This is a genomic window from Ruegeria sp. YKSD163 (genome assembly GCF_059612905.1).
The window spans coordinates 1-109173 of record NZ_JBXWRM010000004.1; the positions used below are offsets into that span (position 1 = coordinate 1).

Annotated in this window: 116 protein-coding genes and 1 tRNA gene (1 of these 117 only partly in view); 52 read left to right on the forward strand and 65 right to left on the reverse strand. The window is 63.8% G+C overall.

Annotated elements, in window-relative coordinates; genetic code table 11:
• Window positions 1-592: OmpA family protein (locus AC2FNA_RS06785; RefSeq protein WP_496825276.1), on the forward strand; the 592-nt coding region annotated here is incomplete at its 5' end.
• On the forward strand, window positions 593-904 hold the full coding sequence (locus AC2FNA_RS06790; protein ID WP_234142427.1) for a hypothetical protein: 312 nt from the start codon (window positions 593-595) through the stop codon (window positions 902-904).
• 18 nt (window positions 905-922) lie between these two features.
• Here AC2FNA_RS06790 and AC2FNA_RS06795 read toward each other — a convergent pair whose 3' ends face one another.
• From AC2FNA_RS06795 to AC2FNA_RS06845, 11 genes are all read right to left on the reverse strand, one after another.
• Window positions 923-1366 (reverse strand): molybdenum cofactor biosynthesis protein MoaE, encoded by a 444-nt coding sequence (locus AC2FNA_RS06795; RefSeq protein WP_496825277.1) that lies wholly within the window; start codon window positions 1364-1366, stop codon window positions 923-925.
• A gap of 5 nt (window positions 1367-1371) precedes the next feature.
• Complete coding sequence (gene moaD / locus AC2FNA_RS06800; protein WP_496825278.1) at window positions 1372-1617, reverse strand: molybdopterin converting factor subunit 1; 246 nt, start codon at window positions 1615-1617, stop codon at window positions 1372-1374.
• Window positions 1617-2288, reverse strand: a complete 672-nt coding sequence (gene pgsA, locus AC2FNA_RS06805; RefSeq protein ID WP_496825279.1) for a CDP-diacylglycerol--glycerol-3-phosphate 3-phosphatidyltransferase — start codon at window positions 2286-2288, stop codon at window positions 1617-1619. The genes moaD and pgsA overlap by 1 nt, the downstream gene beginning before the upstream one ends.
• Window positions 2289-2345: 57 nt before the next feature.
• Window positions 2346-3506, reverse strand: a complete 1161-nt coding sequence (locus AC2FNA_RS06810) for a serine hydrolase domain-containing protein (protein WP_496825280.1) — start codon at window positions 3504-3506, stop codon at window positions 2346-2348.
• Between the two features lie 50 nt (window positions 3507-3556).
• On the reverse strand, window positions 3557-5428 hold the full coding sequence (gene uvrC, locus AC2FNA_RS06815; RefSeq protein ID WP_496825281.1) for an excinuclease ABC subunit UvrC: 1872 nt from the start codon (window positions 5426-5428) through the stop codon (window positions 3557-3559).
• Window positions 5429-5718: 290 nt separating this feature from the next.
• Window positions 5719-6498 carry an SDR family oxidoreductase gene (locus tag AC2FNA_RS06820; RefSeq protein WP_496825282.1) on the reverse strand — a complete coding sequence of 260 codons (780 nt, stop codon included), beginning with the start codon at window positions 6496-6498 and terminating at the stop codon, window positions 5719-5721.
• Between the two features lie 26 nt (window positions 6499-6524).
• Window positions 6525-7484: a calcium/sodium antiporter gene (locus AC2FNA_RS06825; RefSeq protein WP_496825283.1), complete on the reverse strand. Its 960-nt coding sequence runs from the start codon at window positions 7482-7484 to the stop codon at window positions 6525-6527.
• A gap of 168 nt (window positions 7485-7652) precedes the next feature.
• Window positions 7653-8450 carry a S49 family peptidase gene (locus AC2FNA_RS06830; protein ID WP_496825284.1) on the reverse strand — a complete coding sequence of 266 codons (798 nt, stop codon included), beginning with the start codon at window positions 8448-8450 and terminating at the stop codon, window positions 7653-7655.
• Between the two features lie 113 nt (window positions 8451-8563).
• On the reverse strand, window positions 8564-9325 hold the full coding sequence (locus tag AC2FNA_RS06835) for an ABC transporter permease (protein WP_496825285.1): 762 nt from the start codon (window positions 9323-9325) through the stop codon (window positions 8564-8566).
• Window positions 9322-10251 carry an ABC transporter ATP-binding protein gene (locus tag AC2FNA_RS06840; protein WP_496825286.1) on the reverse strand — a complete coding sequence of 310 codons (930 nt, stop codon included), beginning with the start codon at window positions 10249-10251 and terminating at the stop codon, window positions 9322-9324. Before AC2FNA_RS06840 ends, AC2FNA_RS06835 begins: the two co-directional genes overlap by 4 nt.
• Before the next feature lie 72 nt (window positions 10252-10323).
• Complete coding sequence (locus tag AC2FNA_RS06845; protein WP_496825287.1) at window positions 10324-10836, reverse strand: SRPBCC family protein; 513 nt, start codon at window positions 10834-10836, stop codon at window positions 10324-10326.
• Window positions 10837-10980: 144 nt separating this feature from the next.
• Between AC2FNA_RS06845 and AC2FNA_RS06850 the strand changes: the two genes are divergently transcribed.
• Window positions 10981-11964, forward strand: coding sequence for a DMT family transporter (locus AC2FNA_RS06850; protein ID WP_496825288.1), 984 nt, complete (start codon window positions 10981-10983; stop codon window positions 11962-11964).
• 2 nt (window positions 11965-11966) lie between these two features.
• On the opposite strand, the gene AC2FNA_RS06855 is transcribed toward AC2FNA_RS06850, so the two are convergent.
• The gene (locus AC2FNA_RS06855) at window positions 11967-12827 is read right to left on the reverse strand and encodes a crotonase/enoyl-CoA hydratase family protein (protein WP_496825289.1); all 861 of its coding nucleotides are present in this window, start codon (window positions 12825-12827) and stop codon (window positions 11967-11969) included.
• Between the two features lie 136 nt (window positions 12828-12963).
• On the opposite strand from AC2FNA_RS06855, the gene AC2FNA_RS06860 reads away from it, so the two are divergent.
• On the forward strand, window positions 12964-14058 hold the full coding sequence (locus AC2FNA_RS06860; RefSeq protein WP_496825290.1) for a CaiB/BaiF CoA transferase family protein: 1095 nt from the start codon (window positions 12964-12966) through the stop codon (window positions 14056-14058).
• Window positions 14059-14122: 64 nt separating this feature from the next.
• Here AC2FNA_RS06860 and hemE read toward each other — a convergent pair whose 3' ends face one another.
• The gene (gene hemE, locus AC2FNA_RS06865) at window positions 14123-15157 is read right to left on the reverse strand and encodes a uroporphyrinogen decarboxylase (protein WP_496825291.1); all 1035 of its coding nucleotides are present in this window, start codon (window positions 15155-15157) and stop codon (window positions 14123-14125) included.
• Between the two features lie 106 nt (window positions 15158-15263).
• On the opposite strand from hemE, the gene hemC reads away from it, so the two are divergent.
• The 4 genes from hemC to AC2FNA_RS06885 all read left to right on the forward strand — a co-directional run bounded on the left by hemC (window position 15264) and on the right by AC2FNA_RS06885 (window position 19600).
• Window positions 15264-16223: a hydroxymethylbilane synthase gene (gene hemC, locus AC2FNA_RS06870; RefSeq protein ID WP_496825292.1), complete on the forward strand. Its 960-nt coding sequence runs from the start codon at window positions 15264-15266 to the stop codon at window positions 16221-16223.
• A gap of 89 nt (window positions 16224-16312) precedes the next feature.
• Entirely contained in the window at window positions 16313-18085 is a 1773-nt protein-coding gene (locus AC2FNA_RS06875) for an adenylate/guanylate cyclase domain-containing protein (RefSeq protein ID WP_496825293.1), read from the forward strand.
• Window positions 18086-18149: 64 nt separating this feature from the next.
• Window positions 18150-19094: a fatty acid desaturase family protein gene (locus AC2FNA_RS06880; protein WP_496825294.1), complete on the forward strand. Its 945-nt coding sequence runs from the start codon at window positions 18150-18152 to the stop codon at window positions 19092-19094.
• An 86-nt stretch (window positions 19095-19180) separates the two neighbouring features.
• Entirely contained in the window at window positions 19181-19600 is a 420-nt protein-coding gene (locus tag AC2FNA_RS06885; RefSeq protein WP_496825295.1) for a hypothetical protein, read from the forward strand.
• A gap of 90 nt (window positions 19601-19690) precedes the next feature.
• Here AC2FNA_RS06885 and hemF read toward each other — a convergent pair whose 3' ends face one another.
• Genes hemF through clpS form a run of 4 tightly spaced genes read right to left on the reverse strand, consistent with a single transcriptional unit; the run spans window position 19691 to window position 22777 of the window.
• Window positions 19691-20575 carry an oxygen-dependent coproporphyrinogen oxidase gene (gene hemF, locus AC2FNA_RS06890; RefSeq protein WP_496825296.1) on the reverse strand — a complete coding sequence of 295 codons (885 nt, stop codon included), beginning with the start codon at window positions 20573-20575 and terminating at the stop codon, window positions 19691-19693.
• A gap of 11 nt (window positions 20576-20586) precedes the next feature.
• A complete protein-coding gene (locus AC2FNA_RS06895) occupies window positions 20587-21387 on the reverse strand; it encodes an SDR family NAD(P)-dependent oxidoreductase (RefSeq protein ID WP_496825297.1) in 801 nt (266 codons plus the stop codon).
• 37 nt (window positions 21388-21424) lie between these two features.
• The gene (locus AC2FNA_RS06900; RefSeq protein WP_496825298.1) at window positions 21425-22390 is read right to left on the reverse strand and encodes a class I SAM-dependent methyltransferase; all 966 of its coding nucleotides are present in this window, start codon (window positions 22388-22390) and stop codon (window positions 21425-21427) included.
• A gap of 45 nt (window positions 22391-22435) precedes the next feature.
• Window positions 22436-22777, reverse strand: coding sequence for an ATP-dependent Clp protease adapter ClpS (gene clpS / locus AC2FNA_RS06905; protein ID WP_496825299.1), 342 nt, complete (start codon window positions 22775-22777; stop codon window positions 22436-22438).
• A 90-nt stretch (window positions 22778-22867) separates the two neighbouring features.
• Here clpS and AC2FNA_RS06910 point away from each other — a divergent pair, with 90 nt between their 5' ends.
• Together AC2FNA_RS06910 and AC2FNA_RS06915 are read left to right on the forward strand one after the other, a co-directional pair.
• Window positions 22868-23569: an HAD family hydrolase gene (locus AC2FNA_RS06910; RefSeq protein WP_496825300.1), complete on the forward strand. Its 702-nt coding sequence runs from the start codon at window positions 22868-22870 to the stop codon at window positions 23567-23569.
• Between the two features lie 282 nt (window positions 23570-23851).
• Window positions 23852-25261, forward strand: coding sequence for a D-alanyl-D-alanine carboxypeptidase family protein (locus AC2FNA_RS06915; protein WP_496825301.1), 1410 nt, complete (start codon window positions 23852-23854; stop codon window positions 25259-25261).
• 71 nt (window positions 25262-25332) lie between these two features.
• Here AC2FNA_RS06915 and AC2FNA_RS06920 read toward each other — a convergent pair whose 3' ends face one another.
• From AC2FNA_RS06920 to AC2FNA_RS06960, 9 genes are all read right to left on the reverse strand, one after another.
• The gene (locus AC2FNA_RS06920; RefSeq protein WP_496825302.1) at window positions 25333-26094 is read right to left on the reverse strand and encodes a LamB/YcsF family protein; all 762 of its coding nucleotides are present in this window, start codon (window positions 26092-26094) and stop codon (window positions 25333-25335) included.
• 10 nt (window positions 26095-26104) lie between these two features.
• Complete coding sequence (locus AC2FNA_RS06925) at window positions 26105-27103, reverse strand: 5-oxoprolinase subunit C family protein (RefSeq protein ID WP_496825303.1); 999 nt, start codon at window positions 27101-27103, stop codon at window positions 26105-26107.
• Entirely contained in the window at window positions 27100-27849 is a 750-nt protein-coding gene (locus tag AC2FNA_RS06930; protein WP_496825304.1) for a 5-oxoprolinase subunit B family protein, read from the reverse strand. Before AC2FNA_RS06930 ends, AC2FNA_RS06925 begins: the two co-directional genes overlap by 4 nt.
• Window positions 27836-28756: a hypothetical protein gene (locus tag AC2FNA_RS06935; RefSeq protein ID WP_496825305.1), complete on the reverse strand. Its 921-nt coding sequence runs from the start codon at window positions 28754-28756 to the stop codon at window positions 27836-27838. The genes AC2FNA_RS06930 and AC2FNA_RS06935 overlap by 14 nt, the downstream gene beginning before the upstream one ends.
• 27 nt (window positions 28757-28783) lie before the next feature.
• A complete protein-coding gene (locus AC2FNA_RS06940; RefSeq protein ID WP_234216134.1) occupies window positions 28784-30097 on the reverse strand; it encodes a TRAP transporter large permease subunit in 1314 nt (437 codons plus the stop codon).
• Between the two features lie 6 nt (window positions 30098-30103).
• Window positions 30104-30637 (reverse strand): TRAP transporter small permease, encoded by a 534-nt coding sequence (locus tag AC2FNA_RS06945; protein WP_234137140.1) that lies wholly within the window; start codon window positions 30635-30637, stop codon window positions 30104-30106.
• A gap of 80 nt (window positions 30638-30717) precedes the next feature.
• Window positions 30718-31692 carry a TRAP transporter substrate-binding protein gene (locus tag AC2FNA_RS06950; RefSeq protein ID WP_496825306.1) on the reverse strand — a complete coding sequence of 325 codons (975 nt, stop codon included), beginning with the start codon at window positions 31690-31692 and terminating at the stop codon, window positions 30718-30720.
• A gap of 37 nt (window positions 31693-31729) precedes the next feature.
• Window positions 31730-32995, reverse strand: coding sequence for an NAD(P)/FAD-dependent oxidoreductase (locus tag AC2FNA_RS06955; RefSeq protein ID WP_496825307.1), 1266 nt, complete (start codon window positions 32993-32995; stop codon window positions 31730-31732).
• A 109-nt stretch (window positions 32996-33104) separates the two neighbouring features.
• On the reverse strand, window positions 33105-34232 hold the full coding sequence (locus tag AC2FNA_RS06960) for a muconate cycloisomerase family protein (protein ID WP_496825308.1): 1128 nt from the start codon (window positions 34230-34232) through the stop codon (window positions 33105-33107).
• Between the two features lie 102 nt (window positions 34233-34334).
• Between AC2FNA_RS06960 and AC2FNA_RS06965 the strand changes: the two genes are divergently transcribed.
• Window positions 34335-35252 (forward strand): LysR family transcriptional regulator, encoded by a 918-nt coding sequence (locus AC2FNA_RS06965; protein WP_496825309.1) that lies wholly within the window; start codon window positions 34335-34337, stop codon window positions 35250-35252.
• Window positions 35253-35328: 76 nt separating this feature from the next.
• Window positions 35329-35418: transfer RNA gene (locus AC2FNA_RS06970), tRNA-Ser, on the forward strand.
• A 73-nt stretch (window positions 35419-35491) separates the two neighbouring features.
• Here AC2FNA_RS06970 and AC2FNA_RS06975 read toward each other — a convergent pair.
• Entirely contained in the window at window positions 35492-36526 is a 1035-nt protein-coding gene (locus tag AC2FNA_RS06975; RefSeq protein WP_496825310.1) for an AraC family transcriptional regulator, read from the reverse strand.
• A 75-nt stretch (window positions 36527-36601) separates the two neighbouring features.
• Between AC2FNA_RS06975 and AC2FNA_RS06980 the strand changes: the two genes are divergently transcribed.
• A complete protein-coding gene (locus AC2FNA_RS06980) occupies window positions 36602-37669 on the forward strand; it encodes a DUF1214 domain-containing protein (RefSeq protein WP_496825311.1) in 1068 nt (355 codons plus the stop codon).
• Between the two features lie 19 nt (window positions 37670-37688).
• Entirely contained in the window at window positions 37689-38690 is a 1002-nt protein-coding gene (locus AC2FNA_RS06985) for a DUF1214 domain-containing protein (RefSeq protein ID WP_496825312.1), read from the forward strand.
• A gap of 360 nt (window positions 38691-39050) precedes the next feature.
• Here the strand turns inward: AC2FNA_RS06985 and AC2FNA_RS06990 are convergent, their stop codons facing one another.
• From AC2FNA_RS06990 to AC2FNA_RS07020, 7 genes are all read right to left on the reverse strand, one after another.
• Window positions 39051-39524: a YHS domain-containing (seleno)protein gene (locus AC2FNA_RS06990; RefSeq protein ID WP_234142485.1), complete on the reverse strand. Its 474-nt coding sequence runs from the start codon at window positions 39522-39524 to the stop codon at window positions 39051-39053.
• A gap of 179 nt (window positions 39525-39703) precedes the next feature.
• Window positions 39704-39979 carry a hypothetical protein gene (locus AC2FNA_RS06995; protein WP_496825313.1) on the reverse strand — a complete coding sequence of 92 codons (276 nt, stop codon included), beginning with the start codon at window positions 39977-39979 and terminating at the stop codon, window positions 39704-39706.
• Window positions 39976-40587, reverse strand: coding sequence for a glycerol-3-phosphate 1-O-acyltransferase PlsY (plsY, locus tag AC2FNA_RS07000; protein ID WP_496825314.1), 612 nt, complete (start codon window positions 40585-40587; stop codon window positions 39976-39978). The genes AC2FNA_RS06995 and plsY overlap by 4 nt, the downstream gene beginning before the upstream one ends.
• Entirely contained in the window at window positions 40587-41867 is a 1281-nt protein-coding gene (gene pyrC / locus AC2FNA_RS07005) for a dihydroorotase (RefSeq protein WP_496825315.1), read from the reverse strand. The genes plsY and pyrC overlap by 1 nt, the downstream gene beginning before the upstream one ends.
• Window positions 41864-42250 carry a hypothetical protein gene (locus AC2FNA_RS07010; protein WP_496825316.1) on the reverse strand — a complete coding sequence of 129 codons (387 nt, stop codon included), beginning with the start codon at window positions 42248-42250 and terminating at the stop codon, window positions 41864-41866. The genes pyrC and AC2FNA_RS07010 overlap by 4 nt, the downstream gene beginning before the upstream one ends.
• Window positions 42235-42759, reverse strand: a complete 525-nt coding sequence (locus AC2FNA_RS07015) for a hypothetical protein (RefSeq protein ID WP_496825317.1) — start codon at window positions 42757-42759, stop codon at window positions 42235-42237. The genes AC2FNA_RS07010 and AC2FNA_RS07015 overlap by 16 nt, the downstream gene beginning before the upstream one ends.
• Window positions 42756-43691 (reverse strand): aspartate carbamoyltransferase catalytic subunit, encoded by a 936-nt coding sequence (locus AC2FNA_RS07020; protein ID WP_496825318.1) that lies wholly within the window; start codon window positions 43689-43691, stop codon window positions 42756-42758. Before AC2FNA_RS07020 ends, AC2FNA_RS07015 begins: the two co-directional genes overlap by 4 nt.
• Before the next feature lie 745 nt (window positions 43692-44436).
• Between AC2FNA_RS07020 and AC2FNA_RS07025 the strand changes: the two genes are divergently transcribed.
• From AC2FNA_RS07025 to AC2FNA_RS07050, 6 genes are all read left to right on the forward strand, one after another.
• Window positions 44437-45222 (forward strand): uracil-DNA glycosylase, encoded by a 786-nt coding sequence (locus AC2FNA_RS07025; protein WP_496825319.1) that lies wholly within the window; start codon window positions 44437-44439, stop codon window positions 45220-45222.
• Entirely contained in the window at window positions 45222-45821 is a 600-nt protein-coding gene (locus AC2FNA_RS07030; protein ID WP_496825320.1) for a metallophosphoesterase family protein, read from the forward strand. Before AC2FNA_RS07025 ends, AC2FNA_RS07030 begins: the two co-directional genes overlap by 1 nt.
• Entirely contained in the window at window positions 45818-46438 is a 621-nt protein-coding gene (locus tag AC2FNA_RS07035) for a LysE family translocator (RefSeq protein ID WP_496825321.1), read from the forward strand. Before AC2FNA_RS07030 ends, AC2FNA_RS07035 begins: the two co-directional genes overlap by 4 nt.
• A gap of 4 nt (window positions 46439-46442) precedes the next feature.
• On the forward strand, window positions 46443-46985 hold the full coding sequence (moaB, locus tag AC2FNA_RS07040; RefSeq protein WP_496825322.1) for a molybdenum cofactor biosynthesis protein B: 543 nt from the start codon (window positions 46443-46445) through the stop codon (window positions 46983-46985).
• A 96-nt stretch (window positions 46986-47081) separates the two neighbouring features.
• A complete protein-coding gene (locus AC2FNA_RS07045) occupies window positions 47082-48539 on the forward strand; it encodes an efflux RND transporter periplasmic adaptor subunit (protein WP_496825323.1) in 1458 nt (485 codons plus the stop codon).
• 6 nt (window positions 48540-48545) lie between these two features.
• Window positions 48546-51947 carry an efflux RND transporter permease subunit gene (locus AC2FNA_RS07050; protein ID WP_496825324.1) on the forward strand — a complete coding sequence of 1134 codons (3402 nt, stop codon included), beginning with the start codon at window positions 48546-48548 and terminating at the stop codon, window positions 51945-51947.
• 7 nt (window positions 51948-51954) lie between these two features.
• Here AC2FNA_RS07050 and AC2FNA_RS07055 read toward each other — a convergent pair whose 3' ends face one another.
• Together AC2FNA_RS07055 and AC2FNA_RS07060 are read right to left on the reverse strand one after the other, a co-directional pair.
• Window positions 51955-52374 (reverse strand): NUDIX hydrolase, encoded by a 420-nt coding sequence (locus AC2FNA_RS07055; protein ID WP_496825325.1) that lies wholly within the window; start codon window positions 52372-52374, stop codon window positions 51955-51957.
• Window positions 52375-52377: 3 nt separating this feature from the next.
• The gene (locus AC2FNA_RS07060; RefSeq protein ID WP_496825326.1) at window positions 52378-53190 is read right to left on the reverse strand and encodes a protein-disulfide reductase DsbD domain-containing protein; all 813 of its coding nucleotides are present in this window, start codon (window positions 53188-53190) and stop codon (window positions 52378-52380) included.
• A 140-nt stretch (window positions 53191-53330) separates the two neighbouring features.
• Between AC2FNA_RS07060 and AC2FNA_RS07065 the strand changes: the two genes are divergently transcribed.
• Entirely contained in the window at window positions 53331-53885 is a 555-nt protein-coding gene (locus tag AC2FNA_RS07065) for a YqgE/AlgH family protein (protein ID WP_496825552.1), read from the forward strand.
• A gap of 146 nt (window positions 53886-54031) precedes the next feature.
• Here AC2FNA_RS07065 and AC2FNA_RS07070 read toward each other — a convergent pair whose 3' ends face one another.
• The gene (locus AC2FNA_RS07070) at window positions 54032-54982 is read right to left on the reverse strand and encodes an L-threonylcarbamoyladenylate synthase (protein ID WP_496825327.1); all 951 of its coding nucleotides are present in this window, start codon (window positions 54980-54982) and stop codon (window positions 54032-54034) included.
• Between the two features lie 128 nt (window positions 54983-55110).
• On the opposite strand from AC2FNA_RS07070, the gene AC2FNA_RS07075 reads away from it, so the two are divergent.
• From AC2FNA_RS07075 to AC2FNA_RS07105, 7 genes are all read left to right on the forward strand, one after another.
• Complete coding sequence (locus AC2FNA_RS07075) at window positions 55111-56814, forward strand: acyl-CoA dehydrogenase (protein ID WP_496825328.1); 1704 nt, start codon at window positions 55111-55113, stop codon at window positions 56812-56814.
• Window positions 56814-57860 carry an MBL fold metallo-hydrolase gene (locus tag AC2FNA_RS07080; protein WP_496825329.1) on the forward strand — a complete coding sequence of 349 codons (1047 nt, stop codon included), beginning with the start codon at window positions 56814-56816 and terminating at the stop codon, window positions 57858-57860. The genes AC2FNA_RS07075 and AC2FNA_RS07080 overlap by 1 nt, the downstream gene beginning before the upstream one ends.
• Before the next feature lie 3 nt (window positions 57861-57863).
• Window positions 57864-58319, forward strand: coding sequence for a DUF6173 family protein (locus AC2FNA_RS07085; protein WP_496825330.1), 456 nt, complete (start codon window positions 57864-57866; stop codon window positions 58317-58319).
• Between the two features lie 70 nt (window positions 58320-58389).
• The gene (locus tag AC2FNA_RS07090) at window positions 58390-60237 is read left to right on the forward strand and encodes a glycerophosphodiester phosphodiesterase family protein (RefSeq protein WP_496825331.1); all 1848 of its coding nucleotides are present in this window, start codon (window positions 58390-58392) and stop codon (window positions 60235-60237) included.
• A complete protein-coding gene (locus AC2FNA_RS07095) occupies window positions 60224-60784 on the forward strand; it encodes a hypothetical protein (protein ID WP_496825332.1) in 561 nt (186 codons plus the stop codon). The genes AC2FNA_RS07090 and AC2FNA_RS07095 overlap by 14 nt, the downstream gene beginning before the upstream one ends.
• A 62-nt stretch (window positions 60785-60846) precedes the next feature.
• Entirely contained in the window at window positions 60847-60981 is a 135-nt protein-coding gene (locus AC2FNA_RS07100; RefSeq protein WP_234137199.1) for an aa3-type cytochrome c oxidase subunit IV, read from the forward strand.
• A gap of 19 nt (window positions 60982-61000) precedes the next feature.
• Window positions 61001-61618 (forward strand): hypothetical protein, encoded by a 618-nt coding sequence (locus tag AC2FNA_RS07105; protein ID WP_496825333.1) that lies wholly within the window; start codon window positions 61001-61003, stop codon window positions 61616-61618.
• Between the two features lie 8 nt (window positions 61619-61626).
• Here AC2FNA_RS07105 and AC2FNA_RS07110 read toward each other — a convergent pair whose 3' ends face one another.
• Both AC2FNA_RS07110 and AC2FNA_RS07115 read right to left on the reverse strand, forming a co-directional pair.
• Window positions 61627-61959, reverse strand: a complete 333-nt coding sequence (locus AC2FNA_RS07110) for an AzlD domain-containing protein (protein WP_496825334.1) — start codon at window positions 61957-61959, stop codon at window positions 61627-61629.
• The gene (locus tag AC2FNA_RS07115) at window positions 61956-62672 is read right to left on the reverse strand and encodes an AzlC family ABC transporter permease (protein WP_496825335.1); all 717 of its coding nucleotides are present in this window, start codon (window positions 62670-62672) and stop codon (window positions 61956-61958) included. The genes AC2FNA_RS07110 and AC2FNA_RS07115 overlap by 4 nt, the downstream gene beginning before the upstream one ends.
• Before the next feature lie 73 nt (window positions 62673-62745).
• Here AC2FNA_RS07115 and fdhD point away from each other — a divergent pair, with 73 nt between their 5' ends.
• From fdhD to AC2FNA_RS07140, 5 genes are all read left to right on the forward strand, one after another.
• Window positions 62746-63612, forward strand: coding sequence for a formate dehydrogenase accessory sulfurtransferase FdhD (fdhD, locus tag AC2FNA_RS07120; protein ID WP_496825554.1), 867 nt, complete (start codon window positions 62746-62748; stop codon window positions 63610-63612).
• A 61-nt stretch (window positions 63613-63673) separates the two neighbouring features.
• Window positions 63674-64315, forward strand: coding sequence for a molybdenum cofactor guanylyltransferase MobA (gene mobA, locus AC2FNA_RS07125; RefSeq protein WP_496825336.1), 642 nt, complete (start codon window positions 63674-63676; stop codon window positions 64313-64315).
• Window positions 64312-64803, forward strand: coding sequence for a molybdopterin-guanine dinucleotide biosynthesis protein B (gene mobB / locus AC2FNA_RS07130; RefSeq protein ID WP_496825337.1), 492 nt, complete (start codon window positions 64312-64314; stop codon window positions 64801-64803). Before mobA ends, mobB begins: the two co-directional genes overlap by 4 nt.
• The gene (locus AC2FNA_RS07135; protein WP_496825338.1) at window positions 64800-65600 is read left to right on the forward strand and encodes a molybdopterin guanine dinucleotide synthesis; all 801 of its coding nucleotides are present in this window, start codon (window positions 64800-64802) and stop codon (window positions 65598-65600) included. The genes mobB and AC2FNA_RS07135 overlap by 4 nt, the downstream gene beginning before the upstream one ends.
• A complete protein-coding gene (locus tag AC2FNA_RS07140) occupies window positions 65597-66856 on the forward strand; it encodes a molybdopterin-binding protein (RefSeq protein ID WP_496825339.1) in 1260 nt (419 codons plus the stop codon). The genes AC2FNA_RS07135 and AC2FNA_RS07140 overlap by 4 nt, the downstream gene beginning before the upstream one ends.
• Before the next feature lie 24 nt (window positions 66857-66880).
• Here AC2FNA_RS07140 and AC2FNA_RS07145 read toward each other — a convergent pair whose 3' ends face one another.
• The 3 genes from AC2FNA_RS07145 to AC2FNA_RS07155 form a co-directional block, all read right to left on the reverse strand.
• Window positions 66881-67888 (reverse strand): hypothetical protein, encoded by a 1008-nt coding sequence (locus AC2FNA_RS07145; RefSeq protein WP_496825340.1) that lies wholly within the window; start codon window positions 67886-67888, stop codon window positions 66881-66883.
• 13 nt (window positions 67889-67901) lie between these two features.
• Window positions 67902-68372, reverse strand: a complete 471-nt coding sequence (greA, locus tag AC2FNA_RS07150) for a transcription elongation factor GreA (protein ID WP_234137209.1) — start codon at window positions 68370-68372, stop codon at window positions 67902-67904.
• Window positions 68373-68507: 135 nt separating this feature from the next.
• Window positions 68508-68888, reverse strand: coding sequence for a VOC family protein (locus AC2FNA_RS07155; RefSeq protein ID WP_496825341.1), 381 nt, complete (start codon window positions 68886-68888; stop codon window positions 68508-68510).
• 84 nt (window positions 68889-68972) lie between these two features.
• On the opposite strand from AC2FNA_RS07155, the gene soxR reads away from it, so the two are divergent.
• The gene (gene soxR / locus AC2FNA_RS07160; protein WP_496825342.1) at window positions 68973-69428 is read left to right on the forward strand and encodes a redox-sensitive transcriptional activator SoxR; all 456 of its coding nucleotides are present in this window, start codon (window positions 68973-68975) and stop codon (window positions 69426-69428) included.
• Between the two features lie 7 nt (window positions 69429-69435).
• Here the strand turns inward: soxR and AC2FNA_RS07165 are convergent, their stop codons facing one another.
• On the reverse strand, window positions 69436-69744 hold the full coding sequence (locus AC2FNA_RS07165; RefSeq protein ID WP_496825343.1) for an EthD family reductase: 309 nt from the start codon (window positions 69742-69744) through the stop codon (window positions 69436-69438).
• 231 nt (window positions 69745-69975) lie between these two features.
• Here AC2FNA_RS07165 and AC2FNA_RS07170 point away from each other — a divergent pair, with 231 nt between their 5' ends.
• The 3 genes from AC2FNA_RS07170 (at window position 69976) to AC2FNA_RS07180 (ending at window position 74321) form a co-directional block, all read left to right on the forward strand.
• Complete coding sequence (locus AC2FNA_RS07170; protein WP_496825344.1) at window positions 69976-71622, forward strand: electron transfer flavoprotein-ubiquinone oxidoreductase; 1647 nt, start codon at window positions 69976-69978, stop codon at window positions 71620-71622.
• A gap of 175 nt (window positions 71623-71797) precedes the next feature.
• Window positions 71798-73504 (forward strand): tetratricopeptide repeat protein, encoded by a 1707-nt coding sequence (locus AC2FNA_RS07175; protein ID WP_496825345.1) that lies wholly within the window; start codon window positions 71798-71800, stop codon window positions 73502-73504.
• Window positions 73494-74321, forward strand: coding sequence for a 4-(cytidine 5'-diphospho)-2-C-methyl-D-erythritol kinase (locus AC2FNA_RS07180; RefSeq protein ID WP_496825346.1), 828 nt, complete (start codon window positions 73494-73496; stop codon window positions 74319-74321). Before AC2FNA_RS07175 ends, AC2FNA_RS07180 begins: the two co-directional genes overlap by 11 nt.
• 79 nt (window positions 74322-74400) lie before the next feature.
• Here AC2FNA_RS07180 and AC2FNA_RS07185 read toward each other — a convergent pair whose 3' ends face one another.
• Window positions 74401-75399, reverse strand: a complete 999-nt coding sequence (locus AC2FNA_RS07185; RefSeq protein WP_496825347.1) for a polyprenyl synthetase family protein — start codon at window positions 75397-75399, stop codon at window positions 74401-74403.
• Window positions 75400-75455: 56 nt separating this feature from the next.
• On the opposite strand from AC2FNA_RS07185, the gene AC2FNA_RS07190 reads away from it, so the two are divergent.
• The 3 genes from AC2FNA_RS07190 (at window position 75456) to AC2FNA_RS07200 (ending at window position 76719) form a co-directional block, all read left to right on the forward strand.
• Window positions 75456-75671 (forward strand): putative signal transducing protein, encoded by a 216-nt coding sequence (locus AC2FNA_RS07190; RefSeq protein WP_496825348.1) that lies wholly within the window; start codon window positions 75456-75458, stop codon window positions 75669-75671.
• Window positions 75668-76441, forward strand: a complete 774-nt coding sequence (locus tag AC2FNA_RS07195) for a tRNA1(Val) (adenine(37)-N6)-methyltransferase (protein ID WP_496825349.1) — start codon at window positions 75668-75670, stop codon at window positions 76439-76441. The genes AC2FNA_RS07190 and AC2FNA_RS07195 overlap by 4 nt, the downstream gene beginning before the upstream one ends.
• 113 nt (window positions 76442-76554) lie before the next feature.
• The gene (locus AC2FNA_RS07200; protein ID WP_011046083.1) at window positions 76555-76719 is read left to right on the forward strand and encodes a YdcH family protein; all 165 of its coding nucleotides are present in this window, start codon (window positions 76555-76557) and stop codon (window positions 76717-76719) included.
• Here the strand turns inward: AC2FNA_RS07200 and yddG are convergent.
• The 9 genes from yddG to AC2FNA_RS07245 all read right to left on the reverse strand — a co-directional run bounded on the left by yddG (window position 76716) and on the right by AC2FNA_RS07245 (window position 84690).
• A complete protein-coding gene (gene yddG / locus AC2FNA_RS07205; RefSeq protein ID WP_496825350.1) occupies window positions 76716-77582 on the reverse strand; it encodes an aromatic amino acid exporter YddG in 867 nt (288 codons plus the stop codon). The genes AC2FNA_RS07200 and yddG overlap by 4 nt on opposite strands.
• Complete coding sequence (locus AC2FNA_RS07210) at window positions 77579-78526, reverse strand: transcriptional regulator GcvA (RefSeq protein ID WP_496825351.1); 948 nt, start codon at window positions 78524-78526, stop codon at window positions 77579-77581. Before AC2FNA_RS07210 ends, yddG begins: the two co-directional genes overlap by 4 nt.
• A 350-nt stretch (window positions 78527-78876) precedes the next feature.
• Window positions 78877-79599, reverse strand: a complete 723-nt coding sequence (gene phbB / locus AC2FNA_RS07215; protein ID WP_234165607.1) for an acetoacetyl-CoA reductase — start codon at window positions 79597-79599, stop codon at window positions 78877-78879.
• A gap of 188 nt (window positions 79600-79787) precedes the next feature.
• Window positions 79788-80963, reverse strand: coding sequence for an acetyl-CoA C-acetyltransferase (locus tag AC2FNA_RS07220; RefSeq protein WP_011046087.1), 1176 nt, complete (start codon window positions 80961-80963; stop codon window positions 79788-79790).
• A 167-nt stretch (window positions 80964-81130) separates the two neighbouring features.
• Window positions 81131-81970 (reverse strand): EAL domain-containing protein, encoded by an 840-nt coding sequence (locus tag AC2FNA_RS07225; RefSeq protein ID WP_496825352.1) that lies wholly within the window; start codon window positions 81968-81970, stop codon window positions 81131-81133.
• A 218-nt stretch (window positions 81971-82188) separates the two neighbouring features.
• Window positions 82189-83121 (reverse strand): sterol desaturase family protein, encoded by a 933-nt coding sequence (locus AC2FNA_RS07230; protein ID WP_496825353.1) that lies wholly within the window; start codon window positions 83119-83121, stop codon window positions 82189-82191.
• Window positions 83118-83504 carry a hypothetical protein gene (locus tag AC2FNA_RS07235; protein WP_496825354.1) on the reverse strand — a complete coding sequence of 129 codons (387 nt, stop codon included), beginning with the start codon at window positions 83502-83504 and terminating at the stop codon, window positions 83118-83120. The genes AC2FNA_RS07230 and AC2FNA_RS07235 overlap by 4 nt, the downstream gene beginning before the upstream one ends.
• Window positions 83505-83577: 73 nt before the next feature.
• Window positions 83578-83943: a hypothetical protein gene (locus tag AC2FNA_RS07240; protein ID WP_496825355.1), complete on the reverse strand. Its 366-nt coding sequence runs from the start codon at window positions 83941-83943 to the stop codon at window positions 83578-83580.
• Window positions 83944-84126: 183 nt separating this feature from the next.
• Window positions 84127-84690 carry a TlpA disulfide reductase family protein gene (locus tag AC2FNA_RS07245; protein ID WP_234142543.1) on the reverse strand — a complete coding sequence of 188 codons (564 nt, stop codon included), beginning with the start codon at window positions 84688-84690 and terminating at the stop codon, window positions 84127-84129.
• Window positions 84691-84714: 24 nt separating this feature from the next.
• On the opposite strand from AC2FNA_RS07245, the gene argH reads away from it, so the two are divergent.
• From argH to AC2FNA_RS07265, 4 genes are all read left to right on the forward strand, one after another.
• Window positions 84715-86106 (forward strand): argininosuccinate lyase, encoded by a 1392-nt coding sequence (gene argH, locus AC2FNA_RS07250; RefSeq protein ID WP_496825356.1) that lies wholly within the window; start codon window positions 84715-84717, stop codon window positions 86104-86106.
• Window positions 86103-86285: a hypothetical protein gene (locus AC2FNA_RS07255; RefSeq protein WP_496825357.1), complete on the forward strand. Its 183-nt coding sequence runs from the start codon at window positions 86103-86105 to the stop codon at window positions 86283-86285. The genes argH and AC2FNA_RS07255 overlap by 4 nt, the downstream gene beginning before the upstream one ends.
• A 206-nt stretch (window positions 86286-86491) precedes the next feature.
• Window positions 86492-87757 (forward strand): diaminopimelate decarboxylase, encoded by a 1266-nt coding sequence (gene lysA, locus AC2FNA_RS07260; RefSeq protein WP_496825358.1) that lies wholly within the window; start codon window positions 86492-86494, stop codon window positions 87755-87757.
• A 39-nt stretch (window positions 87758-87796) separates the two neighbouring features.
• The gene (locus tag AC2FNA_RS07265; protein WP_496825359.1) at window positions 87797-90355 is read left to right on the forward strand and encodes a TIGR02302 family protein; all 2559 of its coding nucleotides are present in this window, start codon (window positions 87797-87799) and stop codon (window positions 90353-90355) included.
• Between the two features lie 21 nt (window positions 90356-90376).
• Here AC2FNA_RS07265 and AC2FNA_RS07270 read toward each other — a convergent pair whose 3' ends face one another.
• Window positions 90377-91189: a zinc-ribbon domain-containing protein gene (locus tag AC2FNA_RS07270; RefSeq protein ID WP_496825360.1), complete on the reverse strand. Its 813-nt coding sequence runs from the start codon at window positions 91187-91189 to the stop codon at window positions 90377-90379.
• A gap of 194 nt (window positions 91190-91383) precedes the next feature.
• Between AC2FNA_RS07270 and AC2FNA_RS07275 the strand changes: the two genes are divergently transcribed.
• The 3 genes from AC2FNA_RS07275 to AC2FNA_RS07285 are packed head-to-tail and all read left to right on the forward strand — an operon-like array spanning window position 91384 to window position 93685.
• Entirely contained in the window at window positions 91384-92061 is a 678-nt protein-coding gene (locus AC2FNA_RS07275; RefSeq protein ID WP_496825361.1) for a cell division ATP-binding protein FtsE, read from the forward strand.
• Window positions 92058-92957 carry a cell division protein FtsX gene (locus AC2FNA_RS07280; RefSeq protein WP_496825362.1) on the forward strand — a complete coding sequence of 300 codons (900 nt, stop codon included), beginning with the start codon at window positions 92058-92060 and terminating at the stop codon, window positions 92955-92957. Before AC2FNA_RS07275 ends, AC2FNA_RS07280 begins: the two co-directional genes overlap by 4 nt.
• Window positions 92954-93685, forward strand: a complete 732-nt coding sequence (locus tag AC2FNA_RS07285) for a lysophospholipid acyltransferase family protein (protein ID WP_496825363.1) — start codon at window positions 92954-92956, stop codon at window positions 93683-93685. The genes AC2FNA_RS07280 and AC2FNA_RS07285 overlap by 4 nt, the downstream gene beginning before the upstream one ends.
• 125 nt (window positions 93686-93810) lie before the next feature.
• Here the strand turns inward: AC2FNA_RS07285 and lpdA are convergent, their stop codons facing one another.
• The 10 genes from lpdA to mdh all read right to left on the reverse strand — a co-directional run bounded on the left by lpdA (window position 93811) and on the right by mdh (window position 105548).
• Window positions 93811-95199 carry a dihydrolipoyl dehydrogenase gene (gene lpdA / locus AC2FNA_RS07290; RefSeq protein ID WP_496825364.1) on the reverse strand — a complete coding sequence of 463 codons (1389 nt, stop codon included), beginning with the start codon at window positions 95197-95199 and terminating at the stop codon, window positions 93811-93813.
• Between the two features lie 71 nt (window positions 95200-95270).
• Complete coding sequence (locus tag AC2FNA_RS07295; protein ID WP_234137236.1) at window positions 95271-95540, reverse strand: hypothetical protein; 270 nt, start codon at window positions 95538-95540, stop codon at window positions 95271-95273.
• Between the two features lie 182 nt (window positions 95541-95722).
• The gene (gene odhB, locus AC2FNA_RS07300) at window positions 95723-97237 is read right to left on the reverse strand and encodes a 2-oxoglutarate dehydrogenase complex dihydrolipoyllysine-residue succinyltransferase (RefSeq protein WP_496825365.1); all 1515 of its coding nucleotides are present in this window, start codon (window positions 97235-97237) and stop codon (window positions 95723-95725) included.
• Between the two features lie 3 nt (window positions 97238-97240).
• Window positions 97241-100198 carry a 2-oxoglutarate dehydrogenase E1 component gene (locus AC2FNA_RS07305; protein WP_496825366.1) on the reverse strand — a complete coding sequence of 986 codons (2958 nt, stop codon included), beginning with the start codon at window positions 100196-100198 and terminating at the stop codon, window positions 97241-97243.
• A gap of 17 nt (window positions 100199-100215) precedes the next feature.
• The gene (locus AC2FNA_RS07310) at window positions 100216-100977 is read right to left on the reverse strand and encodes an alpha/beta hydrolase family protein (RefSeq protein WP_496825367.1); all 762 of its coding nucleotides are present in this window, start codon (window positions 100975-100977) and stop codon (window positions 100216-100218) included.
• The gene (locus tag AC2FNA_RS07315; RefSeq protein WP_496825368.1) at window positions 100974-101525 is read right to left on the reverse strand and encodes a DUF805 domain-containing protein; all 552 of its coding nucleotides are present in this window, start codon (window positions 101523-101525) and stop codon (window positions 100974-100976) included. The genes AC2FNA_RS07310 and AC2FNA_RS07315 overlap by 4 nt, the downstream gene beginning before the upstream one ends.
• A 49-nt stretch (window positions 101526-101574) precedes the next feature.
• Complete coding sequence (gene sucD / locus AC2FNA_RS07320) at window positions 101575-102459, reverse strand: succinate--CoA ligase subunit alpha (protein ID WP_496825369.1); 885 nt, start codon at window positions 102457-102459, stop codon at window positions 101575-101577.
• Between the two features lies 1 nt (window position 102460).
• Entirely contained in the window at window positions 102461-102868 is a 408-nt protein-coding gene (locus tag AC2FNA_RS07325; RefSeq protein ID WP_496825370.1) for a hypothetical protein, read from the reverse strand.
• Window positions 102869-102872: 4 nt separating this feature from the next.
• Entirely contained in the window at window positions 102873-104066 is a 1194-nt protein-coding gene (gene sucC / locus AC2FNA_RS07330) for an ADP-forming succinate--CoA ligase subunit beta (protein ID WP_234137243.1), read from the reverse strand.
• A 519-nt stretch (window positions 104067-104585) separates the two neighbouring features.
• Complete coding sequence (gene mdh, locus AC2FNA_RS07335) at window positions 104586-105548, reverse strand: malate dehydrogenase (protein WP_496825371.1); 963 nt, start codon at window positions 105546-105548, stop codon at window positions 104586-104588.
• Window positions 105549-105710: 162 nt separating this feature from the next.
• On the opposite strand from mdh, the gene AC2FNA_RS07340 reads away from it, so the two are divergent.
• Window positions 105711-106466, forward strand: coding sequence for a sulfite exporter TauE/SafE family protein (locus AC2FNA_RS07340; protein ID WP_496825372.1), 756 nt, complete (start codon window positions 105711-105713; stop codon window positions 106464-106466).
• Window positions 106467-106547: 81 nt separating this feature from the next.
• Here the strand turns inward: AC2FNA_RS07340 and AC2FNA_RS07345 are convergent, their stop codons facing one another.
• Window positions 106548-106862: a hypothetical protein gene (locus tag AC2FNA_RS07345; protein WP_496825373.1), complete on the reverse strand. Its 315-nt coding sequence runs from the start codon at window positions 106860-106862 to the stop codon at window positions 106548-106550.
• A 311-nt stretch (window positions 106863-107173) separates the two neighbouring features.
• Between AC2FNA_RS07345 and AC2FNA_RS07350 the strand changes: the two genes are divergently transcribed.
• The 4 genes in view from AC2FNA_RS07350 to AC2FNA_RS07365 are tightly spaced (at most 12 nt apart) and all read left to right on the forward strand, a layout consistent with a single transcriptional unit that may run on beyond the window.
• Window positions 107174-108031, forward strand: a complete 858-nt coding sequence (locus AC2FNA_RS07350; RefSeq protein ID WP_496825374.1) for an HpcH/HpaI aldolase/citrate lyase family protein — start codon at window positions 107174-107176, stop codon at window positions 108029-108031.
• Window positions 108032-108037: 6 nt separating this feature from the next.
• The gene (locus AC2FNA_RS07355) at window positions 108038-108592 is read left to right on the forward strand and encodes an NnrU family protein (protein ID WP_234171139.1); all 555 of its coding nucleotides are present in this window, start codon (window positions 108038-108040) and stop codon (window positions 108590-108592) included.
• A 12-nt stretch (window positions 108593-108604) separates the two neighbouring features.
• Window positions 108605-108811 carry a DUF1737 domain-containing protein gene (locus tag AC2FNA_RS07360; protein WP_234216094.1) on the forward strand — a complete coding sequence of 69 codons (207 nt, stop codon included), beginning with the start codon at window positions 108605-108607 and terminating at the stop codon, window positions 108809-108811.
• Window positions 108811-109173, forward strand: the 5' end (the start) of a protein-coding gene (locus AC2FNA_RS07365; protein ID WP_496825556.1) for a MaoC family dehydratase. The gene runs 666 nt beyond the window's last position; the window shows 363 of its 1029 coding nt (coding positions 1-363); its start codon is at window positions 108811-108813; its stop codon lies off the right edge, out of view. Before AC2FNA_RS07360 ends, AC2FNA_RS07365 begins: the two co-directional genes overlap by 1 nt.

Sequence of the window (109173 nt, forward strand, 5' to 3'; positions counted from 1 at the left end):
GGAGGAGGCCAGTGCCGAGATTGCCCGGCTGTTGGCCGACAAGCTGGGTGAGAACCAGAATTTCGATCTGGAGATTACCTACGAAGAGCCGCCAGAGCCTGAGGAAACCAGCCTTGACCCGGACCGGTGCGAGGCGTTGCTGGCCGAGGTGCAAGCAAACGACAAGATCGCCTTCGAGCCGGGTTCCGCGACAATTGCGGCCAGTGCATCAGGTACCATGGACAGGATCGCGGACCTGCTGCAAAGCTGCGGCCCGATCCGTCTGGAAATCCAGGGTCACACCGACAGCCAGGGCCGCGAAGAAATGAACCAGCAGCTCAGCCAGGCCCGCGCCCAATCGGTTCTGAACGAGTTGCGGGCCCGCCGGGTGCTGACCGCAAGCTACGCCGCCGTCGGCTATGGCGAAAGCCAGCCGATCGCCGACAATGGCACCGAAGCGGGGCGCGAAGCCAACCGCCGCATCGAATTCCACCTGATCCGACCGGAAACGGTGGACGATCACACGACCGCGCTGGAGCAGGTCGAGGCAGAACAATCCGCTGATGCGGAGGCTGAACAGAGCACCACCGGGGCCGCCGGGGAGGATCAGTAAGTGGATAGAACCAACTTCATCATCGCAACCGCCATCATCCTGTTTGTGGCCTTTTCCATGGGATGGTTCGCGAACTGGTTGGTGCACCGGTTCACCCGCGTCCGGCAAAGCGATGTGGCCGATCTGGACCGAATGAGCCAGGAGTTGCACGAGGCCGAGGAGGCCCGCGATCAGGCGATCACCTATCTGCAGCAGCGCGAGGCGGAACTGACCAACCAGCTGACCCAGACCGAGGCGGAACTGGCCGCAGCGATGGACGGGTTGCGCGCGGCCCGGCAAGAGGCCGAAGAGCTGCGCCATCATCGCGGCTGAGCGATCGGCGCGAGGTGCCTACCAGCGGGTCAGGGCGTCTTCATCCTCGTCCTTGGCGGCGACCCAGCCTGCGCCAGCCCCGGTGATTTCCTTTTTCCAGAACGGCGCGCGGGACTTCAGATAGTCCATCAGGAATTCGGCAGCCTCGAACGCATCCTTGCGATGGGGTGCGGCGGTGGCGACCATCATGATCCGATCACCCGGCGACAATCGGCCAAAGCGATGGATCACCAGCACGTCGCCCAATGACCAGCGCTCTTGCGCCTCTGATGCGATCCTGGTCAGTGCCTTTTCGGTCATGCCCGGATAATGCTCGATCTCCATCACATCCAGATCGCCCTGCGCCAGATCGCGCACCACGCCGGTAAAGGTCACGATGGCGCCCATGCCGGTATCGGCGGCGGCAAAGGCGTTGGCCTCGGCGCCAAGGTCAAAGGGTTCCTTCTGGACCAGCACCCGCATCGGACTCAGCCTCCGGTCATCGGCGGAAAAAAGGCCACTTCGCGCACGCCGCTGAGCGATGCGTCGAAATCGGCCAAATCCTGATCCAGCGCCACCCGCAGGGCGCTCAGATCGGCGAATGCCGCCTCGTAACGCGGCTCGCGGGCGCACAACTCCTCGACCAGTTGCGCCACGGTCTGCGCCCCGGTTTCGACCCGCTCGCGCGGCACACCGATCCGCTCGCGGACCCAGGCGAAATAGAGAACATCCATCAGCGCGTCTCCCTCAGGTGCGGCATGGCTTTACGTAGGTAGTCAAAGCCTGTGATCAATGTCAGCGCCGCCGCGACCCACAACAGCCACAGGCCCACGCGTCCGGACCAGATCATGCCATCCAGCTTCCAACGCAGGCCGTGCAGGTCCGCGACCTCGCCCGCCATGATCTGATCGACGATCCCCTGATCCATGCCGAATGAGGACATCACCAGGTAGTGTTCGAAAATGCCCTGGCTGAACAGCACCGCGATGGCGATCATCTGGGTCGTGGTCTTCCACTTGGCCAGCTTGGTTACCTTGAGCGTACCGGCCACATCACCGAGATATTCGCGCAGACCCGAGACAAAGACCTCGCGGAACAGGATCACCGTGGCGGGCAATACCAGCCAAGGTGTCCAATGTTCTGTTGAATAACCCACAAGGATCATCAGCGCGATCACCACCATCGCCTTGTCGGCGATCGGATCCATCATCGCGCCCATCTTGGTTTCCTGTTTCCAGGCCCTTGCCAGATAGCCGTCGAACCAGTCGGTGACGGCCGCCGAAACGAACAGGATCAGCGCGAACCAGTCGGCATAGGGCCGCGTGAAATAGAGAAACATGACTGCCAGGCCGGGCGCGGCAAGCAGGCGCAGCAGGGTCAGGATATTGGGCAGGTTCCACTTCATGCGCTGGGTTTATCCTGCCCCGAGCGAATGGGAAAGAGGACAGAAGTACCGCATATCTCAGACAACCGCGCGCAACTGTTCGATCAGGCGATAGCGCAGGCCAAAGGCGCGGTCGCTGGTGGGGTCCGCCTCGGATGCCATCCAGGCCACGACCAGGTCGCGGGCTGGATCGGCAAAGAGGTATTGACCGTGGATGCCCATGCCATGGATCAGCGGTTTGGCTCCGGGGTGGATATACCACTTGCTGCGATAGACCATGTCATATTCCGCGAAACGGTCGGCGAAATCACCGGTCGCCCAGGCCTCCGGATCACCCTGCGTGGCGATATCGTCCAGCCAGTCGGCGGGGATCACCTGACGCCCGTCCGCGCGTGCGCCGCCCCGGCAGATCAACTGCCCCACCCGCGCCAGATCGCGGGCGGTGACGCACATACCACCCGCCGCCCGTGGCCCGCCGATACGGTCGACAGTGATATAGGCCGCCTGCTCTGCGCCCATCGGCCGCCACAGATGTTCGGACATCAGGTCGGCATAGCGCAGCCCCGCCGCCCGTTCGAACACCCAGGCCAAAAGGTCGGTTACCGGCGAGACATAGTGAAACCGCCCGCCATGCGGACCGTCACGCTCGGTCAGCATCTGCTGGAACCCGCGCAGATCGGGTACCGTGTCACCCGGCTCGACCACGTTCCAGTTAGCCGCCTTGCGATAGGCGATGATCGGGCCGGTGGTGGCGGTGTAGTCTTCGGAGAACGCGACCCCCACCCGCATATCCAGCGCCTGTCGCACCGTCGCACCGGCATAGGCGGTTTCTCCCTGCTCGGGAACATAGTCGGTGATTGCCGCATTCAGGTCCAACAGCCCCTTGTCCGCCAGAATCCCGGCCAGGAGGCCCAGCACGGATTTCGAGACCGACATCAGGATATGCGGATCATCGGCCCCCATACCGTTGCGATAGACCTCGTGCACGACACGGCCCTGATGCAGCACGACCAGCGCATCGGTGCAGGTGGGTGCAAGGATATCGCTCAGCGTATCCTCGGAAAGCAGCGGCGCACCCTGCTCCAGCGCCCACACATCGCCCGGCGCATTGGCGATCCGGGCCGAAGGCACGATCTCGCGCACATGATGAAAGGCCCAGGCCGAATAGGGTCGGGTGCGCCAGTTCGCCAATGTGGCGCGGTCGGCCTCGGCTGGCGGAAACCCCTGCATCAATGTCATCGAAACGTCCTCCCCGCGTCAGCCAAGCGCAGGGCAAAGCAAATGGCAAGTCAGCTTTCGTGGAAGAAGTCGTAGATTTTCTGCGCCAGCCCCTCGGAGACACCTTCGACCGCGGTCAGGTCGGCCAGATCGGCGCGGCTCACCGCCTTGGCGCTGCCGAAATGCGCAAGCAGCGCGCGTTTGCGGGCGGCACCGACGCCGGGGATATCGTCGAGCGGGGTTGCGCTGACCGCTTTTGCCCGCTTGGCCCGGTGGGTGCCGATGGCAAAGCGGTGCGCCTCGTCCCGCAGCCGCTGGATGAAATACAGCACCGGGTCGTTGCGTTTCAGGGCAAAGGGGCGCTGCCCGATGCGGTGGAACTCTTCCTTGCCGTGGTCGCGGTCGATGCCCTTGGCGACGCCCACCATCGGAATATCCTCGACCCCGTGCGCCACCATGATCTCCTGCACCGCGCTGACCTGCCCGGCGCCGCCGTCGATCAGCAACAGATCGGGCCACAGCCCCTTGTCACGGTCGGGATCCTCTTTCAGCAGGCGGGTAAACCGGCGGGTCAGAACTTCTTTCATCATGCCGAAATCGTCACCGGGGGTCAGGTCATCGCCCCGGATGTTGAACTTGCGGTACTGGTTCTTCATCAGCCCCTCAGGTCCCGCCACGATCATGCCGCCCACTGCATTGGTGCCCTGGATATGGCTGTTGTCATAAACCTCGATCCGCTGGGGCGGGCCATCCAGGTCGAACGCCTCGGCCAGCCCGCGCAACAGCTTGGCCTGTGTGGCGCTTTCGGACATCCGCCGGGCCAGCGACTCCCGCGCGTTGCGCAGCGCGCCCGAAACCAGTTCGGCCTTTTCGCCGCGCTGGGGTACCAGCAGTTCCACTTTGCGCCCGGCCTTCTCGCTCAGCGCCTCGGTCATCAGGTCTGCATTCTCGATCGCGTCCGACAGGATCAGCTGCCGGGGCGGTTCCTTGTTGTCATAGAACTGGCCCAGAAAGGCCTCCATCGCCTCGGCCGCCGAGACGCCCTCGCCCACGCGGGGATAGAAATCGCGGTTGCCCCAGTTCTGGTTGGCCCGGATGAAAAAGACCTGCACGCAGGCCTGGCCGTTCTCCAGATGCAGGGCCACCACATCCGCTTCGGCCACGCCGCGCGGGTTGATGCCCTGTGCGCCCTGCACCGTGGTCAAGGCCCGGATCCGGTCGCGCAACGCCGCTGCACGTTCGAACTCCATCGCCTCGGACGCTTCCATCATCTGGTCCGCCAGTTCCTCTTGCACTCGGGTCGAGCGGCCCGAAAGGAAGCGTTCAGCATCCTTGACGGCGGCGGCATAATCGGTCTCGGATATCAGCCCCACGCAGGGCCCCGAACACCGCTTGATCTGGTAGAGCAGGCAGGGCCGGGTGCGGCTGTCGAACACCGCATCGGTGCAGTTGCGCAGCAGGAACGCCTTTTGCAACTGGTTCAGGGTGCGATTGACCGCACCGGCACTGGCGAAGGGGCCGAAATAGGTGCCCTTTTCCTTTTTCGCGCCCCGATGTTTCTTGATCTGCGCAAAGGGATGGTCCTTGGCCACCAGGATATTGGGAAAGCTTTTGTCATCCCTGAGCAGCACGTTGTATTTTGGCTTGAGCTGTTTGATCAGGTTCTGTTCCAGCAGCAGCGCTTCGGTCTCGGTGCGCGTGGTCAGGAACATCATCGAGGCGGTCTCGCGGATCATCCGCTCGATTCTTGGACTATGGCCGGGGCGGGCATAGTTCGACACTCGGGCGCGCAGGTTGCGCGCCTTGCCGACATAGAGCACCCGCGCCTGCGCATCGAGCATCCGGTAGACACCGGGCGCGCCGGTCAGACTGCGCAAATAGTCCTGGATACAAGCATATCCGGTGGCCGGGGAATCAGGTTGGGACGGGTTCGTGTCTTGCATGGGACCGAGATATGATTCTCTGGACCCGGCTGCAATCTTGTGGCGTCCGTTTCAAGAGGAAACAAATCCACGGATTATGTGGATAAGTCTGAAGACAAGTTTACGACACGTGGAAATTTCCCTTGTTTCGCGGGCAGTTTTCCGAGTTGCCTAAAAAATAGGCAGCACTGCAATCCTCTGATTTCAAAGAAAACTTTTCCAGATGCGCTGCAAGTAAATGAAAACAAAGGTCTTTTTGTAACGCTTTCGTTACGTCAACCAAGCCGGTGCAAAACTTGCAGCCTGAACCTCTATTCAACCCCCAGAACATCAGGGGTGCGCCAACCCAGATGCTGACCGCCATCGACGCAAAGCAACTGCCCGGTGACCGCAGGGGCATCGAGGAAATATCCCAAGGCGGCGGTGATATCTTCGGCGTTGGCACCCCGGCCCGAGATGGTGCGGGCGCGCTGGCTTGCGAAATGTTCGGGCGACTGGCGGTGTCCCTTCAACGTCGGTCCGGGGCCGATCGCATTGACGCGGATCGCCGGTGTCAACGCTTGGGCGCTGGTTTGGGTCAGGGTCCACAGCGCGGCCTTGGCCAGCGTATAGGTCATGAATTCTGGCGTCAGCTTTCGCACGCGCATGTCGATCATGTTGATGATCAAACCGGTCGCCATGGGTTCGCCATTGTCGTCCGAGATCGCTTCCAGTCCCTGCGCTGCCATCGCTTGGGTCAGCACGAAAGGGGCGCGCAGATTGCTCTCCATATGCCGGTCCCAGCTTTGCCGGCTGGCGCTGGTCAGGCTATCATATTCAAAGATCGAGGCATTGTTGACCAGACAGGTGACCGGGGCGCCCAGTGCCTCTGCTGCGCGGGGCAGCAGGGTCTGCATCTGGTCCTCATCCAGCAGATCGGCCTGAAGCGCTGTTGCGCGCTGGCCCAAACGCCGGATCCGCTCCGCTACTTCGGTCGCCTCGCTTTCGGAACTGGCAAAGTGCACCGCCACGTCATGGCCGCGCCCGGCAAGATAAAGCGCCATGGCCCGGCCCAGACGATGGCCAGCCCCGGTGACAAGCGCCAATGCCATGTCAGCACCTCCTTGTTGTGTGTCGTCTAGAGCAGGACGACAACGATATAGACGACATAGATGCCCGTCAGGAACACACCCCAGGTGCGGGTGATGTCCAACTTGAAGAACACGAACGGGATCAGCATCAGCGAAGACGCGAGCATCACCCAAAGATCGAACCGCAGGAACTCGGGATCAACCGGGATAGGGCCAAACAGCGTGGCCACACCGATGATGGCCAGCAGGTTGAACATGTTCGATCCGATCACGTTGCCCAGTGCCACGTCCGCCTGACGCCTGAGCGCGGCCATTACGGTGGTGGCCAGTTCGGGCAGCGAGGTGCCGACCGCCACCAGGGTCAGGCCGATCACGGTCTCGCTAACCCCGTAGGTGCGCGCGATAATCGAGGCATTGTCGACCAGCAGATGCGCCCCCATCGGCAGGCCGATCAGGCCCAGCAGCAGATAGATCCCGATTCGCCACCACGGCATGTCGGGATCGGCCTCCTCCAACGCTTCCAGATCGTCATCGGCGCAGGGATCCCCGCAGGCTTTGCGATGGGCATGCGCCTCGCGAAAGGCATTGGCCAGCATCAACCCCAGACCGGTCAGCAGGATCAGGCCGCTGGTGGCGGTGAATGTGCCATAAAAGGCCAGCCCGATGAACAGGACCGAGGCCAGGATCATCAGCACATAGTTGCGCCTCGTATTGCACTCGCTGGTGTGCAGCGTCGCCAACAGGGCCGGCAGCCCCAGCACTAGCAGGATATTCGCGGTGTTCGACCCCACGACATTTCCCAGCGCGATGCCCGGCGCGTTTTCCTGCACGGCCTTGATCGAAATCAGCAGCTCCGGCGCCGAGGTACCGAAGGCGACGATGGTCAGACTGACGATCAGCGCCGGCACGCCCAGCCGCAGGCTGAGATTGACCGCGCCCCGTACCAGCGCGTCCCCGGCCAGAAGCAGGATGACCAGCCCCAGCGCCGATAGGATCCATGGCATCATGTGCGGCCTCCATGTCCACAGGCGCAGGGGCCCTTGCCGATCCTGTAGCGCCCGCAACGCGGACATTTTGCCGATTTCAGCCGGGACGCGCCCGGAAACCGCAAACGTCCGAACATGGCGAGAACCATCATGCCAACCAGGAAAAGGGCGACGATCTTTGTCAGCATGTCAGAGACCGAAACGCGCAAAGGCCGCGCGCTCCTCGATGCCGGCAAGCGCATCCTCAGCCAGATGCACGCCGAACCGTGACCAGAACGGGCGTCGGATGCCGTAGCGGCGGAACCGCACCTTGTCGCCGAACCGTTCCTGCATCTTGGGTTTCATATGGGCGATCCCTTCGATCAGCCCCAGATCGCGGGCCCGCGCGCCCAGCCAGACCTCGCCGGTGAACAGGTCTTCGGTGGCATCCAGCCGGTCGCCGCGACGTTCTTTGACATGGGTGATGAAGTTCTGGTGGATGTCGCCCAGCAATCCCTTGAGCCGGGTCACGTCCTCTTTCTTTTCCGGGCTGAACGGGTCGAGCATGGATTTCGACTTGCCCGCCGTGTGCACTCTCCGCTCGAACCCCTGGCGCGCCAGAAACACATGCGCGCCGAAGCTGGCCGAGATCACCCCGATCGAACCGAGAACCGAGCTGTCATCGGCCCAGATCTCGTCAGCGGCGCAGGCCAGCCAATACCCGCCCGAGGCTGCCACATCTTCGACAAAGGCATAGACGGGGACCTCATGCTCGGTCGCTAGACGCCGGATACGCGCCCCGATCAGCGAGCTTTGCACCGGCGATCCGCCTGGCGAATTGATTTCCAGCGCAACGGCCGCAGGCTTGCCCTTGCGAAAGGCGCGCTCGAGCATGGGGGCAAGCGTGGTGTCGTTCAGCGCCCCGCGCCCGGCGAGACCAATCGCACCGGACAGGCGAACCACGGCCACCAGAGGCGGCTTTTTCTTAAACGGAAGGGCGAGTGTCATGGCAGCCGATGTAGAGCGCGCCCTGCCGACAAACAAGACGCGCGGCATGACAGATACGCGACGGCAACATATTTCCCACAGCGAACGGGCAAATTTGCAACGTGCTCCTCCTCTTAACTGCGAATGCGCCAGCCGGTCCGGAAGATCCACCAGATCACCGCCAGGCAAAGCCCCGTGAACCCGGCAATCGCCAACAGGCTCAACCCAACGGGCACATCGGCCAGCCCGTAGAACGACCAGCGAAACCCCGAGATCAGATAGACCACCGGGTTGAACAAGGTCACCGTTTGCCAGGCCGGCGGTAGCATCGAGATGCTGTAAAACGTACCGCCCAGAAAGATTAGCGGCGTCACCACCAGTTGCGGCACCAGCGACATCTGTTCGAAATTGCTGGCCCAGATGCCGACAATGAAGCCAAGCAGCGAGAAGCTGAGACAGGTCAGCACCAGAAAGGCCGCCATGGCAAAGGGATGCTCGATCCTGAGATCGACAAAGAAGCTGGCGGTCACCAGGATCACCAGTCCCACAAACAGCGCCTTGGTCGCCGCCGCGCCGACATAGCCGATGACAATTTCGATGAAATTGACCGGCGCCGAGAGCAGTTCATAGACGGTGCCCAGAAATTTCGGGAAATAGATGCCGAAAGAGGCGTTCGAGATCGACAGCATCACCACCGACAGCATGATCAGCCCGGGCACGATGAAGGCGCCATAAGAGACACCTTCGATCTCTTGGATGCGGCTGCCGATGGCGGTGCCGAACACCACGAAATAAAGCGAGGTGCTGAGCACCGGCGAAATGAAGCTCTGCGCCAGGGTGCGAAAGAACCGGGCCATTTCGAACCGGTAGATGGCGGCAATGGCGGCCCAGTTCATTGTGTCTCTCCCTTGACGAGGGTGACGAAGATCTCCTCGAGGCTCGATTGGCGGGTCACCACGTCGCGCAATACCAGACCGGCCTCGGCCACGTCGTTCAAGAGCGTGGTGATCCCGGTCCGGTCGGCATGGGTGTCATAGCTATAGATCAGCACATCCCCCGCCGCGCCCAGCGACAGGTTGTGACGGGCGAGGCTGGCCGGGATCGTGGAAATCGGTCGGGTCAGCAGCACGTCCAGCTGTTTGCGGCCCATCCGTGCCATCAACTTGGCCTTGTCCTCGACCAGCAGCAGCTCGCCCTTGTTGATGACGCCGATGCGGTCGGCGATGGCCTCGGCCTCTTCGATGTAATGGGTGGTCAGGATGATGGTGACACCGGCGGCCTTCAACTCGGCCACGATCTCCCACATATCCTTGCGCAGTTCCACATCGACCCCGGCGGTGGGCTCGTCCAGGAACAGCACGCGTGGGTCATGCGCCAGCGCCTTGGCGATCAGCACCCGGCGCTTCATGCCGCCCGACAGTTCCTTGATCGCGTTGCGACGCTTGTCCCAGAGCGACAGCTTGCGCAGCACCTCCTCGATGCGGCCATCATTGGCACGCTTTCCGAACAGCCCGCGCGAGAACCGCACCGTGTTCATCACCTTTTCAAAGGGTTCCAGCGCGATTTCCTGCGGAACCAGGCCGATCATCCGGCGGGCAGCGCGGTAGTCGGACTGAATATCGTGCCCACCCACGGTGACGCTGCCAGAAGTGGGCGTGGTGATGCCGCAGACGGTCGAGATCAGCGTGGTCTTGCCGGCGCCATTGGGGCCGAGCAGCGCCAGAATCTCACCCTCGCGAATGTCGAGCGAAACGCCCTTGAGCGCCTCGAACCCGTCAGCATAGGATTTTCGCAAGTCCCGGATCGAAAGAATGGTCGTCATGTATTGGTCCCGTTCTGGCCGGAACCCTACAATCTGCCGCCGCAGGGGAACAGAGCGAATATGCAGCCCCGTTCAGCCGCGCCTGAACCAAGTCTTGCGAGGCGCGGCGGCCTCTTCGGCCCCTTGAGGGTCCTCGTTGTCATCGGCCGTGAACTGCGCTTGCAGGTTGTCAAAGAACTGGTCCGCCATCTTGCGGGCAAACCCGTCGATGATGCGGCTGCCAAGCTGGGCCAGCTTGCCGCCCACCCGCGCCTCGGCCCGGTAGGACAGCAGAGTTCCTCCCGTATCATCGGGGGCAAGCCGCACCTCGGCGCCGCCCTTGGCAAAACCCGCCGCGCCACCCTTGCCTTCGCCCGTCAGGGTCAGGCCAGCGCCCGGCACCAGTTCGGACAGGGTAACGGTACCGCGAAAGGTCGCCTTTACCGGGCCGACCTTTTGCACCACCACCGCCTCGAAGCCTTCATCGGCGGTGCCGGTCACCTCTTGCGCGCCGGGCACGCAGGTGCACAGCACTGCCGGATCGAGAAGCGCGGCAAAAACCTTCGCGGGGTCGGCCGCGATGGTACGTGTGTCGTGCAGCTGCATGGGCTCGCTCCCTTTGTGACGGGACCGTGCTAACGCCGCCCTCCGATGGGGGCAACCGTCGGGGGTATCGAAAATAGGCATGGCGCAAGGGCCAAACCGTGATAGCCAGAGGCAGGGCGCGGGCGCCCGGACAGGATCCACGAAATGACCGAGACCGCACAACACCGGCCAGGTGCCGGAATTGCCTTTATCATGGCCGGAATGCTTGCCATTTCGCTCAACGACATGCTGGTCAAGCAATTGTCGGGCGCCTATCCGTTGCACCAGATCGTCTTTACGCGTTCGGCTGTGGGGATCGTGCTGTCGTTTGGGTTGGTCTGGGCCGAGGGCGGGTGGCGCATCCTGAAAACCAGGCATCCCTTCCTGCACGCCCTGCGCGGCCTGCTGGTGGTGATCTCGAACATGAGCTTTTTCGCCGCGCTGGCGGTGGCGCCTCTGGCGGATGTGACAGCACTGTTCTTTGCCGCGCCGCTGTTCATCACGCTGCTGTCGGTGCCAATCCTGAAGGAACGTGTCGGGCCGATGCGCCTGGGCGCGGTGCTGGTCGGCTTTTCCGGCGTGATCCTGATGCAGCGCCCATGGCAGGGGGCAGAAAGCCTCGAGGCAAGCCGGTTGGTCCTGCTGCTGCCAGTGTTGTCTGCACTGACTTATGCGCTGTTGCAACTGATGACCCGCAAGCTGGGGGTCAGCAGCAAGGCTTCGGCCCTGTCGGTCTATATCCAGATGATGTTCATCCTGGTGGGGGCATTGTTCTATCTGGTCGCGGGCGATGGCCGGTTCGTTGACGAAAGCTCGGACCCCAGCATGGTCTTTCTGCTGCGCGCCTGGACATGGCCCAGCGGACAGGACTGGCTGCTTCTGACCGGTCTGGGCCTCAACTCGGCCATCATCGGCTATTGCCTGGCGCAAGCCTATCGCCAGGCTGACGCGGCAACGGTGGCGCCCTTCGAATATGTCGGATTGCCGCTGGCGGTATTCTGGGGCTGGATGATCTGGGGCGATCTGCCGGATTGGGAGGTCTGGGCCGGAATGGCGCTGATCGCAGGTTCAGGCCTGTTCGTGTTCCTGCGCGAACAACGCCAGCGCAGAACTGGCGTAAGGTCGGGCAGCCGCGCGGGCCGGGTCTGAGCCTAGCGGTTCCGCTTGGGGATCGCCTCGTTCGCGGTCCAGTCCCAGGTGCCCTGGTCGCGCTCGTCCACCGCCTGTTTCCAGCCCACCGCCTCGGCCCGTTCCTTGAAATGGATGCCTTCGGGGCTGTGCCGGGTGATCCCGTCGAAAACCGTCGCCAGCCGCTGGGTCTGCATCAGCCCGGTCTGCTCGATCGCCTGGTTGATCACCAGTTTCTGCATCGCCAGCTGGTTGATCGGCACCGTCGCCATACGCGCGGCCAGTTCCTCGACCCGGTCGTCCAGACGCTCCGCCGGCACCGCCTCCAGCACCAGCCCCATATCCGCCGCCTGACGCCCGGTGATCTTGTCGCCGGTGAACAGCATCCGCTTGGCCCGTTCGGCCCCCAGCCGATAGACCCACATCGCCGTGGTGGGACAGCCCCAGACCCGCGAGGGCATGTACCCGATCTGCGCATCCTCGGCCATGATCGTCATATCCGCACACAGCGCGATATCCGATCCGCCCGCCACTGCGAAGCCGTGCACCTTGCACAGCACCGGCTTTACTGCCCGCCAAAGCGACATGAAATGCTGGGTATTGGCCCACATGAACCGGTAATCCTTGATCGGGTCCCAGGGCATCGGCTGGGTCACGTCGCCCGCCCCGTTGCCCTCTGCGTAATAGGTCAGGTCATAACCGGCGCAAAAGGCGCGCCCCGCCCCCGACAGCACCATCACATGCACACCCGGATCGGCATCCGCCCGTGCCACTGCAGCGGCCAGCGCGCCGGGCAGCTCATCATTGATGGCGTTCATCACCTCGGGCCGGTTCAGCGTGATCCGGGCGATACGCCCGTCCTTTTCATAGGCAACAACGGACATGTCTTCCTCCCTGACTGCGCCCTAGCAGAGCATGCGGCGCGGCGCGCACAAAACGCAACGCCACGTCATGCGTCACCGCCGCGCTTGATTTCGGCGCCAAGGGCCGGAAACCTGCCGCAAAGAGAAGGAGAGCATCATGCTGAACGGCATCCGCATCGTCGAGATCGAGGGGCTGGGCCCCGGACCCTTTGCCGCCATGCTGCTGGCGGATCTGGGCGCCGATGTGATCACCGTGCACCGCAAGGGCGGGGCGGTGACACCCGGCATGCCGGAGCGTTCGCTTCTGGATCGCGGCAAACGCTCCATCGCGCTCGACCTCAAGGATGCCGCCGACATCGCCACCGCCCGCGCCCTGATCGCGAGTGCCGATGCCCTGATCGAGGGCTTCCGCCCCGGCGTGATGGAGAAGCTTGGCCTCGGCCCCGAAGATTGCCACGCCCTGAACCCGGCGCTTGTCTATGGCCGGATGACCGGCTGGGGCCAGGACGGGCCGCTGTCCCATGCCGCCGGGCATGACCTCAACTATATCTCCCTCTCGGGCGCGCTTTGGTACGGCTCGGCCCCCGGCGACGCGCCGCAGACACCCGCTACGCTGGTGGGCGATATCGGCGGAGGCGCCATGTATCTGGTGACAGGGATTTTGGCCGGCCTGCTGAACGCCCGCGCCACCGGGCAGGGCACCGTGGTCGATGCCGCGATCTATGACGGCTCGGCCCATATGATGAACCTGCTGATGAGCCTCGGGCAGACCGGCAGTCTGTCAGAGACGCGCGGCCGCAGCCTGCTTGACGGCCCGCATTGGAGCCGCACCTATACCTGCGCTGATGGTGGCCATGTCACCGTGCAATGCCTCGAGCCCAAGTTCTACGCCCTCTTCCTCGACCGGCTCGGACTGTCGGACGACCCCGAGTTCTCGCAGCAGTTCAACCCGAAGCTCTGGCCCGCGCTCACCACCCGCCTCGCGGCGCTCTTCGCGACACAGCCGCGCGACCACTGGGCCGTTCTCTTCCTCGGCACCGACGCCTGTGTCGCGCCCGTCCTCAGCCCGCAAGAGGCGCAGCACCACCCGATGAACGCCTCCCGCCGCACCTGGGCCGAGGTCGACGGCACGCTTCAGGCCGCTCCCGCACCTCGTTTCGCTGGCCGCGACTGGCAGCCGAAACCCAGTCCCGCGCGCGGGGAACACACGGCGGAGATCCTTGCAGAACTGGCCAAGCCCGGGACTCCCTGACCCCCCTTCATTTCGCTGAAAATACTCCGGGGAGCGCGAGGGGCAGCGCCCCTCGCTCCTGCACTCACCGCCCGCGCACCGTGTCGATCATCAGCTGCACGTTTGCAGGATCGGCATCCGGCGTGATGCCATGACCCAGGTTGAAGATATGCGGCCCCTTGGAAAACGCCTCGACAATGCGCCGCGTCTCGTCCACCAGCGCCTGACCGCCGGTCACCATGTGGGACGAGGCCAGGTTGCCCTGCACGCAGCCATCCACCTGTACATGCGCCGCCGCCCAATCGGGCGTCACCGAATTGTCGAGCGCCACGCAATCGACGCCGGTGGCCTTGGCAAACCCGACATAGCCCTCACCCGCCTCGCGCGGGAAACCGATCACCGGGATGCCGGGATGGCGCGCCTTCAGCGCCTTTGTGATCTCGCGGCAGGGCTCCAGCGCATACTTGGTGAACGCCTCACCCTTCAGCGACCCGGCCCAGCTGTCGAATATCTTGACCACCTCGGCGCCTGCCTCGATCTGGGCGCTCAGATATTCGATTGTAGCCGCCGTCAGCCGTTCGATCAGTGCGTCAAACAGCGCCGGATTGCCCTCGCGCAGCGCATGCGCCGGGCCCTGGTCGGGCGTTCCACGCCCGGCGATCATATAGGTGGCCACCGTCCAGGGCGCTCCGGCAAAGCCGATCAGCGCCGTCTCCGATGGCAATTCTCGGGTCAGGATGCGCACCGTCTCATAGATCGGCGACAGCGTCTCGTGGATCGCTTCCACCGGCTTCAGCCGGTCGAAATCCGCCTGCGACCCGATGGTCGACAGGCGCGGCCCCTCGCCAGTCTCGAACCACAGGTCGGCGCCCAGCGCCTGCGGCACCAACAGGATGTCGGCAAACAGGATCGCGGCGTCGAACCCATAGCGGCGGATCGGTTGCAACGTCACCTCGGCGGCCAGCTCGGGGTTATAGCACAGCGACAGGAAATCGCCTGCCTGCGCGCGGGTGGCGCGGTATTCCGGCAGATACCGCCCGGCCTGCCGCATCATCCAGATCGGCGGGGTGTCCAGCACCTCGCCCGCCAGCACCCGCAGCAGTTTCTTTGTCTCGGCCATATCCGCCCCCATCCTTCACTTTGCGCCACGGGTCTGCGTTCGGCGGCAATTTGTCAAGCGCAGCCCCCATTGTCAGGGCAATGTGACGCGACTAAAGCTGACGTCCATGAAAATCGCACTTCCCTCTCCCGCATCGCCGCTGAAGATCGGCACCCGTGGCTCGCCTTTGGCGCTGGCGCAGGCGTTCGAGACCCGCCGCCGCCTTGGCGTCGCCTTCGACCTGCCCGAGGACGCATTCGAGATCGTGGTGATCACCACCACCGGCGACAACCGCGCGATGATCGAGGCGGACCGCCCGCTGAAAGAGATCGGCAACAAGGGTCTCTTCACCAAGGAGATCGAAGAGGCGATGCTGCGCGGCGATATCGACATCGCGGTGCATTCGACGAAGGACATGCCGGTGGAACAGCCTGCGGGCCTGGTGCTCGACACCTTCCTGCCGCGCGAGGATGTGCGCGACGCCTTCATTTCGCCCAGCCATTCGGCGATCCGCGACCTGCCGCAGGGCGCCGTGGTCGGCACCTCGTCACTGCGCCGCAAGGCGCAGCTGCTCAATCGTCGGCCCGACCTCAAGGTGGTCGAATTCCGGGGCAACGTGCAGACCCGCCTGCGCAAGCTCTCCGAGGGCGTGGCCGAATGCACCTTCCTGGCCATGGCCGGTATCCGGCGGCTGAACATGGCCGAGGTGCCCGCCACCGCGATTTCACCTGACGACATGCTGCCTGCTATCGCGCAGGGCGCCATCGGGATCGAACGGCGCCTGGACGATACCCGCGCCGCCGAGATGCTCGCCGCAATCCACCATGACGAGACCGATCAGCGGCTGGCCGCCGAACGGGCGCTGCTCGCCGCGCTCGACGGCTCTTGCGAAACCCCCATCGCCGGGCTGGCCGAGCTGGACGGCACCACCCTGCGCCTGCGCGGCGAGGTGCTGCGCCCTGATGGGTCCGAGGCGATCGCGCTCGACCGCAGCGGCGACGTGACCGACGGCCCGGCGCTGGGCACCGAGATGGCGCGTGATCTGCTGACCGAGGCGGGGCCGGGCTTCTTCGACTGGCGCGGCTGACCGCCCGCGCGGCCTTTGCCGCTTTGTCATCGCCGGTTCCCGGGGCATAGTAGGCGGGGCGCATTGCTGCGCCCGCCCGGAGACCCCGCATGGACCGCCGCCTGACCACCATCCTCGCCGCCGACCTGTCGGGCTACTCGCGCCTAATGGCTGCGGACGAGGAAGGCACGATCACCCGCCTGCGCCACCTCTTTGCCGACATCGTCCGGCCCGGCCTGTCCCGCGAGGGCGGGCGGCTGATCAAGACCATGGGCGACGGCATGCTGGTCGAGTTCGCCTCGCCCGTCGCCGCCCTGCGGTCGGCCGTCGCCATCCTGCAACGGGTGGCGCGCGACCAGGCCGAAACCGCCCCCGACACCCGGATGTTGTTCCGGGTCGGTATCCACCTGGGCGACGTGATCAGCGATGGCGACGATATCCTTGGCGACGCGGTCAACATCGCCGCCCGGCTGGAAAGCCTGGCCACCCCCGGCGGCATCTGCATTTCCCGCAGCGTCCACGACCAGGTGCGCGGCAAGGTCACCGCCGAACTGATCGAACTGGGCCCGCAGCCGGTTAAAAACATTCCCGACCCGGTCGAGGTCTGGCGGGTGGGCGCAGAGGGCGTCGCCTGCGCCGCGGAGAAACCCGCGGTGCGCGCCGAACTGCCCGCCGTGGTCATCCTGCCCTTTGACAACATGTCAGCCGACCCGGAACAGGATTTCCTGGCCGACGGCATTGTCGAGGACGTGACCACCGAACTCAGCCGCTTCCGCACCCTGACCGTGATCGCCCGCAACTCTGCCTTTGCCTACAAGGGCAGCCACAAGGACGTGCGGCAGATCGCGGAAGAATTGGGCGTGCGCTATGTGGTCGAAGGCTCGGTCCGCCGCGCGGGCGACCGGCTGCGCGCCACCGCGCAGCTGATCGATGCCCGGACCGGCGCCCATGTCTGGGCTGAACGCTGGGACCGGACCATGGCCGATCTGTTCGACCTGCAAGACGAGTTGACCGCCGCCATCGTGTCCGGGGTGGAGCCGGAATTGGGCGCGCACGAACGTAATCTGGCGCGCCGCAAACCCACCGACAGCCTGACCGCCTGGGAGATGTGCCAAAAGGGTTATTCCGAATTCACCCGCTACACCGACGAGGGTTATTCGCAGGCACATGCCTACTACACCCGCGCCATTGCCGCCGATCCGGATTTCGCCTTGCCGCACGCGCTGCTAGCGCGCCTCGCCTGGGTGAAGGTCATTACAGGGCGGACGCGCGACCCGGCCGCCGAAATCTCGACTGGGCTAGACCATGCTGCGCAAGCCATCGAGCGCGACGATCGCCTTGAAATCGGTTATGTCGCGCTGGGCGTCCTGCTGGCCATAACCGGGCGGGAACAGGATGCCGCCGACGCGCTGGACAAGGCCGAGTCGCTCAATCCCAACAACGCGGTGCTGCATTTCGGTCGCTGCCACGCCTGCCTGTTCATGCAAAGGCTCGATTGCGACCGGCTGGAACGGGCCGCCCGCACCGCGCTGCGTCTGAACCCCAAGGACCCGATGGCCTGGGGCTTCTGGTTCCAGCTTGGCAATGCCTTCACCTTTCGCGACATCGACGCCGCCGATCCCGAGGCGCTGGCCGCCTATGAAACCGCCTGCCGGTTCGCAAACGCGGATTACTTCGTCTTCATGGCCACCGCGCTGAAACACGCCAAGCTTGGCAACCGGGACAAGGCCGCCCACTATCTTGCCCAAGCGCGCGAAAGATACCCGGCCCTGACAGCTGAATTCTGGCGCCGCGCCTTCCGCTTTCCGATCTGGGCGCGCTGGGTCGCGGCCGACGAACCAAATCTGCAAATCCTGATCGGTCTGGGCCTGCCGGAGGAATGACGTGGCGCTCTGTTTGACAGGCCCGCCCCTGACCTGAGACCCTGTCTTTCAGGGAGGACACAACATGACACCGGGCAAGGCCTATCTCAGCACCGAGGAAATCCGCCCGCTGGCGGAACGCTCAGACGCCATGGGTCTCTGGTTGGTGGTGCATTGCTGGGGCACCATCGCGCTGGCGGTGTCGCTCTTCGGTCTCTGGCCCAATCCGCTGACCTTTGTGCTGGCGGTGATCGTGGTCGGCTCGCGCCAGCTGGGCCTTGCCATCCTGATGCACGAGGCGGCGCATAACGCGCTGTTCCGCAACCGGCGGCTCAACGATCTGGTGGGCGAATGGCTCTGCGGTCGCCCGATCCTGGCGGAACTGGCGGCCTATCGCCATTACCACCTGACCCACCACCGCTTTACCCAGACCGACAAGGACCCCGACCTTGTCCTGTCGTCGAAATTCCCCACCTCGCATGCCTCGATGCAACGCAAGTTCGCCCGCGACCTGACCGGGCGTACCGGAATAAAGCAACTGACCGGCCAGATCCTGATGTCCTTCCGCCTCGCTGGCGATGACGAGGCGATCAAGGCCGCGGCTTCGGATTTCGCGCAAAGCTTCAAGGCGCCGCAATTGTGGAAATCGCTGCCGGTTTTCCTTGGCGTGGCACTCTTGATCAGCCTTGTCGGCGACTGGTGGTGGGGGCTGGCCTTCTGGGTGCTGCCCTATCTCACCTGGTTCCAGTTCGTCCTGCGCATCCGCAATATCGCCGAGCACGGCGCCACCGAACAATCCGAGGATCCGTTCCGGAACGTCCGCACCACCCTTGCCGGGCCCATCGCCCGCCTTCTGGTGGCGCCCTATTGGGTGAACTACCACCTCGAACACCACATGATCATGCATGTGCCCTGCTACAACCTGCCCCGGATGCACGCGCTCTTGCTGGAAAAGGGGCTCGGCGCCCGGATGAAAACCGCCCCCAGCTATGGCGCCGCCCTGCGCGAGGCCGGCTGGCGCAGCGCCTGAGGGCACACCACAGGGCACGCATTGGCGTACGCCGCGAATCCCTCTATCCTGCAAGAGCCAACCCATTGTCGCGCAGGAGTAATATCATGACACGGCGCAGGACAGGCTGGACCCTCTTGACCGCGGCGCTGTTGCTGCCCGGCATGGCGATGGGGTTTCAGGCCTTCAACCGGTTCGAGGTCTATCCCGTCAGCAAGGGCGTGTTCGAAGTGGTCAACCGGCATGGTTCCGCGCCCAAGGATTTCTGGTGCGGCGCTGGTGATTATGCCATCCGCGTGCTGCGAACCAGCGCGACCCAGCGCATCTATCTGTGGCAGGCGGTGGGACCGGCGGTTACGGTCAAGGGCCGCAAGGGCGTGCAGTTCTCACTGCAACCACCCCAAGGCGCCGATACCAACCCGGGCTATTCGATCAGCGTCAAAAAGGTCGGCGACAACATGACGGCGTCGATGGCACAAAACTATTGCTACGACCGGCTGACCGACGATTTCTGGCTCCGTCCCTGACAAAGGGGAAACCGGCCCGCCCCTTCACTTTGCCGAAAATACTCAGGGGGAGTCACCGCAGGTGACGGGGGCAGAGCCCCCTGAACCCGGTCAGATCCATTTCGCCATCGGCGGCAGGCTCATCAGCACTGCGTTGGCGTCATGCCCGGTCTCCAGCCCGAACTTGGTGCCCCGGTCATAGACCAGGTTGTATTCGGCATAGAGCCCACGATGCACCAGCTGAGCCTCCTTCTCGGCCTCATCGAACGGCTGCACCCGGCGGCGTTCCACCAGCGGCAGATAGGCGGGCAGGAAGGCGCGACCGATATCCTGCGTCAGCGCGAAATCCGCCTGCCAGTCATGTGTGCAGAGATCATCCATGAAGATACCGCCGACACCTCGCGCCCGCTTGCGGTGCGGGATATAGAAATACTCGTCCGCCCAGGCCTTGAGACGCGGGTAATGCTCGCTCCCGTGCGGATCCAGATGCGCCTTTTGCGTAGCGTGGAAATGCGCCGTGTCCTCGGCGTATTCGATACAGGGGTTCAGGTCCGATCCGCCGCCGAACCACCAGGCATGCGGGGTCCAGAACATCCGCGTGTTCATATGCACCGCCGGTACATTCGGGTTCTGCATATGCGCCACCAAGCTGATGCCCGAGGCCCAGAAACGCGGATCGTCCGCCATGCCGGGAATGCCCTTGCGCGCGGCCATCGCCGCCTGCGCCCGCTCGCCCAGCGTACCGTAGACGGTCGAGATATTGACGCCGACCTTTTCAAACACCCGGCCGCCGCGCATCACGCTCATCAGCCCGCCGCCCGCGTCCGAGCCGTCGTCGGATTGCCGCGTGGTCTCGGTCACCTCGAACCGGCCCGGCGCCATGTCACTGAACGGCCCTTCGGCATGGCTGTCCTCCAGCCCCTCAAAGGCGGCAACGATCTGGTCGCGCAGATCGCGGAACCATGCCGAAGCGGTGGATTTCTCGGTCTCGAACATATGGTCTTCCTTCAATGCGCGGGTGCTGCCACCGGGTCCAGCAGGGTTCGACCGCCATCGACCGTCAGGATCTGTCCGGTCATGAAGCTGGAGGCATCCGAGGCCAGATATTGCGCGGTCAGCACCAATTCGTTCGCGGCGGCGACCCGGCCCAGGGGGGTGTGCCGCTCGATATCCTTGCGAAAGTCACGGTTGTCCTTCAGCGCCACTTGTAGCGAGGCGCTCATCACCGAGCCGATGGCAATGGCATTGACCCGGATCCGCTGCGGCGCCAGCGCCACCGCCATGGCGCGGGTCATCTGGTCCAGCGCGGCGGTCGAGACCGAATAAGCCAACAGGTCGGGGTGAGTCCGCCGGGCGGCGACCGAACTCAGGTTGATGATCGCACCGGCCTGCCCTTCGCCATTCTCGCCAGCCTGCTTGATCATCCGTTTTGCCACCGCCTGGCTAAGGCGATAGGCCGGGAACAGGTTCTGGTTCAGGGCGACGCGCACCGAATCGTCCTCCGTGTCCAGCGGATCGGTCGGGATCACCTGCCGCGCACCGTTCACCAGAATGTCGATCTGGTCGAACGCATCGATCGTGGCGGACAGCAGGTTGGCGACTGTCAGCCGCTCGCGCAGGTCACCGGCGAAATAGCGGATGTTGCCATCCTCGGCGAAATCGCCCAGCTGCTCCTCCAGCCCTTTGTCGTCCATGTCAGCGAACATGACATTGGCCCCGGCCGAGGCGAACTGGCGCGCGATGGCAAGGCCGATACCGTTGGCCGCGCCGGTGACGATGGCGGTCTTGCCTGCGATGGAAAAGGACATGGGCTGTCTCCTGACTTTGGGCGCAACTTAGCCGGGTTCAACGCCGGGGGCGAGAGGCGTGGAAAACCTTGAACCGGTTGTCGCCGGCGACCTCGGCCACCTGCTGGAACCGTTCGTTCAATGCTGCCTCGTAGGGCAGGTGCCGGTTGGCCACCATCCACAGCTGCCCCGACCCGGTCAGATTGCGCGCGGCCGCAGCGATGAAGCCCTGGCCAAGCGATGGTTCGGCGGCGCGCCCGGTGTGAAACGGTGGGTTCATCACAACGCAATCCAGCCGCTCGGGTGCTTGCCAGTTCAGCACGTCGGTCCAATGAAAGCTGGCGCGCGGATCGTCGATGTTTTCGCGTGCACAGGCCAGCGCGACATGGTCGGCCTCGACCAGATACAGCGCGCGCACGCCCTCGCGCGAGAGGATCCCCGCCGACAGATATCCCCAGCCCGCGCCCAGATCGGCGATCACCTTACCCGGCTTGGCCGGCAGCGCGGCCAAAAGCATGGCCGAGGCGGGATCGACCCCATCGGCGGAAAACACGCCGGGCGCGGTGCGGAACCCCGCGACCCGCTGATCGCCGGGCGGGGTCCAGTCTGAAAAATCCGCCGCATCGGCGCGGAACCAGAAGATCTTGCCATGCGCCTTGGACAGCGGCCCTTCGACCACGACCCGCTTGCGGATGTCTTTCAGCAGGCTGTCGACCCCGTCGGTCTTGGCCCCGTCCACCACCACCCGCCCGGAGGCGCGGCGGCAGGCCTCGGCCACCATCGCGCGCGCCAGCGCCTTGGCGCGCGGCAGGAATACCACCGCATCAGCACAGGGCGCATCCGACTGCGCTACGGTGCGAAACCCGCGCGCGGCGAAATGGTCGTGCCATGGGCGATAGGGTTGCACCACCTCGGTATCGGGTGGCAACGCCGACAGGTCATGCTCGGGCGTCGGACCCAGCACCGAAACAGGCGCGGTCAGGTCCAGCCCCGAGGCCAGCGCAAGATCAAGTCGCGAAGACATGTTCGGATATCCGTTCCGGGACGCAGCGGCGCAAATGGCGCGGCATCAGTCCTCTTTTTCCATGGTGCATTGCAGCGGGTGCTGATGACGGCGGGCGAAATCCATCACCAGGCTAACCTTGGTCTCGGCGATCTCGTGACTGAACACACCGACAACCGCGACCCCCTTCTTGTGCACGGTGAGCATTATTTCGAACGCTTGGGCGTGATTCATGCCAAAGAACCGTTCCAGCACATGCACGACGAATTCCATCGGCGTGTAGTCGTCGTTCAACAGCAGCACCTTGTACAGCGGCGGGCGCTTGGTCCTGGGGCGCGTCTGCAACAGGACCGAGGCATCGTTGTCCTGGTCATGCTTGTCCGACATCATGTGCAGTTGTGCGTTCATGGGGTGCGCGTATCCGATTCCGGGTTCGGTTTGGTCGCAAGCTTATATAACCTTAGCGTGGAAATGGAAAAGAGAAAGCAAACGCGACAGATGGCGCAGAATCTGACAACGGTGGGGTTCGACGCGGACGATACGCTCTGGCATAACGAGCGCTTCTTTCAGATGACACAGGCGCATTTCGCCGGTTTGCTGGCCGATTTCGCTGAGGCCGACCACTTGATGGAGCGGCTGTTGGCCGCTGAGAAGCGCAACATCCGTCACTACGGCTACGGGGTAAAAGGGTTCACCCTGTCGATGATCGAAACGGCAATTGAGGTGACCGACGACCGGGTGCCCGCAGCCGTGATCCGGCAGTTGATCGAGGCCGGGCAAGAGATGCTGGCGCACCCGATCGAGCTGTTGCCGCATGCCCGCGCCGCAGTCGAGGCAGTGGCCGAAACCCATCGCGTTCTATTGATTACCAAGGGTGATCTGATCGATCAGGAACGCAAGCTGGCGCAGTCAGGGCTGGGTGAGCTGTTCCACGGGGTCGAGATCGTCTCGGAAAAGACGGCCCGCACCTATCAGACCGTCTTTGCTCGCCATGGTGATGGGGCCGGGCGGGCGATGATGGTGGGCAACTCCATGCGGTCGGACGTTATCGCGCCAATACAGGCCGGGGCCTGGGGTGTTTTTGTGCCGCATGGGCTGGAATGGGAGATCGAGAAAGCCGATCCGCCGTCGGATCGGTCCCGGTTTCACAGCCTTCCCGACCTGGGCGCTCTGGCAGAGTTTGTGGCGCAGCTGGGCTGAGCCGAAACCGGGGCCAGCGTGATCTGAGTCACGAAACCGTCGGGTTCGAATCGCGGCTTCAGGCGCCATAAAAATGCCATGATCGCCGGTGTTGGGGCAGGCAGGACATCCTACCCTAAATGTAGTTAATCAGAGAGGAGGAATTTCCGCCCAAGCGTGCAGCCAGCGGGTTTATTTCGGGAATCCACTGTGTTAGCCTTGCTCCAAGAAGAATAACCGAGCCAGCCGGAAACCGGCGGCCTGAGGCAGACAGAGGCAATGATCGTGCAGGTTCGGCAAACAATGCCGGCCCGTTTGGGCCTGATTTTTTTCTTCGCGGTCTGGATGATCGCGGCTCTAGCCGGCGTGGTCAGGGCAGCCCCCTATGCCGCGATGGTGATAGACGCCCGCACCGGAGAGGTGCTGCATGCCACCAATGCCGACACCCGCCTGCACCCGGCCTCTCTCACCAAGATGATGACGCTCTACATCGCCTTCGAAGCGGTCCGGAATGGCGAGCTGACCATGGATACCCAGGTGCGGATCGACCCTTTCGCCGCCAAGGAGCCGCCCTCGAAACTGGGCCTGCGTGCGGGTCAGAAAATCGCCTTTCGCTATCTGGTGCGGGCCGCGGCGGTGAAATCGGCAAATGATGCCGCCACCTCTATCGGGATTGCGATCTCCGGGTCCGAGGCGGCCTTTGCCCGGCGCATGAATCGCACCGCCAAGGCGCTGGGGATGACGCGCACCACGTTCAAGAACGCCCATGGGTTGACCGAATCCGGCCATCTCAGCACCGCGCGTGACATGACCACGCTGGGGCGGCATCTGCTGTATGATTACCCGCAATATTACAACCTGTTCTCGCGGCGGCAGACCAGCGCCGGGATCAAGACCGTTGCCAATACCAACCGCCGCTTGCTGGACGCCTATCAGGGTGCCGACGGGATCAAGACGGGCTATACTCAGGCGGCCGGCTTCAACCTTGTCGCCTCGGCCAAGCGCGGCGACGAACGGGTGATCGCCACCGTTTTTGGTGGCAAATCGAGCACCGCGCGTAACGCCAAGGTCGCCGAGTTGCTTGATCTCGGTTTCCGCAAGGCGCCGTCGCGTGCGCCAATCCGCCGCCCCGACATGCCGCTATATGCAGGCGAAGTCGGGGAAACGTCGAAAACCGTTCGCGTGGCCGGTGCCCCCACCAGCAGCCTGCGCCCCAATCAGCGGCCGGGCGGCGCGATCGCCACCGTGGTGGCACAGGCGGTTGCCGAAACCGCACGCCAGGACGAAGACCGCATTCAGGCTGGCATCAACGCCGCCATGGCCGAGGCCGATGTCGTGACACGACAGGCGCCGGACACACCGGATCCTGGCGTTCGGCCCAGCATGCGGCCCGAGAACCTGATCCTGGCCGTGTCGGAACCCGATGTCGAACCAGAACCCGAGCGCGAGGTGGTTACCCGCCTGTCGACCTCGGGCGGGCATCTTTGGGGCATCAATATCGGGCGCTATCCCAACCGATATGACGCGGAAAAGGTATTGCTGCGCACCGCGCTGGCCGAAGTGTCGACACTGGACGGTTCGCTGCGCAAGGTGCACCAGTCCTCGAAAGGGTTCGAAGCGACGTTCCAGGGCATGACCCGCGATCAGGCCGACCGCGCCTGCCGTCGGCTTCAGGCCCGCAACGTCACCTGTTTCATGATCGGGCCGTCATAAGGCCCGGCACACGACGACCTCGTGAATATTGGCCGCAGTCCCAAGCTGCGGCCTTTTCTTTTCCCGCTCGCTCAGCGTTCGAATACCGCGACTCTGACGCCGCCCTCTTCAAGACACCGGCGCACCGAGCGGGCGATCTGGACGGCGGTCGGCCCATCGCCATGCAGGCAGATCGTGTCTACCGAGGTCTCCAGATGTTTGCCGCTTTCGGTGATGATGGCACCCGCGCGCACCATTTCGAGCATGCGCGGCCCGGCCACGCCCGGGTCATGGATCACCGCGCCGGGCAGCGACCGGTCGACCAGCGTGCCGTCATCGTTATAGGCGCGGTCGGCAAAGATCTCGCCCACCCATTTGCAGCCCAGTTCGCGCACCGCCTGTTCCTGTTTGGTGACCGCCAGCACCATGATGATGATATCGGGGTCCACATCCAGCGCGCCCTGATAACAGGCACGCGCCATGTCCTGATCGACCGAGCACATGTTGGCCAGCGCCCCGTGCAGTTTCAGATGCCGGACCTGCGTGCCCACCGCCCGCGCCATGCCCAGCGCCGCGCCCAGCTGGTAGCGCACCATGTTGCGCAGGCTGTCATGCGGCACCTTCATGTTGCGGCGACCGAACCCTTGCAGGTCGGGAAAACCCGGATGCGCACCGATACCCACGCCGTTTTCCGCCGCGAGCGCCATGGTTTTCGCCATCACGTCCGGGTCACCGGCATGAAAGCCACAGGCGATATTGGCCGAGGTGATGATTTTCAACAGGCTGTCATCGTCGCCCATTTTCCAGGGGCCAAAGCTTTCGCCCATGTCGGCGTTCAGGTCCACTTGGGTCATGGTATGCTCCTCAGTCGGTGGCGGACACGACGCCGCTGATCAGTTGGTAGGACAGAAGGTCGGGAATGTCATGCGGGTCGCGCACCAGCGGTTCGACCCGCGAGGAAAGACGCGCAAGATCCTTGAGCCAGGCCGCATGCAAGCTTACGGCCTCGTCCAGCGACACGAACTGAAAGCGGACCGCGCCCCCCGGCGGCGTCTGTGCCGCACGCGGCAGGTCGCAGGGCAGCACGGTCGCGATCCGGGGATAGCCACCCGTGGTCTGGCATTCGGGCAACAGGATGAACGGGTTGCCGGTGCCGGTCATCTGGATGTCACCGGGCGAGATCACCTCGGACAGGATGTTGAGCTGCCCCTTGGCGGCAAAACCCGGACCGTCGCTGTCCAGCTGCATCCCCATCCGGTTGGCGCGCGGGCCACGGCGGAACTCGGTCGCCTCGAACCGGGCCAGCGTCTCTGCATCGAACAGCGCGGTCTGGAAACTGGCCACCACCCGCAGGGTGCCGCCACCGAACCGGTCTTCGGCGGCGATCTTCATGCCCGCCTCGCCCTTGTCCGGCCCGTTTTCCAGCGTATCGCCCACCGCCACCGCGCGGCCGACCCGCGCCGCCAGATGCGCCGAGCGCGAGCCGAGAAAAGGCTCGCTCGCAATGCCGCCGCCCAGGTGCAGATATCCATAGCCGCCCCTCAGCACCGCGCCGATGCTCAGCCGCTGCCCCTTGGCCAGCGCGTGCGAGGCGTTCCAGGCGACCGGGCTGCCGTCGATGCTGGCCTGCATGGGCGCGCCGGTGAGCGCGATGCGCACAGGTGCGGTGGCTTCAAACTCGCCGCCCATGCCAGCCATCTCCAGCGCCGCCAGGTCGGGTTTCTGACGCAAGAGCGCGGCCCCTTCATGCAGTGCGCGCAGATCGGCCGCGCCCGAGCGCGACAGGCCCTGATCCAGGTAGCCTTCGCGCCCCTGGTCCTGGATGGTGCAGGCGGGGCCGATGCGGCGGACGATCAGGCTCATGCCGCGATCTCCTCGACCGTGGCACCGCCTGTGTCGTCCTCGTTATGGGCGCGGATATGGTCCAGTTCCGCCCGCTCGATGGGCTCGAACACCATCTCGTCGCCGGGGTTGAGGGCAAATGTCGGCTCCATCCCCGGTCGGAAACAGCGGAACGCGGTCTGTCCGATATGACGCCAGCCGGTGGGTGTGGGCCCGGCAAAGACGATGAGCTGGCGGATGGCGCAGACCAGCGCGCCCTCGGGCACCATCGGGGTCAGCTGTTGCAGGCGGGGAATGTCGAACTCGGGCGCCAGCGGACCCAGATAGGGCTGGCCGGGGGCAAAGCCGATGGTCAGCACCCGCACGCGCGACTGCGCCAGACGGCGCACCGCCTCATCGACGTCCAGACCGGCGGCGGCGGCGGCATCCTCCAACTGCGGCGCCAGATCGGTGCCATAGACCGTGGGCACCCGCCACAGTTTGCGGCCCGAGGGCAGCGGCGCGGCATACCAGTCGCGTTCGGCCAGCAGGGCAGCCAGCCGGGCCTGCACCTCGGCATGGCTCAGCCGCAGCGGGTCAAAGCGCAGATAGGCCGAGGCGAGCGAGGTCGAACTTTCCACTACGCCCTCCCACCCAGCCTCGTGTAGCGCGCCGCGAAAGGCCAGCGCGGCCCGGTTCGACGGTTCGGTCATGGTGTCGGCAAAGGTGACGAGCACACCATCCAGACCAACAGTCCGTATCAGGGGAAAGGGATCAGCGCGGGTCATATAGCCTCCGCATCAGGGTCGGGGTCAGGTACATGGGAAACTGGTAGCATCCCAGAAAGATCAAGAGCGGCTCGGTCACTTCGCTGGGCAGCGCAACAAAGAACAGAGCGAAGTTGCGGTTGCCCGCAACGATCGAGGTGGGCACCGGATCGGCCCCGCCTCTGGCGCGCAGGGTCAGATAACACAGGGTCTGCCCGCCCAGATTGATGGCAAAGGCTGCCAGCAGCCAAAAGGCCAGTTCGGCCGGGCGCTCGGTCATGGCCGGGCGGACCGCAGACATCAGCGCAATCACGATCACCGCCAGCGCGATCACTGTCAGCCCATCCATCGCGCGGCGGTTGAGGTCACTCAGATGCCGCGCACCCCAATGGCGCAGGGCAAAACCGCAGCCCGCCGCCGCAAGGATGACCGCCAGCAGGCGCAGGGCGGCGCCAAACACCTCGGCCGGGTCGCCAAAGGCGGGCAACAGCCAGAACACCGGGATCGCGGTCAGCGGCAACAGCGCCGTGCCCAGAATCAAGAGCCGCAGCGCCGGCGCCGGGTCATGCCCCAGCAGGATGGTGAAATTGGCCGAGCCAGTGACCGAGGGCGCAGCCAGCACCAGCGCCGCTACCAGCGCAAGCGGCGTAACCGGCAGGCCAAGCAGGCGCAGACCCAACAGGAACAGGATTGGCAGTGCCAGTTGGAGCACCAGAACCCGGCGGGCGGTGCGGGTCAGGTCCGCCAGCGAGCCCGCCGCATCGACCGGGCCGATGCGAAAGGCAGTCAGGAACAGCAACAGCGCCACCAGTTGCGGGATCCAGGGCCGCATCAGCGCCGCCAGCCCGGGCAGCGCCAGGCCAGCGGCCAGCCCCACCATCAAGCCCAGCCTGCCATGCCGGGCAACAAAGGCCAGCGCCTGTTGCATCGTCCCTGCTCCCTCGCCGTCCGGGCGCTATTGCCCCGGACCCGCCCTGAGATTATCTGGCAGCCAGGTGGCCAGGTCCGGGAACAGGATCAGCACGAACACCATCAGCACCATGATCAGGAACATCGGGATGGCGGCGCGGGCGATATAGCTCATCTCGTGATTGGTCATCCCCTGCAACACGAACAGGTTGAAACCGATGGGCGGTGTGATCTGCGCCATTTCGACCACGACGACGATGAAGATGCCGAACCAGATCAGGTCGATGCCCGCATCGCGGATCATCGGCTCGACAACCGCCATGGTCAGCACCACGGACGAGATACCGTCGAGGAAACAGCCCAGGATGACGTAAAAGACCAGAAGCACCATCAGCAGCTCGAACCGTGACAGATCCCAGGCGGCGATCAGGTTGGCCAGCCCGCGCGGCAGGCCGGTAAAGCCCATCGACAGCGACAGAAAGGCAGCGCCTGCAAGGATCAGCGCAATCATCGCGCTGGTGCGGGTGGCGCCCATCAGGCTTTCGGCAAAGGTCTTCCAGCTCAGCGATCCCTGTCCCAGCGCCAAGAGCAGCGAACCGATGACACCGAATGCAGCAGCCTCGGTCGCGGTGGCATAGCCCAGATACATTGACCCGATCACCACCACGATCAGCGTGATCACCGGCGCCAGAAACCGCGAGTTGCGGATCTTGTCGGCAAAGCTCAGCTTGGGTTCGGGATTGGGGCTCCAGTCCTTGCCGATCCGGGAATAGATCGCGACATAGCCCATGAACATCGCCGCCAGCACCAGCCCCGGCAGGATACCGGCAAAGAACAGCTTGGTAATCGACTCGTTGATGGTGACGCCGTAGACGATCAGCGTCAGCGAGGGCGGGATCATCAGGCCCAGCGTTGCCGCCCCGGCCAGCGTGCCGATGATCATTCGCTCGGGGTATTTGCGCTTGCGCAATTCAGGGATCGACATCTTGCCCACGGTGGTCAGCGTGGCCGCGGACGAACCCGACACGGCGGCAAAGACGGTACAGCCGACGATATTGGTGTGCACCAGCCCACCGGGCAGCGGTGCCATCCATGGGGAAAGACCCTTGAACATGTCCTCGGACAAGCGCGTTCGATACAGGATCTCTCCCATCCAGATGAACATCGGTAGCGCTGTCAGAGTCCAGCTGGAGGAGGCCGACCAGATCGTGGTCAGCATGACATCGCCCACGGGGCGGGTGGTGAACAGCTCCATCCCGACCCAGGCCACACCCATCAGCGCAAGCCCGACCCAGACGCCAGTGCCCAGAAGGGTGAAGAGGACGAAGAGAAACAGAATGATGACCGAAAGGTTTTCCATCGCCGCCTACTCCCCGTGGCTCTGGTCGGCGAGGTCACGCGTGATGCGGTGATCGCCCTTGAAGATGACGTGGATCAGGTGGTCGGTCAGCGCGATGGCCAGGATCACGGCGCCCAAGAGCATCGCCGACTGCGGGATCCACAGCGGAGTGCGGTCCTGTCCCTGGCTGATGTCGTTGAACTTCCAGCTCCAATAGACAAAGCGATAGGCGTACCAGACGAAGTACCACATCACCGCCGTGCCGATGCCGAAACACCAGACCTCGATCCAGCGGCGCAGCCCGTCGGGCACCGCGTTGAGCAGGATCGAAACGCGGATATGACTGCCCCGGTTCAGCGCGTTGGCAAAGGCCAGGAACGAGGCCGCTGCCATGGCGTAACCTGCATAGTCCGGTGCACCCGGAAACACTTCACCGGTCCAGCGGGCCAGCATCTGCACCACGATCAGACCCAATATGCCGACCAGGCACATCGCGGCCAGAACGCCAGCGATGAGATAAAGCAAATCCAATCCGCTGCGCAAACCTCTCAGAAGCGCCATGACACATCCTCCGTTTCGGAAAAATCAGCCGGATCGAGGCGGGCGGCGGACAACCCGCCGCCCGCGCCGCATCCCATCGCTTAGTCGGCCTTGAAGGCGTCGACGATGGCCTTGCCCTGATCACCGGCGGCTTCGAGCCACTCGCTGGTCATGGTCACGCCGATCTCTTTCAGCTCACCCACCAGCTGATCCGAAGCCGGGCCGACGGTCATGCCGCCGTCACGCAGGCCCTGAAGGGTAAAGCCTGTGTATTCCTTGGACCGCCAGTTGCCGGCGTATTCGGCCAGCCCGGCACAGGCCTGAATCACGTTCTTGTTCTGATCGCTTACGCCCGACCACACATCCGAGTTCACGAACACGTAGTTGCGCGGCAGCCAGGCATCGACCTCGTAGAAATAGTTCAGCGACTCCCAGACCTTGCGGTCATATCCGGTGGAGCCCGACGAGATCATCGAATCCGCCACACCGGTGGCAAAGGCCTGGCTGATCTCGGCCGCCTCGATGGTGACCGGCAACATGCCGGTCAGTTCCGCCAGCCGCGAGGTGGCGTTGTTGTACGAACGGAACTTGATGCCCTTCATGTCGGCGACCGAGTTCACCTCGTTCTTGAAATACAGGCCCTGCGGCGGCCACGGCACCGAGTAGAGCAGGGTCAGGTTCTGCTCGGCCAGCAGCGCGGACAGCGGCTCTTTGGCGGCTTTCCACAGCTTGTCGGCATCGTCAAACGAGGTGGCGAGGAAGGGCACCGAGTCAAAGCCGAACAGCGCGTTCTCATTCTGGTGGCCCGACAACAGGCGCTCTCCGATCGGCGCTTGCCCGGTCTGCACGGCGCGCTTGATATCGGCGCCCTTGAACAGCGAGCCCGAGGGATGGGTGACGATCTCGATCTCGCCACCGGTGCCGGTGGTGACGCAATTGCCGAATTCGGCCGCGGTCACCGAATGGAAGTTCGAGCCGGAATAGGCCAGCGGCATGTCCCACGTTTCAGCAGTGGCGGACAGGGCCGCAACCGAGGTCAGCGCCGTCGCCGCAAGAAGAGTTGTCAGTTTTTTCATCGTAGTCTCCCTAGTTGGTTGGTTCGTTTTATGGTTCTCAGTTTTGCCCGGCCTTCGTGTAGCGTGCCGGTGAATAGACGCTCAGGTCAATGTTGGGCTGCCGCCCCGAGATGAGCTGTGCCAGGATGCGGCCGGTTTTCGGGCCGCCGGTCAGGCCGACATGGTGATGACCAAAGCCGGTATAGGCGCCCTTGAGATGCGGCAGTTCGCCGATCACCGGGATCGAATCCGCGGGCGCCGGACGGTGGCCCAGCCATTCGGTCACCTCGTCGGCCTTGAGGCCGGGAAACACCGCCGCCGCGCTGCGCTTGAGCAACTCGATCGGGGCACGGGACGGCCCCGCCTCGAGCCCGCCGAACTCGACCACCCCGGCCAGTCGCAAACGACCTTCCATCGGAGTGGCGACAAATTTGCGCGCGGCCACCATAACCGGCGATTTCGGCATGAAATTCGGGTTCCAGAACTCGATATGATAGCCGCGCTCGGCCTCGAGCGGCACGTCGAGCCCCAGTTTCCTGGCCAGCGGCCCGGACCAGACCCCGGTGGCGACAACGGCAGCATCGCAGGGGATGGTCTGGCCACCGGCGCGCACCCCGGTGACACGGCCGTTTTCTCGCGCGATATCCTCGACATCGGCCTGGATCAGCTGCCCGCCCGAGGCCACCACATGCGCGGCCAGATCCTTGACGTATTGGCCCGGATCGGTGATGCGCCCGTGATCCTTGAGACGGATGGCAAAGCGCAGATCGGAGGAGAAGACCGGATCATATCCACGGAACTCCTCGGCCTCCATCTCATCCCAGGCAAAGCCGTTCTGCCGCCGCAGGTCCCAGGTGAACGCATCCCCCAGATAGTGGGCGCGGTCGTTGTAGAGGAACAGATAGTCAGACGGCACCACCCATTTCTCGGCGCCGGTTCCTTGTGCCAGCGCCAGATGGTCGGCCTGACTGTCGCCGATGATGGGCGCCATCGCCGCTGCTGTATGCGCCGCGTCGCTTGCATTGGCCCGGCGAAGGAACCGCAATAACCAAGGTGTCAGCTTGGGCAGATATCCCCACCGCAGAAACAAGGGTTCGTTCGGGTTGAACAGCATCTTGGGCGCCTTGCCGATCAGGCCCGGCGTGCTCACCGGTACGATCGCACAAGAGGCCAGCACGCCACCATTTCCGTATGACGTGCCTTCGGCCGGTCCGGCGCGGTCGATCAGCACCACCTTGTGCCCGTCGCGCTGCAACCAGATCGCGGTGGACACCCCGACGATACCAGCGCCGATGATCGCAATGGTCTTTGCGGTATCCGTCATGTTTCTCCCCAACCGGCAAAAGCACGGGCCATATCCGATTCCCTAAGTGTCAGCATGCCACACATTTCCAAAACGTCAACAAAATGTCGATAAGTTGCCATCGAATGAGTCATTCCGATTTCCTGACGGCATGGTAATCAAGCTTGTCGGGATCAGCCCGGGCGCCCAGACCCGGCCCGTCAGGCACGATGACCTGTCCCGCATCAACCCGGAACGGGGTTTCAAGGATGTCCTCCTTTAGGAAATAGCTGGCCTGATAGAACTCGCATCCCAAGGTGATTTCCGGAGTGGCGGCGATCATATGGGTGCCGGCCAGATGCGCCAGCCCGGCCTCGAACATGTCGCCGCCATAGGCCATAAGCCCATTGGCTGCGGCGATCCGGGCCACTGTCTGGGCCCGCGTCAGCCCACCGGATTTCATGATCTTGATCGAGACGCCGTCGCAGATCCCTTCGCGTGCGGCCCGCACCATGTCCTCGGGGCCATAGACGCTCTCATCCGCCAACAGGGGCACATCGCTCATCCCACGCAGCCGGGCCATCAGCTCGAACTGATGCGCGCGCACCGGCTGTTCGATGAAATCGGGCCGGAACCGCGCCACATCCAGCACACGCGGCACCGCCTCTTCGATCTCCAGCCCCTGATTGTAGTCGACACGCACCCGGAACTCGGGGAAGTCGCGCGCGATCCGTTCCAGCCGCATGATATCGAATGCATGGTCGCGAAAGCCGGTCTTGAGCTTGATCAGTCCGACGCCGTCCGCGCGCAACCGCTCCATCAGCGCGATATCGGCGTCGAAATCCGGGTTGGCGATGGAACAGCTGAGCGGGATCGTGTCGCGGCATTTTCCGCCAAGCAGCGCCCAAACCGGCAGGTTCGCAATGCGGCCCGCCAAGTCCAGCAAGGCGGTGTCCAGCGCCGCCTTGGCCTCGGTGCAATGGGCGACAGCGCGGGCAGCCTCTTCCATGATCGCAATCCTGTCGCTGACCCGCCGCCCGATGACGAGCGGACGCAGGTATCGATCAAGCGCCGCATAGCTGGCCTCGGGCGTGCCGGTAAAGACCGACCAAGGCGAGGCCTCGCCAAATCCCTCGACGCCACCTTCGGCCACAAGGCGCAGCACGACGATTTCGCAACTTCCCTCGACCCGGCCGATCCCGTGATCGCGCGCGGACACGACAGGCAAGGCCAGATGCCAAAGATCCAATCCTATGATCTTTTGCTCAAGATCGCCCATCTTTATTCCCCGTTGACCCAAGGAGAGTGTGCGGAAGCTTTTGCATCATTTCCAATACTAATATTTGCACAAGGCATCACTTCTGATGATAACCTAAGTTATATGAGCCGCTTCTTTCGCCACTATCAGGCGTTTCACGCCATCATCGAGATCGGCACGGTGACAGGTGCCGCCGAACGGTTGGGTGTTTCGCAGCCCGCCATTTCCAATCTGCTGGCGCAGTTGGAGCGGCAAACCCGTCTCAAACTCTTTGAACGCAATCGCGGTCGCCTGTTGCCGACGCCCGAGGCAATGGTTCTGTTCGACGAGATCGACACGGTGATGCGCGGGTTGGGCCAGGTCAATCAGGCGGTGGTCGATCTGCAGAACCAGAAGGCCGGGCAGTTGCAGGTGGCCACCAACCACGCCATGGCCTTTGGCTTTCTGCCTGAGCAGATCGCGAGGTTTGCTGCCGACAAACCTAACCTGACCGTCGCCTTTCAGTCGCAATACTCGGCCAAGATTCAGGACTGGGTCATGGCCGGCCTGTTCGAGATCGGTATCTGCGAACAGCCTGTCCGAACCGATGGCCTGGACTGGATCCCGTTCTTCTTCGAAATCCAATGCGCGGTGCCCGCCGACAGTCCTCTGGCCCGGCACGATGAACTGACGCCCACGCTGCTGGACGATGTACCCTTCATCGTCATGGGCGCAGACCATATGGTGACCCGCCGCGCCCGTGAGGCGTTTCATCGCGAAGGCGCCAACCTGAGAATTCGCTGCCAGACAGACCTGTTCCGCAACGCGCTCAACCTGGTGAAGCAGGGGCTTGGGGTTACGCTGGTCGACCCGTTCACCTTGTCCAGCGACGATCACAACGGCTATGTCCTGCGTCGGTTTTTACCTCGCATCCTATTGGATGTCATCGTCGTCACGGCACGGGGCCGTCCGATCTCAGCGATGGGCGCTCAGTTTCTGGAGCAGGTTTCGGCCAGCATGACTGCCCTGGCGGTGGCGGCGCCTGACTCCGCCGAGACATGAACAAATCGCCAGAGCGTACAAAAAAACCCGCAATTTCGCCTTGTCCTCGGGTGATGAAATCCATAAACGGGTCAGCGGAGCTGTGGCCGAGTGGTCGAAGGCGCTCCCCTGCTAAGGGAGTAGGCCCGGAAGGGTCTCGTGGGTTCGAATCCCATCGGCTCCGCCACCGACACCTAGGCTCTGTCAGAACAACTTGGCTTGAGGGTTGGCTTGGGTTCGAGGACCGACAAGAACCGCGCTCAGACCCCGATTTGTGCAACAGCGCCGTTCCGACTTCCCCGGAAGCTCTTTGGTGACGAACCGGTCCACTCCCTGAACGCACGGCGAAAGCTCTTCGGCTCTTTGTACCCCAGCATTGCGGCGATCTGTTCGATCGGAATGTCAGAGTTCCGAAGCATTTCGCGTGCCTGCTCCTCGATGAACATAGAGCGGATCTTTCTGAATAACGTCCCTTCTGCGCCAAGTGCCCTTTGAAGAGACCTTGGGCCGATCGCAAGATGGGCCGCAACTTTGCTTTCGGAAGGCACATTTGTCGGAAAATGAGCGCGCATGATCTGTAGGACCGCGCTCTCCATGGATTGAACCGGCTCAACACCCATGAGAGCTCCAAGCTCCTCCAGTGTAATAGTTTTCTGAGCTAGCATCGGTTGAGGGTTTCGCGTGGCTAGGTCGCTTAGCCGGATTGCGACGGACGGAGACCGGGCGCCGGTCCTCACAGGTGCGCCGAGCAGATCTGCTAGCTTTGATTTGTCATCGCTATGCCCATCGGGAAGTTCGAGCCAATCGGGCCGCCAGTCCGCCCCGAGGAAATACCTGACCACCTTTGAGATAACGAATAGCGCCCCTTCATCAAGGTGCCGGTGGCCGACGACCGACAAGCCCTTCGAGTCTCGTCCGACAACCAGGTGCGTGTCAGTCTGTCGGATGACGATTTCAGAGCCAGGATGCGTCAGCGACAACGCGCGTCGCCCGCGTTCAAGCGCAGATCGCAGATCGGGTGCGCCCAGCACGTAGTTCGCATAGGCTCCGTAGGCCAAGTAGTCGAAGGCTTGGCCAACCCTGGCGCCCAGATGGCGATCGCCTATCGTGCGGGCGATGGACTCCAGTATGACGGCCTCCGCCGCGTAGGAGACAAACCCGGTTCCTTCTGAGAGCATTTTTCGGTCGAGGCCAGCCGATCGGAGCGCACTCTCGACGACGTGTTTCGGGGCGAAGCCGTCGAGAATGTCCACGACGTGCGCCAGTTCGATGATGTTGACCAACTTCTGTCTCACGGCGTCTCTTTGTCACAAAATGACCGGTGGCACTATGATAAAACGCGAGGCAAACGAAGATCTGGGAGGCGACTCATGAAAGGTAAACAATTGGTGATCCGCAGATTTGCGTTTCTGGCATTTCTGGCCGCGATCGTCTCTGGTCCCGCTCAAGCCCAGAACTTCGACGCCTCAATGGACCAGCTTGCCGACAGCAGGGAAATCCCGGTCACGGTGGACAATTTTATCCGTGCCGCGACAGACATCGAGTTCGGCAAATATGTTGCTCTCGCCGGAGGGGTGAACAAGTTCTACCACTTCCGCGATTTGATGCCCGTTGACAACCAGACGACCATCAGCGCGAACCGGGATACGCTCTATAGCACCGCGATCATCGATATCAGCGAGGGCGCCAACTTCACCCTTCCCGATGTCGGCGACCGCTATATGTCGGCGATGGTCATCAACCAGGATCACTACCTCAACAAGGTCTTCCACGGCGGCGGCACCTATGCGCTCGACATGGATACGTTCGACACGCCCTATGTCGCCGTCTACCTGCGGGTACTGCTGGATGCGACCGACCCGGCGGACCTGGCCACCGTGCATGCGATCCAGGACCAGATGTCGATTGAGGCCGCATCGTCAGAGCCTTTCATTGTACCGCCCTATGACGAAGAGAGCTACTCGGGGCTTGTGAAGGCCGCCGTCGGTATCGGCGCCTACCTGCCGGACAGTTTCCGCATGTTCGGCAAGAAAGAGGATGTCGATCCGGTGCGGCATTTCATCGGGACGGCCGGGGGCTGGGGCGGGTTGCCCGAGGATGAGGCACTCTATCTCGGGGTCGTGCCGGGACTTCCCGTGGGCGAATACAAGATCGAGGTGCCCGCCGATGTTCCGGTCAAAGACTTCTGGTCGGTCAGTGTCTACGATGCGAACCGCTATTTCGCGCCGAATGCGCTCGGCGCCTATGTCGTAAATTCTGTCAGCGGGACGCGCAACGCGGACGGCAGCATGACCGTGCATCTGGGCGGCTGCGACGAAGGGCGTGTGAATTGCCTGCCGCTCGTCGACGGGTGGCAATACACCGTGCGGCTCTACCGGGCGGCTCCGGAGGTCCTCGACGGATCGTGGACCTTCCCCAAAGTTCAGCCGGTGAACTGACTCAAATAGGACAACGAACATGCGATATCTTCTTGTTGCCATTGCGCTCTGCGCACCCGAGCCAGTCCTCGCCGAGGACATCACGATCCAGAATGTCATGCGCGCCGAGAGCGATACGATGTTCCGGCTCACCATGCAGACCAACGGGACCAGCGTCGGCGAGATCGCCCATGAGCGCGAAGTAACCTCCGCCGACAAACCGCAGCCGATCATCCGGCCCAACCAGGACACCTTGTATTCGGCCGCCATCATCGACCTGTCCGAGCCAGTGACGGTGACGCTGCCCGAGGGCGACGGGCGGTTCCAGTCGGTGCTGGTGATCAGCCAGGACCACTACAACTTCGCCTATGCTGAACCAGGTGCCTATGAACTGACCGAGGACGAGGTCGGGACCCGTTTCGCGATGCTCCTGTTCCGCACCTTTGTCGACGCGGGCGACCCCAGCGATGCCGCGCGCGCCCATGCCGTGCAGGATGGAATACGCCTCGATGGTGGAGGAAGCGGCCCCTTCGAGGCGCCGGATTGGGACCTTGAAAACCTTGCAGCAGCGAGGAAGGCGGTCAGTGACCTTGCCGCCGCCGTCGGCCTCGATGCCAGCATCGCCTTTGGCCGTCGCGACGAGGTGGACCCGCTTGGCCATCTGATCGGGATGGCGGGCTGGGCGGGGCAACCGGCCACGACGGCCAGTGCTTTTGTCGACGCCGTCGACAAGAATGACGGTGAGACTCCCCATGCAGTGACGCTGCGCGACGTGCCGGTGGATGCCTTCTGGTCGATCACCGTCTACGACGCCGACGGCTTCCTCGCGCCCAACGAACTGGGGCGGAACAGCTACAACAACACTTCGGCCACCCCGAATGAGGACGGCTCCTACACCATCCACTTCGGCGGCTGCGAGGACGCGCGGATCAATTGCATCCCCATCACGCCAGGCTGGAACTATACGGTCCGGCTCTACGAGCCGCGCGCCGAGATCCTCGATGGCAGCTGGGTCTTTCCCGCTATGGAGCCCGTAGACTGAACCGAAAGGGGACACCATGAAACCCATTCTTCTGTCTGTCCCTCTGCTGGCACCTACCTTGTGTTTCGCCGAAAAGGTGGATGCCACCGTCGCCAACCTTGGTCGTACGTCCCTCCATGACAATCGACCCGCTGCTCTTTGAGAAGCCCCCTATTTCACATCGCACTTCACTGTCAGTCCGGCGGGAGACGAGATCAGAGCGGGTTTTGCCGACCCATGGCCGGAGCGGAAGCTTGGCGTTTTAGAAGTCTTCGCTCTGCCGAGCTTTGTGAGAACCACCCGCAGGCGATTTCCTTTCCTCCCTCAAACAGAGAACGGCGGCAGATCGCTCTGCCGCCGTTCTTGATGTCGCAACCGAACTCAGTTCTGCAGCTCGGCTGGGCTCTTGTCGGCGATATCGGTCCAGTTGGCGTTGGCCTTCACGATGAAACCGGGGACGTCCTCTTCCCACTTGGCCTGGATCTCGTCGGACAGGTTCAGGTACAGCTTGTCGTCGACGATCTTCCAGTTGTCCGGGTCGCCATCGAACTTGAAGCCCATCGCTGCACCAAAGGCGCAGTAACCACCATAAGCGGGCAGATAGGCTTCCGGGTTCGCCTCGAACGTCGCCTTGTTCTCGGCGCTGGCAAAGCGATAGGTGGCATCATGATAGACCGAAGTGATCTTCCAGTCGCCTTCAGTGGCTTCGCCCACGGTGAAATAGGCCACCGGGTCATAGCCTTGCAGTGCCAGACCGGTCGAGCTGGCGTTCAGGTCGACACCGGCTGCCATGGCCGAACCGGCCAGCGTCAGCGACAGGGCGACGCCGCCGATGAAGGATTTGAGAGTGTTCATTCTAAGTGCCTTTCGCGTTGTTGGGCCCATGGCGATCGATGTGCGATAGGGTCCCTTTGATCCCGCACGGCGTAATTGCGCCGCGGTGACCCTGATCTGGGAGATCCCCCGATCACGTTCAAAGCAACTCTTTTTGAGTGGGCGTGTTGTGTGGGTGAGCACGTCGGGAGCAGCAGGACCTAGCCCCGGTTTCCCTCGCGGCGCAGCTGGCTTAGAAAGTTCAGGACCTTGTCCAGCGGCATCTCGCAGGGCGCCAGCCGCGGTCCTGCGGTCAGGTCGTAGAAACAAAGGCTGATGTAATCGTTGCTGCCGCGCTCGTGCGCGACCAGCTTGATCGAGCGTCCCCCCGCAAAGACGGTCTTGCAAACCAGATAGCGCTTGCCTCCGGACCGACCGTGATGCGTGCCGAGCGGCCAGTTCCGCAGACAGGTCAGCGCCGCCGGGATGGGGGTCAACTGGATTTCTGTCCGATGCGCGGCTCGGTGCCGGCCTTGAGGCGGGCGATATTGGCGCTGTGACGCCAATAGACGAGCAGGGTCAACGCGATGCCTAGGAACAGCGTCGTGCCATGGCCAAGAAAGACCAGCCACAGCGTCGAGCTGGCCGCCGCTGCCAGCGCGCTGAGCGAAGAGATGCGGGTGGCTAGGGCAACGACCAGCCAGGTCAGACAGCAGGCGATGCCGACAGGCCAGGCCAATGCCAGCCACAGACCCAGAAAGGTGGCGACTCCCTTGCCCCCCTTGAAGCCCAGCCAGACCGGATAGCAATGGCCCAGGAACGCTGCCAGCGCCGCCAGTTGTGCGGCATCCTCGCCAGCGAACACCCGCGCCAGCAACACCGCCAGCGCCCCTTTACCGCCGTCCAATAGCAGGGTCAGTGCCGCCGCCTTCTTGCTGCCGGTGCGCAGCACGTTGGTGGCACCGATATTGCCCGAACCGATCTGGCGAAGGTTGCCCAGACCCATGATGCGTGACAGCAGAAGTCCAAAGGGGATCGAACCCAGACCGTAGCCGATCAAGGCCCAGAGGATCAGCGCATTGGAGGCGGTATCGATTGGGGGCATCAGTCTCTCCGATAGACGGGCAGGCCCGCGACATAGGTTGCCAGCACCCTACCTTGCATCCGCTGGCCGTCAAACGGAGTGTTCTGCGATTTCGATTTCAGCGTGAACCGGTCCAGTACAAAGGGTACATCCGGGTCGAACAGCACCAGATCGGCGGGTGCCCCCGCGCTCATCCGTCCCGACGCCAGCCCCAGCCGCCGCGCCGGGTTCAGCGCCATGGCCCGGAACAGGGTCGGCAGGTCCAGTTGGCCCGCGTGGTAAAGCCTGAGTGCCGCTGGAAGCAGGGTTTCCAGCGCCACCGCACCACTGGCGGCCTCCTCAAAGGGCAGCCGCTTGCTTTCCTCGTCCTGCGGCGTGTGCATGGAACTGATCGTGTCGATCAGGCCCGTACGCACCGCCTCGATCACCGCCTGCCGGTCGTCTTCGCTGCGCAGGGGCGGCTTGACCTTGAAGAAGGTGCGATAGCCCGACACATCCAGTTCGTTCAGCGTCAGGTGGTGGATCGAAGTGCCAGCCGAGATATCAAGTCCGTTCTTCTTGGCCCGTTCCAGCGCGGGCAGGGCGCGCGCCGTGGTGATCTGGTCGGCGTGGTATTTCGCTCCCGTCATTTCCAACAGCGCGATATCGCGATCCAGCCCCATCCGCTCGGCCATGGGCGACACGGAGGGCAGGCCATAGAGCGCCGCGAACTTGCCGCTGGTGGCCGCCGCCCCCTCGCTCAGCCCCGGCTCCTGAGGATGCGCGATGACCAGCGCGCCGCAGGACTTGGCATAGGTCAGCGCGCGGGAAAACACCTTGGTATTGGCGACCACATGGTCGCAATCGGTGAACGCCACCGCGCCCGCATCCAGCAGGAACCCGATCTCGGTCATCTCGCGGCCCTGCCGCCCCTTGGTCAGTGCCGCCATCGGCAGCACATTGACCGGCGTGTCCGCCTGCGCCCGGCGGGTGACAAATTCCAGCGCTTCGGGCGTGTCGATGGCCGGGTTGGTGTCGGGGCGGGTGATGATGGTGGTGACACCGCCCGCCGCCGCAGCCTGTCCTGCCGACTTGTAGCTTTCCTTGTGGCGCTCGCCCGGTTCACCCACCTTGACGCCGATATCGACGATACCGGGGGCCAGGCACTTGCCGCCGCAATCGACCACCTCGACATGTTTGGGCACTCCGATCTCGTGGCCTTGCGCCACGATCCGCCCGCCCTCGACCAGCAGCGCGCCGCGCTCGTCGGTGCCCGCCTCGGGGTCGATCAGCCGGGCATTGGTGAAGAGGATATCGCTCATATCATCGCCCTTTCGATGGCGGTCTTGGTGGCGGCCGGGTTCGCCTGGTATTTGATCAGGTGCTTGTCACCGCCCTTGGTGACCACCTGAACATAGCTGCCCATGGTGCGCACGGTTTCGATCTGAGAGAGCGGAACACGAGGGCCAGGCCCGCTAAGTGTGCCCTCAGAGATCTCCCACACCACCGCCAGTTCTTCGGATGCAAGGTACCAGCCGCGCAGGGCAATCGCCGCCAGCCCCGCCGGCGCACCGGTCCAGATATATGGGTTGCCTAACGCCCAAAGCACTGCCATTGCACCACCCATCGCAATCGCTGCCATCCAGGTGTGATTGCGCAGATAGGCTTGCCTGTCCGCGACAAATCGGATCACAGGATCAGCCATGCCAGCCCCGCGATGATCAGAGTCATGATGATGACAAACAGGGTGAGACCGATCTTACTGGCCTTGCGCCGTGCTGCGCGCGGTGACAGGCGGGGCGCGGAATGCGGCAGGGCGCTGGCGGTCTCTATCGAGGTGCCGGACCAATCAGTCCCGGCCTCGCGATACGTCCCGATGGGCTTGAGCATCGCAGGCAGCGGCAGGTCCAGCGCCCGCCCTTCAAAGGCCCGGCTGCGCAGCATCAGCACCCAACCGGTACGCGCCCGCAACTCTGCCCGGTCGAACTGATCCTCGGGCACGCCAAGCCCCTCGGCCAGATATCCATCAAGGCCCAGTTCCTCTAGATCCGAAATAGGGAAAACCTCGACCTGATCCATGTCGAGCGTCTCGGCCCCCAATAGCTGCGCCACCGCACCCGGCTCTTGCAGGAACCGCGCCTCCTCGGGCCGCATGTCGAGGGAATAGAGGCGGATCATGCCATGCTCGTTTGCGGATACATTCAGCCGGGTCATGCGGCCTCTCGCAGGTTGCGGGCCAGCAGTTCCATCGCCGCCATACGCACGGCGACGCCCATTTCCACCTGTTCCTGGATCACCGAGCGGTTGATGTCGTCGGCCAGCGTTCCGTCGATCTCGACCCCCCGGTTCATCGGGCCGGGATGCATCACGATGGCGTCCGCCTTGGCCAATCCGAGTTTGTCGCGATCCAGCCCGTAGCGGTGGTAATACTCGCGCTCAGACGGGATGAAACCGCCATCCATCCGCTCGCGCTGAAGGCGCAGCATCATCACCACGTCGACGTCTTTCAGCCCCTCGCGCATGTCGTCATAAACCTCGGCGCCGAACTCGGCGAAGTGGGCGGGAACCAGCGTCGGCGGGCCGATCAGGCGGATCCGGTTTTCCATCTTGCCCAGCAGGATCAGGTTCGAGCGGGCCACGCGGCTGTGGGCGATGTCACCACAGATGGCGATGTTCAACCGGTGCAGCCGCCCCTTGGCCCGGCGGATCGTCAGCGCGTCCAAGAGCGCCTGTGTCGGATGCTCGTGCCGCCCGTCGCCCGCGTTCAGCACCGCGCAATTGACCTTCTGCGCCAGCAGGTCCACGGCGCCCGAATGCGGATGCCGCACGACAAGCAAGTCGGGATGCATCGCGTTCAATGTCATCGCGGTGTCGATCAGGGTTTCGCCCTTCTTGATCGAGCTTGCCTGCATCGACATGTTCATCACATCCGCGCCCAGCCGCTTGCCCGCCAGTTCGAAACTGGCCTGTGTGCGGGTGGAGTTTTCAAAGAACATGTTGATCTGGGTCAGCCCCGACAGCACGTCGGAATGCTTGGCCGATTGCCGGTTCAGGTCCACATAGGTCTCGGCCAGGTCCAGAATGGCGGTGATATCGGCGGGAGACAGCTGTTCGATGCCAAGCAGGTGTCGGTGGGCAAATGACATGGGCGGCTCCGGTCAGGCGATTGCGCCGCTTATAGAAAGCGCGCGGGCCGGGGGCAATACGGCCTGTCGCCTCAGTCGGAAGGCGCACAGCCCCCTTCGGGCAGGCAGAACTCGCCGGGTTTGCACCATTTGCCTTGCCCGCAATCAATGGCCTTGAGCGGGACACAGCCCCGTTCGGCCGAGCATTTGAAGCCGGGGCGGCATTGCGAACCGGTCTCTTCGCAAAGGAACCAGCCGACGCGACTGCATCCACCTTCGGGGAGGCATTGAGTGCCTGCCGGGCAGACCCGCCCGTCCTTGCAGGGCGTGTTTGTCGGGAGGTCCAAGTCGCGTGAAGTGATAGGAACACATCTGCCACTGGCGGTGCAGGTCATGCCGGGGCCGCAGGTCAGGCCCGATTGGCAGCTGCCGTCTCCCTTGGGGGCACAGCCTGTACCGCCCGCCACACATTGCTCGAACGGGCCGCACGAGCGCCCACCGCCGCAATAGGTCGCGCCCAGGGGGATGCAATAGCCGTCCCAGGTACAGGTCTGCGCCCCTGAACAACAGCTTGTCGCGCCGCACCGAAAGGTTCCGGGCGGGCAATCGCCGGTTGCGGCGCCAGCAGGAAGCGTGGCGCAGAACCAGAGCAGAACGGGTAACTGCCAGATGTGAAACCGGAACATGACCCCATGCTCAGACCCGGCGCGCGCGCTGTCCAGCCCAATCCGCTTTCCCTTGCCGCAGGGACGGTTAGATTGGGGGCATGGAATCGGCACTTGACCCTCATACCGCGCTGGCCCTGCTGCAATGGCAGGTCGAACTGGGTGTGTCCGAGACGATCCTGGATGCGCCGCTGGATCGCTATGCGCTGACCGAGACCGAACCGCGCCAATCTGCGCAGGCGACGTCCGATCCGCGTCGCCCTGCGATGCCCGCGCCGCCTCCCAAGGCGCCCGAGGTCGACCCGGCCCAAGAGGCTGCGCGCGCCGCGCGAGCGGCAGCTTCGCTTGATGCCTTGCGTGCTGCGCTGGCCGAGTTCGAGTATTGCGAATTGAAACGCGGGGCGCGCAATCTGGTCTTTGCCGATGGTGTGCCCGGTGCACGGGTGATGATCATTGGCGAAGCGCCGGGCCGCGACGAGGATCGCGAGGGCCGTCCCTTTGTCGGCCGGGCCGGACAGCTGCTGGACCGGATGCTGGCGGCGATCGGCCTAAGCCGGTCGGAAAGCGTCTATATCACCAACGTCCTGCCCTGGCGGCCCCCGCAGAACCGCGACCCGTTGCCGGTGGAAATCGGCATGATGAAGCCGTTTCTGGAACGGCATGTGGCATTGGCCAAGCCCGAGGTGCTGGTGTTGATGGGCAATATCAGCTGCGAAACGGTGCTAGGGCGACGCGGGATTACCCGGTTGCGCGGGCAATGGACCCAAGCCATGGGCCTGCCGGTGCTACCGATGTTTCATCCGGCCTATCTGCTGCGTCAGCCGCAGATGAAGCGGCAGGCCTGGGCCGATCTGCTGGAGCTTCAGGCGAAACTGAGGGAGGCGTGATGCGCATTCTGGCCTTTTCCGATCTGCACATGGCGCGCGCCCGGGCCGCCGATCTGGTTGCCGCCAGTCTTGAGGCCGATCTGGTCATCGGGGCGGGCGATTATTGCAACGGCCGGCAGGGGCTGGATCAGGCGATGGCGATGCTGGCCGGGATAATGGTGCCGCTGGTGCTGGTGCCCGGTAACGCCGAAAGCGCCGACGAGCTGCGCGCCGCCGCCCCCGATGGTGCCCATGTGCTGCACGGGTCCGGTGTGCGGATCGACGGTCTGCGTCTGTTTGGTGTGGGGTATGGCGTGCCGCCCACCCCCTTTGGCGACTGGTCCTGCGACCTGACCGAGGGCGCGGCGGCCGAACTGCTCGACCGCTGCACAGGTGCCGATATCCTTATCACCCATTCGCCGCCCAAGGGGATCGGCGATGTGACCGGAACAGGGCTTTCGGTCGGGTCTACCGAGATCCGCGACGCTATCGAACGGGTTCAGCCAAGGCTGGCGCTGTGCGGACATATTCATGACAGCTGGGGGGCCGAAGGCATGATTGGGCGCAGCCGCGTCGTCAACCTTGGTCCCACAGTGAACTGGTTCGAGATACCGGCATGATCGATCCGGTCACCTTGCTTACATTCGTCCCCGCCGCGCTCGCGCTGAACCTGACACCGGGGGCCGACATGATGTTCTGTCTCGGGCAGGGGCTTCGCGCGGGTCCGCGCGCGGGCTGGGCCGCCAGCGCCGGTATTTCGGCGGGTGGCATGGTGCATGTTTCGATCGCGGGACTGGGTCTGGGGGCTGCGGTGCAGGCGATGCCCTGGCTGTTCGACGTGATCCGCTGGGCCGGGGTTGCCTATCTGCTCTGGCTGGCCTGGGGCGCGTTGCGGCAAGAGTTCAGCGCATCCGAGGTGCCGGCACGCCCTGCGCGCCGCGCCTTTCGTGACGGAATGCTGGTGAACCTCACCAACCCCAAGGTGATCCTGTTCGTTCTTGCCTTCATCCCGCAATTCATCGACCCGGCTGCCGGGCCGATCCTGACGCAATTTTTGACATTTGGCCTGGTGATCGCGATTGGCGGATTCATCGTCAACGGTATGGTGGGCCAGTTCGCTGGCGGGTTGGGCAGACGGCTGACCGGCGATCCGCGATTGGGCCGTCTGCTAAGCCATCTCACCGCCGGCATTTTCGCCGCGCTGGCGCTGCGGCTTGCCCTGCTAGAAAGGACCTGACCCCTTGTCCCGCATCGACGAAAACCTTGACTTCATCCCGGTCCGTATCGCGGTGCTGACCGTGTCGGATACCCGCTCGATCTCGGAGGACCGCTCGGGCCACACTCTGGTCGACCGGATCGCGCGGGCGGGACACATTTTGGCCGACCGGCGTATCATCCGGGACGAACGCGCCCAGATTGCCGACCAGCTGCGCGCCTGGGTTGCAGACCCTGAGATCGACGTGATCATCTCGACCGGTGGCACCGGCCTGACCGGGCGCGACGTGACCGTCGAGGCCCATCGCGACGTCTATGAAAAAGAGATCGAGGCCTTTGCCACCGTCTTTACCCTGATCTCGATGGAAAAGATCGGTACCTCGGCGGTACAGTCACGCGCCACGGGTGGTGTGGCGGGCGGCACTTATCTGTTCGCATTGCCCGGCAGCCCCGGTGCCTGCAAGGATGCCTGGGACGGAATTCTGGAAAAACAGCTGGATTATAGGCACCGGCCCTGCAATTTCGTGGAAATCATGCCCAGATTGGACGAACACTTGCGACGGAAATAGCTTTGCGACCCGTTCAAGCACTTGGGGCTTGGCGTTTTTCCATGCGCTGCTAGTTCTGTTACAGTGCGATCCTGAGCGAGCGGGGTGCGAAAACCGATGCGATTTCTGCGGCAGAGCCTTTTGGGTGTCTTTCTGGCTTCGGTGGCGCTTGCCCTGCTGATCTGGGCCGGACAGCTGGTGATGGAGGCGGTGCAGGTCAGAATGGCCGGCGACCGCAAGCCTCCGGCGGCGCGCGAACGGGTCTTTGCCGTCAACGTGCAGCGTGCCGAATACGGCACCGTCACCCCGGTTCTCGAAGCCTTCGGTCAGGTGCAGAGCCGCCGCACTCTGGAACTGCGTGCCGCCATGGGCGGACGGGTGATCGGCCTGTCGGACAGTTTCGTCGAGGGCGGTGCGGTCGCGATGGGCGAAGTGCTGGTGCGCATCGACCCGGCCAAGCCGCAGACCGAGCTGGACCGCGCGCGATCCGACCTGATGGATGCCGAGGCAGAGGAACGCGATGCCGCAAGGGCGCTGATCCTGGCCGGTGACGAGTTGCAGGCCGCCGAGGATCAGTCCGCGTTGCGGGCCCAGGCGATGAAGCGGCAGCGGGACTTGGTCGAACGCGGTGTCGGCAGCGCCGCCGCCGCCGAGACCGCTGAACTGGCCGATGCCCAGGCGCGGCAAGCCGTTTTGGCGCGGCGTATCGCGGTGGCCCAGGCCGAGGCACGGGTGGATCAGGCTGCGACCCGGTTGGCCCGCGCCCGACTGGCTCTGGAACAGGCCGAGCGCGATCTGACCGAAACCGAGGTCACCGCCCGTTTCGACGGCACGCTCAGCGGTGTGACTCTGGTCGAGGGGCGGTTGGTGGCTGTGAACGAGAAACTGGCGGAACTGATCGATCCCAACGCACTCGAGGTGGTGTTCCGGGTCTCGACAGCACAGCATACGCGCCTGCTGGATGCGGCGGGTCGGCTGATCGGCGCGCCGGTTGAAATCGAACTGGATGTGGCCGGGGCCGATCTGACCGCTACCGGAACCGTCAGCCGCGACAGCGCGGCAGCGGGTGAGGGGCAGTCGGGCCGGGTGATCTATGCCCGTCTCGATGCGGCGCCGGGGTTCAAGCCCGGCGATTTCGTCACCGTCCGTGTCGAGGAACCGCCGCTGGCCGACGTGGTCCGCCTGCCGGCCTCGGCGCTGGACGCGGCGGGCACGGTGCTGGTTCTGGATAGTGAGGACCGGTTGGAACAATTGCCTGTCACCTTGATCCGGCGGCAGGGCGATATGGTGCTGCTCCGGGGCGCGGGGCTCGCCGGGCGGGAGGTGGTGCTGGGCCGCACGCCGCTCTTGGGTCCCGGTATCCGGGTCCGCCCCTTGCGGGACGAGGCGAAGGCGGGCAGCCCCGATCTGTCGATGCTGGAGCTGAGCGACGAGCGCCGTGCCCGGCTGGTGGCGCTGGTCGAAGCCAATGAGCGGATGCCTTCGGAAGTGAAGGCCAAGGTGCTGGGTCAGCTCGCCGAAACCCGCGTTCCCGCCGGGCTGGTGGCCCGGCTGGAAGACCGGGCCGGGGGCTGATCCGCGATGGTGCGCGGCATCCCCAGCGCGGCGGGCGGCTTGCTCAGCTATTTCACCCGGCACCGGACGGCGGCGAACCTGCTCTTGATGGTGCTGTTGGTGCTGGGCGCGGCGGCGATCCCCAACATGCGGGCGCAGTTCTTTCCCGATGTGATCGTGCAAAGCGTTTCGGTCAACGTGGAATGGGAGGGCGCCGGCCCCGAGGATGTGGACAGCGCCATCGTACAGGTGCTGGAACCAGCGCTGCTTGCGGTCGACGGGGTGGAAAGCACCACCGCCAGTTCCCGCGAAGGGCGCGCCGATATCGAACTGGAGTTCGAGCCCGGCTGGGACATGTCTCAGGCCGCCGACGATGTGCAGGCCGCTGTCGACGCGGTCACCACCCTGCCCGAGGATGCCGAGGACCCGGCAGTCCGCCGGGGCGCCTGGCGTGACCGGGTGACCGATGTGGTGATCACCGGGTCGGTCGGTCCACAGCAACTGGCGCTCTTTACAGACGAGCTGATCGTGCGCCTGTTCGAGATCGGCGTTACCCGTACCACCATTCGCGGCATCGCCGCGCCGCGCACGGTGGTCGAGGTGTCCTCGGCCAAGCTGATCGCAAACGATATCTCGATGAACGAGATCGCCACGGCCATTGCGGCCGAGGTCACCGGTGATCCGGCGGGCGATGTCTCGGGCGCCAATGCGCGTATCCGGACGGGGGTGGAAAAGCGCAGCCCCGAGGATATCGCGGGCATTGTGCTGCGCTCGAACCCGGATGGATCCAAGCTCAGGATCGCGGATGTCGCCCAGATCCGGGTCGAAGGCGTCACCCGCGATCGAGCCTATTGGGTTGGCGACCAGCCGGCCATGTCGATCCGGGTTGACCGGTCCGACCGGGGCGACGCGATCCGGGTACAGAAGCAGGTCGCCGAGGTGGTCGAGCGGATGCAGGCCAGCCTGCCCCAGGGCGTCACCATGCAGCTGATCCGCACCCGGTCCGAGGCGATCAGCGACCGCCTCAACATCCTGGTCGACAACGGGCTGATGGGGCTGGGGCTTGTGGTGATGCTGCTGTTCCTGTTTCTGAATGCGCGCACCGCCTTTTGGGTTGCGGCAGGGATCCCGGCCTCGATGTTTGCGGCCATCGCGCTGATGTATGTCGGTGGGTTGACCATCAACATGGTGTCGCTCTTTGGCCTGATCATCACGCTGGGCATCGTGGTGGACGATGCCATTGTCGTCGGCGAGCACGCCGATTTTCGCGCCCGGCGACTGGGCGAACACCCCGTGGTCGCCGCCGAGACCGCCGCGCGCCGCATGGCGATGCCGGTCTTTGCCGCGACGCTGACCACGATCATCGCCTTTTTCGGCCTGACCGCGATTGGCGGCCGGTTCGGCGAGCTGATCCGCGACATCCCCTTTACCGTGATCGCGGTGCTGGCGGCCTCGCTGGTCGAGTGTTTCCTGATCCTGCCCAACCACATGTCCCATGCCATCGCCCATTCGGCCAAGGAACATTGGTATGACTGGCCCAACCGGGTGGTAAATCGTGGCTTTCGCTGGCTGCGCGATCACCTGTTCCGGCCCTTTGTAGGCTGGGTGGTTCATGCCCGCTATGTGGTGCTGGCCGCGACCGTCGCCGTGCTGGCCAGCCAGGCGGCACTGTTCATCACCGGCGATGTGCAATGGCGCTTCTTCAACGCGCCCGAGCGTGGCTCGGTCACCGGCAATTTCATCATGGTCGAAGGCGCCACGCGGGCCGACACGCTGGAGATGATGCGCGAATTGCAGCGTGCCACCGAGGAGCTGGGCCGCATCTACGAAGAACGCCATGGCCGCAACCCGATCGACTATGTCCTGGCCGAGATCGGCGGCAATGCCGGACGCGGTCTCGCAGGGGCCGAAACCAAGGATGCCGATCTGTTGGGCGGTATCTCGATCGAGCTGATCGACGCCGATTTGCGCCCCTATTCCAGTTTTGCCTTTGTTGGTGAGTTGCAGGATTTCGTCACCCGTCATCCCAAGGTCGAAACGCTCAGCTTCCGAGGCTGGCGCTCGGGGCCGGGTGGCGATGCGCTGGACGTGCAGTTCTATGGTGCCTCGGCGCAGGTGCTCAAGGCTGCGTCGAACGACCTTCAGGCGGCGCTGTTGCGCTATCCCGAGGTCTCGGCGGTCGAGGACGATCTGGCCTATGACAAGGAAGAGGTCGTGCTGGACCTGACCGCGCAGGGTCAGGCGCTGGGCTTTACCGTCGATGCGCTGGGCCGGGCGCTCAGGGCGCGGCTGAACGGGATCGAGGCGGCCACCTATCCAGATGGCCCGCGCAGCGCCGAGATCCGGGTGGAACTGCCCGAGGGCGAGCTGACCGCTGATTTCCTGGAACGCACGCTGATGCGGGCGCCTGCCGGGGTCTATGTGCCGCTGGCCGATATCGTTTCGGTCAGCCAGCGCACCGGGTTTTCGACCGTTCGGCGCGAAAACGGCATCCGTCGGATCTCGGTCACCGGTGATATCTCCGAGGACGATCCGGCGCGGGCCACCGAGATTTCGACCGCGCTGGAAACGCAGATCCTGCCGCGAATCGCCAGTGAACGTCAGGTCGAATGGCGCATGTCGGGGTTGAGCGAGCAGGAGGACACGTTTCTCTCCGAAGCGGCGACCGGTCTGACCCTCTGCCTGACCGGCATCTACCTGGTGTTGGCATGGATCTTTGCCAGCTGGACCCGGCCGCTGGTGGTGATGGCGATCATTCCCTTCGGCCTCGTCGGCACAATCTGGGGCCATTACATCTGGGAGGTTCCGCTGAGTATGTTCACGGTGGTGGGTCTTTTGGGCATGACCGGCATCATCATCAACGATTCCATCGTGCTGGTGACAACCATCGACGAGTATGCCGAGAGCCGGGGGTTGCTGCCCTCGATCATTGACGGGACGGCCGACCGGTTGCGGCCCGTTTTGCTGACCTCGCTGACCACGGTGCTAGGCTTGGCTCCGCTGCTTTATGAAAGCTCGCAACAGGCGCAGTTCCTGAAACCCACAGTGATCACGCTGGTCTATGGTCTGGGCTTTGGCGTGCTTCTCGTGCTGCTGGTGGTGCCGGCGCTGCTAGCGGTGCAGAACGATGTGGCGCGCCCCCTGTCGGCGTTGCGCCGAGCGCTCCGTGGCGGGGCGCCGCTTGCGAGGGCGGCAGTGGCGGTGAGCGGTACTCTGACACTGGCATGGCTGGGTGCCACGGTGGCCTGGGTTGCGGTGACCGGCGCGCTGCCCGCTTGGCTGCTGGGGACGCTTCCGTCGCTGCAGGGGGTGGCACCGATGCCCGCCGCGCTGGCGCTGTTCATCGGAGGTGCACTGGTGGTGTGCCTGCTGGCAATGGCGGTCTCGGCCCTGATCCTGATGCGAAGCGGTGGACGCAAACCGGCCTGAGCAGGTCTCAGTCCGCGCGCAGGGCGATTTCCATCAACTCGGTCACCCGGTCGATCAGTGGAACCACGCCATCGCGCAGGTGGTCGATGGGAAACCAGCGCGCATCCATCGCATCGTCACCGGCCTGCAGCGTGCCCCCCTGATAGCGGCAGAGCACACCGACCAGCAGATAATGCACAACCGCCTGTCCGTCGCCATCGCGGTGGATCAGGTCGAAATGGGTCAGATAGCGTTGCGCGCGGGCCTCTATCGCGGTTTCCTCGCGCAGTTCGCGTAAGGCGGCGTCGCGAACGGTCTCGCCCCATTCCACATGACCGCCGGGAAAGCCCCACAGGCCGCGCCCGGGATCCTTGCCGCGTTGCGCCAGCAGCACTTGGCCCTCGTGGATCACCACGGCCAATGCGCCGATCTTTGGCTGAGGCGTCACCGATCAGCCCGGCAGGCAGCCGTGGATATCCACCGTGCGTTTGGCGCCCAGTACGGTGATGCGGATGCGCGAGCGGTCGAGTGCAAAGGCCGTGCCGCCGGCATTGATGATTTCCGAGCTGGCGATCAGGGTATTGCCCTGGCGCCGGGTCTGCGCCTCGCCGGCCCAGAGCGCCGGATCACCCGGTTCGAACACGGCAAGTTCCGATCCGCCCGCCGAGGGCATCGAGATCCGTGCCTCGATCCGCATACCGTCCTGGCTGGGGCTGATCCGGCAGGTGGCCGAGGTCACGCCAGCCTCGGCGGCCGAATAGGGCCGCCTGGCCAGCGCCGCCACGATGGTCGGGTTGCGCGGTGCGCCGGCGTCAAGCGTATGATCGAAGTCCAGATTGCCCGGTACGCAGATATCCTTGCAGACGCCAAATTCCATCTCGCCGCGCAGCCGTACCGGGCGATTGGAATCCTTTGGGGTGATCTCGATCGGCAGCACCATCTGGTCGGTATAGCCGATCGACCGCAGGCCGCTTTGCTCGAACACTTCGGGCGCGGGCCAGGTGATGCTCACCTCGCCGAGATTGCGCGAGCCGCGCCAGTCGAAACTGGGAGGGATACCCGCCTCGCCCGGAGCGCGCCAATAGGTTTTCCAGCCCTCGGACAGGGTCATGCGGATCGCGCCCAGATAGGTGCCGCGTGGGGTCAGCCCGCCGTCGAGGATTTCGATCTGCACCAGATCGTCCAACCCCGCCGCGGGGGCGGGAGTGGCGAGCGGCAGGCTCAGCAGCGCGGCAAGCGCCAAGGCAGAAAAACGGGTCGACATGCTCAATACATGCGCTTTCAGGGGCGGTTTGCCAAGTCACGATCCGGTCAGGCGCGGGATTTCCGCGCGCAACACTGGCTGTCCCTTGCACCCTGGCCTGCGGTTCCCCATTGTAAGGGAAAGGAGAGCCCGCGCCGATGATGGACCTGACCGGAAAACTGCTGATCGCGATGCCGGGGATGGGCGATCCGCGCTTCGAACGCTCGGTGATCTTCCTGTGCAGCCATGGCGAGGACGGTGCCATGGGGCTGATCGTGAACAAGCCCGCCGATCTGAACGTTGCCACGCTGCTGGAGCAGCTTGAGATTCCAGCGACCTCGGCGACCGCGGCCCAGGCGCCGGTACGGCTGGGCGGGCCAGTCGAGATGGCACGCGGCTTTGTGCTGCACTCACCGGATTACGCAGGCAAATTGCAGTCGCTGAAAGTGTCGGACGCGTTCACCATGACCGCGACGCTGGATATTCTCGAAGACATTGCGCGCGACAGCGGCCCTGCCCGCGCGGCGCTCATGTTGGGATATTCCGGTTGGGGGCCGGGACAGCTGGAGGCGGAAATCGCCGACAATGGCTGGCTTACCGCCGAGGCCGATCCCGATATCGTGTTCGGCAGTCGTGATGACGAGAAATGGGAAGCGGCGCTGAAATCGCTCGGGATTGACGCGCTTTTGCTGTCGGCCAGCGCCGGCCACGCCTGATCCGATAGTGCGCCTGCGGCGCGCTCGATGTCTCGTCGTCGTTCCTCCTCCTCGGTGCATGTGGCGGCGTGATGTGCCGTCTTGCTGTTTGGGTTATGAGGGGGGGATGCCTCCGGCGGGAGTATTTGGGGCGAAATGAAGCGGGTTTAGGGCGTGCGCGGCGCGGCGGCGCGGCGCAGGCGGTCGTTGATTGCAAGGCCCAGGCCGTGCTCGGGGATCGGGGCGATGGCAATGGGTTTGCCTGTTGCGTCGAGCCGGTGCAGCGCTGCGAAGAGATTTGCGGCGGCTTCGGTCAGGTCGCCGGTGGGTGATAGGTTTTCGTCGCAGTCCATCGGGCCGAAGCCGAGGAAGACTTCTTCATCCAGAGGGGCTGTGGCATTGAGGCGCACCGCGCCTTGAGGAGCGTAATGCGACAGCAGCTGACCTGGTGCACTGATCTCATCGCCTTGCTGGTGCCGCGCCAAAGGCTGGCCGAGCAGCGCCTCGATCTCTTCGGCGGGCAGGCCACCAGGACGCAGCAGGGTGGGCGTGCCGGAAAGGCCGATGATGGTCGATTCCACACCCACGCCGCAGGGACCGGCATCGAGGACTGCCGCGATCCGGCCATCGAGGCCTGCCAGCACGTGATCCGCCGTGGTCGGGCTGATCCGGCCCGAGGGGTTGGCCGAAGGGGCGGCGACCGGCCGGTCGAGGGTGTCGAGCAGGGCGCGGGCGGTCGGGTGGGCGGGCACCCGCACCGCCAGCGTGTCGAGCCCGGCGGTAACCAGTTCGGATATCCCATGGTTGGCGCGCAACGGCAGAACCAGCGTTAGCGGGCCGGGCCAGAAGGCGGTGGCGAGCCGCTCGGCGGTTTCGGACCAGCGTACATGGCGCCCGGCGGCCTCGGTACTGGCGACATGGGCGATCAGCGGGTTGAAGCTGGGCCGACCCTTGGCGGCATAGATGCCGGCCACCGCCTGCCCGTTGGTGGCATCGCCACCCAGTCCATAGACCGTCTCGGTCGGGAAGGCGACAAGCTGGCCCACCCGCAGCAGCTCTGCCGCGCGGGCGATGCCGTCGGGATCGGCGGCAAGGCGAAGGGTGTGTTGGACTGGCATGGCGGGGTGGTGACGCGGCGTTTTGGTTGCTTGCCGGATGGCTCTGGATAGGTAATCGGACAAGCCTTGATACATACCGATGCGCCCGCGACTTGCCAAGTCGCCAAGACTACCACCGAGGGGACCCCATGCCGTACCGTTCGCCCGTCACCGATTATACGTTCCTTTTGAACCATGTGGTCGGTTATGACCGGGTCTCCGGGACTGAGAAGTTTGCCGAGGCGGGTGCCGATATGGCGAGCGCCATCCTGACCGAGGCCGGGCGCATGTGCGACGAGGTGATGGCGCCCTTGCAACGCGGCGGCGATCTGAATCCTGCGCGGCTGGAAAACGGGGCGCTGCGCAGCTCGCCCGGCTTTGCCGAGGGGTGGAGGGCGATTGCCGAGGGCGGCTGGATCGGCATGAGCGGGTCGCCGGAGCATGGCGGCATGGGGCTGCCGATGGCGGTCACCACCGCTGTGAACGACATGATGAGCGGCGCCTGCCTGTCGCTGCAACTGGCGCCACTGATGAGCCAGGGCCAGATCGAGGCGCTGGAGCATCACGCCAGCGACGCGATCAAGGAGCTGTACCTGCCCAAGCTGATCTCGGGCGAGTGGTCGGGCACCATGAACCTGACCGAACCGCAGGCCGGGTCGGATGTGGGCGCGCTGAGTTCCAAGGCCGAGCCCAACGGCGATGGCACCTATGCGGTCACCGGGCAGAAGATCTTCATCAGCTGGGGCGACAACGATTTCTGCGACAATGTCTGCCACCTGGTGCTGGCACGGCTGCCCGACGGTGTGCCCGGGACCAAGGGCATCTCGCTGTTCCTGGTGCCGCGCAACCTGCCCGACGAGAATGGCAATGCGGGCGTGGCCAACAGTCTCAAGGTGGTGTCGCTGGAACACAAGATGGGCCTGCATGGCTCTCCCACCTGCGTGATGCAGTATGACGGTGCCAAAGGCTGGCTGGTGGGCGAGGAACATGGCGGCATGGCGGCCATGTTCACCATGATGAACAACGCGCGTCTTGGCGTGGGCGGGCAGGGTGTCGGCGTGGCCGAGGCGGCCTGGCAGCACGCGATGGCCTATGCGATGGAGCGCAAACAGGGCAAATCCGCCTCGGGCACCATTGCTGACCATGCCGATGTTCGGCGGATGCTGACCAGCATGAAGGCCGATGTATTTGCCGCCCGCGCGATTCTGGCGGCCTGTGCCGTGGCGATCGACATGGGTAATGCGACCGGATCGGCCGAGTGGAAGGCGCGGGCCGCTTTCCTGACCCCGATTGCCAAGGCCTTCGGCACCGACACGGGTATTGCGGTCGCGGAAACCGGGGTGCAGGTGCATGGCGGCATGGGCTTTATCGAGGAAACCGGCGCGGCGCAATTCTATCGCGATGTGCGGGTGACCGCGATCTACGAGGGTACCAACGGCATTCAGGCGATGGACCTGGTGGCGCGCAAGATGATGGATGGCGGCGAGGCTGCGGCCAAGCTTCTGGACGAGATCGAGGATCATGCCGAGCGCGCCCGTGGTCGCCTGCCGGAGCTGGCCGGACCCGTGTGGGAAGCGACCGAGACCCTGCGCGAGGCCACCGAGTGGATGGTGGCGCAAGGAGAGCTGAACGACCGCTTTGCCGGGGCGGTGCCATTCCTGCGCGCCTTTGCCCGGGTGCTGGGTGGCCATTTCCACCTGATTGCGGCCCTGGCCGATCCCGGTGGTCCGCGCGAGAAACTGGCGCGGTATTACATTAACGCGCTGTTGCCGGAACATGCTGGCCTGCTGGAACAAGCGCAGGGCGGTTGTGCCGATCTGTATGCCATCAGCCTTGAAGAGTTGTCGGCGTGATGGATCGGACACCGGGCCTGGCCATGCGCTACCCCTGGGACGAGCCGCCCGCCCATGGTTCTGCGATCGAGGTGGCCGAAGGCGTGTTGTGGATGCGCCTGCCGCTGCCGATGAAGCTGGATCATGTCAATGTCTATGCGCTGGACGATGGGGATGGCTGGACGGTGATCGACACCGGGTTCTCGTCGAAAAAGACGCGGGCCATCTGGCAGGGGCTGATCGACGGGCCGCTGGCGGGCAAGCCTGTGCGCCGGGTGGTCGTGACCCATCACCACCCCGACCATATGGGCAATGCCGGCTGGTTCCAGTCTGAACTGGGTGCCGAGCTGGTCACCACGCGTACTGCCTGGTTGTTTGCGCGCATGCTGACACTGGACGTGCAGGAGACCTGGCCCGAGGAAACGCTGGACTATTACCGCAGCGCGGGCATGGCGTCAGAAGTGCTGGCAAAGCGGACGGCCGAGCGGCCGTTCAACTTTGCCGACATGGTCTATCCGATGCCGCTGGGGTTCACCCGGATCAAACAGGGCGACGTGTTCCATATGGGCGGGCGCGACTGGGACGTGCATATGGGCAACGGCCACGCGCCCGAACATGCCACGTTCTGGAGCCGCGACGACAATCTGGTGATCACCGGCGACCAGATTCTCAGCTCGATCAGCCCCAATATCGGCGTCTATGCGACCGAACCGATGGCCGATCCGCTGGCCGACTGGCTGGAAACCTGCGAACGGCTGGCGCCGCTGGCCCGGCCCGACCATCTGGCGCTGGGCGGGCACAAGCTGCCCTTTACCGGCCTGCCGATCCGGATGCGGCAGCTGATCGACAACCACCATGGCGCGCTGAAGCGTCTGCGCGACCACCTCGATACGCCGAAGGCGGCCTCGGACTGTTTTGCGCCGCTCTTCAAGCGCACCATCGGCGAGGGCGAATACGGGCTGGCGCTGGTTGAAGCGGTTGCCCATGTCAACCATCTCTATCATACCGGAGAGGTGACACGGACCCGGCGCGCGGATGGCGCCTGGCTCTATCAGCGGAAAGGATGAGCCATGGAAAACAAGATCGAGACCTCGGCCGAATATGCCGAGGCGGCGGTGTTGCGGCCCCGGTGCCACGAGGTGCATGCCGATCCTGACAGCCCCGCCCGTATGACAGAGGTGCCCGCACCGCTGCAGGAACCGGTCCAGAACAAAAGCCCGGCGCAATGGGCCTATGAACGTCTGATCCTCTATATACGCAACTTCGAAAAGCAGCTGGACGCCAGCCAAGAGGTGGCGATGGGCTTTGTCGGCGGCGATGCCGGGGTGTTGCGGATCGAGGGGATCGGTTATTTTGACCCCGATATCGTCACTTTTTACGGGGCCGATGGCACCGGCGCGCGCACCCAGCTGGTGCAGCATGTGAGCCAGCTGAACGTGATGCTGCGCGCCATGCCGGTGGCGACCGAGGACCGTCCGGCCCAGCGCATCGGCTTTCGCCTGGCCGCCGATCTGGAAGCGGACTAGACGCTTTCGGCTTGCCTTGGCGCTGACGGGGCCGTTCAATACCTGCATTGTCCGCAGGAGATAGCTGCCCGTGTCGCATTTTACCCATGTCCGCAACGCCTGGTCCGGGTCCTGGGCCCGGCGACGGGTCTTTGTTCCGCTCTATGCCGCGCTGCGCCTGCTGGTTCTGGCGCTGATCGCGCCGGCGCTGGCGGGACTGATCAATCTGGCCGTTGGCCTGTCGGACCAGTCGGCGCTGACCGATCAGGATATAGCGCGTTTTGTCCTGTCTCCACTGGGCTTTGCCGCGACACTGGCGGTGCTGAGTATCCTTCTCGTCGCTGAAGTGCTGAGCTTTGCAGTGATGGCGGCAACCCTGCGAAGCGGCGCCAGTGATGTCTGGAGATCGGGCAGTTCTGGATTGTCGCTGGTATTGAGGCGGCTGCAACCGCTCCTTATTTTTGCCGTGCTCTTTGTTTTGCGGGTTCTTGCGCTGGCCGTACCATTCGTAGCGGTTGCAGGGCTGATTGCCTGGTGGGTGTTGGGCGACTTTGACATCAACTATTACCTTACCTTTCGTCCACCCTCGTTCCGTCTGGCTATGGCTGCCATTGCCATATTGGTGCTGATCCTTGCCTGGCTCTTGATGCTGCGGCTGTCGGGGTGGGCGCTGTCGCTTCACTTGGTTATCTTCGAAGGGATCCCGCCCTCGCAGGCCTTTGCCGAAAGCACCCGCCGGATGGGTGCCCGTCGGACCGCGCTCAAGATCGAGCTGTTGCTATGGCTGCTGACACGGTTCGCGCTGGCCGCCGTCTTGGGCGTTCTGGCCAGTGCGGCGTTGGCGCTGGTGCCGATCCCCCAAGACGGCGCGTTGCGCCGGGCGCTGATGCTGGTGGTTCTGGTTATGGGCCTCTGGTCGCTGGCGGGGCTGGTGTTGGCGGCAACCGCGCTTGGGGCGCTCACCAAGTTGCTCGACCGGTTCTACGATGGCGCGGCAACCGAGGTAGCCCCCCTGCCAACCTCTGATCCGCAGGGCCTGCGGGCGCGGCTGATCGGCGCGGCGGTGCTGGCCGCCCTGGCACTGGGTGCGGGCATGTGGGTCAGCGACGGATTGCTGACCCAACTGACAGCCAAGGACGAAGTGACCGTCATCGGCCATCGCGGGGCTGCCGGGACGCGGCCAGAGAACACCATGGCGGCGATCGTCAAGGCGATCGAGGATGGCGCCGACTGGGTCGAGATCGATGTGCAGGAGACCGCCGATGGCGAGGTCGTCGTTATGCATGACAGCGATTTCATGAAACTCGCCGGGGTGCCGACCAAGATTTGGGACGCCACGATGCAGGATATCGAGCAAATCGACATCGGCAGCTGGTTCTCGCCAGATTACGCCGCCGAGCGGGCGCCGACCCTGCGTGCGGTGCTGGAGACCGCCAAGAACAAATCAAACGTCCTGATCGAACTTAAATACTACGGTCATGATGTGGATCTGGAAAATCGCGTGATTGCATTGGTCGAGGAGCTCGGCATGCAGGACCAGATCGCTACCATGTCACTGAAATACCCTGCGGTGCAGAAAATGCTGACGCTGCGCCCTGACTGGCGCAGCGGTGTTCTGGCGGCGACGGCTGTGGGTAATCTCGCGGGTCTAGAAGGCGACTTTGTCGCGGTCAGCAGCGCCAGCCTGCGCCCCTCGCTGTTGCGCGCCGCCCATGCGGCGGGCAAGGATGTCTATGTCTGGACGGTGAACGAGCCGCTCTTGATGTCCAAGATGATCTCGATGGGGGTCAACGGGTTGATCACCGATGAACCCGCCATGGCGCGCGAGGTTCTGGCAGTGCGCGCGACGCTGAACCCCGCTGAACGGCTGCTCTTGTGGCTGACCCAGGAAATGGGGTGGGAGCTGAATGCAAAGGCCTATCGCGATGAAAGCCCGTAACCTGCTGATCCTGTGCCTTTGCGCGGGCAGTCCGGCCGTGGCGCAGGATCTGACTCAGATGCTGGAACTGCCGGCGCACCGCGCGCTGATGGCGGCGCAACAGGCGGCGCCGCTGGCGCCGTTCACCACTGATGGCTGTTCGGGCGGGCTCAGCGCCGGTTGGACCATGGTTGCCGACACCTTTCCCGACTTCGCCGTCGCGCAAGGCAGCCTGCCACCATGGGAGGCCTGCTGTGTCATTCATGACCGCGCTTATCACGACGCGGGTGGAGCAACCACATCCGAGGACAGCTATGCCGCGCGTTATGAGGCCGACCGGGCCTTGCAAAGCTGCGTGCGCGACACCGGAGAAAGCCATCTGGCGGATCTGGCGACCCGTTATGACACCACACCCGAAACGGTCCGCGCCGCCTATGGCACCATTGCTGATGCAATGTATCTGGCAGTCCGCTTTGGCGGTGGCCCCTGCTCTGGCCTGCCATGGCGCTGGGGCTATGGGTATGCCCATTGCACCCCCTTTGACTCAACCGCGCCTGCGCGCGATTGACGTCGTGACAGAGCGGCGAGAATCCGCTATCCAACCGAAAAAACGCGAATAGGATGATTGCTATGGCTGACTTCAAACCCGGTTCGATGGACATCACCACTCAGACCAAGACCTTTGATGGGTTCATCAAGGCGATGATCTGGGTCTGTGTCGTGATCTTCTTCGTCCTGCTGTTCATGGCCGTGTTTACCGCCTGATCCTGCGAGGGGCCTTCCCGTGAAGCTGATTTTTCTTGCTGGCGCGTTGGCGCTGAGCCTGATGGCTTGTACCCGCCAGAGCGCGCCACAGGCCGATGATGCGACCGTCGCTGCCGTTCGCTATCGCGATCCGGGGCCGGCAAAGCTGACGCTTTACACGATGGTCAACAACCGGTCGGGCGCGGGGGCGCATACCTCGCTGATGATCAATGCCAGCGAGCGGGTGATCTTTGACCCGGCGGGGTCGTTCTGGGCCGATATCGTGCCGGAACAGAACGATGTTCTGTTCGGCATCACTCCGGCGGTTGAACGGGCCTATCGCGGCTCGCATGCCCGAGAGACGCATCATGTGGTGGTACAAGAGCTGGAAGTATCCCCGGAACAGGCAGAAGCGGCCTATCGGGCGGCGCGTACCATGGGGCCGGTGCCGGGAGCCTATTGTGCCAATTATACTGCGCGCCTGTTGCAGCAGATTCCGGGGTTCGGTGACATCAAGGTCACGTTCCAGCCGACCAAATTGGCCGATCAGTTCGGTTCGCGCCCCGGTGCGGTGACGAACAAGTATTACGAGCAGGACGACGCCGACCTGCAAAAGGGTCTGGCCGCCAACAACGCCAAGCTGAACCAGCCGGGCTGAGCCTTGTCTCAGCCCAGCAGGTAGAGCAGGCAGTAAAGCGTGCCTGCGCCTGAAAAGATCGCGACCAGCACGTTTTTCGACCAGTATCCGGCGGCAAGCGCCACTGCCGCCGCGCTCATCCGGGGCGCATCTGGCTGGCCGCCGGTGGCCTGCGGCCAAATGACCAGCGGCGCGATCAGCGCGGGCAGGATAGCCACGGCCGTATAGCGCAGGTGCCGCAGCAGCCAGTCGGGCAGCGGACGGTCGCCCACCAGCCCTATAAAGACGAAGCGCAGGCCAAAGCTGCCAAAGGCAAGTCCGGCGATGACGATCCACATGGTTGATGGGTCGATCTCGGTCATGTGTTCTTGTTCCTGCGGGCGAGCATCACTTCGGCCTGCGCGCCGGCCATCATCCCGGCGGTGCCCGCAATCAGCAGGCCCAGGTTGAATGGCACACCGGCTGTCAGCAGCGCGGTCACGATCGCCACCAGCGCCGCGATCACATGCGGCAGGGTGCGCAGCATCGGACCGATCATCGCAAGGAAGGTAATCGGCAGCGCGAAATCCAGCGCCCAGCTGTCGGGGATGCGGGTGCCCAGCACCGCGCCCAGATAGGTCGCCAGGTACCAGGCGGGCGCCAGCGGCGTCACGGTGCCAAAGAAATAGGCCATCCGCTGCGGCACGGTCAGGTCCGGCTCGGTCTCGAACCGCACCACTGATAGGGCGTAGGACTGGTCTACAGTGAAATAGGCGGCAACCGCCCGTTGCCACAGCGGCGCGGCACCCAGATAAGGCGTCAGCGCGGCGGAATACATCGCCACCCGCAGGTTCACCGCCAGCGCCGACAACAGCACGATCAGCGTCGGCGTGTCATCAAGCAAGAGTTGCAGTGCGGTGAATTGCGCCGCACCGGCAAAGACGGTGGCGGTAAAGGTCATCACCTGCACCAGGTTCAGCCCGGCCTCGGTCGCAAACACGCCAAACAGGGTGCCAAAAGGGGCCGCCACCATGATGAAGGGCGCGCCGTCGCGAAAACCCTTCCAGTAGACGGATTTGGATGTGGTGAAGGACATGCCTAGATCCTAAGGTAAGCCCAACCGCTGTACCGGGCCAAGGAAAGGGTTGCAATTGGCTATCTCGGACGACATGTCGGATTACATCATCGCCCCTGATCCGGGCGCCGCCCGGCTGACCCGCGCGGTCGAGGGGTTGGACCAGACCGGCGCGCCCGCGCGTATCTCGGTGGTCGAGGAAAGGCCTCTGACTATCTTCCTCAACAGTCAGGAAATCGTGACCGCCATGACCATCGGGGATTACCCCGAATATCTGGCGCTGGGCTTCCTGCGCAATCAGGGCATGCTGAGGCCGGATGAAGAGATCACCGGCGTCGATTTCGACGAGGATCTGGAAACCGTCGTGGTGCGCACGGCGGTGGAAACCAGTCACGAAGAAAAGCTGAAGAAAAAGACCCGCACCAGCGGCTGTGCGGTGGGGACCGTGTTCGGCGACATGATGGAGGGGCTGGAGGAGGTGCGCTTGCCGGACGTGGAGGTGCGTACATCCTGGCTCTACGATCTGGCGGCGCGGATCAACCGCACGCCCTCGCTGTATCTGGAGGCCGGGGCCATCCACGGCACGGTTCTGTGCCGCCAGAGCCGGCCGCTGGTCTATATGGAGGATGTGGGCCGCCATAACGCGGTGGACAAGATCGCGGGCTGGATGCTGTCCACGGGCGAGGGGGCGGACGACAAGATCCTTTACACCACCGGGCGGCTGACCTCCGAGATGGTGATCAAGACCGCGATGATGGGCATCCCGGTGCTGGCCTCGCGCTCGGGCTTTACCGCCTGGGGGGTCGAGATCGCGCGGCAGGTGGGGCTGACCCTGATCGGCCGGATGCGCGGCCAGCGGTTTGTCTGCTTGTCAGGGGCCGAGCGGCTGGTCTGGGATGCCGACCCGGACAGCGTGCCGGTCGAGGACAGGAAACACCGCCGGAAGAGTGCGGAAGGGTGACCGAATTTCGCGCGAAATTCGGACCGGAAAGCGCGCGTTTTCCGGCACGGAAGGAGAGGGCATGACAGGACGTAGACCGTTGGGCGTGATCCTTGCCGGAGGGCTCGCCACCCGGATGGGGGGCGGGGACAAGGGGCTGTTGCCACTGGATGGGCAGACCTTGCTTGCCCATGTGATTGACCGGCTGGCGCCGCAGGTCGGGGGACTGGCGCTCAATGCCAATGGCGATCCGGCGCGGTTTGACGCGTTCGGCCTGCCGGTGCTACCCGACACGGTTGAGGGGTTTGCCGGGCCGCTGGCGGGCGTGCTGGCCGGGCTTGACTGGGCGGCGGGGCAGGGGGCCGAGAGCATCGTCACCGCCGCCGCTGACACCCCGTTTTTCCCGCACGATCTGGTGGCGCGGCTGGTCGCGGCATCCGAGGGGCAGGCGCAGCCGCTGGTGCTGGCCACCACCCCGCGTGAGGGCGCGGCGCTGAAATCGGGCGGTAAGGTCAACCGGCACCCGACCTTTGGTCTCTGGCCCGTGGCCCTGCGTGACGACCTGCGCTCGGCGCTGAACGAGGGCCTGCGCAAGGTGGTGCTGTGGACCGACCGGCATGGCGGGCGCGAGGCGCTGTTTCAGGCCGAGCCGTTCGATCCCTTCTTCAACGTCAACACGCCCGAGGATCTGGCCCGGGCCGAAACCCTGTTGGAGCGCGCATGAGGGTCTATGGCGTCACCGGCTGGAAGAACGCAGGCAAGACCGGGCTGATGGAGCGGTTGGTGGCCGAGATCACCGGTCGTGGGCTGACGGTTTCGACGGTCAAGCACGCGCATCATTCGTTCGACGTCGACCATCCGGGCCGCGACAGCTGGCGGCACCGGCAGGCGGGAGCCTCCGAGGTGATCCTTGCCTCGGGCTATCGCGTGGCGCAGATGACCGAATTGCGCGGCGCGGCGGAACCGCCCTTGGCCGAACTGTTGGGCCGCCTGTCGCCTGTCGATCTGGTGCTGATCGAGGGCTACAAGCGCGAGGGCCATACCAAGGTCGAGGCGTTCCGGGCCGAGGCGGGCACGGAGCTGATCGCGCCGGGAGACCCGACCATCCGCGCTGTGGCAAGCGATACACCCCTGACGCTCGACCGGCCGGTGTTCGATCTGAACGACACAAAAGCGATTGCCGATTTCATCCTTTCCGAGGTCGGGCTGTGATACCCTTTGACACCTTTGCCATGGTCGATTGGTCGGGCGGCAACGATACCGGCCCGCGCCCGCGTAAGGATGCGATCTGGGCATGTGTCGCGGGGGAGGAGCCGGTCTATCTCCGGAACCGGGGGCTGGCCGAGAACTGGCTGTGCGATCTGATCGAAACCGTGCTGGCTGCCGGGCGGCGACTTATGCTGGGGTTCGATTTTCCATTTGGCTATCCGGCGGGATTTTCCGGGGCGGTGAGCGGGTCGAACGACCCGCTGCGACTGTGGGACTGGTTCGAGGCCCGAATCGAGGATACGCCCGCAGCGAATAACCGGTTCGATCTGGCCGGAGAGGTCAATCGGGGGCTAGGCGGCAAGGGTCCGTTCTGGGCCAATGGGTTGAAACGCGACATCGCCGGGCTGCCTCGAACCAAGCAGGATTACCACACTCCGTTTCCTGACCGACGCTTGGTTGAGCGTCGTGCGCCGGGCGCCTTTACCTGCTGGCAGATGGCTGGAGCCGGGGCGGTTGGCGGGCAGGTTATGATGGGGCTGCCGGTGTTGGCGCGCCTGCACCGCCGCTTTGCCGGGCGGGTTTCTGCCTGGCCGTTCGAACCGTTGGACAAGCCCGTGACCCTGGTGGAAATCTGGCCCTCGCTGACCTTGGGAAAGGGGCCAATGGACCGGATCAAGGATGCCTGGCAGGTAGAGCGGGTGGCGGGTGATCTGGCCGCGTTGCCACAGGAAAGGCTCGGGTCCCTGCTGGACATAACCGCGCCCGAGGAGGGTTGGATATTGGGAGTGAACCAGACATGACCGGGCTGAAACCGCCGCCGCTGCGCAACGATTGCTTTGCCCTGCCCGCCGGGGTCGAGTGGACACCGGTCGATACGGCGCTGGAAATGCTGCGGGACAGATTGGGGCCGGCGACCGGGATCGAAACGCGCGCGGTGGCGCAGGCGCTGGGCGCGGTGCTGGCAGCGGATGCGGTGGCGCTGCGCGCCAGTCCGCCGCAGGCCAACAGTGCGGTCGATGGCTATGGCTTTGCCGGGGCGGTACCCGAGGGCGCGCATGTTATGCCGCTGGAGCAGGGCCGCGCAGCGGCTGGCGTGCCCTTTGACGGGGTGCTACCTGCGGGCCGGGCCTTGCGGGTGCTGACCGGCGCGGCGCTGCCCGAGGGGGTTGAAACAGTGATCCTCGAAGAGGATGTGACGCTTGGCGCGGGCGAGGTCGCCTTTCGCGGGCCGCTCAAACGCGGCGCGAACACGCGCAAGGCGGGCGAGGATGTGGCCGCAGGTGCGGTTGTGCTGCGGGAAGGGCGGCGGTTGACCCCCGCCGATTTGGCGCTGTTGGCGTCGGTCGGCATTGCCGAGGTGGCGGTGCGGGCCACGTTGCGGGTGGCGATCCTGTCCACCGGCGACGAGTTGACCGAACCGGGGGCAGAGGCCGGGCCAGGCCAGATCTATGACGCGAACCGGCCGATGCTCTGCGCATTGGTGCAGCGTCTGGGATACAGGGTGTGCGACATGGGGCGGGTTCCGGATGACCGGGCGAGCCTGCGCGCGACCCTGGACCGGGCGGCCGCCGAGGCGGATGTGATCCTGACCAGCGGCGGCGCCTCGGCGGGGGACGAGGACCATGTCTCGGCGCTGTTGCGCGAGGCCGGCGCGATGCAGGAATGGCGCATCGCGCTGAAACCGGGGCGCCCACTGGCGCTGGGCTTGTGGCAAGGAAAACCGGTCTTTGGTCTGCCGGGTAACCCGGTTGCCGCGATGGTGTGCAGTATGGTCTTTGCCCGCCCGGCGATGGCGGTTCTGGCGGGTGAAACCTGGAGTGCGCCACAAGGGTATGACCTGCCAGCAGGGTTCGAGAAACGCAAGAAACCCGGACGACGCGAATATCTGCGTGCCCGCATCCGTGAGGGCCGGGTCGAGGTTTTCGCCTCCGAAGGGTCGGGGCGGGTCAGCGGGCTTAGCTGGGCCGAGGGGCTTGTCGAAATCGGTGACGAAGCGTGCCATATCCGCCCCGGCGACCCGGTGCGGTTCATTCCTTATGGGAGTTTCGGACTCTAGATCTTGAGGGTGGCGGGCGCGGGGTTAGTCGAACGTGCCCGCCACCCGGCCCAGCAGCATGAAGGCGCGTGCGGTACGTGTCTCCCCCAGGGCCGAGATCTCGGCATCGCTGGCTTGTGCCTCGAAGGTGGCGAACATTCGGTCGAAGAGGCGCAGGAAATGATGCGCCGCGTCGCGAAAAATCGGATCCTGCTTCATCCGGCCAGCGGTCAGCGCCAGCGACGAGCGGTCACGCACTCCGCCCAGCGATGCAACGGCACGGCCACGCGCGCCATGGGCAAACTGGCGCCAGATTTCGGGCCGCGCCATGTCGGGGCGCAGATCGTCCATATAGATGCCCTCGTGGCTGAGCAGGGTCAGCACGTCCTGCGCGGCCTGGATCAGCTGTGCCGCTGACCGGTCCTTGAGTGCGCGGCGCAGTGCGGCGAAGCCTTCGACATCCTCGGCGGTTTCCGGGAAATGCAGGGCTCGGATCAGGTCTTCGGTCGAGATCGGCGGCGAAAGTGACTCGGCCGGAGTGCCAAGCGCGAGCAGGCCCTGATCCTCGGCGCTTTCCGGCGCGGCAGCCGGGATGGGCAGGGCGCGCGCGCGCCGCGAGGTCGAAAAGGTGGCCAGCGTGGTCTCGGTCTTCTTGGCGGCGGCGGCGATCTCGTCCAGCTTTTTGGCGACCGAGGGTTCGTGTCCTGCGGCCTGTTTCTGTTGCTGGGTGATATAGGCCTGGCGGATCGCGTCGATCGCTGCTTGCAGGCGCTGGCTTTCCTCGCGCATCACCCGGCTGGCCTTGGCCGCGGTCGCGGCAACCCAGATCATCGCCACCGGCATGAAGATTGCCAGCATGGTCACCAGAAACCCTATGCCGCCCCCCGCGCCCGTATCGGCAAAAGCGAACAGATAGACCGACACGGCCAGCCACAGCAGGGTCAGTACGATGGCGATGATTTCGATGCCGGTCACCGAAGCGCGCCGGGGCCGATCATAGAGCCCGAGCGGTGTATTGCGGGCGGGGTCTGGGTCTGGCGACGGGCCGGACATGGGTGATGCTCCGTCAGGAGTACTCGATACTCAGGATTTCATAGGACTTCTGGCCACCGGGCGTCTTGACCTCAACGCTGTCGCCTTCGTCCTTGCCGATCAGCGCGCGGGCAATCGGTGATTTGATGTTCAACAGGCCCTTTTCGATATTGGCCTCGTGTTCACCGACAATCTGCCAGGTCTTTTCCTCGTCGGTATCCTCGTCTACCAGCGTCACACGGGCGCCGAACTTGATCGCGCCGGTCAGTTTCGCGGGGTCGATGACATCGGCCAGAGACAGAACGCCCTCCAGTTCCTTGATGCGGCCCTCGATAAAGGACTGCTTCTCGCGAGCTGAATGATATTCGGCGTTCTCCGAAAGATCGCCATGTTCACGGGCCTCGGCGATGGCCTTGATGATTGCGGGGCGCTCGACGCTCTTGAGCTGTTTCAACTCGGCTTCGAGGGCGGCAAAGCCCGAAGGCGTCATGGGAATCTTTTCCATATCGTCTTGTCCACGCACAAATTGCGTCGCCCCGCCGCGCGATGCGCCGGGGCGACTGTTGGGTTGCTGTTTACCTGACCCAAACCGGGCGTGGAATGCAAGAGGGGACAAGCGGTGGTTGGGCAGAACCCCGCCTCAGGCGTAGCTGACGACCTCGAATTCGATGCCATTGTCATCGTCGAAATAGAACCGGCGCCCGGGTTCGTAATCGGCGTGGTTATGCGGGCTAAACCCGGCCGCGCGCACCCGTTCCTCTGTCGCGTCGATGTCATCGACCAGCACCCCCACATGGTTCAGCCCGCCGATCACGTCATAGCTGGTCTCGGCCGAGGCGACCGGCGCGGGCGGGGCGTAAAGCGCCAGATAGGTATGGGCATCGCCCACATGCACGGTATAGCCCCCCGCCATCGCGGCGCCCTCCCAACGGGTTTCCCAGCCGAAGACCGAGTTCAGCCAGGCGGCGGTCGCCTTGGGATCGGCGACGGTGAAGTTTGCGTGTTCCAGTGTGGCCTTCATGAAAATCTTCCTTTTGCTCTGTTGCCACGAGTGAAGATAATTTCTAAACTTAACTTTAGGTCAAGGTCTGTGCAGGAAAAAAATATGTCCGCATCCGAAGGTCTCTCTATCGGCGCATTGGCAGGGCGCACCGGGCTCGCGGTGTCGGCGATCCGCTATTACGAAACCCAAGGTTTGATCACGCCCTGGCGCAATGCGGGCGGGCAGCGGCGCTATCAGCGCGCCGACCTGCGGCGGCTGAGCTTTGTGATGATCGCGCAACAGCTGGGGCTGACCCTTCCCGAGATTCGAGGGGTTCTGGCCGGTCTGCCGGGCAACCGCACCCCCACCCGCGCCGACTGGACCCGCATCAGCATCGCCCTGCGTGATCGGTTGAACCAGCGCATCGCGACGCTGGAGCGGCTGCGTGACAATCTGGATGGCTGTATCGGCTGCGGTTGCCTGAGCCTGCCCAATTGCGCGCTATACAATCCGGCCGACCGCGCCGGGAGCAAGGGACCCGGCCCCCGGTTGGTTCTGGACGAGACCGGGGACCTGTGACGCGGGCTTAGCCGACCACCTCGCCGATCAGCATCTGCGGCGCATCGTTGTAGAAATTCGGGATATCCGCCACGACCGGCCCGGCGGCGGCCATTGCCGCATTCATCGCGGTCTGATCGGCGAAAACGATGGTGGCAATCGCGTGGAACGGGGGCGGCGTATCGGGACCGCCTGCCAAACCTTTGGTCACAACCGTGTTCTGGATGTGGGGGCCCATGTGTTCGGCGACCAGACCCATGTGGGTGGTGAGGTAGTAGTCGTAATCGAAACTGGTGTCGTCGCGGGCGGGATAGGCGACTTGCAAGGATACGGGCATTCAATCTCTCCAGATAAAAGGGTGAGGGCAGAGTAGGGCGATTCCCGGGGTTGCGGCAAATTATCCTGAAAGGCCCGCAAGAACCCTTATCGGGCGCGGGAATTGCTGCATGTGCGAATATAACCTCGCGTTTCAATTGACGCTTGACCTGCATAGCCTGTAATCAAGCGCGAAACTTTATTGCGTCCGGCCCGCGACCGGAAAGCCAAACCAAAGCCAAGGAGCGTCACGATGGCCGAGATTGAACGCGAAGCGATGGAATATGACGTGGTGATCGTCGGGGCGGGTCCGGCTGGCCTGTCGGCGGCTATCCGTCTGAAACAACTCGATGCCGACCTGAACGTCGTCGTGCTGGAAAAGGGCTCGGAAGTGGGCGCGCATATCCTGTCGGGCGCGGTGCTGGATCCTTGCGGTCTGGATGCGCTGATCCCCAACTGGAAGGAAAAGGGCGCGCCGCTGAACGTGCCGGTCAAGGACGACAACTTCTATATGCTGGGTGAGGCGGGACAGATCCGCATCCCCAACTTTCCGATGCCGCCGCTGATGAACAATCACGGCAATTACATCGTGTCGATGGCCAATGTTTGCCGCTGGATGGCCGAACAGGCCGAGGAACTGGGGGTCGAGATCTTCCCCGGCATGTCCTGTTCCGAACTGGTTTATGGTGACAATGGCGAGGTCAAGGGCGTGGTCGCCGGTGTCTTTGGCCTGGAGGCCGACGGCTCTTATGGCCCCAACACAGAGCCGGGGATGGAGCTGCACGGCAAGTATGTCTTCCTCTCCGAAGGTGTGCGCGGGTCGCTGGCCAAGGAAGTGATCGCCAAATACGACCTGCAAAAAGGCAAAGAGCCGCAGAAATTCGGCGTCGGCATGAAAGAGATCTGGGAGATCGACCCGGCCAAGCATCGCGAAGGCTCGGTCACTCACACCATGGGCTGGCCGCTGGGCGGCAATGCGGGAGGCGGGTCGTTCATCTACCACCTGGACAACAATCAGGTCTATGTCGGTTTCGTGGTGCACCTGAATTACAAGAACCCGCACCTGTTCCCCTACATGGAGTTCCAGCGCTTCAAGCATCACCCGATGGTGGCCGAACTGCTGAAGGGCGGCAAACGCGTCGCCTATGGCGCCCGCGCCATCACCGAGGGCGGATACCAGTCGATGCCCAAGATGGTGGCGCCCGGCGTGGCGCTGCTCGGCTGCTCGGTCGGTATGGTCAACGTGCCGCGTATCAAGGGTAACCACAACGCGATGCTGTCGGGCAAGGCCGCGGCCGAGGCCGCCCATGCCGCCATCAAGGCGGGCCGCCAGTCGGACGAGTTGAGCGATTACGAGACCGAAGTGCGCAGCGGCCCCATCGGCAAGGACCTGAAGAAGGTCCGCAACGTCAAGCCGATGTGGTCGAAATGGGGCCTGACCGCCAGCTTGGCGCTGGGCGGGTTCGACATGTGGACCAATACGCTGGGCTTTTCGCTGTTCGGCACTCTGGGCCATGGCAAGACCGACGCCGCCGCGACCGAGGATGCCAGCAAACACAAGCCCATCGACTATCCCAAGCCCGATGGCGTGCTGTCCTTTGACCGCCTGACCAACGTGTCCTTTGCCGCCACCAATCACGAGGAAAGCCAGCCTTGCCACCTGCGGCTGACCGACCCCGACCTGCCGGTCAAGGTGAACCTGCCCAAATATGACGAGCCGGCGCAACGCTATTGCCCGGCAGGCGTTTACGAGGTGGTCGAGGACGAGGCCGGCCCGCGTTTTGTCGTCAACTTCCAGAACTGCGTGCACTGCAAGACCTGCGATATCAAGGACCCCAGCCAGAACATCACCTGGGTCACCCCACAGGGCGGCGACGGTCCGAACTATCCCAACATGTGATCGGGCGCTGATACGCAGACAAACACCGGGCCGACATGTTGCCCGGTGTTTTCTTTTGTGCAGATGACCGGAACTTTATTGCTGCTTATCGATCCCAGCCCCCCCAGCCATTGCACCCGCGCCCGCAACGCCCTAGCTTTGCGGGAAAGCAGCAGGAAAAGGCGGATCCTTGGCGATGTCTCTGGTCAAAAAAGCGGTGGCGGCGGTACTGGTCTCGGCGCTTGCGCTGCCGGTGTCAGCGGATGTGGGCGCGGGATCGTATCTGGCCGCGCGCCAGGCGGCTTATGACAATGATTTCTCGGCTGCTGCGGATTACTTCGCGCGGGCGCTCACCTTCGATCCCAAGAACCCGGCCCTGATGGAAAACATGGTTCTGTCTCAGCTGGCGCTTGGGCGCCACGAGCAGGCCTATCCGATCGCGCAACTGATGCAGGAGGCAGGGCTGAAAAGCCAGGTTGCCAATATCGCCATCGCGGTTCATCTGCTGGCCGAGGAACGCTATCAGGAGGTTCTGGACCGCGACCCTGAAACCCGGGGTGTGGGCAAGCTGGTCGATGGTCTGGTTGCAGGCTGGGCCGAGATGGGGCTGGGCTCGGTCGCCCGTGCGCTTGCGCAGTTCGACAAGGTAGCGGACGAGGCCGGGTTGCGCGGTTTCGCCAATTACCACAAGGCGATGGCCTTGGCCTCGGTTGGTGATTTCGAAGGTGCCGAGGCGCTGTTCGCCGCCGATGACGGGGCATTGACCACCATCTCGCGGCGAGCGGCCCTGGCCCGCGCCGAGATCCTGTCGCAACTGGATCGGAATGACCAGGCGCTCGAAATGCTGGCCGACGTATTCAACGGCAGTTTCGACCCGGCGTTGACCGATATCGCCGATCGTCTGGCAGCGGGCGAAACGCTGCCCTTCTCTCTGGTCCGCTCGGTCCGGGACGGTCTGGCTGAAGTGTTTTTTACCATCGGCGCCGCCCTGAATGGCGAAGCGGCCGATGATTTCACCCTGATCTATATCCGCTCTGCGGTGCATCTGCGCCCCGACCATATCGACGCGCTGCTGATGACGGCGGGACTGCTGGAATCACTTGGCCAGTACGATCTGGCCGTGGCCACCTACAAACAGATCCCCAGCGACAGCCCCGACTATCACGCCGCCGAACTGGGCCGGGCCGAGGCGCTGCGCCGCTCGGCCAAACCGGACGCCGCCATCGAGGTGCTGGAGAAACTGGCCAAGGATTATCCTACGCAACCGCAGGCCTTTGTGGCGCTGGGTGATCTGGAGCGCCAGCAAGAGGCCTATGACCGCGCGGCCGCCGCCTATGACAAGGCGCTGGAGTTCACCGAAGCCGGCGCACCGAACCTCTGGTTCCTGTATTATGCGCGCGGAATCTGTCACGAGCGTCTGGGCAACTGGCCCGGCGCCGAAGCTGATTTCCGGGCCGCGTTGGAATTGAACCCGGATCAGCCTCAGGTGCTGAATTACCTCGGGTATTCGCTGGTCGAAAAGCAGGAGAAGCTGGACGAGGCGCTGGATCTTATCGAACGCGCGGTCGCTGCGCGGCCCGATAGCGGCTATATCGTTGATAGCCTCGGCTGGGTTCTGTTCCGGCTTGGTCGCTATGACGAGGCGGTTGGGCATATGGAGCGCGCGGTCGAGCTGATGCCGGTCGATCCGGTTGTCAACGATCACCTGGGCGATGTGCTTTGGGCGGTGGGTCGTGTGCGCGAGGCTGAGTTCCAGTGGAAACGCGCGCTCTCCTTCATCAAACCCGACGATACCGATGGAGAGGCCGATCCGGACCGTATCCGCCGCAAGCTGGAAATCGGCCTCGACCGGGTTCTGGCCGAGGAGGGCGTGCCGCCGCTGAAGGTCGCCAATGGCGATTGAGGTCTTTGCGCCCGCCAAGATCAACCTGACCCTGCACGTGACCGGCCAGCGTGACGACGGCTACCACCTGCTCGATTCGCTGGTTGTCTTCGCGGATATCGGTGACACGGTGCGGGTCGTCCCGGCGGATCGGCTCAGCCTCGATATCGACGGGCCCGAAGCGGGCGGGCTTGACGCTGAGCCCGACAATCTGGTCCTGCGTGCCGCGCGCCTGCTGGCGCCTGACCGTGGCGCTGCGATCACCCTGACGAAACGGCTCCCCGTCGCTTCGGGCATCGGCGGCGGCTCGGCGGATGCGGCGGCAGGTCTGCGCGCGCTGGCGCAGCTTTGGGATGTGTCCCTGCCAGAGCCCGAGCAGGCACTGTCACTGGGGGCCGATGTTCCGGTCTGCCTGTCCGCGATGCCGCGCCGCATGCGCGGGATCGGCGAGCAGCTGGATCACGTGCCGCCGCTGCCCGCGATGGATATCCTGCTGGTCAATCCGCGCGTGACAGTCTCGACGCCGACCATCTTCCGCACGCTTGCTGAAAAGAACAATCCGCCCATGGAGCGGGACTTGCCGCGATGGCGCGATCTGCCCGATTTCGCCGGTTGGCTCGCAAATCAGCGCAACGATCTGGCCCTGCCAGCCGTTGCCCAGCAACCGGTGATCGCCGAAGTCATCGATGCATTGAGCGAGGCCGGCGCACTTTTTGCTGGTATGTCGGGATCTGGGGCGACCTGCTTTGGATTGTTTTCACCCGATCCTCCGCCCGCTGAGCCGGTGCTTAGACGACGTCACCCGGACTGGTGGTACGCCCGGGGTCGGCTGCTCTGACCTCTTGTCCCCCTTCATTTCGCCAGAAATACTCCGGGGGTGAGGCCTGTCAGGGCCGAGGGGGCAGCGCCCCCTTGCGTCAGTTCAGCCGCGCCACCACATAATCGGCAAGATCGCTCAGCATGGCACGGATCTCGTGATTGGGCAGCACCTCCAGTGCGGTACGCGCCTTCTCGGCCCAGACGTGGGCATCGGCCCGGGTCGCCTCCAGCGTGCCGTATTTTTCCATCAGCGCCAGCGCCTCGCCCAGGTCTTCCTCGGTCTGTTTGCCTTTTTCGATGGTTCGCACCCAGAATGCGCGCTCTTCGTCGGTGGCTTGCGCCACCGCCTTGATCACCGGCAGGGTCAGCTTGCGCTCGCGGAAATCGTCGCCCACGTTCTTGCCCGTCGCCTTGGCATCGCCCTGATAGTCGAGAAGATCGTCGGCGATCTGGAACGCGATACCCAGGGCATCGCCATAGTCGAACAGCGCCTTGATCTGTGCCTCGGGCACACCGGCGATCACGCCGCCGACCTCGGTTGCGGCGGAAAACAGCGCCGCCGTCTTACCCCGCACCACTTGCAGATAGATGCTCTCATCGGTGCGCAGGTCGCTGGCCGCGGTCATTTGCAGCACTTCGCCCTCGGCGATGGTTGCGGCGGCATTGGCCAGGATGTCCAGCACCCTGAGAGAGCCGGTTTCCACCATCAGTTGGAAACTGCGGGCAAACAGATAATCGCCCACCAGCACCGAGGATTTGTTGTCCCAGAGCAAATTGGCCGTGGGACGTCCACGGCGCTGGCCGCTTTCGTCCACCACGTCGTCATGCAGCAGGGTGGCGGTATGGATGAACTCGACCGTGGCGGCCAGCTTGACATGGTCCTCGCCCTGATATCCGCACAGCCGCGCCGCCGCCAGTGTCAGCATCGGGCGCAGGCGCTTGCCGCCCGCCTCGACCAGATGCGCCGTCACCTCGGGGATGCGGGGCGCGTGTTCAGACGCCATCCGTTTACGGATCAGCGTGTTTACCGCCGCTATCTCATCGGACAGGGTTGCGGCCAGCATCTCATGCGGTTTCGTGCTCACCTTGGCGTCCATCGCTCTCCTGCAACAAGGCTCGACAATGCGCCAACCTTGCCCTTACATCCATCCTTATGAAGGAACTTTTGCGCAGCACCGACCCGACCGTCATGGCCTTTGCATCCGCCCTTCTCGAGGGCGAGGATATAGACTGCTTTCAGATGGACGTAAATATGAGCGTCCTCGAAGGCGGCATCGGAATCTTTCCGCGCCGCATGATGGTGCGGGACGAGGATTATGACGACGCCCTGCGCGTGGTCACCGACAATGGCATTCCGCTGGGAAGATGACCACCTTTGCCGAGAGCGAACTGACCTGCGACGCTTTCCTGGGTGGGCATCTGCAACTCTATCAACCGCGGGCCGGGTACCGGGCCGGGGTCGATCCGGTGTTTCTGGCCGCCAGCGTCACGGCGGATGCAGGACAATCGGTGCTGGAACTGGGCTGTGGCGCTGGTGCCGCAATCCTGTGCCTGGGTCGTCGGGTGCCGGAACTGGCGCTGACGGGGGTCGAATTGCAGTCGGGCTATGCCGATCTGGCCCGGCGCAATGCGGCGCTGAACGATATCGCGCTCGACGTTGTCGAAGGCGATATCGCGGCCCTGCCGCAGGCGCTGCGACAGCAGAGCTTTGACCATGTCATCGCAAACCCGCCCTACTACCTTGCTGGCACCCACAGCCCGGCCAGCGATGCGGGGCGGGCCACCGCGTTGGGAGAGCAAACGCCGCTTGTGCGTTGGGTCGATGCGGCTGCGCGCCGTCTCCGCCATCGCGGCTATCTTCATATTATTGCAAAGGCCGACCGTCTGCCGGATATGCTGGCCGCCTGCGACGACAGGCTGGGCTCGCTTGAGGTGTTACCACTGGTTCCGCGTCAGGGCCGCGCCGCCGAGTTGGTGATTCTACGCGCCCGAAAGGGCGGGCGGGCGCCGTTTCGCCTGCATTCCGGGCTGATCCTGCATCAGGGCACCCGGCATCCGGGCGACCGCGACCATTACCTGCCTGAAATCGCAAAGGTTCTGCGCGAACCCGCACCGCTGCCATGGCCCGGCGCGGGATAAGCCGGGTTTGGCCGATATGTCGGTTTTATGACAGAATGCGACCGCTGCCCGCGTGACAGGCCGCTTGGGATGTGCTCAACTCGATTCATTGACAACAGAGAAGGAGGATCGCCATGAGTGTGAGCGCGCATTTGACCGAACTGAAGAAAAAGCACGCAAATCTCAGTCTCGAAGTTGAACAAGCCCAGCGTTCGCCAGGTACTGACGACCTTCAGATCAGCCAGCTGAAGAAACAGAAGCTGAAGCTCAAGGAAGAAATCGAGCGGCTGTCCGTCTAAGCCGCAAAGCTGGCGCGCGCTGCCAGCAGCGCGCCGCCAGTGATCAGAAGCGCAGAGATTGCCAGAACCCAGCTGGGCGCTGCGATGCCGCTTATTACCAGAACAAGTGTTGACAGCAGGGGGGCGGCATAAGAGCTCGTTCCCAGCAGTTGGATGTCGCCACGTTTCACCCCGATGTCCCAAACGTAAAAGGCCAGACCCACCGGCCCCAGGCCCAATGCCAGGGTCGAGGCCCAGCCCAGCGTATCGCGCGGCCAGACCGTTTCTTCGACCATGAAATGCAGCCCCCAAGAGGCCACGGCGGTGGTGAGGCAGAATATGGCGACCGAACTGGTGGGGGCGTTCCCAAGGCGCCGGGACAGGACCGAATAGCCCGACCATGTCAGCGCGCAGAGCATCGCAAGCCCGTAGCCCGGCAGAAATTGTGTCTGGAATCCGGAGCCACCGCCGTCGGTGATGATCAACGCCGCCCCGGAAAAGGCCAAGCCTGCACCCACAAGATGGCCCCGCCGCAGGCGCTCCCCCGGCAGCAGGCCCGAAAACAGAACTATCAATAAAGGCCAGAGATAGGCAATCAGTCCCGCCTCGGCCGCAGGCGCCAGCCTGAGCGCCGAGAAATAGAGCGCGTGATAGCCGAACAGCCCCAGCGTTCCAAAGGCATATACTCTCCAGCCGACGCTGCGCAGTTGCGAGAGGTTGCCGGTGGCCATGACCCAGACCAACCCCAGCGCCCCGCCAACGGTAAAGCAGAGCGCGTTCAGCAAAAGCGGTGGCACCGGCGCCGATCCGACCGTCAGCAGCGCCAGCAACGCCCAGAGCAGAACGGCAACAAAGCCGATGGCGGTGGCGCGGGTGCGGGTCATGCGGGCGGGATGTCCTTGACGTGAACGATTGTCAAACCGTCCGAGATATGAGCGGTTTTTGCGATCTCGGCAAGAAACCAATCGCGGAATGCCGCGATCTTGGGTTGGGCTTCCGACCCGGCAAGGCAGACGAAGCGAAATCGCGCATCGGTCTCGATCGCAGTCTTGAACGGCATCACGAGTCTTCCCTCGATGACGTCCTTGATGATCATCGGGCGGCGGCCCAGCACTACGCCCACCCCTGCGACCGCCGCGTCGATGGCATGGTCCGCATTGGAAAAATGCGCCCCGCGTTTGGGGGCGAAATCCATGCCCACTGCGCGGAACCATGTGGGCCAGTCGATGGGCGGATCCAGAAAGCTGATTGATTCGTCAAAGATCAGTGGCGCTTTGCGCAGGCTTTCCGGTGTCGGGTACTGGCTCGCCAACTCGGGCGTCATCACCGGGATCATCCATTCCTTGCGGGCAGAGACGGAATAGAGTCCCGCGTCCAGCCCCTGACCAAAGCGGATCGCCACATCGACCCCATCCCGCGCAAGGTCGACCAGCCGCAGGCTGGTCGAGATGCGCAGATCGATCTCTGGATGTGCGCGCGCAAAGTCGTAAAGCCGGGGTGCCAGCCATTTCGCGGTCAGAGCTGGCCCGGCGGTCACCGTCAGGGTGGTGTTGTCCTGCAGCCGACGGGCGGCCCGCCAAGCGGCGGTCAAGACCTCGAACCCTTCCTGTGCGCCCGGGGCCAGGGCGCGCCCTTCCTCGGTCAGTTCTACCGCGCGGTTGAGGCGCCGAAACAAAGGGCGGCCCAGATGCTCTTCCAGCGATTTGATCTGAAAGGACAGTGCCGCAGGGGTCACGCTCAACTCGGCTGCGGCCTTGGCAAAGGACATGTGTCGGGCCGCGGCATCAAAGGCGCGCAGGGCGGTCAGCGGGGGTAGGCGGTCGCTCATGTCGATGCAGTTTTTCTTGCCTAAAGGTCGAAAATGTCTTGTTTGTGATGTTTTTTGATTGGGCGCATATTCACGTCAAGTCAAGCAAAACTGAATAATTCACGAAGGAGCCCTGCCATGATCGAGATAACAACCAATCCCGCCGCCCGTCGGGCTATGGACCGCGCGCATATGGAACGGGCGCAAGCCTTGCGCACGGTCTGGGGATGGCTTTTCGGTTCCCGCTGACCGCTGCGCGCGCGGACTTACGGGATTGGGGGTCGGCCTGATGCGCCGGCCCCTTGGCCGTATTGCAGGCATGAAAAAGGCCGCCCCGCAATGGGGCGGCCTTTATCCCGGATCGCACCAGATCAGACGAAGAACTGTGCGCCGTTTGCCGAAATGGTCGAGCCGTTGATGAAGCCCGAGTCCTCAGACGCCAGGAAAGTCACACAGCGGGCGATCTCCTCGGGCTCACCCAGACGCCCGGCGGGGATGCCAGCGACGATCGAATCGCGCACCTTTTCGGGGATCGCCATCACCATCTCGGTGGCGATATAGCCGGGGCAGATGGCATTTGCGGTGATACCGGCGCGGGCGCCTTCCTGGGCCAGCGACTTGACGATGCCCAGATCGCCCGCTTTGGTCGCGGCATAGTTCACCTGGGCGAACTGGCCTTTCTGACCGTTGATCGAGCTGATCACGATGACGCGGCCGAACTTGCGCTCGCGCATGCCGGGCCAGACCGGGTGCACGGTGTTGAATACACCGGTCAGGTTGGTGTCGATCACCTGATGCCACTGTTCCGGGGTCATCTTGTGGAACGGCGCGTCACGGGTGATGCCCGCATTGGCGACCACGATGTCGATCGGGCCGATCTCGGCTTCGACCTTGGCGATACCGGCGGCCGATTCCTCGTAATCGGCGACGTTCCACTTGTAGGTGGCGATGCCGGTTTCGGCGGTAAACTTGGCTGCGGCTTCGTCATTACCGGCATAGGTGGCGGCGACATTGTAGCCTTCGGCCTTGAGCGCCTTGGAAATCGCGGCGCCGATGCCGCGCGAACCGCCGGTGACGAGTGCTGTACGTGCCATTGAAGAATCCTCCAGATCTGAATTGGCTTGATAATGCTGTTACGCTGCGGGGGCAAAATACGCAATATTGTTTCGTGGAGATTTTCCGCATTGCAGAATGTCAATATTGTCGCACTTGCAGCATGCTCTTGGAATGCCACGAAAAAGGGCGCCTGACGGCGCCCTGTTCCTATGGCCGGTTCGGGCGATCAGTCACGCTCCACGCAGAGGGCGACGCCCATGCCGCCACCGATGCAGAGGGTGGCGAGACCCTTTTTGGCGTTGCGGCGCTTCATCTCGAACAGAAGGGTGTTCAGGACGCGGCAGCCCGAGGCGCCGATCGGGTGGCCGATGGCGATGGCACCGCCGTTCACGTTGACGATGGCCGGATCCCAGCCCATGTCCTTGTTCACCGCGCAGGCCTGGGCGGCAAAGGCTTCGTTGGCCTCGACCAGGTCCAGGTCCTCGACCTTCCAGCCGGCCTTGGCCAGCGCCTTGCGGCTGGCGTGGATCGGGCCGACACCCATGATCGACGGGTCGAGCCCGGCGGTGGCGTAGGAGGCGATGCGGGCCAGTGGCTCGATACCGCGCTTTTCCGCGTTCTCGGCGGTCATCAGCAGGGTGGCGGCGGCACCGTCGTTCAGGCCGCTTGCGTTGGCGGCGGTGACGGAACCGTCCTTGGTGAAGGCGGGGCGCAGTTTCTGCATCGCCTCGATGGTGGCGCCGTGACGGATGTATTCGTCCTTGTCCATCACGATGTCGCCCTTGCGGGTCTTAATGATGAAGGGGACGATTTCATCGGCGAACTTGCCGGCATTCTGCGCGGCTTCGGCCTTGTTTTGGCTGGCGACGGCGAATTCGTCCTGCATCTCGCGGCTGATCTGCCACTGCTCGGCCACGTTCTCGGCGGTCTGGCCCATGTGATAGCCGTTGAAGGCGTCCCAAAGACCGTCGCGGATCATGGTGTCGATGTATTTCATGTCGCCCATCTTGTGACCGGCGCGCAGGGCGGCGGCATGGGGTGACAGGGTCATGTTCTCCTGGCCACCGGCGGCGACGATCTCGGCATCGCCCAGCAGGATGTGCTGTGCGCCCAGCGCCACTGCACGCAGGCCCGATCCGCAGACCTGGTTGATACCCCAGGCCGAGCTTTCCTTGGGCAGGCCGGCATTGACATGCGCCTGGCGGGCGGGGTTCTGGCCCTGGGCGGCGGTGAGGACCTGACCCAGAATGGTCTCGCTCACCTCGGCCTTGTCGATGCCGGCGCGCTCGACAACGGCTTCGAGCACCGCGGCGCCAAGGTCATGCGCCGGGGTATTCGCGAAAGAGCCGCCAAAGCTGCCGACGCCGGTGCGGGCGGCAGATGCAATTACTACGTTGGTCATGTGATCCGATCCTTTGCCGTCATGATCCTATTGGGGAAATCTGACGGCATGACGGGGCGATGTCGACCCCGGAGCGCCCTTATCCCCGCTCTAGCCCCCTTGACATAGCCCAGTGCTGCACATGCAGCAACTGACAGCTTGTCTCACAAGTAATGCCAGGATGGTGATCAGCCGTTGGCCTTTGCGGTTTCGGGTCGTTCCCAGGCCGGCGTGACGGTCGGCGCGCCGTAGAGGTAACCTTGCAAGCAATCGACCCCGTTTTCAGCGAGAAAGCGCGCGTCCTCTTCGGTTTCGACCGATTCGGCGATAATCAGCATTTCGAACTCGCGGGCCAGCGCGATCAACGCTCTGACGGTGGCGCGATTGGCGGCGTCGGTACTGACCTGACGGATGAAACGACCGTCGATCTTGACCGCGTCAAAAAAGAAGTCGCGGAAACTGTTGAAGTCGATGGGGCCGTCACCGAAATCATCCAGCGCAAAGGCGATGCCGCGCGGTTGCAGCCTGTCCATGAAGTCGATCACGAGTTCCGGAACGGCCATGGCCGAGGTCTGATTGATCTCGAGGATCAGCCGATCGGCCAAGGTTTCGTCCCGCTTGAGAAAACGTTCCAGCACCTGCATCCATTTGCGGTAACCTATCGAGCGGGCGGACATGTTGATTGACAGGCGCAGCGTCGGGTTGCGAACCAGCGCGCGCAGACCGGTTTCCAGCGCGATACAATCCAGTTCCCGCCCGATTTCGGTATTCTCGACAGCTGGCATGAAATCACGTGCGGGGATGACCCGGCCGGTTTCGTCCAGCACGCGAATGAAGCCTTCATAGAAGGCAGTGCCATGTGGTGGCACGGTTTGCAGGACCGGCTGATAGGCGAGCAGACAATCGCCATGCCGTACAGCCTCGGTCGCCATGGCGACGGCGGATCGGTCACGGCTCGAGACCGCCGCGCTCAGGGGGTTTTCCGCCCCTTCGGGCAAGTCTGCCAGTTTCTTGATCCGGGGGCGCATCGAGGTTCCTTGTCTGACAGGCCAGAACGAGAGATGTGCCCAGCCTTGGCCAAAATCGTGAACCACAGGTTAAGCGCAGGATTTGACTAAAAGACGGATCACTCGGCACTGTGTCACATCGTGCTCGCGTACCCCTCTGATTTCACAGAGATCTCACGGCTATTGCGATGGCGCGGCCCATGATCTTGCGACGAGATTGTTAGAATGTGACCGAGTTTCTAGCCTTCGAAACCGGGTGTCCCCTTTTGGTCAGGGTGGCGGGCCAGGTAGCGGGCCTTGATCCCTTCGGAGGTCTCGCGGCTGCCATCATGGCTGTAGCCCGGCGGAGCAAAGGCATAGGCGAGCCGCTGGCGCAGGGTCAGGCCCGGTTGAGTCACGTCGCGCCAGATCCCCAGCCATTCGTGAAAGGCCACGCGCAGGGGGTTGAATGTGCCGAGGTTGTGGACAAGGCCGTAATCGACTTTCTCGTCCTCTTGCTCGGGGACGAAGGTGCCGAACATCTTGTCCCAGATGATGAAAACACCGGCATAGTTGCAGTCCAGATAGCGGGGATTGCGACCATGATGCACGCGATGGTGACTGGGCGTGTTCATCACCGTCTCGAACCAGCGGGGTAGTTTGTCGATCGCCTCGGTGTGGATCCAGAACTGATAGATCAGGTTCAGACCGCCGCAAAACAGCACGAGCGCCGGGTGAAACCCCAGCAGGACCAGCGGCGCCTTGACCACCATCATGAAGGTAAACGTGCCGGTCCAGGTCTGCCTGAGGGCTGTGGTCAGGTTGTAGTGCTGGCTGGAGTGGTGGTTCACATGGCTGGCCCAGACCCAGCGCACCCTATGGCCGAAACGGTGCACCCAGTAATAGCGCAGGTCGTCCAGCACGAAACAGATCAGCAGCGCCCAGATGGATGTGCCCATGTCCAAGGGTGTGATCCGCCACAGCAGCATGAAAAACCCCCAGGCGATGAAGCCCAGCACAATGCCCTCGGCCACCGACCCGGCCCCCATGATCAGCGAGGTCACGGCATCCCGGGTCTCGTACCGCCCGCCGCGTTTCTTGATGGCGATCCACAGGAATTCGATCAGGATCGCAGCGATGAAGAAAGGCACAGCCAGCTGGGTTGCATCGGGATAGCTGATCGAATCGGTCATGCGCGGGCCAGTCTTTGTTGCCAGATCGGGGTTTCATCGGGGTCGAGTGTCAGGGTGACGCGGGGCGCGGTGAAATCGTGGAACGTGATGGTCAACCCGCCCGAAACCTCGTCTATCTCATAGTCTAGAAGGTGTCGGCCCACGGTATCGGCGCCCAGTGCCCAGATCAGGCCAGGACCGGTCTGTGTCTCGACCAGGGCCGCATGACAATCGCGTGTGAGCAGTGTGCCAGTCACTTGGTCTTCGGGGAAATGCCGCAACCAAGCGGCTTGTAATGTGTCAGGGCGCAGTACCACGCGCTCTGACCGGCCGGTCAGATGCAGAACAATGGCGATGGCCGATATGCCGCCGATCACCAGGATCAGCAGGATTTCAAGTGGCATGCGCTTCTCCCTGCGACGCAGAGTGAGGCCCATGCTCATGTCCTGTCAAAGGTCGCGTGGCGTCAACGCTCTCTCAATTGATGGTGAACGGATCACCGACCTTGCCTTTGCCCTTGGAACGGGTGAAGCGGGTCGTATTGCCATCGACCTCGACCAATTGGCAGTCGGTGCCGATTTCCTTCTTGCCGATGATCCCGTTGCGGCACCAGAACTTGCCGTTCCAGGTCCAGGCTCCCTTGTAGGTCTTGCCGCCAAAGCTTCCGGTCTGGCTGCCATCGGATTTGATGATGGTCCAGTTGCCGTTGGCGTCGGTCAGCTTGCGGTCAACAAGCTGGGCGCGAAAGTCCTTCTCTTTCTTGATCGGCTTGAACTCGGCCAGAGCGGCGGAACCGACCAGGCCAAGCGAGAGTGAAAGGATGACGATGGCGGTACGTTTCATGAAAACCCTCCGGATTAAATTGATTGCTACAAAACGTCCCAAAACAGGACCCTGAAATACTGCGGGATCAAAAAGGTCGAGTCAAACGTTCCCTTGTCCGACCCAAAAAAGGAGCGCCCAAAGGCGCCCCGCTGAGGGAATGATCAGGGATATGCCTAGTCGCTTTGGCGCAGGGGTACCGCGCTATTGCATCAACGCTGCAATGATCGCGCGGGCGCTGTCCGAGTTCCAATCGGCATCGCCGATCAGGCGGGCGACTTCCATCCCGTCGGCATCGATCAGCACCGTGATCGGCAGACCGATGACCGCCATCTCGCGTGCCAGCGCCTGACGCGGATCCTGATGTCGGGGCAGGTTGTCGACACCGATCTCGCCAAAGAACTTCTCGATCCCGGCGGGCGAGTTGCGGCCGGTGGCGATGGTCAGCACCTCGAAACTGTCGCCGCCCAGTTCGGACTGGAGCGCCGAAAGCTGCGGCATCTCCTTGCGGCAGGGGGCACACCAGGTGGCCCAGAAATTCAGCAGAACCACCTTGCCCTTGTAATCGCCCAATGTGGCTTCTCCCGCGCCGTCGGCCAGTTGAAACGGTACCTGCGAGACAGCGCGCGCTTCGGGCAGCACGATCAGTTTCTTCATGTCACCGTCGCGCAGCGCCTCTATCTCGGCGCGGTCGGCGGCCAGGCCGAGCGATGGATTTGCGCCCAGCGCGGCGGCGGTATAGACGAGGGCGAGCAACAGTTTCTTCATATCCCCTCCGAAGGGTTTAGCACGATGACCGACAAGACCTCGAACCAGATGTGGGGCGGCCGCTTTGCCGCCGGACCGGACGCGATCATGGAGGCGATCAACGCCTCGATCGGGTTCGACAAGCGACTGGCGGCCCAGGACATCGCAGGCTCGCGGGCCCATGCGGCCATGTTGGCAGCCACGGGCGTTATTACGGATAGTGATGCCGAGGCCATTCGGGAAGGGCTGCTCACCGTTTTGTCAGAGATCGAGGCGGGAGAGTTTACCTTTTCCACCGCGCTGGAGGACATTCACATGAATGTCGAAGCGCGACTGAAGGAGATCATCGGCGAACCGGCAGGGCGTCTGCACACCGCGCGATCGCGCAACGACCAGGTGGCGACGGATTTCAAACTGTGGGTGCGCGACCAGTTCGACGCCGCCGAACAGGGGCTGTTGGCATTGATCCGGGCGCTTCTGGGTCAGGCCGAGGCCGGGGCCGATTGGGTGATGCCGGGGTTCACCCATCTCCAGACGGCCCAGCCGGTGACCTGGGGCCATCACATGATGGCCTATGTCGAGATGTTCGGCCGCGATCTGAGCCGGGTGCGCGATGCCCGCGCGCGGATGAACGAATCGCCCCTGGGCTCGGCGGCGCTGGCGGGAACGTCGTTCCCGATCGACCGGCACATGACGGCGGCGGCGCTGGGGTTCGACCGACCCACGGCCAATTCGCTGGACGCGGTCAGCGACCGCGATTTCGCGCTTGAGTTTCTGTCGGTCGCCTCGATCTGCGCCATGCATCTGAGCCGCTTTGCTGAGGAATTGGTGATATGGTCCAGCGCCCAGTTCCGTTTTGTCATCCTGTCGGACCGGTTCTCGACCGGCTCGTCGATCATGCCGCAGAAGAAGAACCCCGACGCGGCCGAACTGATCCGCGCCAAGGTTGGCCGCATCTTCGGCGCCAATACCGCGCTGATGATGGTGATGAAGGGGCTGCCGCTGGCCTATTCCAAGGACATGCAGGAAGACAAGGAACAGGTCTTTGACGCGGCCGACAACTGGATGTTGGCGCTGGCGGCGATGGAGGGGATGGTGCGCGACATGACCGCCAATCGCACGTCACTGGCCGCCGCTGCCGGGTCGGGCTTCTCGACTGCGACCGATCTTGCCGACTGGCTGGTGCGCGTGCTGGGCCTGCCGTTCCGCGATGCGCACCACGTGACCGGCGCGCTGGTGGCGCTGGCCGAAGGCAAGGGCTGCGACCTGCCGGATCTGAGCCTGGACGAGATGCAATCGGCCCATGCCTCGATCACCGCGGATGTCTATGGTGTCCTTGGGGTGGAAAATTCGGTAAACTCGCGCCAGAGCTATGGCGGCACCGCGCCCGCGCAGGTGCGCGCGCAGGTCGCCCGTTGGAAGGAGATACTGGCATGACACCGATCCGCCTGACCCTTGCCGCTACCATGGCCGCGCTGCTGGCCGGTTGCGGAGCCGATGGCGAACCGGTGCAGCCGACGGTTGCCGCAAATGTCGGCGTCTCGGGCAGCGGTACCCATGTGAGCGGCGGTGTTGGGTTGGGCAAGGGTCCGTTCAACCTCTGGCTCGGGTTCTGAGCGGCCAGTCGTGTCCGGGGGCGCCGCCCCCGCCGCGGCAAGCCGCGACTCCCCCGGAGTATTTTCGGCAAAGTGAATGATATTCTGGCCGTTGCTTCTTTCTGGTTCAAAATACTCCGGAGCGCGAGGTGGAGCCTCGCAAAAATCTTCTCCGCTTTGCGTGGCGGCAATTGATCCGCCACCGGATTTCAGGCTAAGCGCGCGACATGGATCATTTTCTTTATCGTGACGGTGCGCTCCGCGCCGAGGATGTCCCCCTGGCCGAGATCGCGGCCACGGTTGGCACGCCATTCTATGTCTATTCCACCGCCACGCTGCTGCGGCATTTCCAGCTGTTTGACGAGGCGCTGGACGGGACCGAGCACCTGATCTGCTACGCGATGAAGGCGGCCAGCAACCAGGCTATCCTGCGCACCCTCGCGCAGGCAGGGGCGGGGATGGACGTTGTCTCGATCGGCGAATACCTGCGTGCTCGGGCAGCGGGTGTGCCGGGCGAGCGCATCGTTTTCTCCGGTGTCGGCAAGACGGCCGATGAGATCCGGATGGCGCTCGAAGGTGGCATCCGCCAGTTCAACGTCGAATCCGAACCCGAGATGGAGGTCATCAACGCCATCGCTCTGGAACTGGGCAAGGTGGCGCCGATCACCATCCGGGTGAACCCGGACGTGGATGCCAAGACCCATGCCAAGATCGCGACCGGCAAGTCCGAGAACAAGTTCGGTATTCCGATCGCGCGCGCCAGTGCGGTCTATGCCCATGCTGCGGCGTTGCCGGGGCTGGAGGTGGTGGGGATCGACGTGCATATCGGGTCTCAACTGACCGATCTGGCGCCGTTCGAGACCGCCTATCGCAAGGTGGCCGAACTGACCGAGCGGCTGCGCGCCGAGGGCCACGATATCCGCAGGCTCGACCTGGGTGGGGGCCTTGGCATTCCCTATACCCGCTCGAACGAGGCGCCACCTTTGCCAATGGAATACGGCGCGTTGATCAAGCGAACGCTGGGCCATCTGGGTTGCGAGATCGAGATCGAGCCGGGCCGCCTGATCGCGGGCAATGCCGGGCTGATGGTGTCGAAGGTCATCTATGTCAAATCCGGCGAGGGGCGCGATTTTCTGATCCTCGATGCGGCGATGAACGACCTGATCCGCCCGGCCATGTATGACGCCCATCACGATATCGTGCCGGTGATCGAACCCGAACCGGGGGTCGAGCCACAGCCCTACGATATCGTCGGCCCGGTCTGCGAAACCGGCGATACCTTTGCCAAGGGGCGGATGATGCCACCGCTGACGGCTGGTGATCTGGTCGCGTTTCGTAGCGCTGGCGCCTATGGCGCCGTTATGGCGAGTGAGTACAATACGCGCGCCCTGATCCCCGAGGTTCTGGTGCATGGGGATCAATTCGCGGTTATTCGCCCACGCCCAAGCTTTGACGAAATCATAAATCGCGATACCATCCCCCCATGGCTCTGACGCGGTGACCCCGTCGCGCGGGCCGACAGGAGGCCCGATGTGACCCTAAACCGCCCGCCGAACCTGCCCTTACCACTCTTTGCGTTGGGTCTGACGCATGCAGGCCTTTGGGCCGAACGGTTGTGGCGGGGGTTCTGGCCCTTCCTCTCGGTGCTGATGCTGGCACTGGCACCGATTCTGCTGGGCCTGCACGAGCTTGTGCCGGTGGAATGGGTCTGGGCCTTTGCGGCCGGATTTGCGCTGGCACTGGTGGTGACGCTTGTACTGGGTCTCCGGCGGTTCCGCAGGCCGTCCCGGGACGAGGCGCTGTCGCGGCTCGACGCTGCGCTGCCGGGACGACCGATCCAGACCCTCCTCGATGAACAGGCGGTCGGCGCGCAAGATCCGTCCTCGGCAGCGCTCTGGCGCGCGCATCAGTCCCGAATGGCGGCGCGGGTCGCCAAGGCGGAACCGGTCGCGCCCGATCTAGTACTGACCAAGCGTGATCCCTATGGACTGCGCTTTATGGCGGCGCTTTGTTTCGTCGCGGCGCTGCTCTTTGGCTCGGTCTGGCGGGTGGGGAGCGTGGCCGATCTGGCGCCGGGCGCGGCGCAGGCCGCAGCAGGGCCCAGCTGGGAGGGCTGGATCGAGCCGCCACGCTATACCGGTCTGCCGACGCTCTATCTGAACGACCAGAACGATGAGGTGCTGCAACTGCCGCAAGGCAGCCGTATCACGCTGCGGTTTTATGGCGAGGTGGGACAGCTGCGTCTGGCCGAGGATGTCTCGGGCAAGCCGCTGGAGCGCCCCGAACACCCGGAACAGACGGTTGAGGTCACTCGCAGTGGCCCCTTCGAGATCGAAGGGCGCGGGGGGCGCGGATGGCAAGTGGTGATGCTGTCGGACAATGCCCCGCAGGTCGAGATCGTGGGTGCGGCCGAGACCCAAGCAGGCGGAAAGATGGTCCTGCCTTTTGCCGCAATGGACGACTATGGCATCACCGGTGGGCGGGCTATCATCGCACTGGATATCGAGGCGGTTGACCGCCGGCATGGGCTTCGGATCGAGCCCGAACCGCGCGACCCGGTGGTCGCCGATCTGCCCTTGCCGATCACCGGGGACCGGCGCGAATTCACCGAGAACCTGATCGAGGATTTTTCGCAGCACCCTTGGGCTCACTTGCCGGTGACGATCACCTTGATCGCCAGCGATGCGGCAGGGCAGGAGGCCGAGACGCTGCCGTTTGGCACCGCTCTGCCGGCGCGGCGCTTCTTTGACCCATTGGCAGGGGCTGTGATCGAACAGCGCCGTGACCTTCTGTGGTCACGGGACAACGCGCCGCGCGTGGCCCAGATATTGCGGGCGATCTCGCACCGTCCGGACGAGGTGTTCCGCTCGCAAACCGCCTATCTCCGGCTGCGGGTGATCCTTCGTCGGATGGAAGCGTTGCAGCGTTTTGGCCTGAAACCATCGCAGCAGGAGGAGATTGCCCAGGCGCTTTGGGATCTGGCGATCATGCTCGAGGACGGCACCCTGTCGGATGCGCTGGAGCGGATGCGCCGGGCTCAGGAGCGGCTGAGCGAGGCAATGAAGAACGGCGCTTCGGACGAGGAGATCGCAGAGCTGATGCAGGAATTGCGCGAGGCGACGCAGGATTATCTGCGACAGTTGGCGCAGAACCAGCAGAACGAGCAGGATGGTGAGCGGCAGGCGCAAGAGGGCGAGAGCCTGCAAATGACGCAGGATGACCTGCAAAAGATGATGGATCGCATCCAGGAACTGATGGAACAGGGCCGCATGGCCGAGGCGCAGCAGGCGCTGGAAGAGTTCCAGCAGATGATGGAAAACATGCGCGTGACCCAGGGACAGGGCGACAATGGCCAGTCCGAAGGGCAGCGCGCGATGGAGGGGCTGGCCGAAACGCTGCGCAACCAGCAAGGGTTGAGCGATCAGGCCTTTCGCGATCTTCAGGAACAGTTCAACCCGGGCGCGCAGGCAGGCGAGAGCCAGCAGAACGAAGGCCGCAATGGGGGACAGGGCCGGGGGCAAAGCCACGAGGGCGAGGGCCAGGGTAGCCGCCAGTCTGGAACCGGACAGGACGGCGCCCAGCCGGGTGAGCCCGGCGAGACTGGCGAAGGCTCGCTCGCCGACCGGCAGCAGGCGTTGCGCAACGAATTGGGGCGGCAGGAACAGAACCTGCCCGGACAGGGTACCCCCGAGGGCGATGCCGCGCGCGAGGCATTGGATCGGGCCGGGCGTGCGATGGAGGGCGCCGAGGAGGCGCTGCGCGAGAACGATCTGGCCGAGGCGATCGACCGCCAGGCCGAGGCGATGGAAGCCATGCGCGAGGGCATGCGCTCGTTGGGCGAGGCGCTGGCGCAGCAAAGCCAGCCGGGACAGGGCAGCCAGGAAGGCGATCAACGCGCCCGGAGCCAGGACCCGTTGGGGCGTACTCCCGGTTCGCAGGGTGGTGTCGACACCGACGAGTCTCTTGTACCGGGCGATGATGTCTATCGCCGGGCGCGCGATCTGCTGGACGAGATCCGACGCCGCTCTGGAGAAAGTGACCGCCCCAAGATCGAACGCGACTATCTCAAGCGTTTGCTCGACCGGTTCTGAGGCGGGGTTACGCCGACCGCCTTATTTCGGCATCAGCATGCCGGCCTGCGCATCGAGCCACAGTCGGGCCTGATCGACCAGCGCCACATAGGCGCTGAGCATCGGGTCGGCCTGCGGCACGGTGCGCGCCACCAGCGGGGCATTTGCGTAAAGCAGGAACAGGACTGCGCCAAAGATCAGCATCACCAGAAACCCGCGCATGAAACCACCAGACCGACGACGCCGGGCGGGGCCTGCATGCACGGGCGCGGGTGCCACCGCCGCCCCGTCCGAGTTGCGCAGGGTCGAGTTGATTTCCTCGATATCGGGCAACAGCCCCCGGCGTGAGGTGTTGTCTGCTTCTTGCGCCACCGGTTCCTGCCCGCGCATCCGGGCCATCCGGTCCTGCGCCTCGCGCGCGCGGCGCCCGGGCTCGTCGCCTGGATAGGCGTCCAGACCCAGATCGGGTTGACTTTCCAGAGCGTCGGCTTCGCGAGCGCGCAACTCGGCCTCGCGGGCGGCCTCTTCGCGCAGGATGTCCGAGATGTCGGGGTCGATGCCACGGGCCTTGGTTGTCTCGGCCGTGTCATCGGTCGCGTCGACTGCGTCTTCGGCCTCGCTGTCGTCCTGCCAGTTGTCATCTCCATCGTTGGCGGTGTCGCCATCAGGCGCTGGCGTCTGTTCGCTGTCGAGGTCGTCGAAGTTTTCGGTCGCTTCGGCCTCGATCGCCTGACCGGCCGCTGGCTGAAACCAGGTATGGCCGCAGTTCGAGCATTGTACATCGCGGCCCTCGGACGGGATCACCTCGTCCGGAACCTCGTATTGTGCGTCGCAATTCGGACATGTCAGACGCATGCTGTCTCCCGGTTTCTTTTTCTGCCTAAGCTTGGTTTTTTCACCGATCATAGGCGGTTGCGCCCATTGCGGAAAGAGTGATTTGCCGCAAGTAGTCGCGAGTGTCGCCCATTGGACCCAGCGCAGGCGCAGGCGGGCATTGAAACCACGTCCCCCATCGGGCAAGAAGAGCCGGCAATATCAGGGGGGCCGATGTGATCGAGCTTGAGAATGTGGGCTACAGCTATGGCGGCGACGAATTGCTGAGCGAGATCTCGGTCGAGTTGTCGCCGGGGTCGTTCCATTTTCTGACTGGCCCCTCCGGCTCGGGCAAGACAACGCTTCTCAAACTCTGCTACGGGGCGCTTTTGGCAACCTCGGGACAGGTCCGCGCCTTTGGCGAGGACATGCGGCGGCTGGATCGGGACCAGATGGCGCTGTTTCGCCGCCGTATAGGGGTCGTGCATCAGGATTGCCGCTTCCTTGACCATCTGCCGCTGGCCGAGAACATCGCGTTGCCGTTGACCGTCTCGGGCCATGAATTGTCGCAAGAACAAGAGAACCTGCGCGAACTGATGGCCTGGGTCGGACTATCCAAACGGCCCGAGGCCCTGCCGCCTGAACTGTCGGGGGGGGAACGCCAGCGCGCGGCGCTGGCCCGTGCGGTGATCATGTCGCCAGATGTGGTGGTGGCAGATGAACCCACCGGTAACGTCGACTGGGAGATGTCCCAGCGGCTGCTACAATTGCTGGTGGAACTGAACCGGATGGGCAAGACCGTGCTGATCGCTACCCACGATCTGAGTCTGATCCGTGCCGCCAAAAGCCAGGTTCAGGCGCGGGTGCTGCGGATCTCGAACAAGCGGCTGCAACTGGCGGGGGCGGATCTGTGAGCAAGGGAACCATCCGCGCATTGTTGATGGCCGATAAACAGGCCGACCGGGTGGTGCCGCCTTCGGGCTTTACCGCGCAACTCACCTTGTTCGTGTCCGGCGCGATGGCTTTTCTGGCGGTGTTCGCGCTGGCTTTGTCGCTGGCCTCGGGGCGGTTGGCGGACCGCTGGGCCTCGGAACTGGCCCGGGCGGCAACGCTGCGCATCAATGCGCCCGCCGATCAGGTCGCCGCACAGACGCAGGCGGCGCTGTCCATCCTGAAACAGACACCGGGCGTGGCCGAGGCCCGCGCGCTGAGCCGCGAGGAACAGGCGGCGCTGCTGGCGCCTTGGCTTGGGCCTGATTTACCGCTGGACACGTTGCCGGTGCCGCAACTGATCGAGATCGTTGGCGGCGAACCCGCATATGACGCACAGGGGTTGCGACTGCGGCTGGCGGCCGAGGTTCCGGGCGCTGTGCTGGATGATCACCGGCGCTGGCGCGAGCCGCTGGTGGATGCGGCCAATTCGCTGCGCCGTCTGGCGGTGGTGTCGATCTTGCTGATCGGTGGCGCCACGGCGGCGATGATCACGTTGGCGGCCAATGCGGCGCTGGCGGCCAATGCGCAGGTCATCGAGGTTCTGCGGCTGGTCGGCGCGCGCGACCGCTATATCGCGGGCGCCTTCGTGCGCCGGTTCACTTTGCGGGCGTTGATCGGGTCTGCCGTGGGGGTGGTGCTGGGCATGGGCGGAGTGCTGTTGCTGCCCGAAGCCTCGGACGAGGGTGGCTTTCTGACCGGGCTCGGTTTTCGTGGCGCAGGCTGGCTGCTGCCGCTGCTGATCCCGGTTCTGGGCGCGGTGGTTGCTTTTGCCGCAACCTGGAACGCGGCCCGCCGCAGGTTGAAGGAGCTTGCATGATGATACAGTGGGTGCGTTCCATCGTCTTTACCATCGTCATTTACATCTGGATGGCCATCCTGGGGCTGCTCTTTACCCCTTATGCGCTGGTCTCGAAGAAGGGCGCGCTCAGGGCCTGCAAGCTTTACGCGCGCAGCACGATCTGGATGGCGCGCTGGATGGTCGGCATTCAGGGCGAGATACGCGGACCGGTGCCGACGGGTGAGGTGCTGATAGCAGCCAAGCATCAGTCGTTCTTTGACATCCTGCTGATCTTTCACGCGGTGCCGCATGGCAAGTTCATCATGAAACGCGAGCTGTTGTGGACGCCCGTGATCGGGGTCTATGCCAAGCGGCTGGGCTGTATTCCGGTAAACAGGGGCAAGCGCGGTGCAGCGGTGGCCAAGATGGTCAAGGACGTGGCCAAGGAATTCGCCGAACCCGGTCAACTGGTAATCTATCCGCAGGGCACACGGGTCGCGCCGGGCGTATCCAAACCCTATAAGGTGGGCAGTGCCGTCCTTTACGAGGGGTTGCAATACAGCTGCATCCCGGTGGCGACCAATGTGGGGTTGTTCTGGCCGCGTGACGGGCTCCTGCGAAAGCCGGGGCGCGCGGTTGTGGAGTTCCTGGACCCGATTCCGCCGGGGGTGCCGCGCGATGCCTTCATGCGGCGCCTGGAGACCGAGATCGAGGGCGCCTCGGACCGGTTGATGCGTGAAGCAGGATATGAGACCGCGCAGAGTTGAGGCACGGCAGGGGGCGCTGCCCGCGTCGCCCGACGGCGACTCCCCCGGAGTATTTCCAGCGAAATGAAGCCTTGAGGGCGCCTATGCCGGGGCGGCGGTGCTGCCGCCCCGAGGCTTTGACGGTGTTACGAGTGGATCGGGCCGTCGCCGCAGGCCAGCGCCGCCTCGCGCACCGCCTCGGAATAGGTGGGATGCGCGTGACAGGTGAGCGCCAGATCCTCGGCCGAGGCGCCGAATTCCATCGCAACGCAGATCTCGTGGATCAGCTCGCCCGCCGCCGGGCCGATGATATGGGCGCCAAGGATGCGGTCGGTCTCCTTGTCGGCGAGGATCTTGACGAAGCCGTCGCTGGCGAAATTGGCCTTGGCGCGGCCATTGCCCATGAACATGAACTTGCCGACCTTGTAGGCGCGACCCGCTTCTTTCAGGCTTTGTTCTGTCTCGCCGACATTGGCGACCTCGGGCGTGGTGTAGATCACGCCGGGGATGACGCCATAGTTGACATGGCCGTGTTTGCCCGCGACCTGTTCGGCGGCGGCCATGCCTTCGTCCTCGGCCTTGTGGGCGAGCATCGGGCCTTCGATCACGTCGCCGATGGCGTAGATACCGGGCACGCTGGTCTGCCAGTCCTTGCCGACCTTGATCTGGCCGCGCTGGGTCATTTCGATGCCCAGCTTGTCGAGGCCCAGGCCGGCGGTATAGGGTTTGCGCCCGGTAGCGACCAGCACGGTATCGGCTTCGATCTCGTGCTCGGTGTCCTTCTTCATCAGCTTGTAGGTGACCTTGGCCTTGCCCCTGGCCACTTCGGTCTTTTGCACCGCGGCGCCCATGACAAAGTTCAGGCCCTGCTTTTTCAGGATGCGCTGGAAGGTCTTTTGCACCTCGCCATCCATGCCGGGGGTGATCACGTCAAGGAATTCGACCACCGTCACCTCGGCACCCAGGCGGGCATAGACCGAGCCCAGTTCCAGCCCGATGACACCGGCGCCGATCACTACCAGGGATTTCGGGATCTTGCCCAGTTCCAGCGCTCCGGTGGACGTCACGACGGTTTTCTCATCCACCTCGACACCGGGCAGCGAGGCCGGCTCAGACCCCGAGGCGATGATGATGTTCTTGGCCTCGTGGGTGTCGTCGCCCACCTGCACCTTGCCTGCGGCGGGGATGGTGGCCCAACCCTTGATCCAGTCGATCTTGTTCTTTTTGAACAGGAATTCGATGCCCTTGGTGTTGCCCTCGATCACCTCGTCCTTATAGGCGAGCATCTGTTTCCAGTCGACCGAGGGCGCCTTGCCCTTGAGCCCCATCTTGGCAAAGTTGTGCTGTGCCTCGTGCAGCGAGTGCGAGGCATGCAGCAGCGCCTTGGACGGTATGCAGCCCACGTTCAGGCAGGTGCCGCCCAGGGTTTCGCGGCCTTCGACCACGGCGGTCTTCAGTCCCAGCTGGGCGCAGCGGATGGCGCAGACATAGCCGCCGGGGCCGGCGCCGATTACGATGACGTCATAGTTAGCCATTTTAACTCTCCTTCGTGTGCGCCGGGTGGGGTATTGCGGCCCGGTGCCTGAAATGTCGTGCCGGTGCCGGATCAGACCGGCGTCAGCAGTTTCACCGTGATATGGGCAATGCCGCCGCGTTCGTGGTGCATGGCCAGTTCTTCGCTGTCGAAGAAGGCCTTGGCCGAGGCGAGGTCGGTGATCTCGAACAAAGCCACCGCATGATCGGCGCGATCAGGGTCGCGCCAGATATGCAAATCGCGGATGCCCGCGGCCTTGCGCATCGCGCGATCCTCGCGGAACACCTTGAGCCAAGCGTCGAAGTCGGCCACATCGGCCTGCCAGAGGGCGTGGGTTGCCATGGGTCAGTGTCCTTTTGATCCGGTATGTAAGGCAGCGGGCCGCCGGTGCGTGACCCGGAGCGCGGCGAATCTGGATAGCATTCCGTCAATCATCTGATCCGTCTTACTCGGCTTTCTTGTCTGTCCGGCCTGGGATGGTTTCGGCCTCGCACCGGACATGGTGCGAGGCCTGTCGTCTTTGATCACAGATCCATCAGCAAGCGGCGGGGATCTTCCAGCGCCTCTTTCACGCGGACGAGGAAGGTCACCGCGCCCTTGCCGTCGACGATACGGTGATCATAGGACAGCGCCAGGTACATCATCGGGCGGATCTTGATTTCTCCGTTGATGACCATCGGACGGTCCTGGATCTTGTGCATGCCGAGGATACCCGACTGCGGGGGGTTCAGGATCGGCGAGGACATCAGCGAGCCGTAGACGCCACCGTTGGAGATGGTGAAGGTGCCGCCCTGCATCTCGGCCATGGACAGCTTGCCGTCGCGGGCGCGCTTGCCCTTTTCGGCGATCGCCTTTTCGATCTCGGCAAAGGACATCTGGTCGGCGTCGCGGATGACCGGCACCACCAGGCCCTGCGGCGTACCGGCGGCGACGCCCATGTGCACGTAGTTCTTGTAGACGATGTCCTGGCCGTCGATCTCGGCGTTGACCTCGGGCACCTCTTTCAGCGCGTGGCAGCAGGCCTTGGTGAAGAAGGACATGAAGCCCATGCGTACGCCGTGCTTCTTCTCGAACGCGTCCTTGTATTGGTTGCGGATCGCCATCACCTCGGTCATGTCCACCTCGTTATAGGTGGTCAGGATCGCGGCGGTGTTCTGGGCGTCCTTCAGGCGGCGGGCGATGGTCTGGCGCAGGCGCGTCATGCGGACGCGTTCCTCGCGCGCGGCATCCTCTGCCAGGGCAGGCGCGCGGGGCGCAGCAGCCGGGGCAGGAGCGGCGGCAGGGGCCGGCGCGGCGGCCGCTGTGGCAACGGCAGCGGCGACATCCTCTTTCATGATGCGGCCGTCACGTCCGGTTCCGGTGACCTGTGCCGGGCTGATCCCGGCTTCGGCCATCGCTTTTTCAGCCGAAGGAGCGTTGGCGATGTCCTTGCTGGTGGAAGCTGCGGGAGCGACAGTGGTGGTCGGGGCGGCGGGTGCGGGAGAGACGCCCGAGGCGCTGCCTGAGATCACCGCCAGCTTGGCCGATGCGTTCACCGTCGCGCCTTCGGCCGCGATGATTTCGGCCAGCACGCCGGATGCAGGCGCGGGCACCTCGACCGAGACCTTGTCGGTTTCCAGCTCGCATAGCATCTCGTCCTGCGTGACGGTGTCGCCCACCTTCTTGAACCAGGTCGAGACAGTGGCTTCGGTCACCGATTCACCCAAGGTGGGCACCATCACGTCAACCGAGCCGCCCGACTCGGCGGCAGGCTCTGCCGCCGCTTTCGCGGTTTTTTCGCCTGCGGCGGGGGCCGCACCTTCGCCGGCGGCAATGGTTGCCAGCAGCGCGTTCACGCCAACGGTTTCGCCTTCCTTGGCCACAATCTCACCCATCACGCCTGCGGCGGGGGCGGGGACCTCGACGGTTACCTTGTCGGTTTCCAGCTCACAGAGCATCTCGTCGACGGCCACGGCGTCGCCGGGTTTCTTGAACCATGTGGCCACTGTGGCTTCGGTCACGGATTCGCCAAGCGTGGGGACACGAACTTCGATCGTCATCGCTTATTTTCCTTCGATGCTCAGCGCTTCGTTTACGAGCGCCTCTTGTTGGGCTTTGTGTTGGCTGGCCAGGCCGGTCGCGGGCGAGGCCGAGGTCGCACGGCCGACATAGGTCGGGCGGGTGTGCTTGGCGCCGATGCGGGTCAGCACCCATTCGATATTGGGCTCGATGAAGCTCCACGCGCCCTGGTTCTTGGGTTCTTCCTGGCACCAGACCATTTCGGCCCCCTTGAACCGCTCCAGCTCGTTGATGAGCGAATGGGCCGGGAAGGGGTAATACTGCTCGATCCTGAGCAGATAGACATCGTCGATGCCGCGCGCGTCGCGTTCCTCGAGCAGGTCGAAGTAGACCTTGCCCGAGCACAGCACGACCCGCTTGATCTTGTCGTCGGCAACCAGCTTGGTGTCTGAGTTGCCATATTGCGCATCATCCCACAGCACTCGGTGGAAAGACGAACCGGTGGTGAACTCTTCGGCCTTCGAGACTGCCAGTTTGTGACGCAGCAGCGATTTCGGGGTGACCAGGATCAGCGGCTTGCGGAAGGTCCGGTGCAGCTGACGGCGCAGGATGTGGAAATAGTTGGCTGGCGTGGTGCAGTTGGCCACGATCCAGTTATCCTGACCGCACATCTGCAGGAACCTTTCCAGACGGGCCGAGCTGTGTTCGGGGCCCTGGCCCTCGAACCCGTGTGGCAGCAGGCAGACAAGGCCCGACATCCGCAGCCACTTGCTTTCGCCTGAGCTGATGAACTGGTCGAACATGATCTGGGCGCCGTTCGCGAAGTCGCCGAACTGGGCCTCCCAGAGCGTCAGCGCATTGGGTTCGGCCAGTGAATAACCGTATTCGAAACCCAGCACCGCATATTCGCTGAGCATCGAGTCGATCACCTCGTAATTCGCCTGACCCTTGCGGATGTTGTTGAGCGGATAGTACCGCTCTTCGCTGTCCTGGCTGATCAGGCCGGAATGGCGCTGGCTGAAGGTGCCCCGAGTGGCATCCTGACCGGCCAGGCGGACCGGATAGCCCTCGGTCAACAACGAGCCATAGGCAAGCGCCTCGCCAGTGGCCCAGTCGATGCCCGTACCGGTATCGAACATCGCCTTTTTGGTTTCAAGCAGACGTTCGACAGTGCGGTGCAGCGCGAACCCCTCGGGCGCGCGGGTCAGGGCATTGCCGACCTCGGCCAGGGTTTCGGGCGTGATCGCGGTCTCGCCGCGCACATATTCCTCTTTGTTCTTGTCCAGATGCGACCAGCGGCCGTCCAGCCAATCGGCCTTGTTGGGCTTGTAATCCTTGCCGGCCTCGAACTCTTCGTTCAGATGCGCCTGGAAGGCGGCCTTCATGTCCTCGATCTCGCCCTCGGGGATCAACCCGTCCTTGACCAGACGCTCGGTATAGAGGCTGAGCGTGGTCTTGTGGGTCTTGATCCGCTTGTACATGATCGGGTTGGTGAACATGGGCTCGTCGCCCTCGTTATGGCCAAAACGGCGATAGCAGAAGATGTCGATCACCACATCCTTGCGGAACTTTTGCCGGAACTCGGTGGCCACCTTGGCGGCGTGCACCACCGCCTCGGGGTCGTCGCCGTTGACGTGGAAGATCGGCGCCTCGACCATCAGGGCGATATCGGTCGGATAGGGGCTGGAGCGGCTGAAATGCGGCGCGGTGGTGAAGCCGATCTGGTTGTTGACCACGATATGCATGGTGCCGCCGGTGCGATGGCCGCGGATGCCGGAAAGCTGGAAGCATTCGGCCACAACGCCCTGACCGGCAAAAGCCGCGTCGCCATGCAGCAGCACCGGCATGACCGAGGTGCGGTCCTTGTCGCCGAACTGGTCCTGCTTGGCGCGGGCCTTGCCCAGAACGACGGGGTTGACCGCCTCGAGGTGCGAGGGGTTGGCGGTGAGGCTGAGGTGAACCGTATTGCCGTCGAACTCTCGGTCCGAGGAGGCGCCGAGGTGGTATTTCACGTCGCCTGAGCCGTCGACATCCTCGGGCTTGAAGCTGCCGCCCTGGAATTCGTTGAAGATGGCGCGATAGGGTTTGCCCATCACGTTGGCGAGGATGTTCAGGCGGCCACGGTGCGGCATGCCGATGACGATCTCGCGGACCCCCAGCGCGCCACCGCGCTTGATGATCTGTTCCATCGCGGGGATCAGCGCCTCGCCGCCGTCGAGGCCAAATCGCTTGGTTCCCATGTATTTGACATGCAGGAACTTTTCGAAGCCCTCGGCCTCGACCATCTTGTTCAGGATGGCCTTGCGCCCTTCGCGGGTGAACGAGATCTCCTTGCCATAGCCTTCAATTCGTTCTTTCAGCCAGGCGGCCTCTTCGGGGTTCGAGATATGCATGTATTGCAGCGCAAAGGTGCCGCAATAGGTGCGTTTGACGATGTCGATGATCTGCCGCATCGAGGCATGGGTCAGCCCCAGCACGTTGTCGATGAAGATCGGCCGGTCCATGTCGGAATCGGCAAAACCATAGGTCTTGGGATCCAGCTCGGGATGCGGGGTGCCCGCGCGCATGCCAAGCGGGTCCAGATCGGCCACCAGATGGCCCCGGATACGATAGGCGCGGATAATCATCAGGGCGCGGATCGAATCCAGCACCGCGCGCTTGATCTGGTCATCGCTGACCGGAACGCCGGCCTTGGCGGCCTGTTCCTTGATCTTGCCACCAGCGGCCTTGGCGTCGATCTCGGCCCATTGTCCGGTCAGCGCGCCGGTCAGGTCGTCGGCGGGCATCGGCGGCCAGTCGGTGCGCGCCCAACTGGGGCCGTCGGCCTCTTTCTTCACATCGGTATCCGCATCGCCCATCGCGCGGAAAAACTCGGCCCATGCGGCATCCACCGCGCCGGGGTCGTTGGCGTATCGGGCATAGAGCTGTTCGAGGTATTCCGCATTGTGCCCCTGCATGAAGCTTGAGGCATGAAACTGGGAGTTGGGCGATTGTTCGGTCATTGGTTCACCTGACTTTCCTAGCTCTGGATTTCGCGGGTTGCGATGGCCAGAACGGGTTCTTTGAGCGATCTGAAACTGTGGCCTGCATTCGGTATGGCGGTGAATGTGGCGTTCAGGCCGCGCGCCTGAGCCTTGGCCACATAGTCCCGGGCAAGGCCGGGCTGCGTATTGGAATCGTTCTGGCCGGTCACCGCGATGATCCGGGTTTGTCGTGGTATCTGGTCGAGATAGCGGATCGGCGATTGGCTTTTGGGCCAGGGCGTGCCGCGTGCGGCCCGCCAGCGCGGAATGTCGAACGGGCCTGACACCATGATTGCCGTGTCGATCAGGCCCGGTACCGTTCCCAGCAGCGTGGCGGTCTGTGCCGCTCCGCCGGAATGAGCCACCACCACCAGCTTTTGATGCGGATATGCCTGGCCAGCTGCCGAAATACCCTGTGCCAGCAGATTGTTGTTCTGTTTGGTATAGTGGTCGCGGCTGCCGTTGTTCGATCCCTTGCTGCGGCGCCCGGCGACGGAATAGCCGGGCCGCGCCATCTGGATGACGGTCGACTGCGGGTTTCGCGCGGCCAGTTCCGTGGCAAAGGACGTGATGTAGTCTGGCCCGGAATCTCCGTGTAGGACGATAACCAGCGTTTTGGGGCCCACACCATGAACCTGGCCCGAAATCGGCCCGAACATTTCGGCCAGCAACGGGGTGCCAAGACACAGGAACAGCGCTGCAAGGCCAGCCGCGAGGCGCTGGTGAAAGCGGGCCGGATGCGAGACGTGGGCACTCATGGCGACACCGCCCGGTTGGGATGGGGACCGTATTGATTGGTGCCCGGCTGGCTGGGCCGGGTCAGCCACCACAGCACCAGAAGCGGCGAGACGATCAGGACGGCGAGCGTCGGGATCAGCAACAGCAGCGTGGCGCGGGTGAAGAGAAGGTCGAGCGAGCCGCCAGCGGCAAAGCTGGAGGCGATGCCGATGCCGAAGACCAGGATCAACCCGGCGCCGATCATCAGCAAAACGGGAAGCAGCGCAAAAAGCCCGCTGCGGCCGGTGTCGTGCATCCGGCGAAAGGCCACGGCCAGATGCGGCAGGAACACGGCGAGTGAGAACAGCGCTGCGAGGGGGCCGGTATTCTCGATACTGGCGCTGGCGCCGGTTCCCGAGGTTTCGACCGTGGTGCTGACGGAATCGAACAGCGCCGCATCGAGCAGGGTTGCCACCACGTTGCCCAGCACCATGAACAGGAAAAAATACCAGTACTCCGGGCGAGAAGCCCGCCCGGAGAAGGTGAAGTATTTCGAGAAACACGTTCCTATGACCTTGCCGAACGTCATGTGTCCTCCCGATTTGCGCGCCGCCCCGCATTGACGCGGGGCAGGCCGGTTACTTGCCGATCGCCGCCAGCACGGCCTCGCCCAGGGTTGCCGGGCTGTCGGCCACGACGATACCGGCCGAGCGCATGGCTTCGATCTTGTCCTCGGCGCCGCCCTTGCCGCCGGCGACGATAGCGCCCGCGTGACCCATGCGGCGGCCCGGAGGGGCAGTGCGGCCCGCGATGAAACCGGCGACCGGCTTCTTGCGGCCCTTCTTGGCCTCGTCCTTCAGGAACTGGGCGGCCTCTTCCTCGGCGCTGCCGCCGATCTCACCGATCATGATGATGCTTTCGGTTTCGTCGTCGGCCAGAAACCATTCCAGCACGTCGATATGCTCGGTCCCCTTGATCGGGTCGCCGCCGATGCCCACGGCGGTGGACTGGCCCAGACCGATATCCGAGGTCTGTTTGACCGCCTCATAGGTCAGCGTGCCCGAGCGGGACACCACGCCGACGCTGCCGCGCTTGTGGATATGGCCGGGCATGATGCCGATCTTGCAGGCATCGGGCGTGATGACACCGGGGCAGTTGGGGCCGATCAGGCGCGAGGACGAGCCTTCGAGCGCGCGCTTGACCCGCATCATGTCCAGAACCGGGATGCCTTCGGTGATACAGACGATCACCTCCATCTTGGCGTCGATCGCCTCGAGGATCGAGTCGGCGGCAAACGGCGGTGGCACATAGATCACGGTTGCATTGGCCTCGGTCACGGCCTTGGCCTCGTGCACCGAGTTGAAGACGGGCAGGTTCAGGTGGGTCTGGCCACCTTTGCCGGGGGTGACCCCGCCAACCATCTTGGTGCCATAGGCGATGGCCTGTTCCGAGTGAAAGGTACCTTGCGAGCCGGTGAAGCCCTGGCAGATGACCTTGGTATTTTCGTCGATGAGGACTGCCATTTTATTCTCCAAAATTCTCTGAACTAAGACGAGTGACGACATCATCGGATACCGCGAAGAAGCGCGCCCAAGAGACACGTCGCACCTCTGCAAGCTCTTTCTCGACTGTATCGTCGTGGTCGATCACATCTGTGTTCAGATCGTGTGAGTAGAGATCAACCGATGGATAGCGCGACAGTTCAAGCGTGAAGCGCCATCCCCCATCCACCGTTCGATCTGCGGTGTAAATTGTGCCGCGTCCATATAGCCTTCCATCACGAGCGCCTTTGGAAGTGTTCTGCCGGAACAGGAACACATCACACGGAACGTGTATCGACGAGTTGTTCCCCCGCTTTCCAACGGATACTTCGATCCGTTGGTCTAAGGGCCATTCTTCGATTTCGTTGGGCTTAAGAATTACGGCTGTCACGCGATTAGCCCTTGACCGCTTTCACGATCTTCTCGGCACCATCCGACAGGTTGTCGGCGGCGATGACGTTCAGGCCGGAGGTGTTGATGATCTCCTTGCCTTTCTCGACATTGGTGCCTTCGAGACGGACGACCAGCGGAACCTGAAGGCCCACTTCCTTGACCGCGGCGACCACGCCTTCGGCGATCACGTCACAACGCATGATGCCGCCGAAGATGTTGACCAGGATGCCTTTGACGTTCGGGTCCGAGGTGATGATCTTGAACGCTTCGGTCACCTTCTCCTTGGTGGCGCCGCCGCCGACGTCGAGGAAGTTGGCGGGCTCGGCACCGTAAAGCTTGATGATGTCCATGGTTGCCATCGCCAGACCGGCGCCGTTCACCATGCAGCCGATCTCGCCATCCAGTGCGATGTAGTTCAGGTCGTATTTGGAGGCTTCCAGTTCCTTGGGATCCTCTTCGGTGGTGTCGCGCAGTTCGGCGATGTCCGAGTGGCGATAGATCGCGTTGCCGTCAAAGCCGACTTTGGCGTCCAGCACCTTGAGGCTGCCGCCCTCGGCCACGATCAGCGGGTTGATCTCCAGCATCTCCATGTCCTTCTCGACGAAGGCCTTGTAGAGGAGACCCATCAGCGAGACGCATTGTTTCACCTGCGGGCCGGAAAGGCCGAGCGAAAACGCGATGCGGCGGCCATGATAGGGCTGGTAGCCGGTCACCGGGTCGACGCTGAAGGACAGGATCTTCTCGGGCGTGCTGGCGGCGACCTCTTCGATGTCCATGCCGCCCTCGGTCGAGCAGACAAACGAGATGCGGCTGGTCTGACGGTCGACCAGAAGGGCCAGGTACAGTTCCCGTTCGATGCCCGATCCGGCCTCGATATAGATGCGGTTGACCTGCTTGCCTGCCGGGCCGGTCTGATGGGTGACCAGGGTGCGGCCCAGCATCTTCTTGGCTTCCTCGGCGGCCTCTTCGACCGATTTGGTCAGACGGACACCGCCCTTTTCACCGGCATCGGCCTCTTTGAACTTGCCCTTGCCACGTCCACCGGCGTGAATCTGCGCCTTGACGACCCACAGCGGGCCGTCCAGTTCCCCGGCGGCGGTTTTGGCGTCTTCTGCACGCAGCACAACGCGGCCGTCCGAAACCGGCGCGCCATAGCTGCGCAGAAGGGCCTTTGCCTGATATTCATGGATGTTCATTGCATCTGTCCCGTCTGACTGCGATTGACCCGTTATAGGGTGGTCTAGCGGCCATTTTTAAAGGGTTATTTGACGCGGACGGGAAATATCGTGAAGATTTTGCACGTTTGTGATCACACGGTTTCAGGCTGTGATCACATATGCAAAGCCTTGCGAGTATCTGTGATTCGCCATTGGTTGCTGCTGCAGAAAACGGCCTTGTGGCGGGGTTTTCCGACTTTTGCGCTAACGGCCCGGCGGACCGTTCGGGTGTCTGAAGCAGGGAAAGCGATAGCGTGTTTTCTCGCGCCCCCGACCCGGCTCGAACAAGTGCGCGAACCGACGGTCCGCAAGGCTATCCGTCAATCTGCCCGCAGACAGCTTGGGCAAGAGTGCGGTGTCGGACCTTTTGGGTTCCAGCCGGGGAAAGGTTCTCTGACAAGGACACTTTCGCCAGCAAACTGCCGAGGCAGATGGCAAGATGGCATGAAAAAGGCCGGCCCCCATCAGGACCGGCCCTGAAGATTGCATCGCCGGGGATCAGGCCAGAGAGCTGTCGATGCCCTTGCAGGCCTCGACAAGGCCTTTGACCGCGTTGACCGAGTTGTCGAACATTTCCTGTTCTTCCTTCGTCAGAGTCACGTCGATGATGCGCTCGATCCCGCCTGCGCCGATCACGGTGGGCACCCCTACATACATGCCCTTGACGCCCAGTTCGCCGTTGCAATGCGCGGCGCAGGGCAGGACGCGTTTCTGGTCCTTCAGATAGGCCTCGGCCATTTCGATGGCGCTGGTGGCGGGGGCGTAATAGGCCGAACCCGTTTTCAGCAGGCCGACGATTTCGGCGCCGCCGTCACGGGTGCGCTGCACGATGGCGTCCAGTTTCTCCTGGCTGGTCCAACCCATCTTGACCAGATCGGGCAGCGGGATACCGGCAACTGTCGAATAACGCACCGACGGCACCATGGTGTCGCCATGGCCGCCCAGCACGAATGCGGTGACATCCTTCATCGACACGTTGAATTCTTCGGCCAGGAAATGGCGGAAGCGGGCCGAGTCGAGCACGCCGGCCATGCCACAGACCTTGTTCGCGGGCAGACCCGAGAACTGCTGCAGCGCCCAGACCATCGCGTCGAGCGGGTTGGTGATGCAGATGACGAAAGCGTCGGGGGCGTTGTCGCGGATGCCTTCGCCGACCGATTTCATGACCTTGAGGTTGATGCCCAGCAGGTCGTCGCGGCTCATGCCCGGCTTGCGTGGCACACCGGCGGTGACGATGCAGACATCCGCACCCGCGATATCGGCATAGGACTGGGTGCCCTTGAGCTTGGCGTCGAACCCTTCCGAGGGGCCGGATTCCGCGATGTCGAGCGCCTTGCCTTCCGGCGTGCCTTCGGCGATGTCGAACAGGACAACATCGCCCAGTTCCTTCAGCGCGACGAGGTGGGCGAGCGTGCCGCCGATCTGACCTGCGCCGATGAGCGCGATCTTGGGTCTGGCCATTTGGAGTATCTCCGGTCCGGTTGAAAATCGTCGCTGTGCTAGAGCGTAAAGCGGCGTCGCGCAAGTGTTCTGCGACGCGGCATCACGGCGCATTCCCCCTGTCCGAAAGCGGGTGATTGCGCTAAAAGCGTTGTAACGTCGCGGGTTAGGGGGAATTGACGCGTGCTGGAACCGGATATCGGCTTTTTCGCGGTGACCATTCCAGCGGTGATCTTTGCAGGTGTTTCCAAGGGTGGGTTCGGCTCGGGCGTAGCTTTTGCCTCGGCCTCGATTCTGGCGATCTACCTTGACCCAGGGCAGGCGCTGGCGCTGATGCTGCCCTTGTTGATGTTGATCGACCTGGCGACTCTAAAGCCCTATTGGCGCAGATGGAGTTGGCCCGATGCCCGATTGCTGATCCTGGGTGGGTTGCCCGGTGTGGCGCTAGGCGCGCTGCTCTACCGCGCGACCGATGCCGATCTGTTGCGCCTCCTGATCGGGGGGATTTCTCTGGCGTTTGTGGCCTGGCAGATGGCGTGCGGGCGCGGTTGGGTGCGAGAATTCCCCTCGCGCCTGCCTCCGATGGCTGGGTTGCTGGCGGGAGGCGTGGCTGGCTTCACCAGCTTTGTCAGCCATGCGGGGGGGCCGCCGGCGGCAGTCTATCTGCTGTCTCAAAGGCTGGGAAAGACTGAGTTTCAGGCCACCACGGTGTTGACCTTCTGGGCGCTCAACGTCGCCAAGTTTATTCCCTATGCCTGGCTGGGAATGTTCACCCTGGACACTGCGAGTGCGGGTCTCTTGCTCGCACCCTTTGCCCTGCTCGGGGCCTGGTTGGGCGTCAAGGCACATCACCTGGTGCCGGAACGGGCTTTTTTTGCGCTGGCCCATGTCATGCTGACGGTCACCGGGGTCAAGCTGATCTGGGATGCGTTCAACTGAGCCGGGTCAAAGTGGCGCGCCGATCCGATCCGCAAATGCCTCACGAGGGAGGGGGCACATCGGACCGGCGCGCAACCCGGTTCAGGCGTCGTTGCCACTGGTCGGCAGCGCCTCGGCCAGTGCCTCATAGGACTGACCGCTGGCCACCATGCAGGTCATGCCATTGGGCAGGGTCACCGTGATGGTCCAGGTTCCGGTCTCGTCCGAGGCAAAAACCTCCATCACCGAGCCCTGCTGCACCAGTCCGATACCGCGCCGTGCCTCGCCATATTTCTGCGCCAGTTGGTCCAGCACCATCTGACGCGGCGCGCAGTTGTTGCTGTGCGCCTGAAGCTGGCCCGCCGCCAATGCCATCAGGCCAAGGCCCATCGTCATCTTGATAATCGTCGTCTTCATGGGTCGTCCCCTTTTCCGGGGCAGCCGCGATGCGCCCAGGCCTGCCGGTATTCCTGGTCAGCCGCACCGCCCGTTGCCGTTGGTCATGGCAGAACATGTCTCGGCCCGTTTTGCCCGGTGGCCTGTCCCAAGGACCCGCATGCCCTGTTCCGATACGAAAACCCTGCCGAAAAGGTGCTCAAAACCGGTTAATCCGGCGCGCGCCAGCCCGTTGCGCAAGGTTGATGCTGCATTGCGGCGTTTTTTGCCTTGAACATACCGGCAAAAAATGCACCTCTCCGCGCAACAATATTTCTCTTGGGAGATCTGAAATGGATCCGCGCCAGCGCCCCTATCGTTCCGTCCTCTATATCCCCGGCTCCAAGGAGCGGGCGTTGGACAAGGCGCGCAGCCTGCCGGTGGATGCGATCATCTTTGACCTTGAGGATGCGGTCGCCGCCGACGAAAAGGATAACGCCCGCGAGACGTTGAAGGCGGCACTGGCGCAGGGCGGTTATGGCGCGCGGGCCAAGATCGTGCGGATCAACGGGCTGGACACGCCCTGGGGGCGGGCCGATGCTGAGGCGTTGCGCGAGATGGATGCCGACGTGGTGCTGCTGCCCAAGGTGGGCAGCGCGACGGATGTGGACGCGCTGGCCGCGATCACCGGCGATCTGCCGATCTGGGCGATGATGGAAACGCCGCGCGGCATGCTGAACGCGACCCAGATCGCCGCGCATCCGCTGCTGACCGGGTTCGTGATGGGCACCAACGATCTGGCCAAGGAGTTGCAGACCCGGTTCCGGGCCGACCGTCTGCCGATGATGACCTCGCTGGGCCTGTGCCTGCTGGCGGCCAAGGCCGAGGGGCTGATCGCCATCGACGGCGTTTATAACGCGTTCAAGGATGACGAGGGGCTGGCGGCCGAATGCGCGCAGGGCCGCGACATGGGGTTTGACGGCAAGACGCTTATCCATCCGGCACAGGTGGATATCGCCAACGCGGCCTTTGCCCCGTCCGAGGCCGAGATCGACCTGGCCCGGCGCCAGATCGTTGCTTTTGCCGAGGTCGAGGCCAGCGGGCAGGGCGTGGCCGTGGTGGATGGCAAGATCGTGGAAAACCTGCACGTTGCCACCGCCCGTGAAATTCTGGCAAAAGCAGAGGCGATATTGGCTTTGCAAGCGGGATAAACTCTCATGGGCTTCGTTCTTCTGATCCTTGGTGTGGCACTCTGGTGGGCCGCGCATCTGTTCAAGCGGGTTCGGCCTGCGCAACGCGCCGCAATGGGCGATCGCGGCAAGGGCAAGGTGGCGCTGGTGTTGCTGGGCTCGGTCGTGCTGATGGTGATCGGGTTCCGGATGACGCCTTATGTGCATGTCTGGGCGCCGCCCGCCTATCTGACCCATGCCAACAACCTGTTGGTTCTGGTTGCGATCTGGATGATGAGCCCGGCCGGAACCAAGGGCAAGCTGCTCAACAAGATGCGCCATCCGCAGTTGGCTGGTTTTCGCGCATGGGCGGCGGCGCACCTTTTGGTGAACGGAGATCTGGCGTCGATTATCCTGTTCGGCGGACTGTTCGTCTGGGGCATTGTCGAGGTCGCCGCGATCAACGCCGCTGAACCCGAGTGGAGCCCGGGCGAACCCGGCACGCTGGGCAAGGATGCGATGTTCCTGGTCGCCTCGGTCGTGCTGATGGCGGTTATTGGGTATATTCACGGGCTGGTCGGCCCCTGGCCCTTCCCGGCATAAGGACGCGCGATCATGGCCAAGCTCTATCGCCTCCTGACCGAGGAGGATACCTCCGCCTTCTGCCACAAGGTTTCCGATGCGCTGGCCAAGGGATGGGAGCTTTATGGCTCTCCAGCCTATGCCTATGACGCGGCGAACGGCATCATGCGCTGTGCACAGGCTGTGACCAAGGACGTTCCGGCCGACTATTCCCCTGACATGAAACTGGGACAACAATGATGGCAAAGACCAATCCGGGCCGCTTCTTCGAAGACTACACTGTCGGCCAGACCCTGCATCACGCGGTGCCGCGCACCGTGACCAATGGCGAGCGCGCGCTCTATCACGCGCTTTATCCGGCACGGCATGCGCTCTACTCCTCGGATGCGTTTGCGCAGGCGTGCGGCTTGCCGGGCAGCCCGATCGACGATCTGGCGGCGTTTCATGTGGTGTTCGGCAAGACGGTCCCGGATGTGTCGCTGAACGCGGTGGCCAATCTCGGCTATGCCGAAGGCCGCTGGCTGAAACCGGTTTATGCGGGCGATACACTGCGCTCGGTTTCCGAGGTGATCGGGCTCAAGCAGAACTCTAACGGCAAGACC

What these genes read in the sequence shown, in the direction of transcription:
- AC2FNA_RS06795 (WP_496825277.1), bottom strand. Translation starts at nt 1,366, where the DNA reads ATGCGGGTGCTGGTCCAGAAGGAACCCTTTGACCTTGGCGCCGAGGCC.
- moaD (WP_496825278.1), bottom strand. Translation starts at nt 1,617, where the DNA reads ATGGATGTTCTCTATTTCGCCTGGGTCCGCGAGCGGATCGGTGTGCCG.
- pgsA (WP_496825279.1), bottom strand. Translation starts at nt 2,288, where the DNA reads ATGAAGTGGAACCTGCCCAATATCCTGACCCTGCTGCGCCTGCTTGCC.
- AC2FNA_RS06810 (WP_496825280.1), bottom strand. Translation starts at nt 3,506, where the DNA reads ATGACATTGATGCAGGGGTTTCCGCCAGCCGAGGCCGACCGCGCCACA.
- uvrC (WP_496825281.1), bottom strand. Translation starts at nt 5,428, where the DNA reads ATGCAAGACACGAACCCGTCCCAACCTGATTCCCCGGCCACCGGATAT.
- AC2FNA_RS06820 (WP_496825282.1), bottom strand. Translation starts at nt 6,498, where the DNA reads ATGGCATTGGCGCTTGTCACCGGGGCTGGCCATCGTCTGGGCCGGGCC.
- AC2FNA_RS06825 (WP_496825283.1), bottom strand. Translation starts at nt 7,484, where the DNA reads ATGATGCCATGGATCCTATCGGCGCTGGGGCTGGTCATCCTGCTTCTG.
- AC2FNA_RS06830 (WP_496825284.1), bottom strand. Translation starts at nt 8,450, where the DNA reads ATGACACTCGCCCTTCCGTTTAAGAAAAAGCCGCCTCTGGTGGCCGTG.
- AC2FNA_RS06835 (WP_496825285.1), bottom strand. Translation starts at nt 9,325, where the DNA reads ATGAACTGGGCCGCCATTGCCGCCATCTACCGGTTCGAAATGGCCCGG.
- AC2FNA_RS06840 (WP_496825286.1), bottom strand. Translation starts at nt 10,251, where the DNA reads ATGACGACCATTCTTTCGATCCGGGACTTGCGAAAATCCTATGCTGAC.
- AC2FNA_RS06845 (WP_496825287.1), bottom strand. Translation starts at nt 10,836, where the DNA reads ATGCAGCTGCACGACACACGTACCATCGCGGCCGACCCCGCGAAGGTT.
- AC2FNA_RS06850 (WP_496825288.1), top strand. Translation starts at nt 10,981, where the DNA reads ATGACCGAGACCGCACAACACCGGCCAGGTGCCGGAATTGCCTTTATC.
- AC2FNA_RS06855 (WP_496825289.1), bottom strand. Translation starts at nt 12,827, where the DNA reads ATGTCCGTTGTTGCCTATGAAAAGGACGGGCGTATCGCCCGGATCACG.
- AC2FNA_RS06860 (WP_496825290.1), top strand. Translation starts at nt 12,964, where the DNA reads ATGCTGAACGGCATCCGCATCGTCGAGATCGAGGGGCTGGGCCCCGGA.
- hemE (WP_496825291.1), bottom strand. Translation starts at nt 15,157, where the DNA reads ATGGCCGAGACAAAGAAACTGCTGCGGGTGCTGGCGGGCGAGGTGCTG.
- hemC (WP_496825292.1), top strand. Translation starts at nt 15,264, where the DNA reads ATGAAAATCGCACTTCCCTCTCCCGCATCGCCGCTGAAGATCGGCACC.
- AC2FNA_RS06875 (WP_496825293.1), top strand. Translation starts at nt 16,313, where the DNA reads ATGGACCGCCGCCTGACCACCATCCTCGCCGCCGACCTGTCGGGCTAC.
- AC2FNA_RS06880 (WP_496825294.1), top strand. Translation starts at nt 18,150, where the DNA reads ATGACACCGGGCAAGGCCTATCTCAGCACCGAGGAAATCCGCCCGCTG.
- AC2FNA_RS06885 (WP_496825295.1), top strand. Translation starts at nt 19,181, where the DNA reads ATGACACGGCGCAGGACAGGCTGGACCCTCTTGACCGCGGCGCTGTTG.
- hemF (WP_496825296.1), bottom strand. Translation starts at nt 20,575, where the DNA reads ATGTTCGAGACCGAGAAATCCACCGCTTCGGCATGGTTCCGCGATCTG.
- AC2FNA_RS06895 (WP_496825297.1), bottom strand. Translation starts at nt 21,387, where the DNA reads ATGTCCTTTTCCATCGCAGGCAAGACCGCCATCGTCACCGGCGCGGCC.
- AC2FNA_RS06900 (WP_496825298.1), bottom strand. Translation starts at nt 22,390, where the DNA reads ATGTCTTCGCGACTTGATCTTGCGCTGGCCTCGGGGCTGGACCTGACC.
- clpS (WP_496825299.1), bottom strand. Translation starts at nt 22,777, where the DNA reads ATGAACGCACAACTGCACATGATGTCGGACAAGCATGACCAGGACAAC.
- AC2FNA_RS06910 (WP_496825300.1), top strand. Translation starts at nt 22,868, where the DNA reads ATGGCGCAGAATCTGACAACGGTGGGGTTCGACGCGGACGATACGCTC.
- AC2FNA_RS06915 (WP_496825301.1), top strand. Translation starts at nt 23,852, where the DNA reads ATGCCGGCCCGTTTGGGCCTGATTTTTTTCTTCGCGGTCTGGATGATC.
- AC2FNA_RS06920 (WP_496825302.1), bottom strand. Translation starts at nt 26,094, where the DNA reads ATGACCCAAGTGGACCTGAACGCCGACATGGGCGAAAGCTTTGGCCCC.
- AC2FNA_RS06925 (WP_496825303.1), bottom strand. Translation starts at nt 27,103, where the DNA reads ATGAGCCTGATCGTCCGCCGCATCGGCCCCGCCTGCACCATCCAGGAC.
- AC2FNA_RS06930 (WP_496825304.1), bottom strand. Translation starts at nt 27,849, where the DNA reads ATGACCCGCGCTGATCCCTTTCCCCTGATACGGACTGTTGGTCTGGAT.
- AC2FNA_RS06935 (WP_496825305.1), bottom strand. Translation starts at nt 28,756, where the DNA reads ATGCAACAGGCGCTGGCCTTTGTTGCCCGGCATGGCAGGCTGGGCTTG.
- AC2FNA_RS06940 (WP_234216134.1), bottom strand. Translation starts at nt 30,097, where the DNA reads ATGGAAAACCTTTCGGTCATCATTCTGTTTCTCTTCGTCCTCTTCACC.
- AC2FNA_RS06945 (WP_234137140.1), bottom strand. Translation starts at nt 30,637, where the DNA reads ATGGCGCTTCTGAGAGGTTTGCGCAGCGGATTGGATTTGCTTTATCTC.
- AC2FNA_RS06950 (WP_496825306.1), bottom strand. Translation starts at nt 31,692, where the DNA reads ATGAAAAAACTGACAACTCTTCTTGCGGCGACGGCGCTGACCTCGGTT.
- AC2FNA_RS06955 (WP_496825307.1), bottom strand. Translation starts at nt 32,995, where the DNA reads ATGACGGATACCGCAAAGACCATTGCGATCATCGGCGCTGGTATCGTC.
- AC2FNA_RS06960 (WP_496825308.1), bottom strand. Translation starts at nt 34,232, where the DNA reads ATGGGCGATCTTGAGCAAAAGATCATAGGATTGGATCTTTGGCATCTG.
- AC2FNA_RS06965 (WP_496825309.1), top strand. Translation starts at nt 34,335, where the DNA reads ATGAGCCGCTTCTTTCGCCACTATCAGGCGTTTCACGCCATCATCGAG.
- AC2FNA_RS06980 (WP_496825311.1), top strand. Translation starts at nt 36,602, where the DNA reads ATGAAAGGTAAACAATTGGTGATCCGCAGATTTGCGTTTCTGGCATTT.
- AC2FNA_RS06985 (WP_496825312.1), top strand. Translation starts at nt 37,689, where the DNA reads ATGCGATATCTTCTTGTTGCCATTGCGCTCTGCGCACCCGAGCCAGTC.
- AC2FNA_RS06990 (WP_234142485.1), bottom strand. Translation starts at nt 39,524, where the DNA reads ATGAACACTCTCAAATCCTTCATCGGCGGCGTCGCCCTGTCGCTGACG.
- plsY (WP_496825314.1), bottom strand. Translation starts at nt 40,587, where the DNA reads ATGCCCCCAATCGATACCGCCTCCAATGCGCTGATCCTCTGGGCCTTG.
- pyrC (WP_496825315.1), bottom strand. Translation starts at nt 41,867, where the DNA reads ATGAGCGATATCCTCTTCACCAATGCCCGGCTGATCGACCCCGAGGCG.
- AC2FNA_RS07010 (WP_496825316.1), bottom strand. Translation starts at nt 42,250, where the DNA reads ATGGCTGATCCTGTGATCCGATTTGTCGCGGACAGGCAAGCCTATCTG.
- AC2FNA_RS07015 (WP_496825317.1), bottom strand. Translation starts at nt 42,759, where the DNA reads ATGACCCGGCTGAATGTATCCGCAAACGAGCATGGCATGATCCGCCTC.
- AC2FNA_RS07020 (WP_496825318.1), bottom strand. Translation starts at nt 43,691, where the DNA reads ATGTCATTTGCCCACCGACACCTGCTTGGCATCGAACAGCTGTCTCCC.
- AC2FNA_RS07025 (WP_496825319.1), top strand. Translation starts at nt 44,437, where the DNA reads ATGGAATCGGCACTTGACCCTCATACCGCGCTGGCCCTGCTGCAATGG.
- AC2FNA_RS07030 (WP_496825320.1), top strand. Translation starts at nt 45,222, where the DNA reads ATGCGCATTCTGGCCTTTTCCGATCTGCACATGGCGCGCGCCCGGGCC.
- AC2FNA_RS07035 (WP_496825321.1), top strand. Translation starts at nt 45,818, where the DNA reads ATGATCGATCCGGTCACCTTGCTTACATTCGTCCCCGCCGCGCTCGCG.
- AC2FNA_RS07045 (WP_496825323.1), top strand. Translation starts at nt 47,082, where the DNA reads ATGCGATTTCTGCGGCAGAGCCTTTTGGGTGTCTTTCTGGCTTCGGTG.
- AC2FNA_RS07050 (WP_496825324.1), top strand. Translation starts at nt 48,546, where the DNA reads ATGGTGCGCGGCATCCCCAGCGCGGCGGGCGGCTTGCTCAGCTATTTC.
- AC2FNA_RS07060 (WP_496825326.1), bottom strand. Translation starts at nt 53,190, where the DNA reads ATGTCGACCCGTTTTTCTGCCTTGGCGCTTGCCGCGCTGCTGAGCCTG.
- AC2FNA_RS07065 (WP_496825552.1), top strand. Translation starts at nt 53,331, where the DNA reads ATGGACCTGACCGGAAAACTGCTGATCGCGATGCCGGGGATGGGCGAT.
- AC2FNA_RS07070 (WP_496825327.1), bottom strand. Translation starts at nt 54,982, where the DNA reads ATGCCAGTCCAACACACCCTTCGCCTTGCCGCCGATCCCGACGGCATC.
- AC2FNA_RS07075 (WP_496825328.1), top strand. Translation starts at nt 55,111, where the DNA reads ATGCCGTACCGTTCGCCCGTCACCGATTATACGTTCCTTTTGAACCAT.
- AC2FNA_RS07080 (WP_496825329.1), top strand. Translation starts at nt 56,814, where the DNA reads ATGGATCGGACACCGGGCCTGGCCATGCGCTACCCCTGGGACGAGCCG.
- AC2FNA_RS07085 (WP_496825330.1), top strand. Translation starts at nt 57,864, where the DNA reads ATGGAAAACAAGATCGAGACCTCGGCCGAATATGCCGAGGCGGCGGTG.
- AC2FNA_RS07095 (WP_496825332.1), top strand. Translation starts at nt 60,224, where the DNA reads ATGAAAGCCCGTAACCTGCTGATCCTGTGCCTTTGCGCGGGCAGTCCG.
- AC2FNA_RS07100 (WP_234137199.1), top strand. Translation starts at nt 60,847, where the DNA reads ATGGCTGACTTCAAACCCGGTTCGATGGACATCACCACTCAGACCAAG.
- AC2FNA_RS07110 (WP_496825334.1), bottom strand. Translation starts at nt 61,959, where the DNA reads ATGACCGAGATCGACCCATCAACCATGTGGATCGTCATCGCCGGACTT.
- AC2FNA_RS07115 (WP_496825335.1), bottom strand. Translation starts at nt 62,672, where the DNA reads ATGTCCTTCACCACATCCAAATCCGTCTACTGGAAGGGTTTTCGCGAC.
- fdhD (WP_496825554.1), top strand. Translation starts at nt 62,746, where the DNA reads ATGTCGGATTACATCATCGCCCCTGATCCGGGCGCCGCCCGGCTGACC.
- mobA (WP_496825336.1), top strand. Translation starts at nt 63,674, where the DNA reads ATGACAGGACGTAGACCGTTGGGCGTGATCCTTGCCGGAGGGCTCGCC.
- mobB (WP_496825337.1), top strand. Translation starts at nt 64,312, where the DNA reads ATGAGGGTCTATGGCGTCACCGGCTGGAAGAACGCAGGCAAGACCGGG.
- AC2FNA_RS07140 (WP_496825339.1), top strand. Translation starts at nt 65,597, where the DNA reads ATGACCGGGCTGAAACCGCCGCCGCTGCGCAACGATTGCTTTGCCCTG.
- AC2FNA_RS07145 (WP_496825340.1), bottom strand. Translation starts at nt 67,888, where the DNA reads ATGTCCGGCCCGTCGCCAGACCCAGACCCCGCCCGCAATACACCGCTC.
- greA (WP_234137209.1), bottom strand. Translation starts at nt 68,372, where the DNA reads ATGGAAAAGATTCCCATGACGCCTTCGGGCTTTGCCGCCCTCGAAGCC.
- AC2FNA_RS07155 (WP_496825341.1), bottom strand. Translation starts at nt 68,888, where the DNA reads ATGAAGGCCACACTGGAACACGCAAACTTCACCGTCGCCGATCCCAAG.
- soxR (WP_496825342.1), top strand. Translation starts at nt 68,973, where the DNA reads ATGTCCGCATCCGAAGGTCTCTCTATCGGCGCATTGGCAGGGCGCACC.
- AC2FNA_RS07165 (WP_496825343.1), bottom strand. Translation starts at nt 69,744, where the DNA reads ATGCCCGTATCCTTGCAAGTCGCCTATCCCGCCCGCGACGACACCAGT.
- AC2FNA_RS07170 (WP_496825344.1), top strand. Translation starts at nt 69,976, where the DNA reads ATGGCCGAGATTGAACGCGAAGCGATGGAATATGACGTGGTGATCGTC.
- AC2FNA_RS07175 (WP_496825345.1), top strand. Translation starts at nt 71,798, where the DNA reads ATGTCTCTGGTCAAAAAAGCGGTGGCGGCGGTACTGGTCTCGGCGCTT.
- AC2FNA_RS07180 (WP_496825346.1), top strand. Translation starts at nt 73,494, where the DNA reads ATGGCGATTGAGGTCTTTGCGCCCGCCAAGATCAACCTGACCCTGCAC.
- AC2FNA_RS07185 (WP_496825347.1), bottom strand. Translation starts at nt 75,399, where the DNA reads ATGGACGCCAAGGTGAGCACGAAACCGCATGAGATGCTGGCCGCAACC.
- AC2FNA_RS07190 (WP_496825348.1), top strand. Translation starts at nt 75,456, where the DNA reads ATGAAGGAACTTTTGCGCAGCACCGACCCGACCGTCATGGCCTTTGCA.
- AC2FNA_RS07195 (WP_496825349.1), top strand. Translation starts at nt 75,668, where the DNA reads ATGACCACCTTTGCCGAGAGCGAACTGACCTGCGACGCTTTCCTGGGT.
- AC2FNA_RS07200 (WP_011046083.1), top strand. Translation starts at nt 76,555, where the DNA reads ATGAGTGTGAGCGCGCATTTGACCGAACTGAAGAAAAAGCACGCAAAT.
- yddG (WP_496825350.1), bottom strand. Translation starts at nt 77,582, where the DNA reads ATGACCCGCACCCGCGCCACCGCCATCGGCTTTGTTGCCGTTCTGCTC.
- AC2FNA_RS07210 (WP_496825351.1), bottom strand. Translation starts at nt 78,526, where the DNA reads ATGAGCGACCGCCTACCCCCGCTGACCGCCCTGCGCGCCTTTGATGCC.
- phbB (WP_234165607.1), bottom strand. Translation starts at nt 79,599, where the DNA reads ATGGCACGTACAGCACTCGTCACCGGCGGTTCGCGCGGCATCGGCGCC.
- AC2FNA_RS07220 (WP_011046087.1), bottom strand. Translation starts at nt 80,963, where the DNA reads ATGACCAACGTAGTAATTGCATCTGCCGCCCGCACCGGCGTCGGCAGC.
- AC2FNA_RS07225 (WP_496825352.1), bottom strand. Translation starts at nt 81,970, where the DNA reads ATGCGCCCCCGGATCAAGAAACTGGCAGACTTGCCCGAAGGGGCGGAA.
- AC2FNA_RS07230 (WP_496825353.1), bottom strand. Translation starts at nt 83,121, where the DNA reads ATGACCGATTCGATCAGCTATCCCGATGCAACCCAGCTGGCTGTGCCT.
- AC2FNA_RS07235 (WP_496825354.1), bottom strand. Translation starts at nt 83,504, where the DNA reads ATGCCACTTGAAATCCTGCTGATCCTGGTGATCGGCGGCATATCGGCC.
- AC2FNA_RS07240 (WP_496825355.1), bottom strand. Translation starts at nt 83,943, where the DNA reads ATGAAACGTACCGCCATCGTCATCCTTTCACTCTCGCTTGGCCTGGTC.
- AC2FNA_RS07245 (WP_234142543.1), bottom strand. Translation starts at nt 84,690, where the DNA reads ATGAAGAAACTGTTGCTCGCCCTCGTCTATACCGCCGCCGCGCTGGGC.
- argH (WP_496825356.1), top strand. Translation starts at nt 84,715, where the DNA reads ATGACCGACAAGACCTCGAACCAGATGTGGGGCGGCCGCTTTGCCGCC.
- AC2FNA_RS07255 (WP_496825357.1), top strand. Translation starts at nt 86,103, where the DNA reads ATGACACCGATCCGCCTGACCCTTGCCGCTACCATGGCCGCGCTGCTG.
- lysA (WP_496825358.1), top strand. Translation starts at nt 86,492, where the DNA reads ATGGATCATTTTCTTTATCGTGACGGTGCGCTCCGCGCCGAGGATGTC.
- AC2FNA_RS07270 (WP_496825360.1), bottom strand. Translation starts at nt 91,189, where the DNA reads ATGCGTCTGACATGTCCGAATTGCGACGCACAATACGAGGTTCCGGAC.
- AC2FNA_RS07285 (WP_496825363.1), top strand. Translation starts at nt 92,954, where the DNA reads ATGATGATACAGTGGGTGCGTTCCATCGTCTTTACCATCGTCATTTAC.
- lpdA (WP_496825364.1), bottom strand. Translation starts at nt 95,199, where the DNA reads ATGGCTAACTATGACGTCATCGTAATCGGCGCCGGCCCCGGCGGCTAT.
- AC2FNA_RS07295 (WP_234137236.1), bottom strand. Translation starts at nt 95,540, where the DNA reads ATGGCAACCCACGCCCTCTGGCAGGCCGATGTGGCCGACTTCGACGCT.
- odhB (WP_496825365.1), bottom strand. Translation starts at nt 97,237, where the DNA reads ATGACGATCGAAGTTCGTGTCCCCACGCTTGGCGAATCCGTGACCGAA.
- AC2FNA_RS07305 (WP_496825366.1), bottom strand. Translation starts at nt 100,198, where the DNA reads ATGACCGAACAATCGCCCAACTCCCAGTTTCATGCCTCAAGCTTCATG.
- AC2FNA_RS07310 (WP_496825367.1), bottom strand. Translation starts at nt 100,977, where the DNA reads ATGAGTGCCCACGTCTCGCATCCGGCCCGCTTTCACCAGCGCCTCGCG.
- AC2FNA_RS07315 (WP_496825368.1), bottom strand. Translation starts at nt 101,525, where the DNA reads ATGACGTTCGGCAAGGTCATAGGAACGTGTTTCTCGAAATACTTCACC.
- sucD (WP_496825369.1), bottom strand. Translation starts at nt 102,459, where the DNA reads ATGGCAGTCCTCATCGACGAAAATACCAAGGTCATCTGCCAGGGCTTC.
- sucC (WP_234137243.1), bottom strand. Translation starts at nt 104,066, where the DNA reads ATGAACATCCATGAATATCAGGCAAAGGCCCTTCTGCGCAGCTATGGC.
- mdh (WP_496825371.1), bottom strand. Translation starts at nt 105,548, where the DNA reads ATGGCCAGACCCAAGATCGCGCTCATCGGCGCAGGTCAGATCGGCGGC.
- AC2FNA_RS07345 (WP_496825373.1), bottom strand. Translation starts at nt 106,862, where the DNA reads ATGAAGACGACGATTATCAAGATGACGATGGGCCTTGGCCTGATGGCA.
- AC2FNA_RS07350 (WP_496825374.1), top strand. Translation starts at nt 107,174, where the DNA reads ATGGATCCGCGCCAGCGCCCCTATCGTTCCGTCCTCTATATCCCCGGC.
- AC2FNA_RS07355 (WP_234171139.1), top strand. Translation starts at nt 108,038, where the DNA reads ATGGGCTTCGTTCTTCTGATCCTTGGTGTGGCACTCTGGTGGGCCGCG.
- AC2FNA_RS07360 (WP_234216094.1), top strand. Translation starts at nt 108,605, where the DNA reads ATGGCCAAGCTCTATCGCCTCCTGACCGAGGAGGATACCTCCGCCTTC.